The organism is Thioalkalivibrio sp. ALJ1, assembly GCF_000745395.1.
In the GTDB taxonomy this organism is placed as follows: Bacteria; Pseudomonadota; Gammaproteobacteria; order Ectothiorhodospirales; family Ectothiorhodospiraceae; genus Thioalkalivibrio.
This window is the reverse complement of the sequence record NZ_KN050684.1, coordinates 1357602-1469213: the sequence shown is the minus strand read 5'-3', so window position 1 is coordinate 1469213 and position 111612 is coordinate 1357602. Positions and strand designations below refer to the sequence as shown.

General features: G+C 65.7%; 117 protein-coding genes, 1 tRNA gene and 1 pseudogene (2 of these 119 running past the window's edge). 44 read left to right on the top strand and 75 right to left on the bottom strand.

Annotated features, from left to right (window positions below):
* From alr to rnr, 11 genes are all read right to left on the bottom strand, one after another.
* Window positions 1-493 carry the start of an alanine racemase gene (gene alr, locus F462_RS09290; protein WP_038053572.1) on the bottom strand. The gene continues 617 nt to the left of window position 1, outside the view, so 493 of the gene's 1110 nt are visible here — the first part of the coding sequence; the start codon lies at window positions 491-493; its stop codon lies off the left edge, out of view.
* Window positions 494-501: 8 nt separating this feature from the next.
* Window positions 502-1866: a replicative DNA helicase gene (gene dnaB / locus F462_RS09285; protein ID WP_038053571.1), complete on the bottom strand. Its 1365-nt coding sequence runs from the start codon at window positions 1864-1866 to the stop codon at window positions 502-504.
* Window positions 1867-1945: 79 nt separating this feature from the next.
* Window positions 1946-2395, bottom strand: a complete 450-nt coding sequence (rplI, locus tag F462_RS09280; protein WP_018140303.1) for a 50S ribosomal protein L9 — start codon at window positions 2393-2395, stop codon at window positions 1946-1948.
* 68 nt (window positions 2396-2463) lie between these two features.
* Window positions 2464-3411, bottom strand: a complete 948-nt coding sequence (locus F462_RS09275) for a YybS family protein (protein WP_038053568.1) — start codon at window positions 3409-3411, stop codon at window positions 2464-2466.
* 31 nt (window positions 3412-3442) lie between these two features.
* Window positions 3443-3667: a 30S ribosomal protein S18 gene (gene rpsR / locus F462_RS09270; RefSeq protein ID WP_017940974.1), complete on the bottom strand. Its 225-nt coding sequence runs from the start codon at window positions 3665-3667 to the stop codon at window positions 3443-3445.
* A 42-nt stretch (window positions 3668-3709) separates the two neighbouring features.
* Complete coding sequence (rpsF, locus tag F462_RS09265) at window positions 3710-4114, bottom strand: 30S ribosomal protein S6 (RefSeq protein WP_038053566.1); 405 nt, start codon at window positions 4112-4114, stop codon at window positions 3710-3712.
* A gap of 169 nt (window positions 4115-4283) precedes the next feature.
* Complete coding sequence (locus tag F462_RS09260; RefSeq protein WP_038053564.1) at window positions 4284-4739, bottom strand: c-type cytochrome; 456 nt, start codon at window positions 4737-4739, stop codon at window positions 4284-4286.
* Window positions 4723-5349 (bottom strand): c-type cytochrome, encoded by a 627-nt coding sequence (locus tag F462_RS09255; protein WP_038053561.1) that lies wholly within the window; start codon window positions 5347-5349, stop codon window positions 4723-4725. Before F462_RS09255 ends, F462_RS09260 begins: the two co-directional genes overlap by 17 nt.
* A 65-nt stretch (window positions 5350-5414) precedes the next feature.
* Window positions 5415-5729 (bottom strand): hypothetical protein, encoded by a 315-nt coding sequence (locus F462_RS09250; RefSeq protein WP_038053558.1) that lies wholly within the window; start codon window positions 5727-5729, stop codon window positions 5415-5417.
* Window positions 5730-5756: 27 nt separating this feature from the next.
* Window positions 5757-6512: a 23S rRNA (guanosine(2251)-2'-O)-methyltransferase RlmB gene (gene rlmB, locus F462_RS09245; RefSeq protein WP_038053555.1), complete on the bottom strand. Its 756-nt coding sequence runs from the start codon at window positions 6510-6512 to the stop codon at window positions 5757-5759.
* A gap of 79 nt (window positions 6513-6591) precedes the next feature.
* Window positions 6592-9300, bottom strand: coding sequence for a ribonuclease R (gene rnr / locus F462_RS09240; protein WP_038053553.1), 2709 nt, complete (start codon window positions 9298-9300; stop codon window positions 6592-6594).
* Between the two features lie 236 nt (window positions 9301-9536).
* Between rnr and F462_RS09235 the strand changes: the two genes are divergently transcribed.
* A tRNA-Leu gene (locus F462_RS09235) sits at window positions 9537-9623 on the top strand.
* Between the two features lie 161 nt (window positions 9624-9784).
* On the opposite strand, the gene F462_RS09230 is transcribed toward F462_RS09235, so the two are convergent.
* From F462_RS09230 to rpoE, 18 genes are all read right to left on the bottom strand, one after another.
* Window positions 9785-11083, bottom strand: a complete 1299-nt coding sequence (locus F462_RS09230) for an adenylosuccinate synthase (protein ID WP_038053550.1) — start codon at window positions 11081-11083, stop codon at window positions 9785-9787.
* A gap of 5 nt (window positions 11084-11088) precedes the next feature.
* Window positions 11089-12273, bottom strand: a complete 1185-nt coding sequence (locus F462_RS09225; protein ID WP_038053547.1) for an ATP phosphoribosyltransferase regulatory subunit — start codon at window positions 12271-12273, stop codon at window positions 11089-11091.
* 130 nt (window positions 12274-12403) lie between these two features.
* Window positions 12404-13288: a protease modulator HflC gene (gene hflC / locus F462_RS09220; protein WP_038053544.1), complete on the bottom strand. Its 885-nt coding sequence runs from the start codon at window positions 13286-13288 to the stop codon at window positions 12404-12406.
* Window positions 13288-14502, bottom strand: coding sequence for an FtsH protease activity modulator HflK (hflK, locus tag F462_RS09215; RefSeq protein ID WP_038053541.1), 1215 nt, complete (start codon window positions 14500-14502; stop codon window positions 13288-13290). The genes hflC and hflK overlap by 1 nt, the downstream gene beginning before the upstream one ends.
* 153 nt (window positions 14503-14655) lie before the next feature.
* A complete protein-coding gene (acpS, locus tag F462_RS09210; RefSeq protein ID WP_026181456.1) occupies window positions 14656-15048 on the bottom strand; it encodes a holo-ACP synthase in 393 nt (130 codons plus the stop codon).
* A 7-nt stretch (window positions 15049-15055) separates the two neighbouring features.
* A complete protein-coding gene (gene pdxJ, locus F462_RS09205; RefSeq protein WP_038053538.1) occupies window positions 15056-15823 on the bottom strand; it encodes a pyridoxine 5'-phosphate synthase in 768 nt (255 codons plus the stop codon).
* A gap of 35 nt (window positions 15824-15858) precedes the next feature.
* Window positions 15859-16515, bottom strand: a complete 657-nt coding sequence (locus F462_RS09200) for a DNA repair protein RecO (RefSeq protein ID WP_038053535.1) — start codon at window positions 16513-16515, stop codon at window positions 15859-15861.
* Window positions 16516-16537: 22 nt separating this feature from the next.
* A complete protein-coding gene (gene era / locus F462_RS09195) occupies window positions 16538-17458 on the bottom strand; it encodes a GTPase Era (protein WP_038053532.1) in 921 nt (306 codons plus the stop codon).
* Entirely contained in the window at window positions 17455-18132 is a 678-nt protein-coding gene (gene rnc, locus F462_RS09190; RefSeq protein WP_026181457.1) for a ribonuclease III, read from the bottom strand. Before rnc ends, era begins: the two co-directional genes overlap by 4 nt.
* A gap of 42 nt (window positions 18133-18174) precedes the next feature.
* Window positions 18175-18531 (bottom strand): DUF4845 domain-containing protein, encoded by a 357-nt coding sequence (locus F462_RS09185; protein WP_038053527.1) that lies wholly within the window; start codon window positions 18529-18531, stop codon window positions 18175-18177.
* 59 nt (window positions 18532-18590) lie between these two features.
* Window positions 18591-19361 carry a signal peptidase I gene (gene lepB / locus F462_RS09180; RefSeq protein ID WP_038053523.1) on the bottom strand — a complete coding sequence of 257 codons (771 nt, stop codon included), beginning with the start codon at window positions 19359-19361 and terminating at the stop codon, window positions 18591-18593.
* A 69-nt stretch (window positions 19362-19430) separates the two neighbouring features.
* Window positions 19431-21236: a translation elongation factor 4 gene (gene lepA / locus F462_RS09175; protein WP_018140321.1), complete on the bottom strand. Its 1806-nt coding sequence runs from the start codon at window positions 21234-21236 to the stop codon at window positions 19431-19433.
* Entirely contained in the window at window positions 21233-21472 is a 240-nt protein-coding gene (locus tag F462_RS09170; protein WP_017940958.1) for a glutaredoxin family protein, read from the bottom strand. Before F462_RS09170 ends, lepA begins: the two co-directional genes overlap by 4 nt.
* Window positions 21473-21577: 105 nt before the next feature.
* On the bottom strand, window positions 21578-22987 hold the full coding sequence (locus F462_RS09165) for a DegQ family serine endoprotease (RefSeq protein WP_018140323.1): 1410 nt from the start codon (window positions 22985-22987) through the stop codon (window positions 21578-21580).
* A gap of 98 nt (window positions 22988-23085) precedes the next feature.
* On the bottom strand, window positions 23086-23574 hold the full coding sequence (locus F462_RS09160; RefSeq protein WP_038053520.1) for a SoxR reducing system RseC family protein: 489 nt from the start codon (window positions 23572-23574) through the stop codon (window positions 23086-23088).
* Window positions 23575-23602: 28 nt separating this feature from the next.
* Complete coding sequence (locus F462_RS09155; protein ID WP_081911390.1) at window positions 23603-24586, bottom strand: MucB/RseB C-terminal domain-containing protein; 984 nt, start codon at window positions 24584-24586, stop codon at window positions 23603-23605.
* 6 nt (window positions 24587-24592) lie between these two features.
* Window positions 24593-25153, bottom strand: a complete 561-nt coding sequence (locus F462_RS09150) for a sigma-E factor negative regulatory protein (RefSeq protein WP_038053514.1) — start codon at window positions 25151-25153, stop codon at window positions 24593-24595.
* A 12-nt stretch (window positions 25154-25165) separates the two neighbouring features.
* Window positions 25166-25747 (bottom strand): RNA polymerase sigma factor RpoE, encoded by a 582-nt coding sequence (rpoE, locus tag F462_RS09145; RefSeq protein ID WP_018140327.1) that lies wholly within the window; start codon window positions 25745-25747, stop codon window positions 25166-25168.
* A gap of 144 nt (window positions 25748-25891) precedes the next feature.
* On the opposite strand from rpoE, the gene nadB reads away from it, so the two are divergent.
* Window positions 25892-27532, top strand: coding sequence for an L-aspartate oxidase (nadB, locus tag F462_RS09140; RefSeq protein ID WP_038053511.1), 1641 nt, complete (start codon window positions 25892-25894; stop codon window positions 27530-27532).
* A 205-nt stretch (window positions 27533-27737) separates the two neighbouring features.
* On the opposite strand, the gene F462_RS09135 is transcribed toward nadB, so the two are convergent.
* Genes F462_RS09135 through F462_RS09125 form a run of 3 tightly spaced genes read right to left on the bottom strand, consistent with a single transcriptional unit; the run spans window position 27738 to window position 30183 of the window.
* A complete protein-coding gene (locus tag F462_RS09135; RefSeq protein WP_038053508.1) occupies window positions 27738-28466 on the bottom strand; it encodes a ferredoxin--NADP reductase in 729 nt (242 codons plus the stop codon).
* A complete protein-coding gene (gene mazG / locus F462_RS09130; RefSeq protein ID WP_038053506.1) occupies window positions 28463-29386 on the bottom strand; it encodes a nucleoside triphosphate pyrophosphohydrolase in 924 nt (307 codons plus the stop codon). The genes F462_RS09135 and mazG overlap by 4 nt, the downstream gene beginning before the upstream one ends.
* Window positions 29387-29430: 44 nt before the next feature.
* Complete coding sequence (locus F462_RS09125; protein ID WP_038053504.1) at window positions 29431-30183, bottom strand: MBL fold metallo-hydrolase; 753 nt, start codon at window positions 30181-30183, stop codon at window positions 29431-29433.
* A gap of 198 nt (window positions 30184-30381) precedes the next feature.
* On the opposite strand from F462_RS09125, the gene F462_RS09120 reads away from it, so the two are divergent.
* The 7 genes and pseudogenes from F462_RS09120 (at window position 30382) to F462_RS13975 (ending at window position 35783) form a co-directional block, all read left to right on the top strand.
* The gene (locus F462_RS09120) at window positions 30382-30621 is read left to right on the top strand and encodes a BolA family protein (RefSeq protein ID WP_038053501.1); all 240 of its coding nucleotides are present in this window, start codon (window positions 30382-30384) and stop codon (window positions 30619-30621) included.
* Between the two features lie 20 nt (window positions 30622-30641).
* Window positions 30642-31046, top strand: a complete 405-nt coding sequence (locus F462_RS09115) for a hypothetical protein (RefSeq protein ID WP_038053498.1) — start codon at window positions 30642-30644, stop codon at window positions 31044-31046.
* Complete coding sequence (locus F462_RS09110) at window positions 31043-31597, top strand: hypothetical protein (protein ID WP_038053495.1); 555 nt, start codon at window positions 31043-31045, stop codon at window positions 31595-31597. Before F462_RS09115 ends, F462_RS09110 begins: the two co-directional genes overlap by 4 nt.
* 90 nt (window positions 31598-31687) lie before the next feature.
* The gene (locus tag F462_RS09105; protein ID WP_038053492.1) at window positions 31688-32899 is read left to right on the top strand and encodes an HDOD domain-containing protein; all 1212 of its coding nucleotides are present in this window, start codon (window positions 31688-31690) and stop codon (window positions 32897-32899) included.
* A 7-nt stretch (window positions 32900-32906) separates the two neighbouring features.
* Window positions 32907-34112 carry an HDOD domain-containing protein gene (locus F462_RS09100; RefSeq protein WP_038053491.1) on the top strand — a complete coding sequence of 402 codons (1206 nt, stop codon included), beginning with the start codon at window positions 32907-32909 and terminating at the stop codon, window positions 34110-34112.
* A 68-nt stretch (window positions 34113-34180) separates the two neighbouring features.
* The gene (gene lipA, locus F462_RS09095) at window positions 34181-35137 is read left to right on the top strand and encodes a lipoyl synthase (protein ID WP_038053489.1); all 957 of its coding nucleotides are present in this window, start codon (window positions 34181-34183) and stop codon (window positions 35135-35137) included.
* A gap of 436 nt (window positions 35138-35573) precedes the next feature.
* Window positions 35574-35783 (top strand): annotated as a pseudogene (locus tag F462_RS13975) (hypothetical protein).
* Window positions 35784-36045: 262 nt separating this feature from the next.
* Here F462_RS13975 and lipB read toward each other — a convergent pair.
* From lipB to ppa, 9 genes are all read right to left on the bottom strand, one after another.
* The gene (gene lipB, locus F462_RS09090; RefSeq protein WP_038053486.1) at window positions 36046-36756 is read right to left on the bottom strand and encodes a lipoyl(octanoyl) transferase LipB; all 711 of its coding nucleotides are present in this window, start codon (window positions 36754-36756) and stop codon (window positions 36046-36048) included.
* Window positions 36753-37016: a YbeD family protein gene (locus F462_RS09085; RefSeq protein WP_038053482.1), complete on the bottom strand. Its 264-nt coding sequence runs from the start codon at window positions 37014-37016 to the stop codon at window positions 36753-36755. Before F462_RS09085 ends, lipB begins: the two co-directional genes overlap by 4 nt.
* Window positions 37013-37900, bottom strand: coding sequence for a D-amino acid aminotransferase (locus F462_RS09080; protein ID WP_038053479.1), 888 nt, complete (start codon window positions 37898-37900; stop codon window positions 37013-37015). The genes F462_RS09085 and F462_RS09080 overlap by 4 nt, the downstream gene beginning before the upstream one ends.
* Window positions 37901-37915: 15 nt before the next feature.
* Entirely contained in the window at window positions 37916-39157 is a 1242-nt protein-coding gene (locus tag F462_RS09075) for a D-alanyl-D-alanine carboxypeptidase family protein (RefSeq protein ID WP_038053476.1), read from the bottom strand.
* A gap of 85 nt (window positions 39158-39242) precedes the next feature.
* Complete coding sequence (locus F462_RS09070; protein ID WP_051918121.1) at window positions 39243-40244, bottom strand: septal ring lytic transglycosylase RlpA family protein; 1002 nt, start codon at window positions 40242-40244, stop codon at window positions 39243-39245.
* Window positions 40201-41232 carry a lytic murein transglycosylase B gene (gene mltB, locus F462_RS09065; RefSeq protein ID WP_018140343.1) on the bottom strand — a complete coding sequence of 344 codons (1032 nt, stop codon included), beginning with the start codon at window positions 41230-41232 and terminating at the stop codon, window positions 40201-40203. The genes F462_RS09070 and mltB overlap by 44 nt, the downstream gene beginning before the upstream one ends.
* Window positions 41229-42347, bottom strand: a complete 1119-nt coding sequence (rodA, locus tag F462_RS09060) for a rod shape-determining protein RodA (RefSeq protein ID WP_038053474.1) — start codon at window positions 42345-42347, stop codon at window positions 41229-41231. Before rodA ends, mltB begins: the two co-directional genes overlap by 4 nt.
* Complete coding sequence (mrdA, locus tag F462_RS09055; RefSeq protein WP_038053470.1) at window positions 42344-44221, bottom strand: penicillin-binding protein 2; 1878 nt, start codon at window positions 44219-44221, stop codon at window positions 42344-42346. The genes rodA and mrdA overlap by 4 nt, the downstream gene beginning before the upstream one ends.
* Before the next feature lie 116 nt (window positions 44222-44337).
* On the bottom strand, window positions 44338-44874 hold the full coding sequence (ppa, locus tag F462_RS09050) for an inorganic diphosphatase (RefSeq protein ID WP_038053467.1): 537 nt from the start codon (window positions 44872-44874) through the stop codon (window positions 44338-44340).
* A gap of 285 nt (window positions 44875-45159) precedes the next feature.
* Here ppa and F462_RS09045 point away from each other — a divergent pair, with 285 nt between their 5' ends.
* Genes F462_RS09045 through F462_RS09010 form a run of 8 tightly spaced genes read left to right on the top strand, consistent with a single transcriptional unit; the run spans window position 45160 to window position 53622 of the window.
* The gene (locus F462_RS09045) at window positions 45160-45801 is read left to right on the top strand and encodes an adenylate kinase (protein WP_038053464.1); all 642 of its coding nucleotides are present in this window, start codon (window positions 45160-45162) and stop codon (window positions 45799-45801) included.
* Window positions 45802-45808: 7 nt separating this feature from the next.
* On the top strand, window positions 45809-48061 hold the full coding sequence (locus tag F462_RS09040) for an LPS-assembly protein LptD (RefSeq protein WP_038053463.1): 2253 nt from the start codon (window positions 45809-45811) through the stop codon (window positions 48059-48061).
* Window positions 48045-49481, top strand: a complete 1437-nt coding sequence (locus F462_RS09035; RefSeq protein ID WP_038053457.1) for a peptidylprolyl isomerase — start codon at window positions 48045-48047, stop codon at window positions 49479-49481. Before F462_RS09040 ends, F462_RS09035 begins: the two co-directional genes overlap by 17 nt.
* Window positions 49447-50505: a 4-hydroxythreonine-4-phosphate dehydrogenase PdxA gene (gene pdxA / locus F462_RS09030; protein ID WP_038053455.1), complete on the top strand. Its 1059-nt coding sequence runs from the start codon at window positions 49447-49449 to the stop codon at window positions 50503-50505. Before F462_RS09035 ends, pdxA begins: the two co-directional genes overlap by 35 nt.
* Entirely contained in the window at window positions 50502-51305 is an 804-nt protein-coding gene (gene rsmA, locus F462_RS09025) for a 16S rRNA (adenine(1518)-N(6)/adenine(1519)-N(6))-dimethyltransferase RsmA (protein ID WP_038053454.1), read from the top strand. The genes pdxA and rsmA overlap by 4 nt, the downstream gene beginning before the upstream one ends.
* 34 nt (window positions 51306-51339) lie before the next feature.
* A complete protein-coding gene (locus F462_RS09020) occupies window positions 51340-52317 on the top strand; it encodes a glucokinase (protein WP_038053452.1) in 978 nt (325 codons plus the stop codon).
* A 58-nt stretch (window positions 52318-52375) separates the two neighbouring features.
* Complete coding sequence (gene apaG, locus F462_RS09015) at window positions 52376-52774, top strand: Co2+/Mg2+ efflux protein ApaG (RefSeq protein WP_018140353.1); 399 nt, start codon at window positions 52376-52378, stop codon at window positions 52772-52774.
* A 14-nt stretch (window positions 52775-52788) separates the two neighbouring features.
* Window positions 52789-53622, top strand: coding sequence for a symmetrical bis(5'-nucleosyl)-tetraphosphatase (locus F462_RS09010; RefSeq protein ID WP_038053450.1), 834 nt, complete (start codon window positions 52789-52791; stop codon window positions 53620-53622).
* A 136-nt stretch (window positions 53623-53758) separates the two neighbouring features.
* On the opposite strand, the gene F462_RS09005 is transcribed toward F462_RS09010, so the two are convergent.
* Genes F462_RS09005 through F462_RS13800 form a run of 3 tightly spaced genes read right to left on the bottom strand, consistent with a single transcriptional unit; the run spans window position 53759 to window position 57024 of the window.
* The gene (locus tag F462_RS09005) at window positions 53759-56119 is read right to left on the bottom strand and encodes an ABC transporter permease (protein ID WP_038053447.1); all 2361 of its coding nucleotides are present in this window, start codon (window positions 56117-56119) and stop codon (window positions 53759-53761) included.
* A 15-nt stretch (window positions 56120-56134) separates the two neighbouring features.
* On the bottom strand, window positions 56135-56869 hold the full coding sequence (locus F462_RS09000; protein WP_038053445.1) for an ABC transporter ATP-binding protein: 735 nt from the start codon (window positions 56867-56869) through the stop codon (window positions 56135-56137).
* Window positions 56866-57024 (bottom strand): hypothetical protein, encoded by a 159-nt coding sequence (locus F462_RS13800; RefSeq protein WP_018874493.1) that lies wholly within the window; start codon window positions 57022-57024, stop codon window positions 56866-56868. The genes F462_RS09000 and F462_RS13800 overlap by 4 nt, the downstream gene beginning before the upstream one ends.
* A 631-nt stretch (window positions 57025-57655) precedes the next feature.
* Between F462_RS13800 and F462_RS08995 the strand changes: the two genes are divergently transcribed.
* On the top strand, window positions 57656-58588 hold the full coding sequence (locus F462_RS08995; protein WP_038053442.1) for a carbohydrate kinase family protein: 933 nt from the start codon (window positions 57656-57658) through the stop codon (window positions 58586-58588).
* 410 nt (window positions 58589-58998) lie between these two features.
* Here the strand turns inward: F462_RS08995 and F462_RS08990 are convergent, their stop codons facing one another.
* Window positions 58999-59475, bottom strand: a complete 477-nt coding sequence (locus tag F462_RS08990) for a YbhB/YbcL family Raf kinase inhibitor-like protein (RefSeq protein ID WP_038053439.1) — start codon at window positions 59473-59475, stop codon at window positions 58999-59001.
* 117 nt (window positions 59476-59592) lie between these two features.
* Here F462_RS08990 and F462_RS08985 point away from each other — a divergent pair, with 117 nt between their 5' ends.
* The gene (locus tag F462_RS08985) at window positions 59593-60024 is read left to right on the top strand and encodes a hypothetical protein (RefSeq protein WP_038053434.1); all 432 of its coding nucleotides are present in this window, start codon (window positions 59593-59595) and stop codon (window positions 60022-60024) included.
* Between the two features lie 198 nt (window positions 60025-60222).
* On the opposite strand, the gene F462_RS08980 is transcribed toward F462_RS08985, so the two are convergent.
* A complete protein-coding gene (locus F462_RS08980; protein ID WP_038053432.1) occupies window positions 60223-60477 on the bottom strand; it encodes a Smr/MutS family protein in 255 nt (84 codons plus the stop codon).
* A gap of 10 nt (window positions 60478-60487) precedes the next feature.
* Window positions 60488-60973: a universal stress protein gene (locus F462_RS08975; RefSeq protein WP_038053430.1), complete on the bottom strand. Its 486-nt coding sequence runs from the start codon at window positions 60971-60973 to the stop codon at window positions 60488-60490.
* 139 nt (window positions 60974-61112) lie between these two features.
* On the opposite strand from F462_RS08975, the gene corA reads away from it, so the two are divergent.
* Entirely contained in the window at window positions 61113-62192 is a 1080-nt protein-coding gene (gene corA, locus F462_RS08970) for a magnesium/cobalt transporter CorA (protein WP_038054930.1), read from the top strand.
* A 60-nt stretch (window positions 62193-62252) separates the two neighbouring features.
* On the opposite strand, the gene F462_RS08965 is transcribed toward corA, so the two are convergent.
* Window positions 62253-62477, bottom strand: coding sequence for a hypothetical protein (locus tag F462_RS08965; protein WP_018140364.1), 225 nt, complete (start codon window positions 62475-62477; stop codon window positions 62253-62255).
* A gap of 393 nt (window positions 62478-62870) precedes the next feature.
* Window positions 62871-64928: a sodium-translocating pyrophosphatase gene (locus tag F462_RS08960; RefSeq protein ID WP_038053429.1), complete on the bottom strand. Its 2058-nt coding sequence runs from the start codon at window positions 64926-64928 to the stop codon at window positions 62871-62873.
* Window positions 64929-65636: 708 nt separating this feature from the next.
* On the opposite strand from F462_RS08960, the gene F462_RS08955 reads away from it, so the two are divergent.
* The 6 genes from F462_RS08955 to F462_RS08930 all read left to right on the top strand — a co-directional run bounded on the left by F462_RS08955 (window position 65637) and on the right by F462_RS08930 (window position 71773).
* Complete coding sequence (locus F462_RS08955; protein ID WP_081911387.1) at window positions 65637-66377, top strand: M48 family metallopeptidase; 741 nt, start codon at window positions 65637-65639, stop codon at window positions 66375-66377.
* A 131-nt stretch (window positions 66378-66508) separates the two neighbouring features.
* On the top strand, window positions 66509-68620 hold the full coding sequence (locus F462_RS08950) for a molybdopterin-containing oxidoreductase family protein (RefSeq protein WP_038053424.1): 2112 nt from the start codon (window positions 66509-66511) through the stop codon (window positions 68618-68620).
* A 2-nt stretch (window positions 68621-68622) separates the two neighbouring features.
* On the top strand, window positions 68623-69462 hold the full coding sequence (locus tag F462_RS08945; RefSeq protein WP_038053421.1) for a hypothetical protein: 840 nt from the start codon (window positions 68623-68625) through the stop codon (window positions 69460-69462).
* 120 nt (window positions 69463-69582) lie between these two features.
* Window positions 69583-70530 (top strand): Acg family FMN-binding oxidoreductase, encoded by a 948-nt coding sequence (locus F462_RS08940; RefSeq protein ID WP_038053419.1) that lies wholly within the window; start codon window positions 69583-69585, stop codon window positions 70528-70530.
* Between the two features lie 106 nt (window positions 70531-70636).
* The gene (locus F462_RS08935; protein ID WP_038053417.1) at window positions 70637-70969 is read left to right on the top strand and encodes a DUF3634 family protein; all 333 of its coding nucleotides are present in this window, start codon (window positions 70637-70639) and stop codon (window positions 70967-70969) included.
* A gap of 363 nt (window positions 70970-71332) precedes the next feature.
* The gene (locus F462_RS08930) at window positions 71333-71773 is read left to right on the top strand and encodes a hypothetical protein (RefSeq protein WP_244270868.1); all 441 of its coding nucleotides are present in this window, start codon (window positions 71333-71335) and stop codon (window positions 71771-71773) included.
* Between the two features lie 119 nt (window positions 71774-71892).
* On the opposite strand, the gene F462_RS08925 is transcribed toward F462_RS08930, so the two are convergent.
* On the bottom strand, window positions 71893-72780 hold the full coding sequence (locus F462_RS08925) for a LysR family transcriptional regulator (RefSeq protein WP_038053411.1): 888 nt from the start codon (window positions 72778-72780) through the stop codon (window positions 71893-71895).
* A gap of 120 nt (window positions 72781-72900) precedes the next feature.
* On the opposite strand from F462_RS08925, the gene F462_RS08920 reads away from it, so the two are divergent.
* From F462_RS08920 to F462_RS08905, 4 genes are all read left to right on the top strand, one after another.
* Window positions 72901-73350 (top strand): DoxX family protein, encoded by a 450-nt coding sequence (locus F462_RS08920; RefSeq protein ID WP_019024868.1) that lies wholly within the window; start codon window positions 72901-72903, stop codon window positions 73348-73350.
* Window positions 73351-73423: 73 nt separating this feature from the next.
* Window positions 73424-74116 (top strand): pirin family protein, encoded by a 693-nt coding sequence (locus F462_RS08915; protein ID WP_038053408.1) that lies wholly within the window; start codon window positions 73424-73426, stop codon window positions 74114-74116.
* Window positions 74117-74142: 26 nt separating this feature from the next.
* Window positions 74143-74727, top strand: coding sequence for an NADPH-dependent FMN reductase (locus tag F462_RS08910; protein WP_038053406.1), 585 nt, complete (start codon window positions 74143-74145; stop codon window positions 74725-74727).
* Window positions 74727-75641, top strand: a complete 915-nt coding sequence (locus tag F462_RS08905; protein WP_038053404.1) for a pirin family protein — start codon at window positions 74727-74729, stop codon at window positions 75639-75641. Before F462_RS08910 ends, F462_RS08905 begins: the two co-directional genes overlap by 1 nt.
* Window positions 75642-75691: 50 nt before the next feature.
* On the opposite strand, the gene F462_RS08900 is transcribed toward F462_RS08905, so the two are convergent.
* Window positions 75692-76438, bottom strand: a complete 747-nt coding sequence (locus F462_RS08900) for an RES family NAD+ phosphorylase (RefSeq protein ID WP_038054928.1) — start codon at window positions 76436-76438, stop codon at window positions 75692-75694.
* Window positions 76439-76450: 12 nt separating this feature from the next.
* Window positions 76451-76810: an MbcA/ParS/Xre antitoxin family protein gene (locus tag F462_RS08895; RefSeq protein ID WP_038053401.1), complete on the bottom strand. Its 360-nt coding sequence runs from the start codon at window positions 76808-76810 to the stop codon at window positions 76451-76453.
* Window positions 76811-77013: 203 nt separating this feature from the next.
* Here F462_RS08895 and F462_RS08890 point away from each other — a divergent pair, with 203 nt between their 5' ends.
* Both F462_RS08890 and F462_RS08885 read left to right on the top strand, forming a co-directional pair.
* Window positions 77014-77340: a DUF3634 family protein gene (locus tag F462_RS08890; protein ID WP_038054926.1), complete on the top strand. Its 327-nt coding sequence runs from the start codon at window positions 77014-77016 to the stop codon at window positions 77338-77340.
* The gene (locus F462_RS08885; protein WP_038053397.1) at window positions 77337-77687 is read left to right on the top strand and encodes a GIY-YIG nuclease family protein; all 351 of its coding nucleotides are present in this window, start codon (window positions 77337-77339) and stop codon (window positions 77685-77687) included. Before F462_RS08890 ends, F462_RS08885 begins: the two co-directional genes overlap by 4 nt.
* A 21-nt stretch (window positions 77688-77708) precedes the next feature.
* Here the strand turns inward: F462_RS08885 and F462_RS08880 are convergent, their stop codons facing one another.
* Window positions 77709-78290 (bottom strand): Spy/CpxP family protein refolding chaperone, encoded by a 582-nt coding sequence (locus F462_RS08880; protein WP_038053394.1) that lies wholly within the window; start codon window positions 78288-78290, stop codon window positions 77709-77711.
* Window positions 78291-78481: 191 nt separating this feature from the next.
* On the opposite strand from F462_RS08880, the gene F462_RS08875 reads away from it, so the two are divergent.
* The 3 genes from F462_RS08875 to F462_RS08865 all read left to right on the top strand — a co-directional run bounded on the left by F462_RS08875 (window position 78482) and on the right by F462_RS08865 (window position 82179).
* A complete protein-coding gene (locus tag F462_RS08875; protein WP_018140382.1) occupies window positions 78482-79843 on the top strand; it encodes a GntP family permease in 1362 nt (453 codons plus the stop codon).
* The gene (locus F462_RS08870; RefSeq protein WP_081911386.1) at window positions 79836-80987 is read left to right on the top strand and encodes a glycerate kinase; all 1152 of its coding nucleotides are present in this window, start codon (window positions 79836-79838) and stop codon (window positions 80985-80987) included. The genes F462_RS08875 and F462_RS08870 overlap by 8 nt, the downstream gene beginning before the upstream one ends.
* Before the next feature lie 88 nt (window positions 80988-81075).
* The gene (locus F462_RS08865; protein ID WP_038053388.1) at window positions 81076-82179 is read left to right on the top strand and encodes an alkene reductase; all 1104 of its coding nucleotides are present in this window, start codon (window positions 81076-81078) and stop codon (window positions 82177-82179) included.
* A 166-nt stretch (window positions 82180-82345) separates the two neighbouring features.
* On the opposite strand, the gene parE is transcribed toward F462_RS08865, so the two are convergent.
* Window positions 82346-84232: a DNA topoisomerase IV subunit B gene (gene parE, locus F462_RS08860; RefSeq protein ID WP_018140385.1), complete on the bottom strand. Its 1887-nt coding sequence runs from the start codon at window positions 84230-84232 to the stop codon at window positions 82346-82348.
* A 220-nt stretch (window positions 84233-84452) separates the two neighbouring features.
* Between parE and trxA the strand changes: the two genes are divergently transcribed.
* The gene (trxA, locus tag F462_RS08855; RefSeq protein ID WP_038053384.1) at window positions 84453-85328 is read left to right on the top strand and encodes a thioredoxin; all 876 of its coding nucleotides are present in this window, start codon (window positions 84453-84455) and stop codon (window positions 85326-85328) included.
* A gap of 256 nt (window positions 85329-85584) precedes the next feature.
* Here trxA and F462_RS08850 read toward each other — a convergent pair whose 3' ends face one another.
* The 5 genes from F462_RS08850 to F462_RS08830 all read right to left on the bottom strand — a co-directional run bounded on the left by F462_RS08850 (window position 85585) and on the right by F462_RS08830 (window position 90197).
* Window positions 85585-85986, bottom strand: a complete 402-nt coding sequence (locus tag F462_RS08850) for an OsmC family protein (protein ID WP_038053381.1) — start codon at window positions 85984-85986, stop codon at window positions 85585-85587.
* A 53-nt stretch (window positions 85987-86039) separates the two neighbouring features.
* Complete coding sequence (locus tag F462_RS08845; RefSeq protein WP_038053379.1) at window positions 86040-86753, bottom strand: DsbC family protein; 714 nt, start codon at window positions 86751-86753, stop codon at window positions 86040-86042.
* 121 nt (window positions 86754-86874) lie between these two features.
* Entirely contained in the window at window positions 86875-87780 is a 906-nt protein-coding gene (gene xerD / locus F462_RS08840) for a site-specific tyrosine recombinase XerD (protein WP_038053376.1), read from the bottom strand.
* A 3-nt stretch (window positions 87781-87783) separates the two neighbouring features.
* Window positions 87784-88596 (bottom strand): slipin family protein, encoded by an 813-nt coding sequence (locus F462_RS08835; protein ID WP_018140390.1) that lies wholly within the window; start codon window positions 88594-88596, stop codon window positions 87784-87786.
* A gap of 38 nt (window positions 88597-88634) precedes the next feature.
* Entirely contained in the window at window positions 88635-90197 is a 1563-nt protein-coding gene (locus F462_RS08830) for an NfeD family protein (protein ID WP_081911385.1), read from the bottom strand.
* A 117-nt stretch (window positions 90198-90314) separates the two neighbouring features.
* On the opposite strand from F462_RS08830, the gene mobA reads away from it, so the two are divergent.
* Genes mobA through glp form a run of 3 tightly spaced genes read left to right on the top strand, consistent with a single transcriptional unit; the run spans window position 90315 to window position 92783 of the window.
* Complete coding sequence (gene mobA / locus F462_RS08825) at window positions 90315-90923, top strand: molybdenum cofactor guanylyltransferase MobA (protein WP_038053374.1); 609 nt, start codon at window positions 90315-90317, stop codon at window positions 90921-90923.
* A 46-nt stretch (window positions 90924-90969) separates the two neighbouring features.
* Complete coding sequence (gene mobB / locus F462_RS08820) at window positions 90970-91512, top strand: molybdopterin-guanine dinucleotide biosynthesis protein B (RefSeq protein ID WP_038053368.1); 543 nt, start codon at window positions 90970-90972, stop codon at window positions 91510-91512.
* A gap of 14 nt (window positions 91513-91526) precedes the next feature.
* Window positions 91527-92783, top strand: coding sequence for a molybdopterin molybdotransferase MoeA (glp, locus tag F462_RS08815; protein WP_038053365.1), 1257 nt, complete (start codon window positions 91527-91529; stop codon window positions 92781-92783).
* 12 nt (window positions 92784-92795) lie between these two features.
* Here the strand turns inward: glp and F462_RS08810 are convergent, their stop codons facing one another.
* Window positions 92796-93149 (bottom strand): PilZ domain-containing protein, encoded by a 354-nt coding sequence (locus F462_RS08810; RefSeq protein ID WP_038053362.1) that lies wholly within the window; start codon window positions 93147-93149, stop codon window positions 92796-92798.
* Window positions 93150-93207: 58 nt separating this feature from the next.
* On the opposite strand from F462_RS08810, the gene F462_RS08805 reads away from it, so the two are divergent.
* Entirely contained in the window at window positions 93208-93747 is a 540-nt protein-coding gene (locus tag F462_RS08805; protein ID WP_038053359.1) for an RDD family protein, read from the top strand.
* A 312-nt stretch (window positions 93748-94059) separates the two neighbouring features.
* On the opposite strand, the gene F462_RS08800 is transcribed toward F462_RS08805, so the two are convergent.
* The 3 genes from F462_RS08800 to lptF are packed head-to-tail and all read right to left on the bottom strand — an operon-like array spanning window position 94060 to window position 96886.
* Entirely contained in the window at window positions 94060-94704 is a 645-nt protein-coding gene (locus tag F462_RS08800; RefSeq protein ID WP_038053355.1) for a GDSL-type esterase/lipase family protein, read from the bottom strand.
* Complete coding sequence (lptG, locus tag F462_RS08795) at window positions 94701-95774, bottom strand: LPS export ABC transporter permease LptG (RefSeq protein WP_038053352.1); 1074 nt, start codon at window positions 95772-95774, stop codon at window positions 94701-94703. The genes F462_RS08800 and lptG overlap by 4 nt, the downstream gene beginning before the upstream one ends.
* Window positions 95771-96886: an LPS export ABC transporter permease LptF gene (gene lptF, locus F462_RS08790; protein ID WP_038053349.1), complete on the bottom strand. Its 1116-nt coding sequence runs from the start codon at window positions 96884-96886 to the stop codon at window positions 95771-95773. Before lptF ends, lptG begins: the two co-directional genes overlap by 4 nt.
* An 88-nt stretch (window positions 96887-96974) precedes the next feature.
* Here lptF and F462_RS08785 point away from each other — a divergent pair, with 88 nt between their 5' ends.
* Window positions 96975-98453, top strand: coding sequence for a leucyl aminopeptidase (locus F462_RS08785; protein WP_038053346.1), 1479 nt, complete (start codon window positions 96975-96977; stop codon window positions 98451-98453).
* Window positions 98454-98469: 16 nt separating this feature from the next.
* On the top strand, window positions 98470-98892 hold the full coding sequence (locus F462_RS08780; protein ID WP_018140401.1) for a DNA polymerase III subunit chi: 423 nt from the start codon (window positions 98470-98472) through the stop codon (window positions 98890-98892).
* 51 nt (window positions 98893-98943) lie between these two features.
* Here the strand turns inward: F462_RS08780 and F462_RS08775 are convergent, their stop codons facing one another.
* The 8 genes from F462_RS08775 to leuS form a co-directional block, all read right to left on the bottom strand.
* The gene (locus F462_RS08775) at window positions 98944-99537 is read right to left on the bottom strand and encodes a Maf family protein (protein ID WP_038053344.1); all 594 of its coding nucleotides are present in this window, start codon (window positions 99535-99537) and stop codon (window positions 98944-98946) included.
* Window positions 99534-100004 carry a 23S rRNA (pseudouridine(1915)-N(3))-methyltransferase RlmH gene (rlmH, locus tag F462_RS08770; RefSeq protein ID WP_038053342.1) on the bottom strand — a complete coding sequence of 157 codons (471 nt, stop codon included), beginning with the start codon at window positions 100002-100004 and terminating at the stop codon, window positions 99534-99536. Before rlmH ends, F462_RS08775 begins: the two co-directional genes overlap by 4 nt.
* A gap of 16 nt (window positions 100005-100020) precedes the next feature.
* Window positions 100021-100413 (bottom strand): ribosome silencing factor, encoded by a 393-nt coding sequence (gene rsfS / locus F462_RS08765; RefSeq protein ID WP_038054924.1) that lies wholly within the window; start codon window positions 100411-100413, stop codon window positions 100021-100023.
* Between the two features lie 8 nt (window positions 100414-100421).
* Window positions 100422-101072, bottom strand: coding sequence for a nicotinate-nucleotide adenylyltransferase (nadD, locus tag F462_RS08760; RefSeq protein ID WP_038053340.1), 651 nt, complete (start codon window positions 101070-101072; stop codon window positions 100422-100424).
* Between the two features lie 69 nt (window positions 101073-101141).
* Window positions 101142-102443 (bottom strand): glutamate-5-semialdehyde dehydrogenase, encoded by a 1302-nt coding sequence (locus F462_RS08755; RefSeq protein ID WP_038053337.1) that lies wholly within the window; start codon window positions 102441-102443, stop codon window positions 101142-101144.
* A 9-nt stretch (window positions 102444-102452) separates the two neighbouring features.
* On the bottom strand, window positions 102453-103484 hold the full coding sequence (gene holA / locus F462_RS08750; protein ID WP_038053334.1) for a DNA polymerase III subunit delta: 1032 nt from the start codon (window positions 103482-103484) through the stop codon (window positions 102453-102455).
* A complete protein-coding gene (lptE, locus tag F462_RS08745) occupies window positions 103484-104023 on the bottom strand; it encodes an LPS-assembly lipoprotein LptE (protein ID WP_038053330.1) in 540 nt (179 codons plus the stop codon). Before lptE ends, holA begins: the two co-directional genes overlap by 1 nt.
* Window positions 104020-106611, bottom strand: a complete 2592-nt coding sequence (gene leuS / locus F462_RS08740; RefSeq protein WP_038053327.1) for a leucine--tRNA ligase — start codon at window positions 106609-106611, stop codon at window positions 104020-104022. The genes lptE and leuS overlap by 4 nt, the downstream gene beginning before the upstream one ends.
* 239 nt (window positions 106612-106850) lie before the next feature.
* Between leuS and F462_RS08735 the strand changes: the two genes are divergently transcribed.
* Both F462_RS08735 and F462_RS08730 read left to right on the top strand, forming a co-directional pair.
* The gene (locus F462_RS08735) at window positions 106851-107705 is read left to right on the top strand and encodes a DUF2189 domain-containing protein (RefSeq protein ID WP_038053323.1); all 855 of its coding nucleotides are present in this window, start codon (window positions 106851-106853) and stop codon (window positions 107703-107705) included.
* Between the two features lie 120 nt (window positions 107706-107825).
* A complete protein-coding gene (locus tag F462_RS08730; protein WP_018140411.1) occupies window positions 107826-108377 on the top strand; it encodes a zinc ribbon-containing protein in 552 nt (183 codons plus the stop codon).
* 4 nt (window positions 108378-108381) lie between these two features.
* Here the strand turns inward: F462_RS08730 and lnt are convergent, their stop codons facing one another.
* The 4 genes in view from lnt to F462_RS08710 are tightly spaced (at most 5 nt apart) and all read right to left on the bottom strand, a layout consistent with a single transcriptional unit that may run on beyond the window.
* The gene (gene lnt / locus F462_RS08725) at window positions 108382-109869 is read right to left on the bottom strand and encodes an apolipoprotein N-acyltransferase (RefSeq protein WP_038053320.1); all 1488 of its coding nucleotides are present in this window, start codon (window positions 109867-109869) and stop codon (window positions 108382-108384) included.
* A gap of 5 nt (window positions 109870-109874) precedes the next feature.
* On the bottom strand, window positions 109875-110807 hold the full coding sequence (locus F462_RS08720) for an HlyC/CorC family transporter (protein ID WP_038053314.1): 933 nt from the start codon (window positions 110805-110807) through the stop codon (window positions 109875-109877).
* Complete coding sequence (gene ybeY, locus F462_RS08715) at window positions 110800-111315, bottom strand: rRNA maturation RNase YbeY (RefSeq protein WP_038053311.1); 516 nt, start codon at window positions 111313-111315, stop codon at window positions 110800-110802. The genes F462_RS08720 and ybeY overlap by 8 nt, the downstream gene beginning before the upstream one ends.
* On the bottom strand, window positions 111305-111612 hold the 3' end of the coding sequence (locus F462_RS08710) for a PhoH family protein (RefSeq protein ID WP_038053304.1). It continues 700 nt past the right edge of the window; only the last 308 of its 1008 coding nucleotides appear in the window; the start codon falls outside the window, past its right edge; its stop codon occupies window positions 111305-111307. Before F462_RS08710 ends, ybeY begins: the two co-directional genes overlap by 11 nt.

Genomic DNA, 111612 nt, shown 5'->3' with positions numbered 1-111612 from the left:
CGGCACAGGCCAGGTGGGTCATCCAGTGCAGCCCGTCGGCCCCATGGCCGGCAGCCTTGAGTCGGCTGGCGACGGGCTCTGCCAAATCGGGGGCAAACCCGAGCCGGTTCATACCCGTGTTCAGCTTCACCCAGACCACCGGAAGGGCCACGCTCAGCGTCTCGAGAAGGTCCAGCTGGGCGGCCTCGTGTACGACAGGCTGGAGATTGAACTCGGTGCAGGCTTGAAGTTCGCTTGCATCCCTTGGCCCCTGCAGCACCAGCAGCGGCCCCGGGTAGCCGGCCTTGCGCAGGACACGAGCCTCGCCGACCTGGGAGACCGCCAGACCATCACTGGCCTCCGCCAGGGCCTCGGCCGCCCACGTGAGGCCATGCCCGTAACCCTCGGCCTTGACCACGGACCACATCGGGACCGCTGGCGCGAGGTGACGCGCCACGGACAGGTTGTGCCGGAGGGCATCGGGATGGAGCTGGATGGTGGCCGCGCGTCTCACGCCGTGCCTCAGGCCTCGTGTCCGATCTCGCCGTAGACGTCGGGAGCGTAGTTCTCGAAGCGGGTGAACTGCCCGCGGAACGTCAGGCGCACGGTCCCGATAGGGCCGTTACGCTGTTTGGCGATAATGATCTCGGCCGTGCCCTTATCGGGCGATTCGTCGTTGTAGACCTCGTCACGGTAGACGAAGGCGATCACATCGGCGTCTTGCTCGATGGCCCCGGACTCGCGCAGGTCCGACATGACCGGACGTTTGTTGGGGCGCTGTTCCAGTGAGCGATTGAGCTGTGAAAGCGCAATCATCGGCACGCTCAACTCCTTGGCCAGGGCCTTCAGCCCGCGCGAGATCTCGGAGATCTCGTGGGCACGGCTCTCGCCGCTACCGGGAAACTGCATGAGCTGCAGATAGTCGACCACGATCAGCCCCAGGCCCTTGTGCTCGCGCATCAGACGGCGGGTCCGTGCCCGCAGCTCGGTTGGGCTGAGCGCCGGGCTGTCGTCGATGAACAGGGGCGCCTCGGACAGCATCTGCACCGCGCTGGTCAGCCGCGGCCAATCGCCATCATCCAGACGCCCCGAACGCAGCTTCTGCTGATTGATACGCCCCATGGAGGACAGCAGACGCATCGCCAGCTGTTCGCCAGGCATCTCCATGGAGAAGATCGCGACCGGGGCGGTGTTCTTCATCGCCACGTATTCGGCGATGTTCATCGCGAAACTGGTCTTGCCCATGGAAGGCCGCCCGGCGACGATCACCAAGTCCCCCGGATTCAGCCCGGACGTCAGGTTGTCGAGATCCTGATACCCGGTCGCCAGACCGGTGATCGGGTTTTTGCTCTCGTAGAGGTGCTCGATCTGATCGACGGCCGCGGTGAGCAACGGCTTCATGCCACGGAAACCCTGCGCACCCCGCGCGCCCTGCTCGGCGATGCGGAACACCTTCTGCTCCGCTACGTCCAGCAGTTCCTTGGAATCGCGGCCTTCGGGGGTAAACGCGGAATCGGCAATCTCGGTGCCTACCGAGATCAGCGAGCGCAGGATGGAACGCTCGCGAACGATGTCGGCATAGGCCACGATATTCGCGGCACTCGGGGTCTCGGATGCAAGACGTCCGAGGTAGGCCATGCCGCCCGCGGACTCCAGCTCGGCCATGCGGTCGAGCTGTTCCGAGACGGTGACCATGTCGAACGGGGCGTTACGATCCGCCAGCGACGACACCGCCCGAAAGATCAGGCGGTGGTCGTGGCGATAGAAGTCTTCTGCGGTGATGCGGTCGGCCACCCGATCCCAGGCGCCATTGTCCAGCATCAGCCCCCCGAGGACCGCCTGCTCGGCCTCCTCGGAATGCGGGGGTACCCGCGGATTCGGGGTCATGACCGGGCCGCTCCCGCGAACCCGCCCATGCGCCGGGTATCAGCGACCCGGTGGGGCCACCCTCCCGACATCCAGCCGATCACTCTTCGCCGATCACGACGACGCGGATGTCGACGTCCACGTCCGAATGCAGGTGCAGAGTCAGCTCGAACTCGCCGGTCGTCCGCAGCGGGCCTTCCGGCATGCGCACCTCGCGCTTCTCGACTTCGGTGCCCTTGGCGGTCAGGGCATCGGCGATATCGGCCGGGCCGATGGAGCCGAACAGCTTGCCTTCGCCACCGGACTTCGCGGTGATCTCGAGCACCGTGCCATCCAGCTTTTCCTTGCGGGCTTCCGCCTCGGCCAGGGCTTCGGCGGCGGCCTTCTCCAGTTCGGCGCGGCGCGCTTCGAACTCGGCAATGTTCTCCGCGGTGGCGAACTTGGCCTTGCCCTGCGGCAGCAGGTAATTACGGGCAAAACCGGGGCGCACGGTGACGCGGTCACCGAGGGTGCCCAGGTTATCGATCTTTTCCAGCAGAATGACTTCCATCTTAGGTATTCCTGTAACGTTGGGTCAGCCCCCAAAAGGGCTCAGTTTACACCGGTCGCGGACCGGTCTCACGAATTGTTGTCACCGTCCGGTCCGTCACCCGGACCCTTGCGCCCGCCCAGCGCACCAAGGCGCGAGCGGATGTCCGCCCAGGCATCGATCACCCCGATCGTCGCCAACAGCAGAAACATCTGCGGCAGCGCCAGTGCCATCAGCACATACATCCCGACCAGCCAGAAACTGCTCATTCCCTGGCGGAAGGTCAGCGCATGCATCAGCGCAACCCCCTGGAGGAAGAACAGCACCGCCAGGATGAACGCCAGCTCGGTCGCCAGCGGAACGGGTCCCAGGTGCCCGAGGCCCGCCAGCAACAAGGTGGCTGCGCTGGTCGTCCGGCCGAACTGCAACGCCCGGAATTCCTCGCCGAACGCCCCCGGGTTGTACAACAGCGCCTGCCAATAGCGGCCTAGCAACACCGCCAGCGTCAGACTCAGCAGCACGATCCCGGCGAACAGGCCCGTCAGATACGGGGCCATCCGACGAAGCGCGGCCTCCAGCTCCTGGGGGCCGGTATCCGCACCCTCAACCAGCGGGCCCAGCAGGGTCATGCCTACCCGCGCCCAGGTCGCTTCCAGATCCGGCACTAGCAGATGCACCAGCAGCACCCCGGCCCCGGAAACCCCGGCGGCCACCTGCAGCGTCACCGGCCAGGAGACCGTGCGCCGCAAGAGCTCGGCAAGCAACGCCACCGGAGCCCACTGCACAAAGCCGGCCATCACGCCGGCGAACAATGGCGCCTCGGGCACCAGAGCGAACATCGCCACGCCCAGCACCACAGACGACAGCGCCACCACCAGCACCGCCTGCCCGAGCCCGATACGCAGCCCGACCAGGGCTACCAATGCGCTACCCAGAATGGCGATCGGCGGCAGGAACAGCCCCACCACGCCAAAGCCGGAGACCGCGCCCACGGCGCGGCCCCGGCTCTTCATCGCAAAGTCGGCCAGTGCCCGCATAACGACGGCCCCGGCAAAACCGGCGCGAGGTTTAGTGGTTGTCGCTGTACGGCAGCAGGGCGAGGAAGCGCGCACGCTTCACGGCGGTAGCCAGCTGACGCTGATACTTGGCGCTGGTGCCAGTCACACGACTGGGCACGATCTTGCCGGTCTCGGTAACAAAACCCTTGAGCAGGTTCAGATCCTTGTAATCGATGTAATCGATGCCTTCGGCGGTGAACTTGCAGTACTTACGGCGACGCGGAAAACGGGCCATGTCAGATCTCCTTCAACAATTCGGTCAGTGAACGGGCAGGACTTACTCGGCGGCGGCCGAGTCGTCGAGAGCGGACTCGCCACCCTCGTCGTCGCGCTCGCGGCGACGGCCCTTGGCGTTCTCCTCTTCCTGGCCCTTGGCCAGCGGGGAGGTCTCGGTCACGGCCTCTTCCATGCGCATCGCCAGATGGCGCAGCACGGCATCGTTGAAACGGAATGCGCTGGCGAGCTCTTCCATCGCCTCTTCCGAGGCTTCGATGTTCATGAGCACGTAGTGCGCCTTAACCAGCTTCTGAATCGGGTAGGCCAGCTGACGGCGGCCCCAGTCTTCCAGGCGATGGATCTTGCCTTCATGGCCTTCGACCAGGCCCTTGTAGCGCTCGATCATCGCCGGGACCTGCTCGCTCTGGTCGGGGTGGACCAGGAACACAACTTCGTAATGACGCATTGGGAACTCCTTGCGGGTATCAGCCTCCCGTCCACGCGGTGAGGCAAGGGTTCGGCCGCGCGGGGTTCGCCCGCGGGGCAGAAAGGCGCGATACGATAACCGAAGCGCAGCTCGGCAACAAGCCTGGCCCTGGCCCCACTTCCGGTGCGGGGCCAGGACTGCGATGCAATCAGTCACCTCCTACGGGCCATTCGTGATCCGGGATGATGCCGTCATCCCGCTGCTCATGACGAACCCAGGCAACGATGTCGGCCACGTCCTCGTGCTCCAGCCCGGGGATCGGCGGCATGTCACCGTACTCCCAGTGATGCGCGCCGACCCCACGCTCCACGGCGATAAAGAAGGTAATGTCGGCGTGGTGCGACGGCTCGTAGATCCGATGGACGAGCGCCGGCCCCTGGTCCGTCCCGCGGGCATCCGCTCCATGACACTCCGCGCAACTCTGCTGGAAGCGCTCCTGACCCGCGCGTGGATCGCCATACAGCTCGACATTGGCAAGCCCCTGGATCGGATAGGGCGCGCGCTCCTTCGGCGCCTCCGGGGCCTGCTCGCCACATCCGGCGAGCAGGCCGGCAAGGGCCAGCGCGACCACCGACGCCCCGACAGACTTAATGCGCATGCCCATGATGGCCCCCGTTGTGGTGGTCGTGGTCGTCGTGCCGCTCAGGCGCGTGCTGGCCATCGTGGTCATCCGAGGGGTCGTCGCCGGCATCGGCCAGCTCGTAGCGGATGTAATTGACCACGTGCCAGATCTCGTCGTCGTCGAGCACACCGGCAAAGGCGGGCATCTCGCCCGAACCCTCGCGAATCATCCAGTGGTATTCGCCTGCGGTGTGCCCCCCGGCGTGTTCCCGCAAATCGGCTGGACGCGACTCCAGCGCACGCGCCTGCGGGCCGTCACCGGCGCCGGCCTCCCCGTGGCAGACCAGGCACTGGGCCTTGTAGGCATCCCGCCCCATGCGAATGGATGCCTCGTCCGCCGCGTGGGGGTTATCGCGCTCGGCCGCATCGGAAGGTGCCTCCCAGCGATGTTCATGCGCGTCGTGGTCGTGCATGGGGTCATCGTGGGCGTGATGGTCATGGCCGCGGTGGTCACCCTGGCCGGAATGGTCATGGTGATCATGGGTCGGCTCACCGTGATGGTGGTCGTGGCCCTCGCTCGCCGCGAGCGGCGTCGCCAGGGTCAGGCTAATGGCCAGCAGGGCGCCGACCGGAAAAACGGTTGCAGAAGACATCTCGATTCCTCGCTGTCGCAATCATCAAAACGGACGCGGCCAGGCCGCGTCCCGGGACAGGGGAATCAGGATCTCGGTGGAGGGCTCGGGGGCTCGACGGACAACCGGGTCGGCTGGACCAGGGGTTCGGCGGGCACCCGGGTCAGCTTCGTCGTAAGCGAGACAACAGTCGCCAGCGGGGCCATGCAACAGCCACCGTGGCTGGAACATTCATGCTCGGCGTGATGATCGCAGTGCGCGCCCTCGCAGTGCATGGAGGCGTCCATCTCCACGGGCTCGGTGTGCATAGTCGCCATGTCGGCCGCATGCGCGGTTTGTGCCATCACCAGCAGGGGCAACAGCAGCAACAGCCAGAGGAACGGTCGAGGACGTACGCGCATGTACCGAGTGTATCAGGGCCGGCGCCGTCAGGATTGGCGCTGGCGGCGGACCTCGAACAGCGTGATGCCCGTCGCCACCGAGACGTTCAGGCTCTCCACCGTGCCGCCCATCGGGATCCTGGCGAGATGATCGCAGGCCTCGCGGGTCAGACGGCGCAGCCCTTCGCCCTCGGCCCCCATCACGATGGCGGTGGGTACACGCAGGTCCACCTGGTAGAGGCTTTGCTCCGCCTCCCCGGCCAGCCCCACCGTCCACATCCCGGCGTCTTTCAGCCCCGACAGGGTGCGGGCAAGGTTCCCAACACTGACGACGGGAACCGTCTCGGCTGCACCGGAGGCGACCTTGATAGCCGCGGGGGTCAGAGCCGCACTGTGATGGCGCGGCATCACCACCGCACCGGCGCCGGCAGCATCCGCAGTGCGCAGGCAAGCCCCAAGGTTATGCGGGTCGGTCACGCCATCCAGCACCAGAATCAGATCAAGCCCGTCGCGGACGCGCCCCACCAGGGTCCGCTCGTCCACGACCGGCCGCGGTTTGCAATGCACGATTACACCCTGGTTCTGAAACCTGGGATGGTGCTGATCCAGGCGCTCGCGGCCAACGCGCTCGACCGATATCCCGCTCGCTTCGGCCAGCCGAAGCAGCCGCTCCAGCGCGGGCTCGATCGGGTCGGTCGCCAACTGCAGGCTTTTGACGCGCTCGGGCGCCTGCTGCAACACAGCCGCCACCGCATGGATGCCGCCAAACGTCTCGGCCCGGCTACCCTTGCCACCCTTGCTCATCGTGCGCTCCCGACCCGTCCAGCGGCAGTAGCGGACGCGGATCTTGCAAGATGGCTACGCGAAGTCGGCACGCGGCCCCTCAGGACGGGCGCCGGCGCCGTCCCCGGCGACGCGGAGACTTGGACGCCTCGTCGGTCGGACCGGGCTCGACAATCGTATTGCCATCCTTGTCGCTTTCTGGCTTCGGCGGGGGCACCGCCTCGTTGCCAGGCTCCGGAGCATCCGGGACGGCCTCGGCCTGGTGATCCGGCTGTGCGTCGGACGCACCGGAATCGCCACCACCACCACCGCCGCGACGGCGCCCCCCACGACGACGGCGTTTCTTCTTTGGCGCCGGTGTCTCATCGGCATCCGGTTTCCCGCCAGGCGCTTTCGGTGCTGACTCGACTGGAGCCGATTCGGCAGCAGACGCATCGGCATCCTGGCGCCGCTTGCCGCGCCGGTTGCGCTTCTTCGGCGCGGGTGCCGCTTCGTGCGACGGTTTCTCGGTGGTGGCTTCCGCTGTCGCTTCGGCCGCGGCGGACTCGGCACTGGGCGCGTCGGCGTCCTTGCGGCGTTTGCTGCGGCGACTGCGCTTCTTCGGCGGCGGATCCGACGACCGGGGTTTGCCGGCCTCTTCGGCCAGGGCCAGGTCGATCTTGCGATCGTCCAGGCTGACCCGTGCCACCTGCACCTTCAGCACATCACCAATACGGAACACGCGACCACCGCGCTCGCCGGTCAGCGAATGGCGCGAGGGATCGAAGTGATAGAAGTCGTTGTCCAGGCTGGTCACATGGACCAGCCCCTCGATATAGACATCCTTGATCTCGACGAACAAACCGAATCCGGTGACGCCCGAGACCACGCCCTCGAAGGTCTCCCCGACCTTGTCCTGCATGTACTCGGCCTTGAGCCAGGCGATGGCGTCACGGGTGGCATCGTCCGCACGCCGCTCGGCCATGGAGCAGTGTTCACCCAGCTGTTCCATCTCGGTGTGCGAATACGGGAAACCCTTGCGACTGCCCTTGCGCAGGACGTGGCGGATACCGCGATGCACCAGGAGATCCGGATAGCGACGGATCGGCGAGGTGAAGTGCGCGTAGTCATCCAGGGCCAGGCCAAAATGCCCATCGAGCTCCGGCGCATAGACCGCCTGACTCAGCGACCGCAGGAGGACGGTCTGGATCAGTTGCTGATCGGTGCGCTGGCGCGCGGCCTTCAGGACCGTCGTGTAGTCGGCCGGGGTCGGTTCGGCACCACCCCCCAGGTTCAGACCGGCACCATTCAGGAATTCTCGCAAGTCGTCGATCTTGTCCGACGGCGGCTGATCATGGATGCGGTACAAGGCCGGCACCTTGTGCTTCTTCAGGAAGCGTGCGGCGGCCACGTTCGCCATGATCATGCATTCCTCGACCAGGCGGTGCGCGTCGGTACGCTCGGTCGGGACGATCTTCTCGATCTTGCGGTCCTCACCGAAGACGATTTTTGTCTCGGTGGTATCAAAATCGATCGCCCCGCGCCGATTGCGCGACGCGTGCAGCACCTTGAACACCTGCTGCAGCGTCTCCAAGTGCGGCATCACGTGCGCATTCTTCTCACGCAGCGCGGAATCGCCCCGGAGCATCTGCGCCACATCGTCATAAATCAGTCGCGCATGCGAACGAATCAGGCCCTCGTGAAAACGGTAGCCCTTCAGTGCACCGCGGGCGCCGATTTCCATCTCGCACACCATACTGAGGCGGTCGACGTTCGGGTTCAGCGAGCACAGTCCGTTGGACAGGGCCTCCGGCAGCATCGGGATCACGTTGTTCGGGAAGTACACCGAGGTGCCACGAGTCCGTCCCTCGCGGTCCAGGGCCGAATCGCGTTCGACGTAATGCGATACGTCGGCAATCGCGACCCACAAACGCCAGCCCTTGCCTTCCGGCTCGCAGTACAGGGCGTCGTCGAAGTCGCGGGCATCGTCCCCGTCAATGGTCACGAAGGGCTTGTCGCGCAGATCCAGGCGCCCCTTCTTGTCCTTCGCCGCCACCTCGGCGCCAAGGGAATCAGCTGCGGCGATCACTTCGTCCGGCCACTCGTGCGGGAGACTGTGGGCACGGATGGCAATGTCGATCTCCATACCCGGCGCCATGTGCTCGCCGAGCACCTCGACGACGTCGCCCTTGAGGCGTGCGGTACGCGAAGCGGACTCGCGAATGCGCACGACCACGATCTGGTCGTCGTCGGCCTCGCCCAGACCATCCGGCGGCACCAGGATCTCGTGGGTAATGCGCTTGTTGTCCGGGGTCAGAAGACCCACGCCGTCCTCGATCTTGAGGCGCCCGACCACCTGGGTGGTATTGCGCTCGAGCACCTCGACAATCCCGCCCTCGCGGCGACCACGACGATCCACGCCCATGACACGAGCCAGCGCGCGGTCGCCATGAAACACGCCGCGCATCTGCTTGGGCGACAGGAACAGGTCATCGTCCTGCTCGTCCGGCACAAGGAAGCCAAAACCGTCCGGGTGACCGATCACGCGACCGCGGATCAGGTCTTCCTGGTTCACGGGCAGATAGGCACCACGCCGGTTGCAAAGGGCCTGGCCGTCTCGCTCCATTGCCTTCAGGCGGCGGCGCAGGGCCTCGAGACGATCGTCGTCTTCGATCTTCAGCCGTTCCGCGATCTCGTCGTAGGACAGCGGATTGTCGGCTTCCTGCAGGAGCCCGAGAATGAACTCGCGGCTGGGGATGGGGTTGTCGTACTTCTGCGCCTCGCGCTCGAAATTCGGATCGGCGGGGGTCTTGCGACGTTGTCTTGGCATTCAGTGAACTCTGTGGATGTTGCAATGGGCAGCCCCTTGCCGGGAATCCGGCCGGGCGCGCAAGTAAACGCCCATTATGAGGCATGCGGAATTTTGTTGCGCAGAACGGCATTTGCAGGGCGTCGACCGCCTACCCCGGGCGCGCAGATTTAAGGCCGCGGGGCGTTGACAGCCTCTCGGCCGCACACTATATTGCGCGCTCCTGAAGCGCAGGACCCCTCAAGGTCCAACCTCGTGCCGAGGTGGCGGAATTGGTAGACGCGCTAGCTTCAGGTGCTAGTGAGCGAAAGCTCGTGGAGGTTCAAGTCCTCTCCTCGGCACCATTTTTCAGCTTCACCAAAACCCTTCTGCTGATCTGGCTCGCGCGGCATCCGAACGGATGACGTCGATTTTTGCGTGTGCGATCCCGATTGAATCGCACATGGGACCCGCGAGGGCAGCCCCGGGCCGGAGGCGACACGCCCCGACCTCGCGGCCCCAAGAATCAGCTGTCGAAGGGATCGCGCAGGACCAGGGTTTCGTCCCGATCCGGCCCAGTGGAGATCATATCGATCGGCACCCCAACCACTTCGCTCAGACGCTCCAGATACGCCCGTGCATTCGCCGGCAGCTTCGCGTATTCGCGGACCCCTACGGTGGATTCCTTCCAGCCCGGCATCTCCTCGTAGATCGGGGTACAGGCGGCATAGGCCTCGGCACCGGACGGGGGCGCCTCGCGGGTCGCGCCGTCATCGCACTTGTAGCCCACGCAGATCTGCACGTTCTCCAGCCCGTCCAGCACGTCCAGCTTGGTCATGCAAAGACCGCTAATGCTGTTGATCTTGACCGCCCGTTTCAGGGCGACGGCATCGAACCAGCCGCACCGGCGCGCACGCCCGGTGGTAGAGCCAAATTCGTTGCCTTGGCGGGCCAGGTGTTCGCCCATGTTATCGAACAGTTCAGTCGGGAACGGCCCGGCGCCGACGCGGGTGGTGTACGCCTTGGTAATTCCCAACACGTAGTCGATATCGCGCGGGCCCACCCCGGAACCGGTCGAAGCCCCGCCAGCAGTGGTATTGGAGGAGGTCACGAACGGGTAGGTCCCGTGGTCGATATCCAGCAACGTCCCCTGGGCACCCTCGAACATCACGTCCTTGCCCTGCTCGCGCAGTTCGTGCAGGCGTCCGGCCACATCGGTGACCATCGGCTGCAGGCGTTCGGCATGGGCGAGGCACTGCTCGAGGACCTGTTGCTGATCTACGGTCGGCGCCTTGAAGTAATGCTTGAGCGCGAAGTTGTGATAGTCCATGACCTCGCCCAGCTTGGCGGCCAGGCGCTCACGATGGAACAGGTCGTCCAGGCGCAAACCCCGGCGGGCGACCTTGTCTTCGTACGCCGGGCCAATACCCCGACCGGTAGTGCCAATCGCCGCCTTCCCACGGGCCTTCTCACGCGCATGGTCCAGCGCCACGTGGTACGGCAGGATTACCTGGCAGGCATCGGACAACCGCAGGCGGTCCGCCACCGGCACACAACGCGCCTCCAGCTCTTCCATCTCGGTGATCAGCGCCTCGGGGGACAACACCACCCCGTTGCCAATCATGCACTCCACGCCTTCGCGCAGGATGCCCGAGGGAATCAGATGGAGCACGGTCTTTTCGCCATTGATGACCAGGGTGTGGCCGGCATTGTGGCCGCCCTGGAAGCGCACGACGGCCGCGGCATCCTCGGTCAGACGATCGACAATCTTGCCCTTGCCCTCGTCTCCCCACTGGCTTCCCAGTACGACTACAAAACGTCCCATCGCCTTCAATGCTCCACTACCGTCCATTGCCCATCACGCCGTTCAAGACGCGCATCCGTGGGAGATTCGTTGTTCTGGCCTTCCAGTTCACGCACCACACGCTGCCCTCGAGCACGCAGGTCCGCAATCGCGGCCTCAAGGTCCGCACCACCCGTAGCCGGCGCAGCGACCGTCTGGCGGGCCGGTCCTTTTTGACCGTTTTCGCGCCGCACAAATGCCCGCAGGTCCGTGCTAAAACCCGTGGCGGCGCGAGCGCGCCCGAAGACGCGCCCAATCTCGTTGTAGCGTCCGCCGCGCGCAATGGCCTGCCCCGAACCCGGCACAAAGGCCGCAAATACCAAGCCCGTATGATAGGCGTAGCCTCGCAACTCGGCCAGGTCCAGGTGCAGATCGAGCCCGGGCTCACTCGCCTCCAGACGGGCAACAACCGCCTGCAGGTGATCCAGCGCCGTGACGACCTCGGTCGGCGCACCTTCCAACGCCTTGCGTGCCGTATCCAGCACGGTAGCATCGCCATTCAAATCCGCCAGCCGCCGCAGCCGCGCACAGGCAGCCGCATCCATCCCGGTGTCCTGCCAACGCGCCAGCGTATCTTCGATCTCGGGCACACTCTTGCGTTGAAGCTGATCGAAGAAATCCTGCTCCTGACTTTCGTCCAGGCCCGCGTCGCGCGCCAGAGCACGATAGATCCCGACATGGCCCAGATCCAGGCTTGTGTGTTCGACACCGCAAACCGAAAGGGTGGCCAACATCAGTCGGATGATCTCGATATCGCTATCCAGCCCATCATGCCCAAACAGTTCGGCACCGGCTTGAAGCGGACTGCGCGAACCGGACCACTCGTCCGCTCGCGTGCGCAGTGCGCTACCGACGTAGCAAAGGCGGTTCGTTCCCTCGACCCGTAGACGGTGGGCATCGATGCGGGCGACCTGTGGCGTCAAATCTGCGCGCACACCCATCATGCGCCCCGTCATCTGATCGGTGAGCTTGAAGGTCTGCAGATCCAGGGCATGCCCCGCCCCGGTCAGCAAAGACTCCAGGTATTCGGCCAGCGGTGGCATGACCAGGTCATAGCCCCAGGTATCGAACTGATCCAGCACCCGGCGACGCAGGGCCTCCAGTCGACGCGCGGCATCCGGAAGCGCCTCTTCCAGCCCATCCGGCAGCAACCAGCGATTGATATCGGTCATCTCGTCCCTATTCGTGTCCTGTGGTGCATCACGCGCGGGCGCCCGGCAAAAGACGGGCCCGGAATGTTCCGGGCCCGATGCGAACGGCCTGCCTCAATGCGGCCGCGGCCGCTTGCTCTCGGAGGCCGAGCTAGCGAGTCGGCAACGGGGCCGGACGTTCACCGCCGGGCGCGTTGAAGAACTGGAAGAACTCGGAGTTCGGTTCCAGGATAAAGGTGCTGTTCTCGCCGCTCATGCTGTTGCGATAGGCAATCAGGCTGCGGTAGAAGCGGAAGAACTCTTCGTCCTCGCCGAACGACTGCCCGAGCGTTTCGGTGGCGCGGGCGTCACCCGCACCCCGGATCTCCTCGGAATCGCGATAGGCATTCGCCAGGATCACGGTGCGGTCGCGGTCAGCACGCGAACGAATGCGCTCGGCCTCTTCCTGCCCTCGGGCGCGGAAGTCCTGCGCCACACGCTGACGCTCGGCCCGCATACGCTCGTACACCGACTCGGAGACCTCCTCCGGCAGGTCCATCCGGCGGATACGCACATCGACCAGATCGATCCCCAACTCCTGCGCAGTCTCCAGCGCTGTCTGACGCACTGCACCCATGATGGTCAGGCGTTCGCCCGCCACAACATCCTGGAGCTCGAAACGGGCAAACTCGTTTCGCATCCCGTCACGCAGGATCTGCGCCAGACGCTCCTCGGCCAGGCGCTCGTCGCCGCGGGTTGCGCGGTAGAACTGGCCGACATCGTCAATCCGCCACTTGGCATAGAAATCGACAATGATGTTTTTCGCCTCGGAGGTCAGGAACCGATCCGGCGGGATGTTCAGCGTCATGATCCGGGCGTCGAATTTCTCGACGTTCTGGATCAGCGGGAACTTGAAATGCAGACCCGGGGCGGGATCCACCTCGCGGATCTCCCCCAGGGCAAACTTGATCACGCGATCACGCTCGTCGACGGTGTAGGTCGACAACGCGACCACGATACCGAGCACGACCACGGCAATACCGGCTATGCGGAACATTAGCGCACCTCCCGCGAACGCTGGGTGGCCGGGCTGCGATCACCCAGACGGCCCGTGCTCGTGCCACTGTTGGTAAAACTACCGCGACTGGTGTCCAGCGGCTGCGGCGTCGGGCCATCACTCGAACGGTTGCCGGTACGCCCGCCCTGGAACAACTGATCCAGCGGGAGCATCATCAGGTTATTGCTGCTCCCGACATCCAGCATCAGCTTGCGCGAATCCTCAAGCACGGCTTCGACCGCTTCCAGGTAGAGACGATCCCGGGTCACTTCCGGGTACTGCTGGTATTCGACCAGCAGCTGGTCGAAGCGGGATGCATCACCCTCGGCACGGGCAATGACCTGGTCACGATAGCCCTCGGCCTCTTCGATGATGCGCGCCGCCTGACCGCGAGCCCGCGGGATCACGCCATTGGCGTAGGCCTCGGCCTCGTTACGGAAACGAACCTCGTCCTCACGCGCGCGGATGGCGTCGGCGAAGGACTCCTGCACCGGTTCCGGCGGCTGCGCCTGCTGCATGGACACGGCGGTCACCACGATCCCGGCGCCATAGGCATCCAGATTCTCCTGCATCACCGTCCGCGCAGTCGAGGCGATCTCTCCACGCCCCTCACCGAGGATGAAATCGAGGTTCGACCGGCCCACTCGCTCACGAATCGCCGACTCCATCACCTGGTTCACGGTGGAGTCGGGGTTACGCACGTTGAACAGGAAGTCGACCAGATCAAGGATGCGGTACTGCACCGCGATATCCACATCAATGATGTTCTCGTCGCGAGTCAGCATCAGCGCGCGGTGTTCCAAAGTACGCACGTTGTCGACGTTCTCGATCTCGATGCGCTCGATGGGATAGGGCAGGTGCCAGCCCGGCCCCGGATTCTTCACTTGCTGGAATTCGCCGAACCGGAGCACGACGCCGCGCTCGCCTTCCGAGATGATATGAAAGCCGGAGGCCAGCCAGACGACCAGGGCGATGATCAAACCAAGGCTGACAAGCGCTTGGGTACCACGCCCCATGCCACCGGAACTGGAACCGTCGGAGCCGCCACTGCCGCCCCCGCCAAAGATCCCGTTCAGCTGACGCGACAGCTTGCGCATCATCTCTTCGAGATCAGGGGGCTGGTTGCCCCCGCCACCGCCACCGCTACCGCGCTGGCCGCCACCACCCCCACTCCAGGGGTCGCGGTTGTTGTTTCCCGGTTCATTCCAGGGCATGGACTGGACTCCGTCACTCACTCAGGGCTGCGCCCGACACGGAATCCAGAGACACCGTGGCAGGCATAAGGGACCACATTCTAGGGAGCCACCCCCGGCCCGGCAAGCGCGCCCGGCGGGGATTGCGGGTATAGGCCCTCAGCGGAGCGTCGATCAGGGTCTGGCGACGCCCGCGGACTCGATAATCACAAACGCCTGGGCGTATTCGCGTTCGTCACTGATACTCAGATGGATCACCCCCGCCCCAAGGCGCTCGGCGGTCGCCCCAGCACGGCCTTCCAGCAAAAACTCCGGGCGCCCTCGACTATCGTGCGTCACCGCCGCTTCCGCCAGGGCCATGTCCGCTCCCACCCCGCAGCCCAGCGCCTTGGAAAGGGCCTCCTTGGCGGCAAAGCGGCGCGCCAGGAACCCGGCGGGATTCTGCTCGGGCAACTCCAGGCGCTCCTGCGGATGCAGGATGCGCTCCGCCAGCCGGCGGCCGTGGCGCTCCCACATGCCCTGCATGCGTGCCACCTGCACCAGATCGGTCCCGATGCCGAGGATCATCGCGCGCTCAGACCGGATACTGTCCGGCCGGCAGCCCTTGCCGCGCGGCATCCATCAGACCACGCATATGACTGACCGCCTCCGGCAAGCCCGTGAACAGGGCGCGGGCCACGATTGAGTGGCCGATGTTCAGTTCGTGGAATACGGGATTCGTGGCAATGGGGCGCACGTTGTCGTAATCCAGACCGTGTCCGGCATTGATGATCAAGCCCATCTGTCGACCTGCCTCGGCCGCATCGTTAATCCCGGCCAGGAGACGTTCGCGCTCGCCCGCATCACGGGCATTGGCGTAGGCGCCCGTGTGCAGTTCCACAACCGGGGCGCCAATCGCCACGGCGGCCTCCAGCTGGCGAGCATCCGGCTCCACGAACAGCGAGACCTCGATCCCGGCGGCCGTCAGCGGCTCGACAAACGCGCGGAGCCGCTCGCGCTGCCCCACCGCATCCAGCCCACCCTCGGTGGTCAGCTCCTCGCGCTTTTCCGGCACGATGCAGCAGGCCTCCGGGCGCAGTTTCAGGGCAATGGCCTGCATCCCCTCGGTTGCCGCCATCTCCAGGTTCATCGGGACCTTGAGCCGGGGTTTGATCCCGAACACATCGTCATCCTGGATGTGGCGGCGGTCTTCGCGTAGATGCAGGGTGATCGAGTCCGCACCGCTCGCCTCGGCCAGGCGTACAGCCTGCATCAGGTCCGGGTACGGCGTATGCCGCGCCTGCCGAATCGTGGCGATATGATCGAGATTGACCCCGAGCTTCAACGGAGCTGGATGCGACATGATGCGGTGCCCTTGTGTGGCTGCGACGCGAGCGACTACAGCAGACCGCGGGTCCGCAGAGGCCGCCCGGCCAGATGGGTGTCGATCAACCAGCGCATGAAATCGCGGCTGACGCGGGCCTGATTATCCGGCACGTCGTGCCCGCTGACCAGCGCCCGCAAGGCGGCACCGGGTATGGTCGCCCCGCGACCGGCGGGTGCCGGTTCCAGACCGGCCTCGGGGTCGTAGCGATACCAGGCGTCCGGGTCGAGCTCTTCCGGATCCACGTGTTCCATCCCGGAATCGAGCGGCGCGAGCAATGCCCATTCGGCTCGCCGGAGCACGGTATCGGCCCGTTCCCCGGCGGCAAGTCGTGCGTACGCCCCCAACAGGGCCGGCAAGGCCTCCGGGATCGGCGCTTCGCGCGGATAAAGCCGGAGAATCAGTTCGTTCAGGTACAGGCCGCAGACCAGCGAACGTCCGGTGAGCGGGAACACGCGCTGCTGCTCGGCCACGCTCAGTGTTGGCAGCTCGCCACGCCCACGCCAGCCCAGATCCAGCAACACGAAGGGCTGCACCGAGCCCGCCTTGCCCCGCACCACGGCCGACAGGCGACCGGATTCGGCGGTCAACAAATCGAGTATGCGACTGTTCTCGCGCAGCGGACGTGCATGCAGTACCACCCCCTGGGTGACGCTGATACCTGCACTCATGGCGCGTCGCGGGACCCGCGCCTCAACGGGACTCTTCGATCCCAAGCTCGCGCAGGGCCCGCGGATTACGCGTCCAGTCCGCCTCTACGCGCACCGTCAAGCGCAGCATCACCTTGCGTCCGAGGAGTTCCTCGAGCTGGATGCGGGCGGCCTGCCCAATGCGCTTGAGCCGCTGCCCGCCCTTACCGATAACGATCCCCTTCTGGCTATCGCGCTCGACCAGGATCACCGCGTCGATATGCGTGGTGCGCGGCTCGTCGGCCCAGTCCTCCACGCGCACCGCCACCGAGTACGGCACCTCCTGCCCCAGGTGCTCCAGCATGGACTCACGGATCATCTCCCCGGCGCGGAAACGCTCGGGGCGATCCGAGAGTTGCTCCGGGTCATACAGAAATGGTCCCTCCGGGATGCGCGCGCGGATCTCGGCGATCAGGCCGTCCAGGTTGGAACCGGTCTTGGCCGACAGGGGCACCACGCCACCATAATCAAAGGCGGCCATGCGCTCTTCGATGAACGGCAGTATCGCCTCCTTGTCGCGGAACTGGTCAACCTTGTTGATTACCAGCAACGCCGGACGTCCGGACTGCCGTATGGTCTCCTCGATCCGCTCGTCCCCAACGCCAAACTGACCGGCCTCGACAATGAAACAAACCAGGTCCGCATCCGCCAGCGCCTGGCTGGCCGTGCGATTGAGGACGCGATTGACCAACCGGGTACGCTCGGTGTCGATCCCCGGGGTGTCCATCAGGACGACCTGATCCGAGCCCTCGGTCACGATCCCGAGGATACGGTTGCGGGTGGTGTGTGGACGTCGGGTTGTGGCCGCCAACTTCTCGCCAACCAGGCGATTCATCAGCGTGGTCTTGCCCACGTTGGGTCGACCGATCAGCGCGACCAGCCCGCAGCGCGTGGCGGCGGACTCGGATCCTTCAGTTTCGCTCATTGTTCCTGTACCTGTTGCAGGCGTTTCAGGGCGGCCTCGGCCGCGGCCTGCTCGGCGCGGCGCCGACTGGAACCCTGGCCCCGCTGCCCCCACCCTTGAGTAGGCAGATGCACGGCCACGGTGAATTGACGTTGGTGATCGGGACCGGCGACCTCCAGCACTTCATAGACCGGGAGATCGGCATTGCGCCCCTGAAGCTGTTCCTGCAGCCGGGTCTTCGGGTCCTTCAGCGATTCGGCCGAAGGAAGATCCTGCAAGCGCTCGGCATACAGGGCCAGGGTAAATTCGCGGGCTGCCTGCATGCCGGCCTCGCGGTAGGTCACCCCGATCAGGGCCTCCACCGCATCGGCCAGAATCGAGTCGCGTCGCTGCCCGCCACTCTTGCGTTCACCCTGCCCCAGATTCAGCGTGCCCTCCAGCCCGGTCTCACGCGCCAGGGCCGCCAGCGACTCGCGATTGACCAGCGCGGCGCGCAGACGGGTGAGGTCGCCCTCCGGCGCCTCGGGCAACTGCTCGTACAGGGCATCGGCGATCACCAGGCCCAACACCGCATCGCCCAGGAACTCCAGGCGCTCGTTGTTGCGCCCACCGGCACTGCGATGGGTCAGCGCCTGACCAATCCCCTCGCCATCGCGCACGGCGGGCGGCAATAGACTGCGGAAATCACGACTCACACAACAACCTGGCACCCGCTGCCGAGAACCCGAACGACCCCATCAGGGAGCAAGGGTCTCGGTATTCGAAAATCGGGCCACGACATCGACATTCCCGAGGAATTCACGACGCACCTCGTACTCCAGATGCAAACGGCGGGTATCACCATTCTCGGTCACACTGAAGTTGTCTTCGTCGATCCCGTCGTACACGGAATTGATCTGAAACCGTCGGTTAATCTCGCGCCACAGCTCTCGCTCGCTCTTCTCGGCGGCGCCGGTCTGGGTGGCCACATCCTGCATGATGGAGCGCACGGTCAGAAACTGGGTGTACTGCGTACCCATCTTGATCACGAAGGTCCCCACCAGCAGCGCCAGAAAGATCAGCGCCAGAATGGTGACCGCGCCAGCGCCCTGCATCGAGTGTTTGGAATGTCGCATCGTTGTCCCGCCCCTGTTGCCACGCCCTTGAGAACGGACTAGCGAATGGCCTGTCCGATCCGGGAAAAGTCCCGATAACCTTCATTGTAATCCCAATGCAGCCAGATGAAGAGCGCCCGACCTACCAGGAGCTCCTCGGCGACAAAGCCCCAAGAACGACTGTCGTTGGAATTGTCGCGATTGTCGCCGACCATAAAGTAATGGCCCTCGGGGACCGTCACGGAGCCGTCCAGGCTGGCCTGCTGCTCGCGCATCAGGGTGTTGTAGGTGCGCCCATCCAGGGTCTCCTCGAACATCGAGGCACCCGACATCACCTGCCCGGACCCCTCGCCTTCAAAGGTGCCCACACGCTCGGCCGGCTGCGGCTCGTCATTCACGTACAGCACGCGATCGCGGAACGCGATGGTGTCACCCGGAAGACCGACCACCCGCTTGATGTAGTCCTCTTGCGGGTTGCGCGGATACTTGAACACCGCGACCTCGCCACGCTCCGGCGCGCCCGTATCGAAAATCTTGGTGCGCGTGACCGGGAGGTGAATCCCGTAGGAAAACTTGCTGACCATAATGAAATCGCCCACCAGCAGCGTCGGCATCATCGAACCGGAGGGGATACGGAACGGCTCGGCCACGAACGAGCGCAGGATCAGTACGATCAGCAGCACCGGGAAGAACGAACGCGAGTAATCGACAAACCAGGGCATCGCCCGCTGACGCTCCGGGCTCCGGCGCCGCCGCAGGATCACCCAGCCCAGCCAGATCAGGCCGGTGACGGCGGTTGCCAGCACCAGGATCAGTTCAAGATTCGCCATGCCGTGTCCTCTGTTACCGGTATTACCGGCCCTGTCTGGCAGGCCGGTGGCCTGCCGACTCGATTGTGATTACTTGTCGTCGTCCACCGACAGTACCGCAAGAAAGGCCTCCTGCGGCACGTCCACCTTGCCGATGGACTTCATGCGCTTCTTGCCGGCCTTCTGCTTCTCCAACAGCTTGCGCTTGCGGCTCACGTCGCCGCCGTAGCACTTGGCCAGCACGTTCTTGCGCAACGCCTTGACGGTAGAACGCGCGATGATCTTGGAACCGATGGCCGCCTGGATCGCAACTTCGTACATCTGGCGCGGGATGATCTTGGCCATGCGCTCGATCATCTCGCGCCCACGGGACTCCGCGTGGTCGCGGTGGACGATCGCGGACAGCGCATCTACCCGGTCCCCATTGATCAGCACATCCACGCGCACCAACGGCGCGGCCTGGAAACGCAACGGCTGATAGTCGAAAGAGGCATACCCACGGGTCGCCGATTTCAGGCGATCAAAGAAATCCAGCATCACCTCGGACATCGGCAGCTCGTAGACCAATTGCACCTGGCGCCCCAGGTACACCATCTTGGTCTGCACACCGCGTTTCTCCACGCACAGGGTGATGACCGCACCCACGTACTCCTGCGGAACCAGGATGTTCGCCTCGATGATGGGCTCGCGAACCTCGGCAATCTCGTTGTTCGCCGGCAGTTCGGAGGGGTTGTGCACGGTGACGATCGCGCCATCGAGCCTTTCAACCTCGTAGACCACCGTGGGTGCCGTGTTGATCAGCTCCAACCCGTACTCGCGCTCCAGACGCTCCTGCACGATCTCCATGTGCAACATACCCAGGAAGCCGCAGCGAAACCCAAAGCCCAAAGCCTTGGAGGTCTCGGGCTCGAAGCTCAGAGCGGCATCGTTCAGGCGCAGCTTGTCCAGCGCATCGCGCAGGTCATTGAAGTCGTCCGAACTAATCGGGAACAAGCCCGAGAACACCCGTGGCTGGACCTCCTGAAACCCAGGCACCGCCTCGCTCGCCGGGTTATGGAAGTCGGTAAAGGTATCGCCGACCTTGGCCCCCGAAATATCCTTGATGGTGGCAATGAGGTAGCCGACCTCGCCCACTTCCAGGGTCTCGCGATCCACCGGTTTCGGCGTAAACACCCCGACCCGGCTCACCTCGTGCGCCCGCCCCACCGACATCGCCTTGATCTTCTGCTTGGCATAGAAGCGCCCAGCCTTGACGCGCACTAACGCCACCACACCCAAGTAATTGTCGTACCAGGAGTCGATCACCAGCGCCTTGGGCGCAGCCTCGGCATCCCCCTCCGGCGGCGGGATCCGGCGTACGATCTCTTCCAGAAGTTCGGCCATCCCCTCGCCGGTCTTGGCGGAGACCCGCAGGGCATCCGCCGCCTCAATACCGATCACGTCCTCGATCTCGGCCGCCACCCGGTCCGGCTCGGCAGCCGGCAGGTCAATCTTGTTCAGGACCGGCACGACTTCCAGGCCCTGATCGATCGCGGTGTAGCAGTTCGCCACACTCTGCGCCTCGACACCCTGGGAGGCATCGACCACCAGCAGCGCACCCTCGCAGGCATACAGCGAGCGCGAGACCTCGTACGAGAAGTCCACGTGCCCTGGGGTGTCGATGAGATTCAACTGATAGCGCTCACCGTCCTGGGCGTCGTAGAACAGCGACACGCTCTGCGCCTTGATGGTGATTCCGCGCTCGCGTTCCAGGTCCATCGAGTCCAGCACCTGCTCCGACATCTCGCGTTCGGTCAGGCCGTTGCAACCCTGGATCAGGCGGTCCGCCAGCGTGGACTTGCCGTGGTCGATATGCGCGATGATGGAGAAATTGCGGGTGAGGCGGGTTTCGGTCATGCAGGGGCCAGTTGGTCCAGCAGTGCCTTTCGGTCGAGGAAATGGCAGCAGAGAATGTCGCCGTCGACCGCAAGCACCGGGACCTTGACGTTAAAACGCGCCTGCAGCTCCGGGTCCTCATCGATATCGACGACCGTAAGCGCGAAAGTATAACGGCTTTTGAGCGCCATGATCTCCGCTAGCATGTCGTGGCAGAGACCACAGCTCTCCCGATGGTAGAGCGTCAGTTCAGTCATGCGGATGCCTGTGAGTCGGCCCAGGCAGGCCCATACGCAGTGGCCGCCGCCGCGAGCCTTCGCACCGGGCGCTGTCGACCCGGGCGAGGCCCGTCCGAAATCGGCTCAATCCCGAGGCACGCGCAAGGCGATGTAAGTCGGGTTGCCGCCGCGGTAGACCAGCACCGGCACCGTGCGGCGATCCCCAACCTCTTCAATCAGTCGCTCCAGGGTTTCTACCGAATCCACCGCGTCGCCGCCGAATTGGACGATCACGTCGCCGGAGCGCACCCCTGCCGAACGCGCCGGATTATCGGTGACCTCTCGCACGACGAGTCCGCTGTCGACATCCAGCTCCTCGGCCTGAGCCGCATCCAGCGGCTCCAGGACCATGCCCAGCAAGCTCTGCGGCTGGGTGGGCTCCGGCTCGCTCGGACGCTGCCCACCGCGCTCGGCGGAGATGTCCTCTGGCAGGCGCTCGATCTCGACGTTGATCGTGATGGTCTCGTCACCCCGACGCACCTCGACCTCGGCCTCGGTACCCACCGGCGTGCGCCCAACAATCGGCGGTAGCGCGGAGGAATTGGGGACCTCGATCCCGTTGAACGAAAGGATCACGTCCCCGGTCTCGAACCCGGCCTTCTTGGCCGGGCTGTCCGCCTGAACGCGCGCGACCAGGGCCCCGGTGGGCTTGTCCATGCCGAAGGAGTCGGCCAGCTCGCGCGTCACCTCCTGGATCAGGACGCCCAGCCAGCCACGTGTGACCTCGCCATGCTCACGCAGCTGCTGGACCACGTCCTCGACCATTTCGATCGGCACGGCGAAGGACAACCCCATGAAGCCGCCCGTGCGGCTGTAAATCTGGGCGTTCACCCCGATGACCTCTCCATCCATGTTCAGCAGGGGCCCACCGGAGTTCCCCGGGTTGATGGCGACGTCCGTCTGAATGAACGGGACATAGTTCTCGGTCGGCAGGTTGCGACCCTTGGCGCTGACGATACCGGCCGTGACCGAGTGATCGAATCCGAACGGCGAACCGATCGCCAGCACCCACTCGCCCACTTTCAGATCAGACGACGAGCCCAGCTTCAGGGTCGGGAGGTCTTCGGCGTCGATCTTGAGGAGCGCGACATCGCTTTGCGGGTCTTTGCCGACAATTTCGGCGTCATACACGCGCCGATCCGACAGATGCACCACCACCTCCGTGGCACCCTCCACCACGTGGTTCGCGGTGATGATGTAGCCGTCCTCGGTGTAAATGAAACCGGAGCCCAGGGAGTTGCGCTCGAAGCTCTCCGGTGCACCGCGACCTTCGCCGCCGGGACCCCCAAAGAAGCGTTCGAACAGGTCTTCGAAGGGGGAGCCCTCGAAGTCCGGCATCTGACTACGATGCGGATTCTCGCGCTCGCGGGTGGTCGCGATGTTCACCACCGCTGGGCTGTGTTCCTCCGCCAGCGGTACGAAATCCGGCAACATGCGTGCCGAGGCCGGCAGGGAAAGGGCCAGGAAGGTCAGGGCCACCAAGGCCCACTGCATCGGTTTCATCATTATCTAACCCACATTGGGAAGTCGTCGATTCATCGCTCTAGAAAGCCGCAGCCACCCACAAGTTCCCGTGGGCAGATGCAATAGAGTCAGGGACGGGGCGTGAGCATGGATCCAGCGGGACGATGGGCCCCGGACTGGGGGTGGCGTTCCAACAATACCGGGGCCAGATCCGGGGCACGGCGGCGTAACCAGGTGCGCACGCCCAACAATCCCAGGGCAAAGCCCAGGGCCCCGGCGAGCAGATGGAAACCTTCGCTCAGCCCCGGCGCCATCAGCATTAACAACGCGGGCGCTGCCACCAACCCCGCCAGCGGCAACAGGTACATGGCCAGCGCGCCCGAGACGAGCGCCTGGTCGCGAATCCCCAGGGTCACGGTATCCCCAGGCTTTAGCGTCCCGGGATGACCGATGGACACCTCTACAGCCTTGCGGCCAAGCACCTCGGACAACACCCCGCTGCCACAGCCGCTGCGGGCCGAACAGCTACCGCAGGTGGACTGGCGTTCAATGCGTACCCGCGCCTCGTAGCCGGTGACCGACAGAACCGTCCCCTGCTCGCGGATCCATTCGCTCATGGCATTCGCTTCGGGTAAGACACGGCAGTCAATCGCCGGCGTGATAGACCGCGGCATCGAGCACGGCCTGCACCGTGTCATGGGGTACGTCCCCCACCGCCGTCACTTGGTGGCCAGCGATCGAACGTGCCGCCCCATGAGTGGCACCCGCCCGGGTTGTACCTTCGAACATCTGCTCACCGCTGGTCTTTTCAATGTAGACCGACACCGAGGCCAGACCGTCGCTCAGCACGAAATGGCGCAGGGAAGACTCATCATCGCCCACGCGGCGATCGGTCGCCGCGATGGCGGTGAAGCCATCCGGAAGCCCCTCGAACAACCAGCCGTCTACGCCGGTGCGTTCGTCCCAGTCCGGCTTCTTGTGCCCGTGATCAGCACGCACTTCCACGCGCTCGGCATCCTCGCGGGTGGCTTGCAGATCAGACTCCGAAACGGTGTCAAGACGCTGGAGATCGGTGAAGGCCAGACGCTCCAGCAGCTTCCCATGGCCATCGTACAGCTCGCTCAGAAGCGGCAGAGCCGTGGACACATCAAGGCAGTAGCGATGACTGTAGCGCAGGGTGTCGCGGGCGCGAGCCAGGATCATGCGGCAATCGAGCCCGGCCACGCGATCCAGACCCATGTCTTTCAGGGCGTAGTGGTCATGACCTTCCAACAGGAAGACCGGCGCGCCCGCCGGCCAGTGCGGAGCACCGGACGAGCTCTCGCCCGCCGGGGCCCGGGCACCCTTCTGGGCGCTCACACGATCCACCGAGCGCAGGATTTCGCGGGCGGGTCCGGTCAACGTCTCGAGGCGTTCGCGATAGCCCCCGTTTTCGGCGGCATGCACAACCCGGATGGTGTCCAGCCGGTCGTCACGCTGGAGCACAAAGGTGCCCTTATAGCTCTGGGCATGCAGGCTGCTGGTCATCCTCTCCAGCCACTCGGCTGGAGACGAATCTCCAGCCAGTAGCGACGGCGGAAGACAGCTAAGCGCAGCGGCAATCAGGAAGAGCGGCAGGCCGCGGCGCATCACGCGTTACTCGTCACCAACCGTGTAGCGGACCCGGCCCAGGGCGGTGGAGCCCGGTCCGGTCAGTTCCGCATGGTTCTCGAGATAGCGGGCAAAGCGCGGGTCCAGCGACTCGCGCTCGACGGCGGGCGCCTCACCCGTGCTGGCGCGCTGCACGCCGTCGGCAATCTGTGCCGGGGCGCTGGTCTCGCTCGCCACCGGGGTCGCCTCGGGCGAACCCGACTCGGGACCGACCATCTGCATGCCGACCAGAGTGACCATGGCCACGGCAGCGGCTACGCCGGTACCCGCCACCGGCTTCAACCAGCGGGGCTGGGCCGGCTTGTCCGCGACGGCCAGCGGGGACTCGTTGGCCAGGGCGGCATGAATGCCGTCCATGAAATTCTCGGGGGCTGTGCGACGCAACCCGCCGCGCAAACTGTCGCCGATCAGGTGATAGCGTTCCCACTGGGCCCGGTCCTCCTCGGACTTGGCCAGTTCATCCATCAGGCGACGCGTCTCGAAGTCATCCGTTTCTCCGTCCACCAGGGCCGACAGACGTTCGTTCTTGGAGACTTGTTCTTTCATGGCGCTACTCGTTCAGTTGTCGTCTAACAACGGACGCAAGGTCCGATCGATGGCCTCGCGGGCCCGGAAGATGCGCGACCGGACCGTACCGATCGGACATCCCATCGTCTGCGCGATTTCCTCGTAACTCAGTCCTTCGATCTCGCGCAATGTGATGGCCATCCGAAGGTCGTCGGGCAATTCCTCGATGGTGCGACGCACCGCCCCTTCAATCTCTTCGGACAACAGCTCCCCCTCCGGGGTTGCACTGTCCTTCAGGGCGGAGTCACCGCCCATCTGTTCCGCATCCTGCGCATCGACCTCGGCCTCGGGCCGCCGCCGTCCCTGGGAGACAAGATGGTTCTTGGCCGTGTTGATGGCGATGCGGTAAAGCCACGTATAGAACGCGCTCTCGCCGCGAAAGTTCGCCAGCCCCCGGTAGGCCTTGATAAAAGCCTCCTGGGACACGTCCAGGGCCGCCGCATGGTCGTGGACATACCGCCCGACCAAGTTGACGATCTTGTGCTGGTATTTCAGCACCAGAATGTCGAACGCCGCCTTGTCGCCTTTCTGAACTCGCTTGACCAGGGCCTCGTCGGAAGCCTTCTCGCTCATGCGGGGACTCCCGCCAGCACACCGGTCTCCGGTAATCTATGGTGCATGGACCGCCTGACTCGCATTAAGTTCGCTTTGCGCACAACACTGTTGCGCAAGGGCCACAATTTGCTCTGGCAACAAGCGCAGCACGTTACCTGACCCATGGGGACAGTACAACAACCGCGCCTGTCGGACGTCCTCGTGATCGGAAGCGGCGCGGCGGGACTTTCCGCAGCCCTGCACCTGGCGCCGCACCGGCGTGTCACTGTAATCAGCAAGGGGCCGGTCGATGAGGGCTCCACCCGCTATGCTCAGGGCGGGATCTCCGCGGTCCTGGACCGCACCGACTCCTTTGATGCCCACATCCAGGACACCCTGGACGCCGGCGCCGGCCTGTGTGACCCGGACGCGGTACGCCGCGCCGTGGCGGCAGGCCCTGAGGCCATCCACTGGCTGCTGAATCTCGGGGTCCCCTTCACCCGCGAGCCCCTGGAGGGGCGCAGCCGGCTGCACCTGACCCGCGAGGGCGGCCACAGCGCCCGGCGCGTAGCGCATGCGGCGGATGCTACCGGGCGTGCAATCGAAGAGGCCCTGGTGCGCAACGCCTCCGGCCAGGTGAGCATCGAAGTCTTCGAACGCCACGTGGCGGTGGACCTAATCACCCAGGTGATCGACGGCCACCGCCGGGTCGTCGGCGCCTACGTGCAGGATGGCAAGACCCGCGAGGTGGAGACCTTCCTCGCCCCCACCGTGATCCTCGCAACCGGTGGCGCCAGCAAGGTCTATCTGTACAGCTCCAACCCGGACGGCTCCACCGGTGATGGGATCGCGATGGCCTGGCGCGCCGGCTGCCGAATCGCGAACATGGAGTTTATGCAGTTCCACCCAACCTGCCTGTTCCACCCCCGGGCCAAGTCGTTCCTGATCTCCGAGGCGGTGCGCGGCGAAGGCGGGGTCCTGGTGTTGCCGAGCGGCGAGCGCTTCATGCCGCGTTTCGATGAGCGTGCCGAGCTGGCCCCGCGCGACATCGTGGCACGCGCGGTCGACCACGAAATGAAGCGCCTGGGCATCGATCACGTGAATCTCGATATCAGCCACCAACCGGCCGAGTTCATCCGCGAGCACTTCCCCACGATTCACGAACGCTGCCTGGAATACGGCTTCGACATGACCCGAGAACCGCTGCCCGTGGTCCCAGCCGCGCACTACACCTGCGGTGGCGTGATGGTGAATCACTATGGCCAGACCGACCTGCCCGGACTGTATGCCGCTGGCGAGGTCTCCTACACGGGCCTGCACGGCGCCAATCGCATGGCCAGCAACTCTTTGCTGGAGTGCCTGGTGTACGCGCGTGCGGCCGCCGATCACATCCTGTCGCAGACCGACCTGCCCACCCCCGAAAAGCTGCCGGTCCCGCCGGCCTGGGACGAATCCCGGGTAACCGAGTCACAGGAAGAGGTGGTGGTCGCCCACGACTGGGACGAGCTGCGCCGGCTAATGTGGGACTACGTCGGCATCGTGCGCGCCCGAGAACGCCTGCATCGCGCCGAGCGCCGCATCCGTATCCTGCAGGAAGAGATCCACGAGTATTACAGCCACTTCCGCATCTCGCCGGACCTGCTGGAGCTGCGCAACCTGGCCATGGTCGCCGAGATCATCGTGAAGAGCGCCCTGTCGCGGAAGGAAAGCCGCGGGCTGCACTACATCCGCGACTACCCGGACACCGATCCGGCCCTGGACGGCCAGCCGACCATCCTGGCACCGGAAAACGCCCTGCGCCCGAGCGACAACCGCCGCCCGTAGGCCGCTCCGTCATTGCGAGTCGCCGCAGGCGACGAAGCACAAAAGCAGCGAAGCTGCGTTGAACGGCCACGGGCCGGCCCGAAGGGCGAGCGGAGCGAGCAATCTCCCAAAGCTGGCAGAGCACTGGGATGCGGTGGCTTGCGGATGCCGATTGCTTCGTCGCGATGCTCCTCGCAATGACGAATCCAGGGCGGCGCCTGGCGCGTTACCACCACTTCTCGTACTTCAGCTGGGCCTCGGGAATGCCCCATTCCGCCAGCAGGGCCGCCATGTCCTCGATGAACTCGCGCGAGCCACAAAAGTAGAACAGCGCATCGCGCGGCAGATCCAGCGACTCCAGCAGCGTGTGACTGATGCGACCCGTGTGGCCCAGCCAGTCCTCGGCCTCGCGGGTTACGGTCAGGCTGACATCGATATTCGGCGCCTCCGCCATAGCGGCGAGCTCCTGCGGGAAGAGCACCTCGTCCTGGTGCGCCACGCTGTACACCAGATGCGCATAGACCTCGGGCATATCGGCGTGGATCGCGCGCAGGATGCCGAACAGCGGGGTCACCCCGATGCCGGCCCCCAGCAACACCACGTTCTTCGCCATTCCAGGCTCGAAGTAGAAGCTGCCTTGACCTGGGGTGATATACACGGTGTCACCCTCTTGCGTGACGCTGTGCAGGTAATGGGTCGCGTGGTGATGGTCGGCGTACTTGATGGCCAGCTGCAGACGGCCATCGGCACGCGGTGGCGAAACCACCGAATAGCCACCGACAAACGGCTTGCCCTCCGGCTGCGGGACCACCAAGTCCAGCCACTGCCCGGCCCTGCTGGTAAACCGCTGCGGATCTGCGGCCAGGGTGAACACCTTGATCAGCGGGGTGACTTGTTCGATCGTCTCGATGCGGGCCGGCAGAAAGTGATCGGGCAATTCGACGGCGTGGCTCATCTCGGGTCCTTGGTCTCGTTTTCCGTTCGCCCACCACGTTCGCGGCGGCGCGCTTCCTGATAAAGGGCCTCCTGGGCATCAAAGTCCAGTTCCCCCAATCCCTGCCCGCGCTCGGCCGCCAGGGCCTCCATGTCCCGAAAGCGGGCCTCGAACTTGCGTGTACTCGCGCGCAACGCGCTTTCCGAATCCACCCCCAGGTGGCGCGCCCAGTTGCTAACGGCGAACAGCACGTCGCCCACTTCCTCGGCGACCCGTTCCGGGGGCTCTCCGTCATCCACTGCGGCCTGCACCTCAGCCAACTCCTCCTCGATCTTGTCGACCACCGGTGCCGGATCGTCCCAGTCAAAACCCAGACGCGCCGCGCGCCGCTGACTCTTCACCGCGCGCGCTAGTGCCGGCAGGGCCAACGGAATATCATCCATGGCACTGGTCTGGGCACGCTCTGCGCGTTCACTGGCCTTCCCCGCCTCCCAGGCGGCCTCGCGCTCCGCGTCCGAGCCGTGTTCGGCGTCGGCAAACACATGCGGATGCCGGCGAACAAGCTTGTCCACGATGGCACGCGCCACGTCGTCGAGATCGAAGCGTCCCCCCTCCTCGGCAATACGGGCCTGAAATACCACCTGGAACAACAAGTCACCCAGTTCGTCGCGCAGCTCGCGGGCATCCCCCGGCTCGCCCTGGTCGCGCGCGATCACGTCGGCCAGCTCGTAGGCTTCTTCCAGGGTAAAGGGGACGATGGTCCCGGCCGTCTGCGCCCGGTCCCAGGCGCAGCCAGAGTCAGGGTCACGCAGACGCGCCATGATCGCGCGCAGGCGATCCAGCGGGCCGAGCGCATCCAGGGAATCAAGCGGGGTGTTGTCGGCCATCGCGGGAGTGTACGAGGTCCGGCGGGCGGGAAAAACCGCCCGGCGGATGAACATTCACAACCCTCGGCCCTGCGGGTGGGTCGAGGGTCACGCCGGAATCAGCCCTGCTTATCGGTCTCGCAGAGACGTTGCTTGTCCTCGGGCAGGTTATCCGGGCAGCTGCCGCAGCCCTCGTTGCCGGGCAGGGCCCAGTCGATCTTCTTGGGATAGGGCAGGTCCATTTCGTCCATGATCTTTACGAACTCGTCTTCCGACTTGCCCTTGCCCAGACGCGGATTGCGCATCTTCTCCTGACCGATCGTCGTGATCTGACGCTCTTCGTAGTCGTGCGCGGGATAGACCAGGGTCTCGTCCGGAAGCGTAAAGAACTTGTCATGAATCGAGTGGTACAGAGTCTTCGCGTCTCCCGACTGGAAGTCCGTGCGGCCACAGGCTTCGATCAACAACGCATCGCCCGAGAACAGCATCTTCAGTCCCACGTGATCCATCAGATAGGCGTGGTGGGCATCGGTATGCCCCGGGGTGTACAGCGGATTGACCACCAGGTTGCCCACCTTGAAAGGCTCGCCCTCGCGCAGGCCGAAATCACGGCAGGGGAGCTCGTCCATCGCCGGCCCGCCGACCTTGCAGCCGGTCTTCTCGCGCAGCATCCGCGCACCGGTGATGTGGTCGGCGTGAATGTGCGTCTCGACCACGTAGTCCAGGCTCAGGCCCATCTCCTGCAGTACGCGCAGATCACGCTCCACGGTCTCGATGACCGGATCGATCAGCGCCGTCTTCCCGGTATCGGGGCAACTCAAGAGATAGGTATAGGTGGACGATTCGTCTTCGAACAGTTGCTTAAAGATCATCGTGTGTTCCTCCATGGCCCGGCGGGCCGCAATGACTTGGTTCAATGCTAGCGAGCCGCACAGGTTCAACCCAAACTACCCCGACTTTCCATGCAGGTGTTTATGGGGAGACGCATGCGCGGCGCGGGCACTTCTGTCCGGAAACCCATCCCGCTATCATGCCCCGATCACCGACACGCACCAACCAGGGGACGCATCATGGACGCCAATCAAGTGGCCAAACTCATCCGCGCCGGCCTGCCGGAGGCCGAAAAGGTCGAGGTCACCGGCGGCGAGGGCAAATTCGAGGCCCTGGTCGTAAGCCCGCAGTTTGCCGGCATGAACGCGGTGAAGAAGCACCAGACGGTCTACGCCACCGTGCGCAGCCAGATCGACTCCGGCGAGGTGCACGCCCTGTCCATCCGTGCCTTCACGCCTGAGGACGCCCCGAACGCCTAAGGCGTTCGCCACGAGCGCCGATGCTGTCACCCAAGGGCCGCGAGGAGATTGAGCGCCTGATCGAGGGCGGCCTGGTCCACGACTGGGGCGAGGCCGAGGCCACCCTGCGCAATGTCACGCGCATGCTGCTGACCACCCGACCGGACCTGCTGCGGCTGTATTTCACACCCGAGGCCTGGGAACAGATCACCGGCTGGCCACAGAAAAAGGCGGCCAATGCCATCATCGCGGCACTGCGCACGGGGGTCGCGGACACCCTCGGTCGCCCCGCTATCGCCAATCGCGAGCAGGCCCGCTTCTACCTGCTTTGCTTCCAGGACGACCTGACCGAACGCGTCGACGCCTGGTGTCGCGAGCATCCCGAGGAGTGCCCGCGCCGCACGCGCAAGCGCAGTACCGCCCTACCGAGCGAGCCCAAGCCGTGAGTAATGCCCCTGTCCTGACCTGCGGCGACCCGGGCATAGGCGATGCCCTCGCGGCCCTGCTCGACCGCTACGGTCTGCAGCTGAAACGGCACCCGGAACAGGCCCCGCTGCCCGGTAGCTGGTGGGGCGAGCCCGAGGCAGGGATCGTCGGCACCACCGTGCACGTACGCCCGGACACCCCACTCCACTCAGCCCTGCACGAGGCCGGTCACGTCATCTGCATGGATGCTGGACGGCGCGCCAAATTGCATACCAACGCCGGTGGCGATGACCTCGAGGAATGCGGCGTCTGTTACCTGCAGATCCTGCTGGCCGACGCGTTGCCGAACGTGGACCGCGAACGCCTGATGCGGGACATGGACGCCTGGGGCTACAGCTTCCGCCTGGGGAGCACGAAGGCCTGGTTCCTCGAGGATGCGGCGGATGCGCGTGCCTTCCTACTGGCCCATGGACTGCTCGACACCGACGACCGCCTGGGTTTCGCCTGCCGCCAGGCGCCGCCGCCAGTTTCCGCGGACGAATCGGATGCTACACTGGCGCCAATCAAATAATCGCCCCCAAGCCAGCAGGCTTCACTGCGCATCATGCGGCGCCGCAACAAGGGGGAATGGATTGGCACAGCACGGATCGGGAACCGCCCCATGGACAGCACCAGCATTGATGCCCTGCTAAAGGACCTGGACCTGACCTCCAGCCTATCGGAGCAAGCCCGCAACGAACTGGCCCAGGCCTGCGAATCCAGGGAACTGGACGCGGGCCGACGCCTGCGCCCGCAGGATGTCGACGACCGCTATCTGTTCCTGGTACAGGGCCAATTGGTCCGCGTCAGCGGCGGCAATCCGTCCCGCATCACCCTCGACGCGGCCGATCCGGACAGCCCGATGCAGATGTTCGATCACAACATTGGTCAGCAGGACTTCATCATCACCGAGAAGCCCTGCCACGTACTAGAGGTCCCGACAGCCGCGCTGGAAAAGGCCCACAGCGCTTCACTGGTGGTGCACGGCACCGATCTGGATGACACCGAAGGCGCCTTTTTCGGCGAGCTTTACGACCTGATCACCAGTAATCGGCTGGAGCTGCCGACCATGCCGGAGATCGCGTTGCGCATCCAGGAGCTGACTAACGATCCGGACGCCGACCTCGACAAGCTGACCGAGGTCATCCAGCGCGACGGCACCATCGCCGGTGCCCTTCTGCACGCCACCAACAGCCCGTTGTTCCGCGCCGCCAAGCAGATTCAGTCGGTGCGCGATGCAGTCAACCGACTGGGCTTTCGCAATACCCGCATGCTGGCGATGAACATGGCCCTCCGTCAGGCTTTCAAGGCCAGACACGCCAGCACCCGGGAGGCGATGGAGGCTAGCTGGAAATACGGTGCCCTGCAGTCGGCCTACAGCTACCTTATCGCCGACTCGCTGAAGCAGCTGGACCGCGAGCGCGCATTGTTGGCCGGCCTGGTCGCCGGCATCGGCGCAGTGCCCATCATTCAATTCGTCGAATTACGCGAGGATCACCCCGACACCGAACGCGTGCAGTCGCTGGTGCGACGCCTGCGCAACCTCGCGGGCGTGCTGGTCATCAACTACTGGGATCTCGGCGGGGATCTCGTCACCGTCGCCGAGCACGCTGGAGATTGGAGCTACCGCACGGATCAACCGGACTACACCAGCATCACACTGGTCGCCGAATGGGCCACCCGCTGCGCCGAGGGCGATACCGTCCCTGACGCTTCCGAGGTCGCTGCATTCGAGGTGCTGGGCATTAACCCACCCGCCCCCGGCGAGCCGATTGCCTTCCTTGAAGAGCGCGCCGAAGACCTGGCGGAACTCCGCGCCATGTTCAACGTCTGAGGTCGCGGTGATCGAGGAACGCCTTACCCAGCTACGACCGCTTGCCGAGCTCAGCGCACGAGCCCGGGAAAAGCTGCTGCAACATGCCCGCACCTTGACGGTGGACCCGGGCTTCAAGCTGCATGCACGCGACGAATTCCGCAGCATGATCTTCCTGCTGGAAGGCCGCCTGATCCTGGCCAGTGGCCGCAATTCCGTAATGTTGCGGGGCGGCAGCAGCGAGTCCCTCAGCCCGCTATTCGAGGCCAACGACTATCACAGCCATGCCATCGCGGCATCCCGGTCGACTCTGGCCATGCTGGACCGCAGGGTCTACGAAACACTGGTCGACGATGGCGATCAGGAGAGCGTCGAGGTCAGCGAAATCGAATTATCCGACCTCGAGGGCGAATTATTCAGCCGCATCTACACCCACGCCTATTCCGGCGAGCTGGCCCTGCCCCAGCTGCCCGAGGTCGCCTTGCATCTGCAGCAGGCCCTGAAGAAACCGGACGTCTCCATCGGTGAGGCCACCCGCATCATCGAGGAGGACCCAAGTGTCGCCGGTCGTTTGCTGAGTGTCGCCAACAGTCCCGCCATGGGCAGCCGCCGCGAGGTCGCACGGCTACAGGACGCGGTGGCGCGGCTCGGGCTGGAACGTACACGTCAGCTGGTCATGGCCCTGGCGATGCACCAGGTCTTCATCCACAGCGACAGTCCGTATCACGACCTTCTTGAGCGCCTGTGGCGCCGTTCAGCCCGCATTGCGGCAATCAGCTGCGTCCTGGCCGACCAATCCGAGGCCGCCGACCCTCAAACTGCCCTGCTGGCCGGCTTACTGCATCGTGTAGGCGCTCTGCCGGTGATTGCCGAAGTCGCCCGCGCCCACCCAGACCGCAGCCCGGAAGAAGTGGAGCGAGTACTGTTCCGTCTGGAAGGCCTGATCGGCGAACTGGTTGCCCAGCAATGGGACCTGGCATCCGATATCATAAGTGCCATTCGCGATTCTGGCGGCCCGGAGAACCCCGAGGCCCACGCCCTGACCGATATCGTGCGAATCGCCCGCGCCGCATGTCCGCGGGATGCCGAAGACGACCCGCTCGCCGACCGCATCCCGCTCACTGACCTGCACGCGGTGCAGCGCCTTGGCTTTGTCGTCGACGAAGACGGCAACCTGCCCGCCATCGATGCCGCACGGCAGGAAGTCGAAACGCTGATCCGCGAGATCGCCTGACTCCGGTTCCGCCCGATCGCCCATGCGTCCGGATGCCCTCCGGCCGCCAAGAGATTCAGGGAAGGTCCATGGACACTCGAGCCCGCCCACAGCCTGGTGAAAAGCAGCGCGCCGCCGACAAGGTCGCGCGCATCCCGGTCAAAATCAATCCCACGGAACGGCCACAGCGCAAGCCCAAGTGGATTCGCGCCCAGAGCCAGGCGCGTCCCGAGGTGCAACGCATCAAGGGCATTCTGCGCGAGCAAAAGCTGCACACCGTCTGTGAAGAGGCGAGCTGCCCGAACCTGGGAGAATGCTTCGCCCACGGCACCGCCACGTTCATGATCATGGGCGACATCTGCACCCGCCGCTGCCCGTTCTGCGACGTCGCACACGGCCGCCCGGAGGCACTGGACGCCGACGAACCACGCCATCTGGCCGAGACCATCCAGGCCCTGGGCCTGAAGTACGTGGTGATTACCTCGGTGGACCGCGACGATCTGCGTGATGGTGGCGCCGGACACTTCGCCGACTGCATCCGCGAGGTCCGCGCCCTGAATCCGAACACCAAGATCGAGATCCTGGTGCCGGACTTCCGCGGACGCATGGACCGTGCCCTGGACATCATGCATCAGGCCCCGCCGGACGTCTTCAACCACAACCTCGAGACCGTGCCGCGCCTGTATCGCGAGGCCCGGCCCGGCGCGGACTATGCCTGGTCGCTGGAGCTCCTCAGGAAATTCCAGGAACAGCACCCTGGCGTCCCGACCAAGTCCGGCCTGATGTTGGGTCTGGGCGAAACTCGTGACGAGCTGCTGGAGGTTTTGCAGGACCTGCGCGATCACGGCTGCGACATGCTGACCCTGGGACAGTATCTGCAGCCGTCGCGCCACCACCTGCCGGTCACACGCTTCCTCTCGCCCGAGGAGTTCGACGAACTGGGCGAGCGCGCCCGCGAGATGGGTTTCAAGCAGGTGGCCAGCGGTCCGATGGTCCGCTCGTCCTACCACGCCGACCTCCAGGCCCAAGGCCTCGAAACCGCTTGACCCACCCTGCCGTTCCCAGTCTCTGGGCCACCATCCCGCGCCCCGAGGCTGGCGCTGGCGCTTCGAGCCCCGGTGATTGCGATGGCTTCGTCCAGCCGCCTGCCATGATGTGGCTGGTCCTGGTTCGTCCTCCGGTGTTTTCGGTGGCTCCGGTCCACGTACCGCCGAGCGCTGACTCGCCAGCGCGCCCCGAGTGACTTCTTTGCTCGTGCAAAGAAGTCACCAAGAAACACGCCCGACTGCCGCGACCCCGGCCCGCTTTGCGGGCCGGGGTTTCCCTCGCTCCGAGGGTTTTCGCGGGCGGCGCTGAACTCGCTACGCCTTCGGCTCCGCTCAGACATCCAGCGCCTCTGATCCCGCGAAAACCCTCTCCACTCGGCGCGACGAAAACGGGGGGGTCAAGGTCAAGACAACGGCCGTACCGACGGTCTTGCCAGTGGATGGAGGCTGGGCCTTCCAACATCTGGGCACGCGCGGCCTTTGGCCGTTGCGTGCCGCGCCCGCGAGGCGGGCGCCGGGGGCTTTCAGGCGGTAGTGCGCGTTGTGGTGTCGTGGGGCTGAAATACCTTCTGTTTTGACCTTCCCCTCCCGTATGGAGCCCCTCGTGGAGGGCGTGATGGGCCGGGAGAAGGCGCTGGATGTCTGAGCGGAGCCAAAGGCGTAGCGAGTTCAGCGCCGCCGGCCCAGCACGTCCGGAGCGAGGTTCCCGGGCGAAATCCGGGTGCCCTTCTTTGGGTCCTTTCTTGGGCAAGCAAGAAAGGACCTCGGGGTGCGCTGGCGAGTCAGCGCTCGGCAGTATGCGGACCGAAAGCACGGTAAACACGGAGCCCAATCTAGGACCAGCCACAACATGGCAGGCGGCTGGGCGAAGCCACCGCAAACACCCGAGGTCAAACCAGTGGACAGCCTCACGGCGAAGGGCAACGCCCCAGCGCGAGAACGCGGACCAACTCGGGCGGCAACGCTGGCTCATGCCGGATGCTCGTAACCTCGGCAGGAAACAGCTGCGCGGTGAGATGTGCGAGCAACTGCTCGCGGACGCAGGCGGCGTCCAGCGGACCGAGCAGCTGCTGCATGGAGGTCGCGGCGAGCCCAGGATAGCCACAGGGATTCATACGCTGAAACGGGGCCAGGTCCGGGGCAATGTTCAGCGCCAGCCCATGGATGCTGCGCCCATGCCGGATACGCAGGCCCAGCGCCGCAACCTTGGCCCCATCGACGTACACCCCTGGCGCCTTGTCCCGACGTTGCGCATGAATTCCCCATTGCGCGAGCGTATCGATGACCGCCTGCTCCAGGCTCGCGACCAGGCGTCGAACCCCGATCCCCAGGCGCGGCAGATCCACCAGCGTGTAGACGACCAGTTGTCCGGGGCCATGCCAGGTCACCTGCCCCCCGCGATCAATCGCCACCACCGGCGTCGCGCCGGGACCCAGAAGATGCTCGGGTCGGCCATTGCGGCCCTGGGTGAAGACGGGGGGATGCTCGACGCACCAGAACGCATCCGGCCGGGCTGCATCGCGCTCCCGCGCCTGGAGTTGCATCGCCTGCCAGACCGGGACGTAGGGCTGCGCGCCCAGCAGGCGGACCTCCGGACCAGGCACGAGCGCGTCGGTCACAGGATCATGCGCACTCGATCGCAGCGGCCCAGCGAGCGGTAAAAGGCGTCCAACTGGTCCTGGCTGGTGGCGGTAAAAGTGATGGTGATACCGACATAGCGTCCCGCGCGTGAGGCACGCTGCTCGATCACCGCGTCATCGGGATCCAGATGTTCGGCGACACACCCTTCGACCGCCTCCATTAGCTCGGGATGAGCATCCCCCATCACCTTCACCGGGAATCGGCAGGGAAACTCGATCAGGGTTTCGCGGTCGCTCATACGGCACCTCCTGACTGCATTGGCTCGCTCGCTGGGGCACCCGGCTTGGCATTCTGATAGGCCGTATGCACCGCCTGCCAGACCGGACCGGGACGCCCGCCACCCACGGCCCGTTCATCCAGGCGAGTAACCGGCAGAATCTCGCGAGTGGAGCTAGTGAGCCAGATCTCCGCGGCCTGGGCCAGCTCATTTTCGCTGACCGGGCGTTCCGCGACTGGATAACCCAGTTCGCGCGCCAGATCGAGGACCCGCGAACGGGTCACTCCCGGCAGCACGGAAGGCTCCAACGGTGGCGTGACAAGCTGTCCGTCAAGAACCAGCAGCACGTTACTCGCGGCACCCTCGGTTAACTGGCCGTCGCGCAGCAGGATGGCCTCCGCGGCCCCTTGCTCGGTCGCGCTCTGACGCGCCAGGACATTGGCCAGCAGCGTGGTGGCCTTGATGTCGCAATGTCCCCAGCGGCGGTCCTCTCCGGTAATCGCGGCCACCCCTTCCGTACGAATGCGGTCCGGCAGGGGGCGAATCGGACTGACCATGGCCAGGATCGTGGGTTGTGCGTTCGCCGGGAAGGCGTGATCGCGCGGGGCCACGCCCCGGGTCACCTGCAGATAGACCCCCAGATCCGGGGTCGCAGGGTCGGCGTTGCAGGCCAGCAGTTCCGCGAGCAGCGCGGACCACGCTCCGGCGTCATAGGGATTGCGAATCCGGACGGCAGCGAGGGACCGCTGCAGGCGCTCCAGGTGTTCGGTCAGGAGAAAGAACTCGCCCGCGTAGCTGGGGATCACCTCGTAGACCGAATCCCCGAACAGGAACCCACGATCCAAGGGCGAGATCCGCACCTCTTCCAGTGGCAGGTAGGCGCCGTTGAAGTAGGCAATGCTCACGCGCAAACCCGAGGCTCAGAAAGGCCAGACTGCCTGAATCGACAATGCAGCGCCGTCCCACAGGCGACGGAAGATCCCACCTGACTCGACCGCCTGCAACGCCACCAGGGGCTGGGTGCTAAGAACCTCGCCATTCAGACGCACCACGACCTCGCCAACGGGATCACCCACGGCCAGCGGCGCTTCCAGAGGCTGGTGCACCTCCATCGAGGCGTCCAGATTCTCTTCGCGGCCAGGCGGCACCATCACCCAAAAATCTTCGGCAAGGCCCACGGCGACTTCAGTATCCGCACCACGATAAACCCGCGGCGTGCCGAGCGCGTTACCTCCGTCGAACAGCTTGCGCGTCGCGGTGAAGCGCATCCCCCAATTCACCAGCGCCTGGGATTCATTTGCGCGCCGCGTCCCGCCCTGCTGATGATCGGACGCCTCAATCCCCATGACCACCGCAACCAGGCGGCGGTCATTCCGCTTGGCCGACGAGACGAGGTTGTAACCGGCGCCCGAGGTCCAGCCGGTCTTCAGGCCGTCAAACCCGGCATCGCGCCAGAGCAGCATATTGCGATTGCTTTGCGAGATGTCGTTGTACTCGAAGGAGCGCTCGCTGTAATAGCCATAGAGGTCCGGGTAGTCCCGGATCAGGGCGCGGGCGAGGAGGGCCATATCCTGCGCGGTGGTGTGCTGCGACTCATCCGACGGCAAGCCATGAGGGTTGGCAAAGTAGGATTTGCGCATGCCCAGCTCGCGTGCCTGGGCATTCATCATGTCGACGAAGGCGCCTTCGGATCCAGCAACATGCTCGGCCAGAGCGGTGGAGGCATCATTACCGGACTGAACAATCATCCCGCGCAAAAGGTCCTCTACCTCGACCTCCTCACCCACCTCGATAAACATGCGCGACGCCCCACGCATGCCGGTACGCCAGGCCCGTTCGCTCACCGTCACGATGTCGTCCAGCGCCATCCGACCCTCCGTGATCTCTCCAAACACTACGTAAGCGGTCATCAGTTTGGTCAGGCTGGCCGGCTCGCGCTCCACCTCTGGATCACGGGTGGCCAGCATCAGGCCGGAATCGAAATCCATCAGCGCATAACTGGCCGCCGTCACATCCGAAGGCGGACTTGGAATCCCGCTAGGAGTCGTCGGCCCGGAACCGGCCACGGGCAAACGCTCCGCCTGTGCCGACCCCAGCATCAGAAAGGCCAGCAGGCACGTGATCACGAGCGGCAGAAAAGGCAAACGGGCGGACGATTTCATGGTGGGGCGGGGCCTCCTGAAGGGGTGGATACGATAGCAGAGTTCGAGGGCACGTCGAGGCACGACAAGAACGTCAACGCCGGCGCTATGGGGCGTCCCGGACCACGCGGTAATCCACATGCGCAGCACCCTGGAGACGATCCGTGATGGCTCGCACCGCGTAAGCGTCCTCCAATGGACCGATGCGCACGCGATGAAGCGCCGAATCATTGTCGCGCTCCACCGAGGAGATACGCACCGCCTCGAAGCCCAGCGCCCTCAGATCATCGCGGACCTGCTCGGCCGACTGGCGTTCCGCGAAGGCCCCGACCTGGACGAAGCGCCCATTGCCGGGTGTGGCACTATTGGCCTCAGGCGCAGCCGCTGCCAGCTCGATGGATTCACGTGTCTCTTGCCTGGATGGCTCCGAGTCTTCGACGGCATCTTCTTCGGCGGTCGACTCCGGTAAGGGTTCGATCGCCGCGATGCGCTGCGAGGACGTATCACCCGGCCCCACCGCGCGCACACGTACCCGTGCCACGCCGGCATCGGTCATATCGATGCGGTGGGCCGCGGCATAGGAAAGGTCGATGATCCGTTCGTCCACGAACGGGCCCCGGTCATTCACCCGCACGACCACGCGTTTATTGTTCTCCAGGTTGGTGACCTCCACGTAACTTGGCAGCGGCAGTGACTTGTGCGCGGCGGTCATCGCATACATGTCGTACGGCTCACCGCTGGAAGTACGCCGGCCATGGAACTTGGTGCCATACCAGGACGCGAGACCCTCTTCCTCGAAGCCATCGCTGGTCCGCAAGGTACGGTAGCGCTGCCCGAACACCTCGTACTCGGGCGGGTTGCCATAACGGCTCGGCGGCTCGTCGCGCGGCTCGGGCTCCGGGATCAGCGCCAAGTCCTGCGGGATATCGTCCGGATCGGGGTAGCTATCGTAGGCGGCGTCGCCCAGGGGGCGCGGGTCACGCTCCGGAGTGCCGGAACAGCCCACCAACGCCAGCAACACCGCCGCCAGCAGAATGGCCCCGGGCGCGAACCCGGGTGCTCGACTACTCGGCCAGTGCCTCGGCCAGTTGGTGCACGGCCATCGCATAGAGCGGGCTCCGGTTGTAGCGGGTAATCACGTAGAAGTTCGGATACCCAAGATAGTACTCGTAGCCGTCATCGCCCTCGAGACGGATGAAGGAATACTGACCATCCTCATCCACTGCCTCGTCGGGGTAGATACCGTGCTCGGCCAACTCATCCAGGTCGAAGCGCGCCTGGTAATTGCGGCTAATCAGGTCCTCGTGGGCATCGCCTTCAACCCGGGCCCGTGCCACCACCGGCTCGCCGTGGTTCCAGTGATGCTCGCGGAAATAGTTGGCCACCGATCCGATCGCGTCCGGCCAGGAGTTCAACAGGTCGCGGCGACCGCTCCCGTCGAAATCCACGGCATAGTGGCGGTAGCTGGAGGAGATGAACTGGCCACGCCCCATAGCCCCGGCGTAGGAGCCACGGGTCTCGCGCGGATCCAGGTCCTCCTCATCCACCAGGGTCAGAAACTCGCCGAGTTCACGGCGAAAGAAGTCCGACCGTGGCGGGTAGTCGAAACCCAGCGTCACCAGGGCATCCAACACACGGAAACCCCCGGTGTTACGACCGTAATAGGTCTCGATCCCGATGATGGAAGCGATGACGGTTTTCTCGACGCCAAACCGATCCTCCGCCCGCTTCAGCCAGAGGTCATGCTCTTCCATGAATTCGCGGCCGCGCTCGATACGCTCGTCGGTGATAAAGATCGGCCGGTAATCCTTCCATGGCCGCGCTTCGGCGGGACTGGAGATCAAGTCAAGGATACGCTGCTGGGGATCCGCCGCGGCAAACATCGACTCCAGCGCCTCGCGGTCGCGGCCGGCCTCCACCTGCTCGTCGATGAACGCCTGCACCTCGTCACGCTCCAGGTAGGGCGGGTCACCGGCGCGGAACTCGCTCTCGGCCATCAGTGGGAGGGAGATCACAGCAAGGGACAGGCCCAAGCCGGCCTGCAACAGAGCGGGTCGTACAAGGGAGGCCCACAGGGCACTCGGATTCGGGTTCATCGATTCACCAGGCGTTTCTGGGAGGCTATGCTCATGAGAATACCGAAGGCGACCATCAGGGTCACCAGCGAAGTCCCCCCGTAACTGACCAGGGGTAGCGGCACGCCAACGACCGGCAAGAGTCCGGTCACCATGCCGATATTGACCACCATGTAGACCGCAAAGGTCAGGCTGATACTCCCGCCCAGCAGCCGCGCGTAGCGGTCCTGTGCCAGCGCGGCGATCCAGAGCCCCCGCGCAACAATCGCAAAATACAGCAGCAGCAGCAGCGCGACACCAATAAAGCCAAATTCCTCGGCATACACCGCAAAAATAAAGTCGGTGGAGCGCTCCGGGAGAAAATCCAGCTGCGACTGGGTCCCGTTCAACCAGCCCTTGCCATAGAGCCCGCCGGACCCGATCGCGATCTTCGACTGGATGATGTGATAGCCCGCTCCCAACGGATCGGACTCCGGGTTGAACAGGGTCAGCACGCGCTGGCGCTGATAGTCGAGCATCTGCGACCACAGAATCGGGATGGCGGCCGCCACCACCACACCCAACCCCAGGAACCAGCGCCAACCCAGCCCCGCGAGGAAGATCACCATGAAACCGGCGGCCCCCACCAGCATCGAGGTACCCAGATCCGGCTGCTGCATGATCAAGTACACCGGCACCAAAATCAGGGTCACGGTGATCAGCAGATCCCGGATTCGCGGACAACCATGACGTTGCGACAGGTACCAAGCGACCATCATGGGCACTGCCAGCTTCATGATCTCGGAAGGCTGGAAGCGCATAAAACCGAGGTCCAGCCAGCGTTGTGCCCCCTTGCCCACATCCCCAACAAACATGACCGCCAGGAGCAGGAGGATCCCGGCCGCGAACAGCCAGGGCGAGATGGCGCGCAGGGTATGCATCGACACCTGGGCCACCAACAGCATCGCCGCCACACCCAGACCGATACGCATGACCTGACGCTCCACGGCCAGCACACTCTCGCCGGAGGCGCTGAACAAGACCGCCAGCCCCAACAACAGCAGGATCGACAGCAGGACCAGCAGCACACTATCCAGGCGCAGGCTGCGCAGCGCCCACTGGCTGACGGACATCTCGCGACCGGTCACGCTGATCATTCATCCTCCGGGACGTTGATCGTCATGCCGGCATCATCCAACAAATAGGCATCCATCACCTGGCGCGCTATCGGCGCGGCCACGCGCCCACCCGAACCACCGTGCTCCACCAGCACCGCCACCGCGATACGCGGATCCTCGGCCGGGGCATACCCCACGAACAAGGCATGGTCCCAAAGGCGACGGGCCAGCTCGTCCTCGTCATACTCTTCATCCTCGCCCAGGCTGAACACCTGGGAAGTCCCGGTCTTGCCGGCAATGGTGTACGCCGGTCGGGTACTACCCACACTGCCCCAGGCCGTGCCGTGGCGGGCGTGGACTGCCTCGATCAGAGAATCGTGTATCGAATCCCAATGCTTTTCGTCCACAGTCACCGGATCACGAGCCACCGGCAGCGGATACTCCGGTTCGCCGCTGCCGTTGTCCATGGCCCGCAACAAATGCGGCTGGTAGCGCTGTCCGCGGGTCGCAAGTGCGGCAGTGAAATCCGCCATCTGGAGTGGCGTCGACAGCATGTAGCCCTGGCCGATGGCGGTGATCAGGGTCTCGCCCGGAAACCACACCTGGTCATGGGTCGCGCGCTTCCAGTCCCGGCTGGGGAGGATACCCGGCCGCTCGCCAGTGGAGTCGATCCCGACGCGCTGGCCCAGCCCGAAGGCCCCGAGGATCGGCACCATGCGGTCGATCCCCATGGTGTGGGCCAAGTCGTAGAAATAGACGTCCGACGACACCGCGATGGCGCGCGACATATCCACCCGGCCATGACCCTCGCGGCGCCAGTCGCGGTAGCGCCGCTCGTGACCGGGGAGCTGGAAGTAACCACGAGCGAACATCTCACGCTCGGCGGTAGTGACCTCTTCATCCAGCGCTGCCAGGGCGACGAGCGGCTTGATCGTCGAGCCCGGCGGATACTGGCCGGTCAGGGCACGATTGAATAATGGCCGCCGCGAGTCATCGCGCACGGCCGCAAAGTCCGCCTGCGAGATCCCGTGAACGAAGGCCCCCGGATCAAAGCCTGGGGCACTCACCAGCGCCAGGACCTCCCCGTTTTTCGGGTCCAGGGCCACGATAGCACCATCCTGTCCGGCCAGCGCGCGATACGCCGCCTGTTGCAGGTTGACGTCCAGGGTCAGGGTCAAGTCCGTACCCGGTTGCGGCGGCGTCACCGACAGCTCGCGGATTACCCGACCCTGGGCATTCACTTCCACCTGGCGATAGCCCGGCCTGCCGTGAAGCAGGTCCTCGTAGAAGCGCTCGACCCCGCTCTTGCCAATATGCGTTGTACCGGCGTAGGCCCGCCGGTCGATGCGCTGCAGGTCCTGCTGATTGATACGCCCGACATAACCCACGGCATGGGACAGCGTGGAGCCCTGGGGATAGAAACGCTGTGGCCGTGCCTCAATCTCGACACCTGGGAGTTCATGCCGCGAGACGGCAATGCGGGCTACCGTCTCGTCATCCAGCCCCGCCTTCAATAACACCGGCTGGAAAGGCCGGCGCTGGCGAACACCGCGGCGGAAGCGCTCGACATCCGCCTCGCTCAATTCCACGTACCCCCGCAGGCGCGCAAGCAGCGAATCCAGATCGCGCACCTGCTCGACGGTCACTTCCAGCTGGTAGGAGGCTCGATTCCCCGCGAGCAACACACCATTGCGATCACGGATCACGCCGCGGGTGGGGGCAATGGGCTCTACTCGAAGGCGGTTATTCTCCGACAGCGTGGTGAAGTGGGAATGGGCGCCCACTTGCAGACCTGACAGCCGCCAGCCCAGTGCCAGAACGATCGCTAACAGGACCACCAGAGCCAGCAGGATGCGCACGACAAAGCGTTCACGATCCTGCTGTTCTTCACCGTAGGCGTCGCGTTCCGCCATCTCAGTGGTTCAGACCACCACGATGAGCGCGGCTGACGACCGCCCACACGGAAGCCGCGCCGGGCCACAGGTCCGGCCCGGCTTGCGTCGGCCACTGAATACAGCGGGGGGCGACGTCAGATCTTGCTCTTCTGGTAACGCTTGTAGCTGGCAACAATCTCCGCCTTGGCTTCCTCGGCGCCAACCCAGCCTTCTACTTTGACCCACTTGCCCTTCTCCAGCTCCTTGTAGCGCTCGAAGAAGTGCTTGATGGAGTCCAGCAATTCCTTCGGCACGTCTTCCGGGCCCTTGAATCGCTCGGACTGCGAACACAGCTTACTCACCGGTACCGCGAGAATCTTCGCATCCACCCCGGCCTCGTCGGTCATTCTCAGCATACCGATCGGGCGCGAACGCACGACCGAACCCGGCAGCAGCGGCACTGGGGTGATCACCAAAACGTCCACCGGGTCGTTGTCTTCCGACTCCGTGTTCGGGATGAATCCGTAGTTACACGGGTAGAACATCGCGACCGCCATAAAGCGATCGACCACCAGAGCCCCGCTATCCTTGTCCATCTCGTATTTGACGGGCTGGCCCTGGGTGGGGATCTCAATCACCACGTTGATGTCGTGGGGGAGATCCTTGCCGGCTTCGATCTGGTTGAGGTCCATGCTTGAGTACTTTCCGATTGCTTTGAAGAGCGGGCGATTATACAGGGGACCACGCCCGCAATGGCACCCATCATCAGGCAACCTAAGGAAACTCTGATAAATGCTTGCGGTTGCGGCGCATCGGCCCCAGGCGGTATAAGACCGCGCTCGGGAAACGGTTTGCACAGGGAGCCATCCGCGGTCTCCCTGGCTCGCGACAAACCGTTAACCAGGGCCATTCACCGCGCCGCTCGATACCCGGCTTGTGCTGCGGGTCGGCGGCGCACCGGGCAGCAGGAGTCAGTCATGCGTATCGTCCTGATGGGCGCCCCGGGTTCCGGCAAAGGCACCCAGGCCAAGAAGATGGTCGCCACCTTCGGCATTCCCCAGATCTCCACCGGGGATCTGCTCCGCGCCGCGATCGCCGCCGAGACCGAACTGGGTCTCAAGGTCAAAAGCGCGATGGATGCCGGCCAGTTGGTCCCGGACGACCTGGTTCTGGGGATGATCCGCGAACGCCTGCAGGAACCCGACGCACAACAGGGTTTCATCCTCGACGGATTCCCGCGCAATGTTGCGCAGGCCGAGGCGCTGGACGCCATGCTCGCCGATATCGAATCGCCCCTGGACCGCGCGATCCAGATCGACGTCCCGTTCGACGAGCTCAAACAACGCCTGACCGGCCGCGTTTCCTGCGGGGATTGCGGCGCCGTGTTCAACACACACTCCTTCCCGCCCCAGAAAGGAGGTGTGTGCGATCTCTGCGGCGGCGCCCTGATCCATCGCGCGGATGACAATGAAGAGACCGTCGTCAACCGCCTCAGGGTGTACGAAGAACAGACCCAGCCCCTGATCGAATACTACGATCGTCACGGCTTACTCAACCACGTCAACGGCACACGCGACATCGAGCTGATCTTCGACGAGATCCGCCAACTGCTGTACTGAACGCGGAATGAGCCACCGGCCTGCCCGCCCCGCGCCACTCCATCGTCCTGGCAGACGGAAGATCGCTGCGAACCTGGGCGTAGTGGCGGCTAGCCTGATGCCATTGGCCGCCCCCGCCATCGAGCGGCCCGCGGGCTGCGAGTTCTCCCCTGGGGTGGAGTGGCCGGAACTGCGCACCCTCGAAAGTGAACTCACCGAGATCGACGCCGACTATGTTCGCCGTGATGGCGAGCGCCTATCGGCCTCGGGTAATGTCCAGCTATTCGAGACCGGGCGGCGTCTGGACGCCGACTTCCTCGAATACGATCGAGCCTCTGGCACGGCCCGCACTGAAGGTGACACTCGCCTGTTCGATGGCGACCTGCTGCTGCACACCCAGGGCGGGGAATACCGCCTGGACGCTGAAACCGGCGAATTCGGCCAGATTGACTTCCTGGTGCAGTCCGTTCCCGCTCGCGGCAGCGCCGCGCGTGGAGTTCAGCACACCTCGAACCGGCATGATTTCGAGGATGCCGAATACACCACCTGCCCGGTCGGCAACGACGCCTGGTGGTTGCGTACGGGCAATCTGGAACTGGATCGCGAGAGTGGCGTGGGCGTAGCCCGCAACGCCACCATCCACTTCAAGGGTGTGCCCATCGCCTACACCCCGTACATCAACTTCCCACTGGACGACCGGCGCAAGAGTGGGTTCCTGTTGCCCAGCGCCGGCACCAGCAGCCGGACCGGAGTGGATGTCAGCACGCCCTGGTACTGGAATATCGCGCCCAACTACGACGCCACCTTCACCCCGCGCGTCATGTCCAATCGCGGGGTCATGCTGGGCACCGAGTTTCGCTACCTGCAACCGCGACACGAAGGCATCGCAGACGTCCGTTACCTACCGAATGATCGCGAGTTTGGTGATGATCGGCACTACATACAGTGGGATCATCGCACCCGTATCACCTCGAACCTCAACTTTCGCCTCGATGTCGCCGATGCATCCGACGGCGACTATTTCCGCGATTTCGGCGGCGCCGACCGCTATTCCGGCAGCACCCCGTATCTACGTCGGCGCGCAGATCTGACCTGGAACCAACCCGCCTATCGCCTGCGCACCCGGATCGAGGACTACCAGATCATCGACCCTGACCTGAGCGCCAGCGGCGAGCCGTATCAACGCCTGCCGCAAGTCACACTGGAAGCCGGCGAGTACCTCGGTCACGGCCTGTCCTGGGACCTGGACACCGAACTCGTACGCTTTGACCTCGACGAGGCCCGCTCGGATCGCCCGGTGGGCACCCGCGTGGATATCAATCCAGAGGTCTCCTGGCGTTACGATTCCGGCGGATTCTTCTTCTCGCCCAGCGCTGGCGTGCGCCATACACATTACGAACTCGACCGTCGCGGCCTGGACACCGGCCCGGAATCGATCAGTCGCACAGTGCCGCGTGCCTCCATCGACACCGGGTTGATCTTCGAACGTCCGATCGCCGACGGCCGCCGCCTGCAAACCCTGGAGCCGCGCATCTTCTACGGCTACGTGCCCTACCGGGATCAGGACAACATCCCGATCTTCGATACCGGCGAGGCCGACTTCAGCTTTGACAACCTGTTCAGTCTGGACCGCTTTGTCGGCGCCGACCGCGTGGGTGACACCCACCAGGTCACCACCGCCCTGACCACGCGCACCTTCGACCAGCAGACAGGCCGGGAACGCCTGAGCCTCTCCGCCGGACAGATCCATTACTTCGCCGACCGCGAAGTGCGTCGCGACCCCGATGCCCCGGCCCTGGATGCCTCCACCTCCGACCTGGCACTAGAAGGCCGAGTCCGCATCGGCGACGCCTGGGACGGACGCGGCTCGATCCTCTACAACATCGACCGGGACGAAACGACCCTGGTAGCCGTTTCGGTCGGCTACAGCCCCCATGACAGGGCGCGGATCAATGTGGGTTATCGCCAACGCGAAGCGGGCGCCCGCTCCATCGACCAGACCGATGTCTCGGTGATGTGGCCAGTGACCGAGCGCATCGACGCCATCGGACGCTGGAACTACAGCCTGCAAGAGGAACGCGATCTCGAACTTCTGGCCGGGCTTCAGTATCGTAGTTGCTGCTATGGTATCCGCGTGGTTGCGCGCCGCGCGTATTCCTTCGACGAGACCTACGACAATTCGATCTATTTCCAACTCACGCTGGACGGCCTGGCACGGTTCGATTCCGGCGTGGATTCGCTATTACGCGAGGGTATTGCCGGATATGACGCACGCTACTAACTGCCGCCGCGGTGCCCGCGCCCTGCTGCCGCTTCTGGCCGCCCTGGTCTACGGGTTCGGGCTCCCAGCCCTGGCCCAGGCCCCCGGCCCAGCCGCCGGCGAGCTCTCGCAGGGCGCGGTGGAGGCCCCGGTGACGCCGGGGGCCGCCACCGAGGGCGGCGCGCCGGCCGCCCCGATCACGCCCGAGGGCGATCGCTTCACCGACCGCATCCTGGCCGTGGTCGGCGACGACGTGATCACCCAGCGCGAGTTGGTGGAACGCATGAATCTGGTCGCCCAGCAGATGATCGAACGCGGCAACCGTCCGCCGGACCAGGACACGCTGGCGCGCCAGGTCATGGAACGTCTCATTGTCGAGCGCGTGCAACTGCAGGAGGCCGACCGGGTCGGCATCAACATCGATGAGATGACCCTGAACCGGGCGATGGAAAACATCGCCCGCGAGAATCGCATGAACCTCCCGCAACTGCGCCAGGCCCTGATGCAGGATGGCGTCGACTTCAACGCCTTCCGCGAACAGATCCGCCACGAGTTGACCGTCAACCAACTTCAGCGGCGGCAGGTCGACCAGCGCATCCGCGTCTCCGACCAGGAGATCGCCGACCTGATTGCCTCGGAAAGCGGCGCCATTGACCGCGGCGTGCGCTACCGCATTGCACAGATCATGGTCGCACTGCCCCAGGGGGCCGATGCTCGCCAGATCGCCGAGGCCCGCGAAAAGGCCACCGCGATCCGCGAGCGGGTGCGTGAAGGTGAAGATTTCGCCACCGTGGCGATCAGCGAGTCGGAAGGGCCACAAGCCCTGGAAGGTGGCGACCTGGGCTGGCGTTCGGCGGGCGAAATTCCGACCGTGTTCGCCCGCGAGGCGGTACTGATGCGCACCGGCGAAGTCAGCGACGTTCTACGTTCGCCCAGCGGCTTCCACATCATGAAGCTGCTGGACCGCGAAGGCGGCGACCAGACCCGCGTACAACAGACGCGCGTACGCCACATCCTGATCAGCCCGGACCAGGTCCGCAGCGAACAGGACGCCCAACGCCAGGCGCAGTCGCTGTACAACCGTATCCGCGAAGGGGCGAGCTTCGAAGACCTGGCGCGCGCCAACTCGGATGACCCCGGTTCGGCCGCTCAAGGCGGCGCCCTCGGCTGGGTCAGCCCGGGCGAGCTGGTACCCGGCTTCGAAGAGGCTATGGACGCATTGGAACCTGGCGTGGTCAGCGAACCGGTGGAGAGCCAGTTCGGCTGGCACATCATCGAGGTCCTGGAACGCCGCGAGGTCGATACCTCGAGAGAACAGATCCGGGCCCGTGCCCGAGAAATCCTGCAAAATCGCAAGCGCGACGAAGAGCTCGAGCTATGGCTGCGCCGCCTGCGGGACGAGGCCTATGTCGAATACCGGGTCGACGGCTTCGAATCCTGATCGACGCGGGGCCCACTCGGTCCCTCGCCTGGCTCTAACCGCGGGCGATCCGGCCGGGATCGGCCCCGACCTGCTGATCGCCATGGCCCGGAAACCGGGGCAGGCACAGCGTGTTGCGATCGCGGACCCAAGCGTCCTCGCGGCCCGCTCACGGCAGCTCGGCGAACCCCTGCATCTGGTTTACTTCGACCCCAATCGCCCGCGTCAGGCCACCCCGGCCCACACCCTGGAGATTCTTCCAATCCCGGTGGCAGCACCCGTCGTCCCCGGCAGCCTGGAGCCGGCCAACGCCGAACATGTGCTGGCCCTACTCGCCACCGCCGCTGATGGCTGCCTCGATGGCACCTTCGAGGCGATGGTCACCGGGCCAGTGCACAAGGGGGTGATCAACCGCGCCGGCTTGGCGTTCAGTGGCCATACCGAATGGCTCGCCGAGCGGGCGGAAGCACTCATGCCGGTCATGATGCTGGCGACCGAGCACCTGCGGGTCGCGCTGGTGACCACCCACCTCTCGTTGCGCGCGGTTCCCGATGCCATCACGGTCGAACGTCTTGAGACCGTGACCCGCGTCCTGCACCACGACCTGCGGCGTGACTTCGGGATCGAGGACCCCGTCATCTCGGTCTGCGGGCTGAATCCACATGCCGGTGAAGACGGCGTTCTCGGACGCGAGGAAATCGAGATCATCACCCCCACGCTCGACCGCCTACGGGATGCCGGCATGCGCCTGCGCGGCCCGCTGCCGGCCGATACCGCGTTCACTCCGCGTGCCCTGGAAGAGGTCGATGCCGTGCTCGCCATGTATCACGACCAAGGCCTGCCGGTGCTCAAACATGCCGGCTTCGGTAGCGCAATCAACGTAACCCTGGGCCTGCCCTTCATCCGCACCTCGGTCGACCATGGAACGGCCCTGGACCTAGCCGGCACCGGACGTGCCGAGGTCGGCAGTTTCCTGGCCGCCGAACGCCTGGCCGAAACCCTCGCGGCGCGGGCCGCCGCTTGTCGGAGCTTCCTCAGGGCATGACCCAAATCAAGACCGCGTCTCCAATCCGCAAGCGTTTCGGCCAGAATTTTCTCCACGACTCGAGCATCCTCGAACGCATCGGGTTCGCCATCGACCCGCAACCGGGGGATGCAGTGTTGGAGATCGGGCCAGGCCGCGGCGCATTGACGGCCGCTCTACTGCAACGCCTGGAACGTTTGGTTGCCGTGGAGATCGACCGCGACCTGGCCGCGGGGCTGCGCGCCGGATTTTCACCCGAACAGCTGGAGTTGCACGTGGGCGACGCCCTGGATGTGCGCCTGGCGGACCTCGGCGCACTGCCCGAACGCGGCTGGCGCGTAGTCGGCAACCTGCCTTACAACATCTCCACCCCATTGATGTTCCATCTGCTGGGGCAGGTTGACGCTATCCACGACATGCATTTCCTGCTGCAACGCGAAGTCGTGGAACGCATGACCGCAACCCCTGGCAGCAAGCGCTATGGGCGCCTGACCGTCATGCTGGCGGCCCGTGCCAAGGCCCAGGCACTGTTCACGGTGCCCCCTGGGGCCTTCCACCCCCCACCAAAGGTCTATTCCAGCGTCGTCCGCATTACGCCTCTGGCCGAACCGCTTGTCTCGGAAGCCCTCTACCCCACCTTCGCACGCGTGGTGAATCAAGCGTTCTCCAACCGCCGCAAGACCTTGCGGCGCGGGCTCTCGGGACTGGCGGAGATCGCCGACCTTGAGGCAGCCGGACTGGACCCAGGTGAACGCCCCGAGAACATCGACATCACGGGCTTCGAGGCCCTCGCCCGACGCATCCACCACACAGAGGCCTGAGCCGCCCGACGCCGCGATCCGTTACCATGACTTCATGGATCTGATCGTTGCCGATGTTGGCGGGACCAACACTCGCGTCGCCCGCGCCTGCCACGATGCGGGCGGCTGGGCTTTGCACGACGCGCAACGCTACCCGAGCCGGGAATATCCCGACCTAGCCAGCATCCTCGAACGCTGGCGCAGTGAACAATCCTCCGTGGATCGCTTTTCCGGGGCGGGCCTCGCCGTCGCCGGCCCCGTGCGACAGGGCCGGGCACGCGTCACTAACCTGGCCTGGCCGCCACTGGAAACGACCCACCTGAGCGAACGACTCGGCGTACCGGTCACGCTATTGAACGACTTCGCAGCCATTGGCTCCAGCCTGGACGCCCTGCAGCCCGAGGACTACGAGATACTGCAGACAGCCCCTCAGGATCCCGCCGGATTACGCCTGGTTGCGGGTGCTGGAACCGGACTCGGGACCTGTCTGGTGGGCCCACCCGGCGCGGCCACCATCTATCCCGGCGAGGGCGGGCACGCCCGATTTTCGCCCTGCGGCACGGAGGAGTCCGCACTGGCGGACTTCGTCAGCCGCGAGACCGGATACTGCACGCGGGAACATCTTCTCAGTGGCCGGGGAATTGCTCGTATTGGCCATTTCGAACTCGAACGTCGACCGGATCCAGACCTGCAACAAGCCTTGGCCACTGCGGACCCAGCCGCCGCCATTGCTCAGCTGGCCCACGCCGAGCATCCGGCGGCCAAGGCCGTGATCGATCGCTTCGTGAGTGTGTACGCCGGTCAACTGGCCGACATGGCCCTAACCGCACTCCCCACCGGCGGCGTATTTCTGGCCGGTGGCATCGCCCCGCGCTGGATCGAAACCTTCCGCGAACCACGCTTTCGCAGCGCGTTTCGTAATCGCCCACCAATGACCCACCTGCTTGAGCAATTGCCCGTGGCCCTTATCATGCACCCTGAACCGGGCCTGCTTGGCGCTGCTGTTTGCGCCAGTCGGTCCGTGAAACCCTGATGCCGGATTGGCCCCGTGCGCAGGCGTTTCCCGCTCACGAACCTGGAGCCGCAACCGCATGAACCAGCCCCAAGAGCACGACCCCGAGGCCCACACCATCGAGATCGAGGTCTCGACGGCCTACGTGGAAGACCAATCCGAGCCCGATGACGACCGCTACGTCTTCGCCTACCACGTGGTGATCCGTAACGCGGGCGCCCTGACCGTGCAGCTGATCAATCGTCACTGGATTATCCGTGACGGTCGCGACCAGACCCAGGAGGTCCGTGGCGAGGGGGTGGTCGGTGAACAGCCCAGCATCGAACCCGGGGACAGCTTCGAATACACCAGTGGCACCGTGATCGAGACCCCGGTCGGAACGATGGAGGGCTCCTACGGCATGCGCGACGAACGCGGCAACAGCTTCGACGCACCCATCCCGCCGTTCACCCTCTCCGTCCCGCGCACCCTTCACTAGGGGGACAAGCAAAGATGGCGCTCTACGCCGTCGGCGACCTCCAAGGTTGCCTGGACCCTCTGGACCGCCTACTGGAACAGGTCCACTTCGATCCTGCCAACGATCATCTGTGGCTAGTGGGCGACTTGGTCAACCGTGGGCCGGATTCACTCGGCTGCCTGCGCCGGGTCCGCGCGCTAGGCGCTGACGCGACTTCGGTACTGGGTAACCATGACCTGCACCTACTGGCGACCGCCGCGGGCGTCCGCGAGCCCGGCGGCAAGGACACCCTGCGCCCGGTACTGGATGCCCCAGACGCTGGCGACCTGCTGGACTGGCTGGCGCAGCGCCCTCTGCTGCATTCCGACCCGGCCACCGGATGGACGATGGTGCACGCCGGCATCCCGCCAGCGTGGGACCTGGAGGCAGCGCAAGCTGAGGCACGACAGGTCGAGACCGAGCTGAGCGAGCCAAAGCGCCGTCACGCCTTCCTGGAAGTAATGTTTGGCAACGAGCCAGCGCAATGGCATCCCGATCTCGCCGGCTACGACCGCCTGCGCTACACCGTCAACGCCCTAACGCGCATGCGCTATCTCACCGCCAATGGAGCCCTGGAGTTCGCTGGAAACGGTCCGCCCGAAGAGGCCTCGCCGGACCTGACCCCCTGGTTCCGCATGCCCGACCGCGCGGCGGCCGGCCAGGCGATCGTGTTCGGTCACTGGGCCGCGCTTGGGCACCGGGTCGGGCCGGACTGGTTGGCACTCGACAGTGGCTGCGTCTGGGGTAATTGCATGACACTTGCGCGCCTCGACGAGGCCGAAGGCGATCCCGCGCGCGTGACGACATGGCAGGCTCCCTGTCCTCGCTAACCCGGCACCGCCATCCCCACGCCTGCCCGCGCCGCACCACCACCTTCGTCACCTGACGATTGCGATCGCTTCGTCCAGCCGCCTGCCAAAATTGGCTGGACGAAGCGATCGGAAACGTCGAAGCGAGGCCCACCGCTCACTCGGCGGCTTTCAGCGCCTGTACGCGGTCGAGCTGCTGCAGGCGCCGCCAGGCGAGGAAGGCGGTCAGACTGGCCGCGACCAGGATGCCGAGTGCGGCGAAGCCGTAGGCCTGCGGCGTAATCACCAGCGGCACGCGGAACAGATCCATCGCAAAGGCCTGGTTCAGCAGCCAGGCGAAGCCCGCACCGGTCAGCCAGGCGACCGGGATCGCAGCGAGGGTGAGCACCGCGATCTCGCCGAGCAGGATCCAGCTGACCTGACCCCGCGAGTAGCCGAGCACCTCCAGCGTGGCCAGGTCGCGGGCGCGCTCGGCATAGGTGATGCGCGCGTTGTTGTAGGTCACGGCAAAGGCGATGGACACGGCCAGCGCGACGAACACCATCGCGAAGACGATGACGGTCTCGCCGATGTATTCGCGGATGTTGCGCTCGGCCTCGGCGATCAGTCCGACGCTGGCGACCCGCGGGCGGTCGGACAGGCTGCGGAACAGCGCATCCTCCTGCGCGCGGTCGGTCAGCAACCAGGCCCCGGAGACCGCGGGCCCCTCGCCGATCATGCGGTTCAGGGCCGGACGGTACATATAGGCGCCGACGCCGATGGGCTCTTCCACCACACCGGCCAGCGGCACCGTGACCGTGCGGCGGCGGCCCTCCAGGATCTCAACCTCCACCGGGTCGCCCACGCGCAGCCCGAGCTGTTCCGCCAAGTAGTCGGTCAGGAGGATGCCCTCGTCCGGCAGTCGGCCACGCCCGCCGCCCATCGGCAGTTGCCGCAGGCGCGGTTCGGCGTCCAGCCCCAGCAGGCGCACGCGCTCCTCGCGGTTCACGCCGACCAGCCGCACCGGCACCGCCCGGAAGGTCTCCACCGCCAGCACGCCCGGCTCGTGGCGCAGCTCGCCGGCCGCGCGCGCCGGCACCGGGTCGGTGAACTGCAGGTCGATGTCCATCTGAAGCACCTGCCCGTACTGGGTGTCCAGCATCTGGGTCACCGCGTTCAGCTGGTAGGCGCCCATCAGCAGCAGCCCGCCGGAGAGGCCGATGCCGATCACCGACAGGACGGACTTGAGCCGGTGGCGCGCGAGGTTGCGCAGGATGATCCGGGTCGGCTGATCGAACGCGGCCCAGGCCGACGAGCGCTCCAGCCAGCCGCGGTGAAAGCGCTCCGGCGCCGGCGGGCGCATGGCCTCGGCCGGCTGCATGCGCACCGCCTGCCAGACCGCGCGGAAGGTGCCAAGCATGGCCGCGCCCATGGCCACGCCCACCGCCAGCACCATCACCCAGCCCTGCAGGCGAAAGCTCATCTCCGGGAAGCGGAAGTACTCGGCGTAGATCCCGGCCAGCCCCTGCGCGGCCCAGGCCCCGAATGCGAGCCCCAGCGCACAGCCCACCAGCACGATGCCGCCGGTCAGCAGGGCGTAGTGCCCGGCGATCGCGCCGTTGCCGTAGCCGAAGGCCTTGAGCACGGCGATCGGCTCGCGCTGGGAACGGATGATGCGGCCGACGACAACGTTCAGCAGAAAGGCCGCGACGGCCAGGAAGATGGTCGGAAGGATCGCCGCCTGCGCCCGCAGCTGGGTCAGCTCCTCGGACAGAAAGCGATGCGAGAACTGGTCATCGCGGCCATAGGCCCCCATGCCGCCGTAGCGCGCGAGCTCCCGGTCCATTGCCTCGATCACGGGGGCCGGGTCTGCACCCGCCTCCAGGCTTACGGCCACCGAGTTGAACGCCCCCTCCATCCCGTAGGCGGCGGCCAGCGCGCGGCGGTTCATCCACAGGATGCCGTAGCGTTCGTAGTCCGGCAGCAGGTCGGTGGGGCTGATCTGATAGACAAACTCCGGCGACAGTGCGATGCCGCTAATCTGCAGATCGGTCAGGCGCCCGTCGATGATCGCGCGCAGGGAATCGCCGGCCCGCAGCTCGTGGGCCTCCGCGAAGGCCTCGCTGACAACCACCTCGCGCTCGCGCCCGGCCTCCGGCAGCCGTCCCTCGCGCAGGTAGAGCCGGTTCAGCAGTGGCTCGCCCCCGTCGGGTATGGAGAGCACGGTGCCACGGATCGGCTCGTCAAAATCGGCGACCTCCAGGCGAACCGGGGCCTGCACCCGGGTCTCGATCTGGTTGATCCCCGGCGTATCGCGAAAGCGCTCCACCGCGCTCTCCGGCGCGCGCTTGATCTCCGCGAACACGTCGGCGAACTGGTACTCCGAGTAGAAGCGGTCCTTGGTGATCGTGAGGGCATCGAGGCTCGTCACGGCGATCACCAGCGTCATCACGCCGCTCGCGATGACCAGCGCGATCGCGGCGGCTTGCCCTTTCAGGTGGCCGAGATCACGCAGGATCTTGCGGTTCAGCGCGCGCATGGTCAGACGCCGTCGCTACCAGTGCAGCTCGGCCGGCGACTGGCGCGTGGCGTTCTCGTGGATCTCGCTCACACGTCCGTCGCTCAGTTGAATGACCCGATCCGCCATTTCGCCGATCACCGCGTTGTGGGTGATGATCGCCACCGTCGTGTCCAGGCGCTCGTTGATGTGCTGCAGGACCTCCAGCACGCGGATGCCGGTCTTCGAGTCCAGCGCACCGGTCGGTTCGTCGCACAACAGCACCGCCGGCTGCTTGGCGATGGCCCGGGCAATCGCCACCCGCTGCTGCTCGCCGCCGGAGAGCTGCGAGGGGAAGTGGTCCATGCGGTCCTCCAGCCCGACCAGCGCGAGCGCCTCCTCCGGTGGCATCGGGTCGCGCGAGATCTCGGTGACGATCGCCACGTTCTCGCGCGCGGTCAGGCTGGCGATCAGGTTGTAGAACTGGAACACGAAGCCGACATGGTCGCGGCGAAAGGCCGTCAGCGTGCGCTCGGAGGCCTGCGCCAGGTCCTGGTCGCGATAACGCACCTCACCCTCGGTCGCGGTGTCCAGCCCGCCCATGATGTTCAACAACGTCGACTTGCCGGAGCCCGAGGCCCCCAGCATCACCACCAGCTCGCCGGTGTAGAGCTCCAGGTCCACCCCGCGCAGGGCGTGGATGGTCACCTCGCCCATGCGGTAGACCTTGGTCACCCCCGCCGCGCGGAAGATCACCTCCCGCGTGGCCACAGGAGCCGGGGACGCGCTCATACGGGGGCGGCTACCAGGTGCGTGGTCGGCGGCGTCGCGGCCCCCGGCTCGGGCGCGCTTGGCAGGATGCCGCCCTCACCGTCCAGGCTCATGGACCACAGGCTCAGCAGCAACAGCAGGATGATCAGGATCGGGATCAAGATGCGCGGTTTCATCGGACGGGCCCTCGCTCGCGGCAATACCTCCATGCTGCCACAAAGCCTCCGGCACGGCCTCGCCCCGGCCGGGCCAACGTCGGGGTTGCGCCCGGAGATCGCCACGTCGCCTTCGGCTCCTCGCGATGACGTTGCTTTTGCCCCCATCATTGCGAGGAGCGCAGCGACGAAGCAGCCTCCGAAAGCTGGCAGGGCATCCACGATTCACCTTCGGGGACAGCGTCGGGAAATGACTCGCTTCGCTCTCCCTGCGGGCCGGCCTGCGGCCGTTCAACCCTCTGCGCGCTTTTGTGCCACGGCCCCTGAAGGGGCCTCGCAATGGCAGGACAGCAAGCAACGTCATTGCGAGGAGCCGAAGGCGACGTGGCAATCGGCCAAGGCTGTCTGCACGCAGGAACAGGCGGCTTCGGATGGAGATCGCCACATCGCTTCGCGACTCGCGATGACGGGGGGGGTACGAACGACGTCGCGCGAACCCCCGATTTGTTGTTTTGCGCCCAAATATTTACCCTATGCGCACCGTCCGGCCTGCCGCAGACGCGCCGAGCACCCCGAAATCGCGCGCCGCAGAGCCGCTTTGGCACCACAAGCGGTGCCATGCCAACCCGTTTCATCAACGCAAGGAGTCAACATGTCCGCACTCATCTGTGGGTCCATCGCCTACGACACCATCATGGTGTTCCCCGACCGCTTCAAGAACCACATCCTCCCGGACAAGGTGCACATGCTGAATGTGTCCTTCCTGGTCCCGGATATGCGTCGTGAGTTCGGCGGCTGCGCCGGCAACATCGCCTACAACATGAAGCTGCTGGGCGCGGACCCGACCATCATGGCCACCGTGGGCGGCGATTTCGCGCCTTATGGGGACTGGATGGACAAGCACGGCATCTCGCGCACGTTCGTCAAGGAGCTGAAGGACACCTACACCGGTCAGGCCTTCATCACCACTGACCAGGACGACAACCAGATCACCGCATTCCACCCGGGCGCGATGGGCTTCTCGCACCAGCAGAAGGTCACCGACGCCAGCGGCATCAAGGTCGGCATCGTGTCCCCGGACGGCCGTGACGGCATGATCGAGCACGCCCAGCAGTTTGCCGACGCCGGCATCCCGTTCATGTTCGACCCGGGCCAGGGTCTGCCGATGTTCGACGGCGACGATCTCAAGCGCTTCATGGAGAACGCTACCTACGCCGCGTTCAACGACTACGAGGCGCAGCTCACCGCCGATCGCACCGGCCTGAGCCTGGAACAGCTGGCCGAGATGGTCGACGCAATGATCGTCACCCGCGGCGGCGAAGGCTCCGACATCTACACCGGCGGCAAGAAGATCACCATTCCGTCAGTCGAGCCGGCCGCGATCAAGGACCCGACCGGCTGTGGCGACTCTTACCGCGCCGGCATCCTGTTCGGCCTGGAAAAGGGCTTTGATTGGGAAACCACCGGCCGCATCGCCTCGCTGATCGGCTCAATCAAGATCGCCCATTCCGGCACCCAGAACCACCACTTCACGCCGGAGGCGTTCGCCGACCAGTTCGAGAAGGCCTTCGGCTACCGCTACTAAGCACCCCCCGCCGCCCTGGGTACCCACCCGGGAACGCAAAAGGCCCGGCCCGAGCCCCCTCGGTCCGGGCCTTTTTGTGGGTGGCACTCACTCCGCCCCCTGCCCCCTGCCCCCTGCCCCCTGCCCCCTGCCCCCTGCCCCCTGCCCCCTGCCCCCGTGGGAGCGTGCTTGCACGCGAAGCCCCTGCCCGCGCCCGACTCTAGGGAAACACTGATTTATCAGCGTTTCCCGGCGGCACAGGGATGTGCTGCCGGAATCGGCCACCGCAGGTGGTTGATTCCGAAGCAAGCTGCAAACCGCGTTTGAAGCGCCGCGCGCGCTGAGAAAGCCAGGATGGCTTTATTCAGCGCTTCCCTAACAGGGGCTTCGCCGCCAAGGCGGCTCCTGTAACAAGAATTGTGAGCCTAGGGCTAGCCGCGCTGGTAGGTGCCAACCAGACGGTTCATGCCGATCACGTGCGATTCAGCGCGTTCCAGGAACTGCCCCAGCGTCAGGCCGGGCGGCAGCTGCAGATCGGCGTCCAGCGCCAGCAACCAGAAAAAGTAGTGGTGTTTGCCGTGGCCCTCGGGTGGCATTGGTCCGCCATAGCCGGTACGGCCAAAATCCGTCTGCCCGGTCGCGCCGAGGTCGGTGCCTTCGGGCAGGCCGCCCAGGTCCGGCGGCAGGTTGTACAGCACCCAGTGCACGAAACCATAGGTGCCCGGCTGGATTAGAGGGGCATCCGGGTCATGGCAGATCACGGCCAGACCCTTGGTGCCCTGCGGCAGGTCTCGCCACTGCAGGGCCGGCGAGGTGTCCTCGCCTTCTCCGCTATGGCGCTTCGGAATCGGCTGGCCCGGGCCAAAGGCGGAACTCGACAGCTGCAAATCGGATAGCGCAAAACCCATGACTCGCTCCTCGTCATCTCCAATACCCGCACCGTAACGCGGCGAGGCACCGGCATCCAAGCCGGGGCGCGATCGCCGCCGCTTGCGTGCAGGCGGGCAGATACGGATGATCGCGCCATGCGTGCGAAACTGAAAAAGTGGCTCGGTCGCCGGGATCCGGCGGAGCGTGCGGCCCAGGCGGTCGACCGCGGACGTTCCGGTATCGAAACGGTCCTGGGGCTCCCCCACCGGCTTTCGGTACCCCTGCTCCGCCGCCACTTCGGCGATGCCGCACAACCTTCCGACGAGGCCTTTCGCGAGACCGGATGCGATGGCTACTGGGAACTGCCCGCGCCTGGCCCCGAGTTCGAGGTAAGGCTGCACGGGAACGCCGAAGGCCGCCTGATGCTGGGGACCATTACCGGACTTGGTCCGTACACCGGCCTGTTGGTGTTCAGCGAGTGGTCTCCGGATCACCCGTCTGCCGTCTGGCAACTACGCGTGGAGGAGCCGGCCGGCGAGTCCGCCCGGGCGTTGCACGACCACCTGCTCGACCCGGAGCGCGCATAGCAAACCCCTGGAATAAGCATCGACCTCGGCTACGAACTCGCCGACCGTAAGCTGGGCCACCAGAGGCCCTAGACCTCTGTTCGCCCCTGTGGGAGCCTGCTCGCAGGCGAAGCCCCTGCCAGATCTGGACGCAGGCAAGGGTGCTCGCCTGCAAGCAGGCTCCCACGTCCAGACCGCAGGAGGCGGCCGGCGCAGGGGTCAGTGTTTGAAATGCACGAACAGTCGTCCGTGGTTCTTGGAATCCTTCTCCACGCGGTGATAGCGCGCTTTGATTTCCGGCTGATCGAGAAAGCGCAGCACGCGCTTCTTCAGCTGCCCGCTGCCCTTGCCGTGGATAATCTCCACGGTCTTGATGCGCTTGTCGCAGGCCTGCTCAATCACACCGTTCAACTCGGCGTCGATCTGACGGCCATTGCGGAAACACTCGTGCAGGTCAATCGACAAGCGCGACATCGCTGGTCGGTCAGTTCACCGTGACCACGATGCAGCGCGCCAGCTGCTGCACCTTGTGCGACACACTGCCGGACAGCAGCCCCTGAAGACCTCCAAGTCCACGCGAGCCCATCACCACCATATCCACGTCGTGGTACTCGGCCTGCTGCAGGATCACCTTGGCCGGAGAGCCATCTTCGACGTGGTGCTCGATATCGCTCACACCCAGCTCGGTGAAATACGCCTCGGCCTGTTCGATCAGCTTCTTCGCGATATCCCGCAGCACCTTGGGCGGCACCGACGAACTCACCGCGGCTCCCCCGACCGCCAGCGGCGGATCATCCGGGTCCGTCAGGTCGGACAGTTTGCGGATATGCGGCGGGACCTCGCCCTGCAGCAGGACGCTGACCAGCACCACCCGGGCGTGATACTTGGATGCCAGATCCGCGGCCACCTCCACCGCGCGCCAGGCGTTGGCGGATCCATCCACCGGCACCAACATGGTCTTCAGTTCCATACCGCGCTCCTTGTCTCTTCCCCGTGGGACCCGCTGGCGGCCGGCCCGTTCAATCGCCGTCCAGACTGCCAGACTCGTATCCCGCGCGCACCACTTTTCGCGCCCCTATACTGAGCGGAAAACCGGCATGGAAACCGCGATGACCCGCCTATTCGAAAAGACCTACCTGAAGCCCGGGGCCGCACCCGGCCACGGGGCCCACACCACGGAACATCCGCACGTCGGTGATGCCACCGTCTCCGCCTGGCACTACCACCGCGAGGAGCTGCTAGAGCTCGACCCGCAGCGCACCCTGCGCGAAGGCGTGCCGGATCTCGACGGCGGCTTTGTCTGGCTGCACCTGCAAGGGGCGCCCGGCCCACGCCAGCTGCACGAGCTGGGCGAGGCCTTCGACCTGCACCCACTGGCCCTGGAAGACGTGCGCCACCAGGGCCAGCGCCCCAAGGTCGACTTCTTCGACGAACAACTGGTGGCGATCCTGCGCCAGCCCCGCCACCACAACGGTGGCATCGAGCTCGATCAGATCAACCTGTTCGTGGGTAGCCACCTGGTCATCAGCATCCATAGCGGCGAGACCGACCCCTTCGATCCGGTCCGCGAGCGCATGCGCGGCGCCAATCGTAACTTCAACCGGCTCGGTGCCGCATACCTGGCCTATGCCTTGATGGACAGCGTGATCGACCAGGCCTTCCCGGTACTGGAGCAAATCAGCGAACGCCTGGAGACGCTGGAAGAACGCGTCCTCGAACGGCCCGACCGCCACACCCTCGGCGAAATCCACGTGCTGCGCCGCGAACTCCTGGTTCTGCGTCGCCAGCTATGGCCCACGCGCGACGTGGTCGCCCGGCTGATGCGCGACGACATGGAGCCCTTCACCCCCGAGCTCTTTCCGTATCTGCGCGACGCCCACGACCATACGATCCAGATCATGGACCTCCTCGAGTCCTACCGCGAGATGGCCGCCTCCCTGATCGAGGCCTACATGTCCGCCATCAACCAGCGTTCCAACGACGTGATGCGCGTGCTGACCATCATCGCCACCATATTCATACCGCTGACCTTCATCGTCGGCATCTACGGCATGAACTTCGACCACCCGGACAGCCCCTGGTCCATGCCCGAGCTCTATACCTACTATGGCTACCCCGTTGTCTGGCTGGTCATGCTCAGCGTCATCGCCGGCATGCTCTACTTCTTCCGCCGTCGCGGCTGGCTATAAGCCCCGACCGCGAGGGAAGCAAACAGGCCGCGTCCAGCGGCATCAGGCGAACCCGCGCAGTCAGTCGTCCTTGAGCTCATCGTGCCAGCCGCGGTCCAGCCCGAATTCGAAGCTGTAGATCCGCAGCCCCTCCGGGAAGGCGGCCTGCATGCGCCGCTCGAACTCCGCGTACACCTCCGCCTTGTGCTGCTGCACGTCCCAGTCCCTGTCGGGGTCGATCCCTTCGACCTCGAGTTCCATCTTCATTTCCATCTCGGGTGTCATCTGCAATCGAATTTTCGGCATGATCTTCGTCCTTATGGTCGGATGCGAAAATAGACCCGGTCTCGGCTAGGGAGACGCTGATTGAATCGCACGTCCGCGCTCGAGTCGCTTTTGCGTGCGAACAAGGCGCGGTGACTGCCGTGCAGTCACTCTGCACAAGGGAACCGCAACGCCGTTCCCACGCCCGTTTTTGATCAACAACGGGCGGCCGAGCCCCTGCTTTCAATGGCTTGTGGGGTTGGTGCCCCCCCCCCGATTCTGAATGAATATGGTCCGATCCTGCGTTGCGCCCCGAATCCATCAGAAACGGGCGGGTAGAACCACTGCCCGCTCCACGACGCGCCTTGTCTCGGAACGCCTTGTCTCGGAAAACAGGGGGCACCAACGCGGACGTGCGATTCAATCAGCGTCTCCCTAGAGGACCGGAATGATCAGCAGCGCCATGATGTTGATCACCTTGATCAACGGATTGATCGCAGGCCCGGAGGTGTCCTTGTAGGGATCGCCCACGGTATCGCCGGTCACCGCGGCCTTGTGCGCCTCGGAGCCCTTGCCCCCGTGGTTGTCGTCCTCGATGTATTTCTTGGCGTTGTCCCAGGCACCACCGCCCGTGGTCATCGAGATCGCGACGAACAGGCCGGTCACAATGGTGCCGATCAGCAGACCGCCGAGGGCCTCCTTGCCGAGAAACACGCCCACCAGGATCGGTACCAGCACCGGCAGCAACGACGGGATGATCATTTCCCGGATCGCCCGCTTGGTCAGCATGTCGACCGCAAGGGTGTAGTCCGGCTTGGCGGTGCGATCCATGATGCCGGGGATCTCGCGGAACTGGCGGCGAACCTCGTTCACGATGCCCGCGGCCGCACGCCCCACAGATTCCATCGTCATGGATGCGAACAGGTAGGGCACCAGCCCGCCGATAAACAGGCCGACAATCACCCGTGGATCACTCAACTCGAACACGTGACCGATACCCGTATGGGCGGCCAAACCGTGGGTGTAGTCGGAGAACAGCACCAGCGCCGCGAGGCCCGCAGATCCAATCGCATAGCCCTTGGTGACCGCCTTGGTGGTATTGCCGACCGCATCCAGAGCATCGGTCACCTCTCGCACTTCGGACGGCAGGTCGCTCATCTCGGCGATGCCACCGGCGTTATCGGTGACCGGCCCGTACGAATCCATCGCGACGATGATGCCGGTCATCGACAGCATCGCGGTCGCGGCAATGGCAATGCCGTAGAGCCCGCCCAGTGCATACGACACCAGGATTGCCACGCAGACCGCCAGTACTGGAGCAGCGGTTGCCTTCATCGAAATCGCCAGGCCCGCAATGATGTTGGTGGCGTGCCCCGTGGTGGAGGCCGCCGCCAGATGCCGTACGGGTCGGTACGAGGTGGAGGTGTAGTAATCCGTGACCATCATAATCACGGCGGTCAGTCCAAGACCGACGAGGGCCGCCCCGAACAACCGCAACGCGGCGCCGCTTTCCACGCCCATACTGCCGGCGAGTGCGTCATCCGGGATGATCAGCATAGTGATCGGCAGGAACGCGATTGCGGCCAGACCGCCCGATACCGCCAGCCCCATGTACAGGGCCTTCATGATCTCGCCACCGTGGCGCGCGCGAACAAAGAACGTCCCCACGATGGAAGCCAGGATCGCTGCACCCCCGAGCACCAGCGGGTAGACCGCCGCCATCACGCCCAGGTCTCGCACCAACAATGTTCCAAGCATCATCGTAGCGATAATCGTGACGGCGTAGGTCTCGAACAGGTCCGCGGCCATCCCGGCGCAGTCACCCACGTTGTCGCCCACGTTATCGGCGATCACTGCCGGGTTACGCGGATCGTCCTCGGGGATGCCGGCCTCGACCTTGCCGACTAGGTCAGCACCCACATCCGCGCCCTTGGTAAAAATGCCACCGCCCACACGCGCGAAGATCGAGATCAGGGAACCACCAAGCGCAAGCCCCACCAGCGGAAACAGATCGACCGTCTCGCCGCTGGGCGTGAACATCCAAAGAATGGCGAAATAGCCGGCGACGCCCAGCAGCCCTAGGCCCACCACCAGCAGACCGGTCACCGCGCCACTGCGGAACGAGACCTTCATCGCGGGTTCGAGCCCATCCATCGCGGCTGCTGCCGTGCGGACGTTCGCACGCACGGCGACATGCATGCCGATGTAGCCTGCCGCACCGGACAGCACCGCCCCAATCAAGAAACCGATTGCAGAAGCAATACTGATAAAGATCCAGATCAGTAGGAAGACCACCACCCCAACGATTGCGATGGTGATGTACTGGCGCTTCATATAGGCGGAGGCACCTTCCTGGATGGCCCGCGCGATCCGGCGCATCTCGTCGTTGCCCTCGGACATTCCGAGCACCCAGCGTATGGACCACACGCCGTAGATCAGTGCCAACGCGCCGCATACCAACGCGAACACGAGCCCTACCTCTGACATCGTCATTGCTGCCTCCCCTCGTACTGCTACTGGTCGGTGTCGGGGAAGCACGGCGTCACCGACGGCTTGCCCGGGGTCACCGGTCATCCCGGCCACCCAGCCCGAGGACGGCCGTCGTAGAGCGATCGGCATCCTCTTGTGTCTTGTTGTTGCCTCTGCTGCCTGCCTTTCTGCTGACGTTCTCGGTCGGCTCACTCGTCCGCGCGATCGTTCGCGGCGCGGCGCGGGAAGTTCCCGTTCGGCATTACCCCCTTTGCCACGTACGGCCCCAGAAACGTGGCGGGACCTAGCCGATCTCCTCACTGCCCGTCGGGGTCCGGAGGGCCGACTGATACGCAGGAAAGCCCCCTACCTGCACCGGCTCGCCGGGACCAGAGGACCATCGCCCAGGCGCGTCTCGCGCCCGGAACCGGAACCCAATGGGCATCGAAGCTACTCCCCGCTCCAGAGCGAGTCAATACCATATAAACAGTATGTGTTAATGCGCAAATTGCTGTTATTATTATGTTTTAATTTAATTAACTTTACTGAAACGATGCCGACCTCTCGATCGCCAAAAACCGACTATGTTGGTAACCAGAACGGAACCAAACTGCCAAGAGGTACGGGATGACAACGATCGCAAGGCGCGCGATTTGCGGGCGACGGGTTCCAGCAATCGCCTTGGCCGGACTACTCATCGTGTCCGCAGGCGGCTGCGCACCCACGATGACGATGCAGGAAGAACGCGAACTGGGCGACGAACTGGCGCAGGAGTTGAACGAAGACCTGCCGATCGTCGAAGCGTCCGCCGTCCGTGACTACATCAACCGCCTCGGTCGTTCGATCGCGGACGTCGCAGATGATCGCGACTCGATCGATTACACCTTCTATGTGGTTAACGGCCCGGATGTGAACGCCTTTGCGGTGCCGGGTGGACACATCTACGTCTACCGCGGCTTGATCGAGCGTGCGGACGAGATGTCCGAGTTGGCCGGAGTACTGGCGCACGAGGTGGGCCATGTGGTGAAGCGCCACGGCATCGAACAATGGCAGCGCGCCCAGCAGGCGCAAATGGGCCTCGCCGTGGTCTATGGCGTGATCCTCGGGCGCGACCCAGGCGCGGCAGAGCAGGTGGCGGTGCAGGTCGGAGCCGCTGGCGTATTTGCCGGCTACAGCCGCGAAGCGGAGCGCGAGGCGGATGCCGTCGCCATCGGCTACCTGGTGGATGCCGGCATCCACCCCATCGGGCTGGTGTCGTTCTTCGAGACACTGCTGGACGAACGCGACCGAGATCCAAGCCAGGTGGAACAATTCTTCGCCACCCACCCCACCACCCGGGAACGCATCGCGAACACCCGCGACCGGATCGACTCGCTCCCGAACGACACGCTCGAAGGGCTGACCGGCGACACCCAGGAGTTCCAGCAATTTCGCCGCGAGGTCGAGGCCCTGCCCGCCGCCGAATCCGATTAACCACAGAGAGCGCCTTCCGGGCGGGTCGCCCGGGTAGCCCCGATCATTCGGGAGTTGCTCGTGGCGGGCAGAGGCGCGCGGCATAATGGCCACGCGGCATCCGGACCGACCCCGAACAAGGCCTCCCCCCTATGAACACCGTAAAAAGCACCTGTTACGAGTGCGATGCCAACTGCGCGATCGACGTGCACCTCGATGCAGGCGGCGAGCCAGTCAGGATCGACGGCCCCGATTGTCCCCGCTGCTACGTGCAACTCGACCGGCGCAATCACCCGGAGCGCCTGTTGTATCCGATGCGGCGCACCGGGCCGCGCGGCAGCGGCCAATTCGAGCGCATCACCTGGGATGAGGCGCTGGATACCATCGCCGCACGCCTTAGCGCCACCCGCGAGGCACATGGCGCCCCGGCGGCCGCCTTCTTCGCCGGCTACACCAAAGAGGCCCGTCCGCAGCTCCAGCGCCTGGCACATGCCTTCGGCTCGCCCAACTACCTGACCGAGAGCGGCTGCTGCTTCTCGGCCACCAAGGTGGCGGAGGAGGTGACCTTCGGCACCAGGATCAAGACCTCCTCCACCGTAGCCTCGGATGCGACGCGCTGCCTGCTGGTGTGGTCCACCAACCCACGCGGCTCGATCCCGCCGTTTCACCAGCATGCGCTGGCGGCGGCACGTCCCGGCTGCGCCACCGTGGTCGTGGACCCGCGGGTGACCCCGCTGGCGGAGCAGGCCGAGGTGCACCTGCAGATCCGCCCGGGCACGGATGGCGCGCTGGCGCTGGGCATGCACCACCTCATCTTCGCCAACGGCTGGCAGGACCAGGCCTTCCTCGACGAATGGGGCAGCGGTGTGGAGACCTTTCGCGACTACGTGGCGGAATTCCCGCCGGAGCGCGTCGCCGCGACCTGCGGTATCGACGCCGCCGACCTGAAGCGCGCCACCGAGCTCTATGCCACCCAAGCCCCGGCGCAGATCATGCTCTCGCCCACCGCGACCGTGCAGCACAGCAACGGTTTCCAGAACCACCGTGCGGTGATCCTGCTCGCGGCCGTTACCGGCAATATCGACCGTGAGGGTGGCAACCGCTTCTTCAACGACAAGGTCACGCCGAAGCCCATCGACCTGTTCGACCACTGCAAGCAGAATCTGCCGCCGCGCATCGGCGACGAGACCTTCCCGGTATGGACGGCCCACTGGCCGGCCGCGCAGAGCATGCTGTTGCCGGATGCGATCCTCGACGGCCGGCCGCAGCGGGTGCACGCGCTGCTGGCGATGGGCATCAACACCGCGATGTGGCCGAATTCAGAACGCATGGAGGAGGCGCTGGGCGCGCTGGATTTCTTCGCTGCATCGGACTTTTTCCACAACCCGGCTACGCGCATAGCGGACATCGTGCTGCCGGCCGCCACCAGTCTGGAGCGCCCGGCGCTGATCGCCTATCCCGGCTGCAACTTCCGCGGCGAGCTGCGTTACCGGCATCAGGCGGTGGCCCCGCGCGGCGAGGCGCGCGCCGACGGTGAGGTGTTCCTGGAGCTGGGCGTGCGCCTGGGGATGGGCGAGCAGTTCTGGAACGGCGACCTGGAGGCCAGCTGGGCCGAGGCCGCCGAGGGTATCCCCGAGACCATCCGCGAGCAGGTGTACAACGACCCGGACGGGGTCACCGTATTCGCCAAGGCGCTGGACGACATGGTCGAGCACGGCTTCGAGGAGGGCGACCGCCAGTACCGCCTGCATGGCTTCCGCACCGTCAGCGGCAAGGTGGAATTCGATGCCGCCGAACTGCGCGCGGCCGGGCACGACGGCCTGCCAGTCTGGCGCGAGCCGGCCGAGAGTCCGGTTTCCACGCCGGAGCTGGCGCGCGACTACCCGCTGGTCCTGACCAGCGGCGCGCGCCACAAGCACGCCACCCACTCGGAGCACCAGTACCTGGAGCGCATGCGCCGGGCAATGCCGGAGCCGCTGGTGGAGCTGCACCCCGAGGATGCCGCCGCGCGCGGCATCACCGACGGTGACACCGTGGAGGTGCGCTCGCCGCGCGGGCGGGTCGCCTTCGTGGCGAAGGTCACCGAGCGCATCAAGCCCGGTGTCGCGCACTGCCAGCACGGCTGGAACCATGCCAACGTCAACGAGCTGACCGACGACCGCAATCTCGACCCGATCAGCGGCTTCCCCGCGTTCAAGTCGCTGCTGTGCGAGGTGGAACGCCTGCACGCCGGGCACGAACAACGCCTGCCGGAGGCGGGCTGACCGTGCCCTTCGTCGGCGTCCTGCCCGAGCGCCGGCACCTGTTCCGGCCGCAGCCGCGGCGGGAGGTGGCGGTGTCGGACGCCGCCGCCTGGCGGCTAAATCCCGCGCATCGTCACGTCTACGACAAGCTGCGCCTGGCCCTGGATGCGGGCCTGACGGCCGCGCCCTGCGGCGTCGCGCCCACGGACCTGGGGCTAGGCGCGGCGGACACGGTGTTCGTGAAGCCGATCACCAACCTCGCCGGCATGGGGCTGGATGCGCGTGCCGTCGCCGCCGGCGAGGTGCCCGCCGAGCCCGGCAGCTTCTGGTGCCAGCGCCTGGAGGGCGCCCACACCAGCACTGACTGCCTGGTGGAAAACGGCGCGGTGCGCTGGTTCGCCCACACCCGCGGCTCGGACGAGAAGGACGCCGCGCGCCCGATCTACTGGGAGATCGGCGCCGCCGTGCCCGAGGTGGAGCCGTGGATCGCCGACTGGGTGCGGCGCAACCTGACCGGCTACAGCGGCATCTGCAACATCGAGCTGATTGGCGGGCGACCGATCGAGGCCCACCTGCGCGGCTCCAACGGCTTCTTTGACTTCTACGGCCCGGCCTTCATCCCGGCCTGGGTGGCGCTGGCAGACGGCGAACCCTTCACCCCGCCCCCACCGATCCCCGGCGGTTTCGTCATCTCGGTATTCGGCGAGATCGAACTGCAGGACGCCGACTTCCGAGCCGCCGAGGCAGCCGGCGTGAATCTGCAGCCGGACCTATCCACCCCCGGCCGCGCCGCCATCCTGCGCTGCCAGGATCGGGACGCCGGCTTCGCCCTCTACCAGCACCTCACCGGCCACACGCTGTAACCCCTGACTTCAGACCCATGACCGCCGCCAGCCCGGGCGGGACAGTAACAACGTCGTGATCTGCTTGCGGCTGCACCGGCAACAGTCGCCAGCTGCGCATGGCGTCGGTATGTTGGCGCCATGGAGATTGACCCCGTGATCCGCGAGTGGCTGTGCCTGGCCGGGCAGGCGCCCTCCTCGCACAACACCCAGCCCTGGCGGTTCCGTGTGGACCGCGCAGGGGTCGAGGTCTGGACCGATCCGGCGCGCTCGCTGCCCGTGAACGACCCGACCGGGCGCGAGCGCATCATCAGCTGTGGCTGCGCGGTGCTGAACCTGCGCGTGGCCGCCGCCGCGGACGGCCAGGGCCTGAACGTGCGCCCGGAACAGGCGGGCGACGGGCCATTCGTGCGCCTGCTGACCGGGCACCACGGCGGGCCGGACCGGCAGAAACTGGCACCCCTGCGGGACTGGATCGGTGCGCGCCACTCCTGGCGCGGCCGGTTTCGCCCGGACCCACCCTCTGCAGACATCATCACCACCCTCGTGCAGACCGCCCGCCAGGAAGGGGTCTGGCTGCGTCCGGTCACGGAGCCCGAACAGCGCAGGGAGGTCGCCGAACTGATCCGATCGGCGACGGCGGCGCAGTGGAAAAATCCGGCCTGGCGGCGCGAGCTGGCGCACTGGATGCGCGCAGCCTCGCGCGGCGACGGCCTGCCAGTCGGTCGGTTTAGTGGCGGTCTGACGCGCTGGAGCGTGCGCCACCTCGTATCCGCCCGGGCAATGGCCCGGGGCGAGGCCCGCGCGGCCCGGGCCACCCCGGTGCTGCTGGCACTGGGCACCGGGATCGAGGGCCCGATGCAGTGGCTGACAGCCGGGCAGGCCCTGCAGCGCGTACTGCTCGAGGCCGCGCGCCACGGGCTCTGCGCGCGTTATCTGAATCAGCCGATCCAGCAGGCCGAATGGCGCCCCAAACTGGCCGAACGGCTCGGCGGGGGCCAGCCACAGATGCTGTTCGCGCTGGGCCGTCCGGAAGGCACACCCCGGCCCACGCCGCGACGCCCGCTGGAGGCGCTGCTGAAGCGCTGAGGCCAGCACCCTCACGCGCCCATTCGAGACGCCACGCGGCAGGGGCATGAATGGTGTGCGCTACACTGAGTCCCCGCCCAGATCACGTCCGACACCACCACCCGTCATGCTGCTCACCCTGCTCATCATGTTCGCCCTGCTGGGCCTTGGCCTCGCGCTGATGCTCTGGCATGCACGGCAGGTGTTCGCGGTGGAGCTGCGCGATGGCGCAGCCCGCGTGCGGCGCGGCAAGCCGCCGGCCGCGTTCCTGCGCGGCTGCGAGGACGTCGCGCGCCAGTTCCAGCTGCAGCGCGGCCGCATCACCGCCGTGCGCACCGACGCCGGCGTGCAGCTGCGCTTCTCCCGCGATCTCCCGAAGAAGACACACCAGGCCTTTCGCAACGTCTGGACGCCGCCGCCGGGCGGCGGGGGTGGCGGCGGCATGCGCGCGACGGGATAACGCACACCGACTTGCGGGCGCCCGGAACCTGCTCGGAGGCATGTGACTGTGGCCCTCTAGGATGCAGCGACGCGGGATTCGCCCCAAGGGGTCGCCTCGGGGGAACGACAGGGCGATCACGCGGGTGGACACTCATCCGAACATTTCCTGATGGAATGCGAAATCCGATAGTCTCGCCCCCGGCGAACAGGCCCGGGGGGCTACACAGCACCGGGATACATGACCCGCGCATGGGTTCACCACGAGCATGCCGCCTGCCTCCGAGACGCCCTCGGCTGCGCAAGGAATGCGGCCACCCTGACATCGAATGGAGCGAATGACATGAATGGATGCCACCCCTTTCCCCTAATGCGATTTACCCTGGTGCGACTTGCCCTCGCGCTGGCGGCCCTCGCGATGCTTGCGGGCTGCGCCACGCTGGATGTGGACTCGGGTGACCCCGAGCGACTGGCGGCCGCCGAGCGGTTCTATGTGGAAAAGCTGCCGGCGGATGAACGCGGGATCGAGCACGTGATCGCCCAGGAACTGCGAGCAATGAACTACGACGCGACCTCGGGCCCGCGCCGCGACGCGCTGGACAATGTCGATGTGCTGGTGACCTACCAGGACCGCTGGGCGTGGGACATCACGATGTACATGCGCCGGCTCGACATCCAGTTCCGCGACCCGGAGACCCGAGAGGCGTGGGCGACCGGCACGGCCGAGCGCGGCTCGCTGAACCGCAAGCAACCAGGCGAGTTTGCCCGCGAAATCCTGGAACCGATGACCGGCCAGTCGGCGGACGCGAACGCCTCGGGTGAATAGCCGGGCACCGGCCGGGTCTGGGTGATGGTCGCGAGCGTAGTGGAAGCCGTGCACGAGGGAGCGGCAAAAGGGCCGCTCATCCGCATGCATCGCCAAGCGATCCCAGGCCCGAAAGGACCCTAGCGCCCGCCCAGACGCTCAGCCAGGAAGTCGATCAGTGCGCGGGTCTTGGGCAGGAGGTAGCGGCGGCTGGGGTAGACGGCGTGGATGCCGAGCGTGGCGGTTTCCCAATCCGGGAGCAGCGCCTGCAGGGCGCCGGTTTGCAGATGCGGCTGCAGCAGGAATTCCGGCTGGTAGACGATGCCCTGCCCGGCCAGGGCCGCGGCGACGCAGGTCTCGCCGTTGTTGCTGCGCAGCACGGGGCGGGTCGTGACCGCGATCGGCCCGTCCGGGCCCGTTAGGGTCCAGTCGTCGCCGGTCGCGTGGTAGCTGTAGGCGATGGTGGCGTGGTCCGCCAGCTCGCGCGGGTGTGCGGGCAGACCGCTGGCCGCCAGGTAGTCCGGCGCGGCACAGATGCGCATGCGCGTGGTCGCCAGGCGGCGCGCGACCAGGCTGGAGCTGTCGAGCGTGCCGATGCGCACGGCCAGGTCGAAGCCTTCGTCTACCAGATCCACCGAGCGGTCGTTCAGGGTGACGTCCAGTTCCACCCGGGGATGCCGCGCCGTGAAGGCGCCCCACAGCGGCGCCAGGTGCTGGATGCCGTAGCTCACCGGGACGTTGATCCGCAGCCGCCCGCTGACGGCGGTGCCGCGCTCGCTGATCTCGCCCTCGGCGGCGGCCAGTTCCTCGAGCAGCAGCGTGCTGCGCCCAAAGAAGGTCTCGCCCTCGCTGGTCAGCGACAGTCGTCTTGTCGTGCGGTGCAGCAGCCGCGCGCCCAGCCGTTCCTCCAGGCCGTTCACCGCGCGCGAGACGGCCGCCTTGGACAGGCCCAGCGCCTCCGCCGCATGCACGAAGTGCCCGGCCTCGACCACGGCCACGAAGATCTGCATCTGCTGGAAACGATCCATTGTTTCTCTATATGCAACTATATGTGCCTTTTATAGCCGTTTATTGCTCATAAAGAAATACCCAGACTCTCCCTGACCGGCCAGAAAGCCGGCCCTCGCAAACCATCCAGGAGAGTCAAAATGAATTCGTCCTTCATGCAGCAGCTGTTTGGCACCAACGCCGGCTGGGCCGCCCTTGCCCTGCGCATCCCGGTCGGGATCATCTTCATGGCGCATGGCGCGCAGAAACTGTTCGGCTGGTTTGGCGGTCACGGTCTGGAGGGGACCGGCCAGTGGATGGCCTCGATCGGGCTGGAGCCGGGCTTTCTGATGGCCCTGCTGGCCGGCGGCGCGGAGTTCTTCGGCGGCCTGGCCCTGATCATCGGCCTGCTGGTGCGCCCGGCGGCGGCCGTGCTGGCCTTCACCATGGTCGTGGCGATCTTCGCCGTGCACTTCGAACATGGCCTGTTCATGAGCAACAACGGCTACGAGTTTGCGCTGTCGCTGCTGGCCGTCTCCGTGGCACTGGCGATCAGCGGCGCCGGGCGGGCCTCGGTCGACAACCGCCTCGCCGGGGCGTACCGCGGCTAGCCGCATTATCCCATGCCGGGCCATCTGGACCGGCATGGGTCACCTGATGGGTAGCACCCGGGAGGAGGACACCATGATCACCCTGCGCCCTAGTGCCGAACGCGGCCATGCCCTGCACGGCTGGCTGGATTCGCGCCACAGCTTCTCGTTTGCCAGTTACTTCGACCCGGAGCACATGGGGGTCTCCGACCTGCGCGTGCTGAACGAGGACCAGGTCGCCCCGGGTGCCGGCTTCGGCGCCCACCCGCATCGGGACATGGAGATCATCACCTGTGTGCTGGACGGGGCCATCGAGCACCGGGACACGATGGATCACCAGACGCGGCTGCGCGCCGGCGAGGTCCAGGTGATGAGTGCGGGCACGGGCATCCGGCACAGCGAGTTCAACGCCTCGACCACCGATCCGCTGCATTTCCTGCAGATCTGGATCATCCCGAATCGCAAGGGTGGCGAACCGCGCTATGCCCAGAAGGATTTTTCGGGTGCCGGCGGGATCGCCCTGCTGGTCTCGCCCGATGGCCGGGACGGCTCCCTGCCCATCCGGCAGGACGCCTGCATCCACAGGCTCCGGCTGGCACACGAGACCACGCGGTTTCCGGCGGACCCGGGCCGGGTCTATTACGTACAGATCACCCGGGGCGAACTGGCCCTGAACGGCCAGACGATGGCCGCCGGCGACGGCGCCACGGTCCGTCAAGAACACGGGCTCGAATTCACCACCGACGGCAAGGCCGAGGCCTTGCTGTTCGATCTGCGCGGCGGCTGATGCCGCCCTCTCCAGAGGAGAAACCCATGTCACTGCAGCTTCAGACCATCATCGCCAGCACCCGCCCGGGCCGTATCGGCCCCTCGGTGGGCGACTGGTTTCATGCCCTGGCCATCGAGCACGGCGCGTTCCAGAGTGAGCGGGTCGACCTGGCGGACTTCCAGCTGCCAGTCTATGACGAACCTCAGCATCCGCGCACACAGCAGTACGAACACGAACATACCCGGGCCTGGTCGCGCAGCGTCGCGCGCGCCGACGCCTACGTGTTCGTGATTCCCGAGTACAACTACGCGGCGCCGCCGGCGCTGATCAACGCCCTCGACTACGTCTATACCGAGTGGAACTACAAGCCCTGCGCGTTCGTGAGCTACGGCGGCGCCTCCGGCGGGCTGCGTTCGGCACAGATGGCCCGGCAAATGGTGACGGCGCTCAAAATGATGCCGATCCCGGAGGGCGTGATGATCCAGATGCCCTGGAACCACCTGGACGACGAGCGGCGATTCGTCCCTGAACCGATGCATGATGACTCCGCCCGGGGCATGCTGGAAGAACTGGCGAGATGGGCCCGCGCCCTCCAGCCCATGCGCGACACGACACCCGGAGCCCCCTGATGAGCAACACCCTGGAGACCACCGAACAGCCCTGCACCGCCTCGCCTGCCCCCTGCGCGGCCATCGAGACCGTGCTGCAGCCCCGCGAGCGCGACCTGGGCGGCTTCTCCGTGCGCCGGGTGCTGCCCACCGCACAGCGCCGGATGGTCGGACCGTGGATCTTCTTCGATCACATGGGCCCGGCGCGCTTCCCCGCGGGCGAGGGGATCAACGTGCGCCCGCATCCGCATATCGGGATCGCGACGGTCACCTATCTGTTCGAGGGCGAGATCCTGCACCGCGATTCGCTGGGTTCACTGCAGGCGATTCGACCCGGGGATCTCAACCTGATGGTCGCCGGCCGCGGCATCGTCCATTCCGAGCGCGAACGCCCGGAGATCAGCGCCAGGGAACACACCCAGCACGGGCTGCAGCTCTGGCTCGCCCTGCCGGAGGCCGACGAGGAAACCGACCCCGCGTTTCATCACTATCCGGAGCAAACGATCCCGACCGTCACCGTCGACGAGGTCCCCGTGCGCGTGATGATGGGCAGCACCTACGGCGTGCAGTCGCCGGTGCGGGTGTTCTCCGAGACGCTCTATCTGGAGGCCCGCCTGCAGCCCGGCCAGACCCTGACTCTGCCCGATGCCGACGAACGCGCGGTCTACGTAGTATCCGGCGAGCTGCGCGCGCAGGACACCGCAATGCCGACCCACTCGATGACGATCTTCTCCGACCAGCCCGGCATTGCCGTCACCGCCACCACGGCCACGACCATCGCCCTGGTCGGCGGCGCCCCCGTGGGTGAGCGCCACATCGAATGGAACTTCGTCTCCAGCCGCCGCGAGCGCATCGAAACGGCGAAAAGGGACTGGCAGGACGGCCGCTTCCCGAAGGTCCCGGGCGACGATCACGAGTTCATCCCACTGCCCTGAGCGCCGCGGGGCAGGCATGCTCTGTGCCGATCGGGGTACGGGGAAAGTGCTCAGGCCGGAAGCGGCAGGCGGCCCTGATAGAGGAACTGGCTCAAAGGAAAATCGTACAGGGCGCCGTCGCGGGGCTTGAGGAAGCGGACGTGTTCGGCACTGAGCTGGCACAGCCAGGCGTCCTGGCGGGTGGGCCGCAGGCGGGTGAACGGGCGCGGATTAAACAGCGCCAGATTGAGGCCGCCATGCGAATCGCGGGCGGAGGAGTACTCGAACAGGTCGATGCCGCTCTTGCGCAGGGCCGCGCCCAGGGACTGGGTCGCCTGGTAGTCCGCGGGATGGCGCAACGGCTCCGCATGGACGGCGAAAGGCGGCTGGTGGAGCCGCAGGCCGTTGGAGCTCTGATAGCGCGCGGCGAACAGGGTGTGCTGGGTATCGAGCTTACCCGGCGGCGGGCTCGCCATACCATGCCAGAACACGAAGCGGTAGTAGGCGGCCTCGGCCAGGACGGTACGCTCGCGCAGGGCACCGTAGAACAGACTGGGCTCGTGGCGACGGCCGAAGCGCGACCCACGACGCAGCGGCGGGTAGCGAAACGGGGTCGCCAACAGGTAATGCAGCCGTTCGGTGCCCGGACGTCGGGACGGCTTCGTGGCCTCCAGCATTTCCTCCAGTACGGCCTGACGGTCAAGCGTGGCCACCAGCTGGTTGGTCGCCACCTGCTCCTGGCTCTCGACCAGGCGCAGGGCCTCACCTCTCAGGGTAACGCGCGGCGCCGCACGGACCAGGGCCTCCCAGTCTGGCAAATCAAGCATCTTTCATAGCTTTCCGCGGATCGCGTCGAGATACTCGAGCACCGCCACCAGCCCCTGGACCGTGCGCACCTGCTCGGCTGGCACACCCCCGGTATGGTCGTTCTGCGTGTGCATCCAGTGCTTCATCGCGGCAGCATCCCCGCCGGTCAGGACATACAGGGCGCGATAGCAACGGATCAGGAGCAGAGCCAGCTCGCCGGGTTTGCTGGCCGGATCGATGTTGCCACGGCTGATGTCCGTGCGGCCACGACCGATCACCTCGCCCAGGACCGCCTGGGTCAAACCCAACGCCTTGCCGGCATTGACCAGCGCCTCGCGCAGAACATCGGCACGTTCCGGGGCCAGGACTTCTGCAGTACTCATGGCTCACCTCCGGACAAGCTCACTTTCGAACACTCTATCACCTATTGTGCATATTGCACATCATTACCTGGCGATGTTCTGGTTGCATCCCAACCGATGTGCGGACGTCCATCCAGCCAGATCACCGCGGCCGCATGCTGCAATGCTACGATCGGCGCAATGGATTCACGCTGCCCGGCCGGGCCACCAACGGAGAGGAATCGATGCTGATCTCGCTGCTTTTGATGATTGCGCTGCTACTCATCGCGGGCGCCCTGCTGATCTGGCAGGCGAGCATCATCTTCAGCCTGGACATCAATGGCGGGAAGCTGCGAGTACGGCGCGGCGATCCACCGATGAACTTTGAACATGCGGCGCGGGATGTCGTCCGCCGCTACGGCATCGAGAAAGGCCGTCTAACGGCTACGCGCACCAGCAAAGGCCTGAAGCTGCGCAGCTCGCCCTCCGTCCCGAAGGAGGCGCACGCGGAGTTGCAGACTGCACTTCAGCGCGTGAAGGTGGGCCGCAAACGGCGCAAGAAACGCCGGTGACCCGGCCCCGCCTCGCAACACCCTTTACCGCCGCCCTCGGCGCGGACAACGCCCGCCACTGCGACACCTGGTACGTCTATCTGCTGGAGTGCCAGGGCGGGCGCATCTACACCGGAATCACACCCCATCTGGCGGCACGGATGGCCGCCCACGCCGCCGGGCAAGGCGCACGTTTCACCCGCATGCACAAGCCGGTGCAACTACTGGCGTCTCGCGGCTTTGCCTCTCGCAACGAGGCCCTGCGGGAGGAATACCGAATTAAACAAACGCCACCGCATACCAAACGCACGCTGGCTCGCCAATGGGCCGCCGAGAACATGATCGACTGGCGTCCGGACCGATCCTGATCAACGACTCTCCTACAGCCATCAGTGGTGGTGCCCGCCGTGCCCGTGATGGTCGCCATGATGGCCGCCACCAGAATGCCCGTCGGCATCACCGTGATAGCCCCGGGCGTGCCGGTAGCGGGCCTTCTGTTCCTCGTTGAGCAGCTCGTCCGTCTGCAAGTGGTAGGACAGGTGCAGATGACGCAAGCGGCCCTGTAACTCGCCAATCTCGACGGTCAATGCCTCAATGACATCGCTGGTGATGCCGCCTTCGGCAAAGCGCTCGTCCAACTCCCGCTCACGATCCACGATACGTTGCCCGAGCTCGCGGGCCTGCTCGCGCATGGTCTCGAACAGTTCTTCGGTCTCTTGCCGCTGTTCATCCGAAAGGTCCAGCTGCTCGGCGACCTCCAGCACGTGCAGCGGTCCCGGGTAACCATGCAACTCAGCCGGTAGGGCCATACCCATGCCACGCCCTTTCAGAAGATCCTCGGTTTCCTGCGCCGACAGTGCCTTGATCTCGCGCTCCTGCAGCTCCGCATAGGGGTTGGCCGCGACTGCCCCGGCACACGTGAACGCTAGAACAACACCGGCGAACCAGAAAAAAACGACTGAACGCTGCATCTCGGGAACCTCAGTAGGAAGGTGACGCTCGCATTGTAGGCGGGCCCAGGTGAGAGCACATACAAACCGGCTGGGTCCGCACATGGGAGCGATGTCGGTCCAAGCGCACCGTCGCTGGAAAACCCGTCCCCCAAATCGCGATCGGACGTCTAGACTCCGGGACGATACCCACAACAATAAAAGGACGCGTCATGCTGATTATCGGATTGATTGTGGTCGTGGCCGCGCTGGTTTTCGCCACTGCAAAACTGCGCGTGCATCCATTCCTGGCCCTGCTAATCGCCGCGTTCGTGATGGCCATCATCGGTGGCATTGCCCCGCGCGAGGCCATCAGCGCCATCAACGATGGCTTCGGCAACACCCTCGGCTACATCGGTATCGTGATCGCCCTGGGCACGATCATCGGGGTCATCCTGGATCGCACGGGCGCCGCCGTGGTGATGGCCGAGGCCATCATCCGGGCGCTATCCGATCGCTTCCCCAACCTGACGGTCTCGATCATCGGCTACATCGTGTCCATCCCTGTATTCTGCGACTCGGGCTATGTGATCCTGAACTCGCTGAAGAATGCTCTGGCCAAGACCGCCGGCATCTCGGTGGTCGCCATGAGTGTGGCTTTGGCGACCGGGCTTTTCGCCACCCACAACTTCGTGCCGCCCACCCCCGGCCCAATCGCAGCGGCCAGCAATGTCGGCATCGCCGATGCCCTGGGTCTGGTGATCCTGGTCGGTCTGTTCGTCTCGGCCGTGGCGGCTGCCGTGGGCTGGCTGTGGGCCAGTCGCTACACCCACGCCAATGACGATGAACTCCTGGAACAGGACCCGATTAGCGAGGCCACCGGCCAGGAGATCCAGAAGGAAGAGATCAAACTGGAGCACCGGCCGACCACCCTCGGGGCCTTCATGCCCATCCTCGCCCCCATCGTGCTGATCTCAATTGGCTCTATTGCTTCGCTTGCGACCCGCGAAACCGAACCCGGGTTGTTCGCCGACGTGCTGATTTTCCTCGGCACCCCCGTGGTGGCCCTGGCAGTCGGTGTGATCTTCGCACTGCTGCTGATCAAAGGGGCCGGTATCAAGGACCGCTTCCACCAGATGACGGTCGACGCGATTCTGCTGGCCGCTCCGATCATCCTGATCACCGGCGCTGGCGGGGCCTTCGGCAACGTGTTGAGCGAGACCCCGATCGGTGACCAGCTCGGCGACATGCTGAGCGGTCTGGGCCTGGGTCTGCTAGTGCCGTTCCTGATCGCGGCCGCACTCAAGTCCGCGCAGGGTTCCTCCACCGTGGCCCTGGTGACCGCGTCCAGCATGATTGCGCCGATGCTGGCGTCGCTGGGCCTGGACTCCACCATGGGCATGGTCCTGGCCGTGATGGCGGTGGGTGCCGGTGCGATGACCGTCTCGCACGCGAATGACAGCTTCTTCTGGGTGGTTACCCAATTCAGCCGCATGAAGGTGTCGACCGCGTACAAGGCCTTCACCACGGCCACCCTGCTGCAGGGCATCAGCGCCATGATCACCATCTACATCCTGGGGTTGATCTTTGTCTGACACCCTCCGGGTCGTCGTTTGCCCGGACAGCTACAAGGGGAGCCTGGAGGCCGAGGAAGTGGCAGCCGCGATGGCCCGTGGCATCCACGCGGCTCGGCCCGATGCCCGGGTGCGCTCGCTGCCGATGGCCGATGGCGGTGAAGGCACCGCGCGGCTGGTCAGTCACACCCTGGGCTGGGCCTGGCATCTGTCGGACGTGACCGGCCCCACTGGCGCACACCTGAGCGCCGGCTGGGGCTGCGATCACCGCGATCGCCGCGCGGTGATTGATGTCGCCTCCGCCTGCGGCCTGGACCGTATACCCGACGACCGGCACGACCCCTGGCAACTCCACACCGTGGGGGTTGGCGAACTGATCCAGGCGGCCCTGGACGCCGGTGCAGGACATCTACTGATTGGCCTCGGCGGCAGCGGCACGGTGGATGGCGGCGCGGGCCTCCTCGCTGCCCTGGGCGTACGCTTTCTGGATGCCGATGGCCAGCCGCTTCCGCCTCATCCGGCAGGGCTAGCAGCACTGGACCGGGTGGACTTCGAGGGTCTCGACCCGCGCCTGGCAGAGGTCGACATCACCGTGTTGAACGACGTGGACAACCCGCTAACCGGGCCGCATGGCGCAGCGGCCGTGTTCGGGCCCCAAAAGGGCCTCAAGGCCGAGGACATCCCGGCGATGGATGCCTACATGGAACGCCTCGCCGGGGCCATCGAGGCCGCCGGACATCTTCTCCGTCCAATCGACACGCCAGGTGCCGGGGCGGCCGGTGGCCTCGGGTTCGCGCTGGACTGCGTACTCGACGGCCGCGCGCGCATGGGCGCGGCCTACCTGGCCGATCTGATCGGGCTGGACGCGGCCATCCATGAGGCGGACCTGGTGATTACTGGTGAAGGCCAACTGGACGGTCAGACCTCGCATGGCAAGGTCGTCGCCGAGGTCGTCGCCCACGCCCGAGCACTGCAGGTGCCGGTGGTAGCCGTGGCCGGTTCCATCGCCTGCGATGAAGCCGAGATGGCCGCCTTTGGCCTGCACGACGCGCGGGCCCTGTGCGACGGCAGCATCACCCTGGAAGAGGCCCTGGCCCGCCCTACGCACTTTGTTGCCGAACGCACCCGCGCCCTGATCCAGGCCTTTACGGACAGGGCCGACTAAGTACCCACCCCCCACGACCAGGCGGAACATGTGAGTGTGTCTCCGGTCCGACTGCCTGCACGGACCCACCCCACATGGAGATACCCCAATGACCCAACAGGATGACGCCCTTTTCCGCCCCTACACCCTGGGCCCGCTGGAGTTGCCGAACCGGGTATTGATGTCCCCGTTGACCCGCTCGCGCGCCGCGCAACCGGGTGACATCCCCACCGACCTGAACGCGGAGTATTACGCCCAGCGGGCAGGTGCTGGCCTGATCATCGGCGAGGCCACCCAAGTCTCGCCGCAGGGCAAGGGGTATGCGTTCACTCCGGGCATCCACTCGCCCGAACAGGTGGATGGCTGGCGCAAGGTCACCGACGCAGTGCATGCTGCGGGCGGGCGGATTCAGGCACAGTTGTGGCACGTCGGCCGGATCTCGCGCCCGGAGCTGCAGCCGGGCGGTGCACAACCCGTGGCTCCCTCCGCCGTCCAGCCCGAAGGCGCCTATACCTTTATCAGCGCGGAATCCGGCATGGTCGAGGTCCAAGAACCGCGCGCACTGGAGCTCGACGAGCTACCCGGTATCGTGGAGCAGTACCGGCAGGGCGCACAGAACGCGAAGGCCGCCGGTTTCGACGGCGTGCAGATCCACGCGGCCAACGGCTACCTGCTGGACCAGTTCCTCCGCAGCGGCAGCAACCACCGCAGCGATGCCTACGGCGGCTCGGTGGAAAACCGCATCCGCCTGCCGCTCGAGGTGGTCCAGGCCGTGATCGAGGTCTGGGGCCCGGAGCGGGTCGGCATCCGCGTCAGCCCCACCGGCAGCTTCAACGGCATGCACGACGACGACCCGCTGGCCACCTACAGCGCCTTCGCCCAAGCCCTGGACGCCACCGGCATTGCCTACATCGAGGTGGTAGAAGACTCCTTCCAGGGCAACCACGAGACGGGCCGCCCGGAGTCCATCATCGACGCGATCCGCTCGCGCTTCAGCCGCACCTACATCGGCAACGGCGCCTACACCGCCGACGAGGCCCGCCGGCGCATCGCGGCCGGGCGCTGCGACCTGGTCACCTTCGGCCGACCATTCATCGCCAACCCCGACCTTGCCGAACGCTTCCGCCAGGACGCCCCGCTCAACGAATGGGACGAGTCCACCTTCTACGGCGGCGACCAGCACGGCTACACCGACTACCCCACGCTAAGCTAATCGACGGGCCCCGAACCAATTTGCGCGCCCCCTTCAGCGGCCCATTTTCGATGGCCTCATCGTGGAGCAACCCGCGGACGGCCGCCACAGTCGGAAGAAGAGCGGCTGCTCGTCACAATGGTAAGGGTCGGCCACCGCCGTGAGGTCGATCGCTGAACCGCTGTTGTCAGACTTCGACGTCGGCCAGGTGGCCCTTGCCTTCGAGCCAGGCGCGGCGTTCGGAGGCGCGTTTCTTGCCGAGCAGCATGTCCATCAGCTGGAGGGTGTCGTCACTGGCATCCAGCGTGAGCTGTACCAGCCGCCGCGTGTCCGGATTCATGGTGGTCTCGCGCAGTTGCAGTGGGTTCATCTCGCCCAGACCCTTGAAACGGGTCACGGAGACCTTGCCCTTCAACTTCTCCGCCTCGATGCGTTCCAGTACGCCGGCCTTCTCGTCGTCGTCCAGGGCGTAGAAGGTCTGCTTGCCGACATCGACGCGATACAGCGGCGGCATGGCGATGTAGACATGCCCGCGCTCCACCAGCGGGCGGAAGTGCTTGAGGAACAGTGCACACAGCAACGTGGCGATATGGGCGCCGTCGGAGTCGGCATCCGCCAGGATGCAGACCTTGCCGTAGCGCAGTCCGTCCAGGCTGGCCTGCCCCGGGTCCACGCCCAGCGCCACGGAGATGTCGTGGATCTCCTGCGAGCCTAGCACCTGGTCGGGATCGACCTCCCAAGAGTTCAGGATCTTGCCGCGCAGCGGCATGATCGCCTGAAAGTCGCGGTCGCGCGCCTGCTTGGCGGAGCCGCCGGCCGAGTCACCCTCGACCAGGAACAGCTCGGTGCGTTCTAGATCCTGGCTGGCACAATCCGCCAGCTTGCCCGGCAGGGTCGGGCCCTGGGTGACCTTCTTGCGCACCACCTTGCGCCCGGCGCGGCTGCGCTTTTGCGCGTTCTGGATCGCCAGTTCGGCAATGCGCTCACCCTGCTGCGGGTGCTGGTTGAGCCAAAGGCTGAAGGCGTCCTTGACCACGCCGGAGACGAACGGTGCGGCCTGACGCGAAGACAGGCGCTCCTTGGTCTGCCCGGCAAACTGCGGGTCCTGCATCTTGAACGACAGCACGCTGGCGACCCGCTCCCAGACATCCTCCGGCGCCAGCTTGATCCCGCGCGGCAGCAAGCTGCGAAACTCGCAGAACTCGCGCACCGCGTCGGTGAGACCGGTGCGCAGGCCGTTCACGTGCGTTCCACCCTGAGTGGTGGGGATCAGGTTCACGTAGCTCTCGCTGACGACCTCGCCGCCCTCCGGCAGCCAGGTCACGGCCCAGTCGGCAGCCTCGGTGGCCCCGGAGATCGACCCCATGAACGGCTCCTCCGGGACGCGCTCCAGGCCGTCCAGTGCCTCCACCAGGTAGTCGCGAAGCCCCGCCTGGTAGCACCATTCGCAGGCCTCGCCGGTGGTCTCATCGCGGAAGGTGACGGTCAGGCCCGGGCACAGCACGGCCTTGGCGCGCAGGATGTGCTTGAGTTTTGGCACCGAAAACCGGGATGAATCGAAGTACTGCGGGTCGGGCCAGAAGTGCAGCGTGGTCCCGGTATTGCGCTTGCCGACCTCGCCGACGACCTCCAGATCCTGCGTCTTGTGCCCACCCGCAAAGGCCATGTGGTATTCGCGCCCGTCGCGCTTGATCTGGATCTCGAGCTTTTGCGACAGGGCGTTGACCACCGACACGCCCACCCCGTGCAGGCCGCCGGAGAACTGGTAGTTCTTGTCCGAAAACTTCCCGCCCGCATGCAGCGTGGAGAGGATCACCTCGACGCCGGGCCGCTTCTCGCGCGGGTGCAGGTCCACTGGCATGCCACGCCCGTCGTCGCTGACCGAGACCGAGTCGTCTTTGTGAAGGATCACGTCGATGCGCTTGGCATGGCCACTGATCGCTTCGTCTACCGAGTTGTCGATCACCTCCTGGGCCAGGTGATTCGGACGGGTGGTGTCGGTGTACATGCCCGGGCGCTTGCGCACGGGGTCCAGCCCCTCAAGGACCTCGATATCGGATGCGGAATAGCTCACGTAGGGTTCCTTTATTGATCGCGCCTCTTGGCGGCACGGCCTGCTCAACATCCCCCGTCATTGCGAGGAGCGAAGCGACGAAGCAATCTCCCCAGACTGCCCGCTCGTCGGACTGTGCGCAGCGTACCAAAGCCTGCAGGGGAAGGGCTGCTTGCAATCCCGGGGACGATCCCAACAATGCAGTCCAGATTCCGTATTCACGTGTTTCAGGAGGGTTCCCATGGCAGAAGCCGCAAGCGCGACCGGCGACGACATCCTCGACGTCACTCAGGACAGCTTCCAGCAGGCGGTGCTGGACGAATCCCACCAGCGGCCGGTGGTCGTGGACTTCTGGGCCGCCTGGTGCGGCCCCTGCCAGCAACTGATGCCGCTATTACAGCAGCTTGCCGCGCAGTACGCCGGCAAGTTTCGTCTCGCCAAGGTCAACAGCGACGAGCAACAGGCGCTGGCGCAACAGTACGGCGTCCGCAGCCTGCCCACGGTGATGATCTTCCGCCACGGCAAACCGGCCGACCAGTTCATGGGCGTGCAGCCGGAATCGAACATCCGCGCGATGATCGACCAGCACCTGGAGAAGCCCTCTGACAAGCTGATCGAACAGGCGCGCGAACAGGCCAAGGGCGGCGATGTCGACGGCGCACTGGCGACACTAAAGGCCGCGCTAGAGCAAGATCCCGACAACGGCGACCTGCGCATTGAACTCGCCCGGGCCCTGGCCCAGTCCGGAGACCCCGACGCGGCCGAGTCCGAGCTCGCCAAGCTGCCGCTGGACCAGAGCGAGAAGGAAGAGGCCAAGGCCCTAAAGGCCCGCTTGGTGTTTGCCAAGACGGCCGCCGGCATCGACCCGCAGGCCGTCGCCCAGGAACTGAAGGGCGACAGCCCGCGGCCCGAGGCGCTGGAACAGATGGCGGCCTACGCGATGCTCTCGGGCCGGGCTGAAGAGGCACTGGCGCTGTACCTGCAGCTTATGAAACAGCACCGCAGCTACAACGACGGTGCCGGCCAGAAGGGCCTGCTCGCCGCCTTCGAGGTACTCGGCAACGATCACCCGCTGGTCGGGCAGTTCCGCCGGCAGATGGCCTCGCTGCTGTATTGACCGGGCTCCGGTTGCCGCCACAGCTCCTCGCAAACGGGTACGGCTTCGAAGTCGCCCCATCGGCCAGAGGGCTGGCCTCCTGCAACACGCGGCAAGCCCAACCCCGTAGGAGCCGAGCCCTCTCGGCGATCGAGCGCTGGTCAACCACCATCGATCCAAGCTTCCCCTGCGACGGGAACCGCGGCGTGCAGGTCAAGCACGGGCAGGGGCTTCGCGAGCAAGCTCGCTCCCACAGAGGGCGCCCCGGCGGCAGCGCCTATTGACTGGCGACGACCTCGCCAGTCAATTCGGTGCCGGCGGCGAGGGTCGGGTAGATCGTGCCCTTTTGCACGTTGCGGTGCAGGATCTCGAGCATCTCCTCGTCGGCATCGGTGTCGACTTCGACGCGATACTCGATCTTCGCCATCGCAGGCGGATCGTCCTGACGCCAGCCGCGTAACTGAATGGAAAGGCTGCCCACCTCGATGCGCAGCATCGGCAGGGCACGCTGAATCCCGCGCACCATGCAGGCGCCCAGTGATGCCAGCAGCAGCTCCGGTGGACTCAGCGCGTCGGCGCGCCCATCCATGTCGGTATCCAGCGTAATCTCGGCCTGCTTGGCACGTGCCAGGCTGCCGTGGGCATCCACCCGGTCGACGTTGAGTTGATATTCCAGCATGTCGTCTCCACCCGCGACCCGGATCGCACTGCGGTCCGGCGGGGCACGGGGAATCAGTTGCTGCCGAGGATGCGCTCGATCACGGCCTGCGGTTCCTGATAACCGGAGAGCTGCTGACCACCCTCGGTGATCAGGGCCGGGGTACCGCGCAGCCCGAGCTGCTGGCCCATGGCCATGTGCTGATCCTGCGGCGTGGTGCAGCTGCCGTCGATGTCGTTCAGCTTGTCGCCCTCCTTGGCCCGGTCCATGGCCTCTTCGCGATCATCCGCGCACCAGATCCGGTCCATGATCTCGGGCGAGTCGCGGCCCAGTACCGGGAACATCAGGTAGCGGACCTTGATCCCGGCCGACAGGTACTCCGGGAGATCCTGGTGGATTTCGCGGCAATAGGGGCAATTCGGGTCGGTGAAGATGTTCAGAACGCCCTTGGTGTCGCCGTTCGGCGAATAGGTCACCAGCTCGTTGTCCTCGATCGCGGCGAACATATCGGCGCGCACACCGCTCAAGGCAGACTGCGTCAGGTTTTCGCGGGTCTCCAGATCAACGAGATTGCCCTGCATCAGGTAACGGCCGTCTTCCGAGACATAAAAGATATCGGTGCCGTAACGCACCTCGTAGATACCGTCCATCGGGGTCGACTGGATGCTGTCGAACTCGGCATCCGGGATCACCCGGGCCATGTATTCCTCAATGGCGTCCGTGGCCAGGACTGGGGTGCTGATGACGGCCAGGGCCGCGGCGAGGGGAAGAGCGCGTTTCAGAAACATGGATTCTCTCGTGGCTGTAGAACAAAACGGGGGCAGTTTAGCAGGCCCGCAGGACGGCCCTGTGACCGCTGACCGGGAGACACCGGCGAACCCGTGTCTCCCGGGATCGGAGTAATAGACGTCAGCCGCGGGGATGATGTTCCGCGTGCAGGCTTTGCAGGCGGGCGCGTGCGACGTGGGTATAGATTTGAGTGGTCGACAGGCTGCTGTGCCCCAGCAGCATCTGCACCACGCGAAGGTCCGCGCCGTGATCCAGCAGGTGGGTCGCGAACGCATGGCGCAGCGTATGTGGCGACAGCGGTGATTCGATGCCCGCACGCTGCGCATGGGCCTTGATACGGTACCAGAAGGCCTGGCGGGTGAGCCCGCGCCCGCGCCGGGTCACGAACACCGCCTCGCAAGGCGGGTGTCCGTCCAGCAGGTCAGGGCGCGCCTCGCGCTGGTAACGGGCCAGCCAGTGGCCCGCCTCCTCGCCCAGTGGCACCAGGCGCTCCTTGTGACCCTTGCCGGTGATGCGCACCACGCCCTGACGGGCATTTACTTCCGACTGCTCCAGGCCCACCAGCTCCGAGACCCGCAAGCCGGTGGCGTACATCAGCTCCAGCATCGCGCGGTCGCGCAGGCCCACCGCATCCTCGAGATCGGGCGCCTGCAGCAGCGCCTCCACCTGTGCCTCGGACAGGCTATCCGGCAATGGGCGCCCGGCACGGGGCGACTCGATCCCGGCGCTGGGGTCGTCCTCGCGCTCGCCCTGCTGGACCAGGTAGCGATAGAAACGCCGGATACTGGAAAGCGCCCGGGTAATAGACTTCGGCCGCGCACCGGCCTGCATACGACTGCTCACGAAGCCCAACAGGTCGGCCGCCTCGGCCGTCTCCAGGGCCGTGTCCCGCTGCTCCAGCCAGTGTGCCAGCGCTGCCAGATCGCGCCGATAAGCGACAAGGGTGTAATCGGAAAGACCCTCGACCGCCCAGAGTTCGTCCAGGAAGCGGTCGAGGGTGGGTGATGTCGCCGTAGCGGCGGTCACGCCCTACTGGCCATCCGGCTTCCCGGTATTGCCCGGGGCTTCCGGGTTCTCCGCGCGGAACTTGCCCGCCAGGTTTTCGAACACCTTGGTCAGTTCCAGCGGCAGCGGGAAGAAGATGGTGTTCGCATGGCCGTTGGAGGACATGTCGGACATGGTCTGCATGTAGCGAAGTTGCAGCGAGGACGGGCTGGCCTCCATCTGCTGGGCGGCCTGCACCAGCTTCTCCGCCGCCTGCAGCTCGCCCTCGGCGTGGATCACCTTCGCGCGGCGTTCGCGCTCGGCTTCCGCCTGCCGCGCGATGGCGCGGATCATCGAATCGTCCAGATCGACATGCTTGATCTCGACGTTGGTGACCTTGATCCCCCAAGCATCGGTCTGCGCGTCGAGGATCTCCTGGATGTCACTGTTGAGCTTGTCGCGCTCGGAGAGCATCTCGTCAAGGTCGTGCTTGCCCAGTACCGAACGCAGTGTGGTCTGCGCCAGCTGGCTGGTGGCGGCGTAGTAGTCCTCGACCTGGATCACCGACTTGGCCGAATCCACTACGCGGAAGTACAACACGGCGTTGACCCGAACAGTCACGTTGTCCTGAGAGATCACGTCCTGGCTAGGCACATCCAGGGTGATGATGCGCAGGTCGATCCGAACCATCTGCTGAATGCCCGGGATGATGATGATCAGACCGGGGCCCTTGACCGACTGGAAGCGACCCAGAAAGAAGACCACACCGCGCTCGTACTCACGCAGCACCTTGATCGACATCACGAGGATGGCAACCAGGATGACTAGCGGGACGACAAAGAAACCGAGATCGTTCATGTCCTGCTCCTCTTACGTTGTGAGTTTCGCGTGACCGTTCAACCGGCCGAAGCGGAACCCTGTGTGTCCTCTGCAGTCGCGGGTTCGACCTGCAGCTTGAGCCCTTCGATGGCGGTGACGCGCACCTTCTGCCCCTGGCGCAACGGAACCGATGTTTCGGCGTTCCACTGTTCGCTGTGGACCCAGACCCGGCCGCTGCGCTCAAAGTCTTCGCGCGCCTCGCCGATCATGCCGATCATCTCTTCATAACCCGTGGCCGGCTTCTTGCCCCGCAGGCTGAACAGGCGCCCCAGCACCCAGACAGAAAGGATGCCGATGGCGATGGCCGTGCCGATCACCAGCGGTAGGGCCACGTTCAGGTTGGGGTCGTCCCACAGAATGATCGAACCGGTCGTAAACGCCACGATACCTCCTATGCCCAACGCCCCGAAACTGGGCACAAAGGCCTCTGCAATCATGAAAATCATGCCCAGCAGCATCAGTGCCAGACCGGCGTAGTTCACTGGCATCACCTGCAAGGCAAAGAAGGCCAGGATCAGCGCAATCGAACCAATCACACCGGGATAGATCGCACCCGGGTTGGCCAGCTCGAAGATGATGCCGTAGATCCCCAGCAGCATCAGGATGTAGGCGATGTTCGGGTTGGTGATGACGGACAGCAACTGGGTGCGCCAGTCCGGATCCATGCGTTCTATGCGCAGCCCCTCGGTAGACAGCGTACGCTCGCCGTCGTGCATGCGCACCGTGTGCCCGTCGATCTGCACAAGCAAGTCGTCCAGGTTGTCCGCCACGAAGTCGATGACGTTCTGCTCCAATGCGGCGGTTGCGGTCAGGTTGGAGCCTTCACGGACGGTCTCCTCCGCCCAGTCGGCATTGCGCCCATAGCGCTCGGCCAGGCCGCGGATATAGGACACCGCGTCCTCCAGCACCTTGCGTTCCATCGCATCGTCGCCGCGGCGCGGGGCCGGGTCGTCCTCCAGCAGTTCCTCCTCGCTAGCGGGTTCGACCTCGCCGTTGGCGGCTCCATTTTCATCCGCGGGCTCGTCCGCCGCGTCCGTTTCGTCGTCGAGCGCCTCGCCATCGGCCTCATCGGTTTCCGTATCGTCGCGCGCGTCCTCGTCCGGCTCCGGCGGGTCCATGCCCGGGAGCCCGCCGCCGCCCATCTGCACCGGGGTGGCCGAGCCTAGGTTAGTGGCCGGAGTCATGGCAGCGACATGCGATCCATACAGCATGTAGGTGCCCGCACTGGCCGCCCGCGACCCGGACGGATAGACGTAGGTCACCACCGGCACATCAGACTGCAGGATATTCTTGATAATACTGCGCATGCTGGAGTCCAACCCCCCGGGGGTATCCAGCATCAGGATCATGATCTCTGCGTCTTCCGCCTCGGCGCGCTCGATACCGCGACGGATGTAATCGCCGGTGGCCGGGCCGATCGCATCCTCCACCGTTAGCAGCAGACCATGGCGATCGCTGGTGTCGGCCATGCTGGCCGCCACCAGCGATCCCGCGCCGAGCAGCAGGCAGGCCAACCACAAGCAATGCCGCCAGAAACGCCAGCCTTTCCACGTTGCCTTGGGCCCAGATGAAACCCGCATGGGCATCCTCTCCCGTCAGGGTGGATTCGTCGTACACTGCGTGCGCACACGCGATGAGCGTTCTATACCGACCACGATAAACCAAAGGCCAGCCCGGCGCCGAAGCCCGCAAACCGCATGTCCGCGCAGCCCATGAAGACCCCGCTCGCATCCGTAACCGCTGTCATCCTGGCGGGCGGCCAGGGCCGCCGCATGGGTGGCTGCAACAAGGGTTGGGTCGACTATCGCGGTCGCCCGCTAGTCGCACATGCGATCGAGCGCCTCCAGCCTCAGGCCGAACAGCTGGTCATCAGCACTAATACCAATATCGACCGCTATCGGGCGCTGGGGTTTCCCGCGCTGACCGACTCCCACCCCGACTACCGCGGCCCGATGGCGGGAATTGCTGCGGCCTTTGCCTCCTGCCCCGGGCAAACGCTCCTGTGCGCACCGGTGGATGCCCCCGAGCTTCCCCTTGATCTGGGCCAGCGACTGCACCATGCGCTGGAAGCGAACCCGGTTCCCGCCGCCATCGCCCACGACGGTGAACGTCTACAGCCCCTGTTTGCCCTGCTGCGCCCCACCCTGGCCGAACGCCTGCAAGATGATCTCGCTCAGGGCTCGCTCGCGGTCGGGCGCTGGTTCCGCGATATCGGCGCGCTGACCGTCGACTTTTCCGATCAACCGCAGGCGTTCGCCAACATCAACACGCCGGATGATCTCGACACCGCGAGACCAAAACCATGATCGCTATACTGCGGGCCATCCAATGCACCATGCCGGTAGGACATCCATGATCGACGTATCCAGCCCTGCAGATCTGCCCCGCATCGGCTTCGCCGCCTGGAGCGGCAGTGGCAAGACCACCCTGCTCAAGGGCGTAATACCGGCCCTGCGAGCGCGCGGCCTGCGCCCGGCGATAATCAAGCACGCCCATCACGAATTCGACGTCGACAAGCCAGGCAAGGACAGCTTTGAGCTGCGTCATGCCGGGGCCGACCAGATGCTGGTGGCCTCCGGCCGACGCTATGCCCTGATGGTCGAGACCCCGGAGACCGACGACGGCCGGGTGCCGGACCTCGACATGCTGTGTTCACGACTGGATCCACAGCGCTCGGATCTGATCCTGGTCGAGGGCTTCAAGCAATGGGAGCTGCCCAAGATCGAGGTGCATCGCCCATCGCTGGGTAAGACCCCGCTTTATCGCGAGATCGACGGCGTGATCGCGGTGGCCACTGACGCCGCGACCCTGGACTTCGACGGCCCGTTGCTGCCAATCAATGACCCGGATGCCATAGCGGCCTTTATCATTGACTATCTGAACATCCACCCCTGAAGCGGAGACACCCGATGCCTAAGGCTGCCCCCGGCTGCGACGAGTTCGACCCCAACGCCAAGACCCTGGAACAGGCGCGCGCCGCGATTCTCGAGGCCTGCCAGGCGATCACGCAGAAGGAGCAGATCCCTCTGGAGGAAGCCGTCGGGCGAACCTTGGCCCAGCCGATTCACGCACGCATCGATGTGCCCCCGGCGGCGGTCTCGGCCATGGACGGCTATGCGCTGCAGGCCGCCGACGCGACCGAAGGTGCCACGCTCACCATGGTAGGGACATCCGCCGCCGGACACCCCTGGGACGCCACCCTTAAGGCCGGACAGTGCGTACGCATCCTGACCGGCGCGGTGGTCCCGGCCGGGGCCGAAGTGGTGATCATGCAGGAACAGGTCGAGCGCGATGGCAACTCCATCACCCTGCAAAATGGCGGCCTGTCCGCAGGCCACAACATCCGCAACGCGGGGAGCGATACCGCCTCCGGAAGCCCGCTGTACGCCATCGGCCAGCCTATCGGCGCGGCCGAGATCGGGGTCCTGGCGAGCCAGGGGATCGCCCGCGTCAGCGTGCTGCGTCGACCCCGCGTTGCGTTCTTCTCCACCGGGGACGAACTGATCCCGATCGATCAGCCCCTGGGCCCGGGCCATATCCACGACAGCAACCGCCACACCCTGCGTGCCCTGTTGCAGAGTTATCCAGTGGAGGCCCTGGACTACGGTGTGATCCGGGATACCGATGCGGCCGTGTGCGAAGCCCTGACGCGGGCCGGCGCCGAGGCCGACCTGATCATCACGACGGGCGGCGTGTCGGTCGGCGACGCCGACCATGTCACCCGTGTGCTGGAGTCCTCGGGGCAGGTGAACTTCTGGAAGCTGGCGATCAAGCCGGGGCGGCCTCTGGCCTTTGGCCACTTCGGGCAGGCCCATTTCTTTGGGCTGCCGGGCAACCCGGTCGCCGTAATCACCACCTTTGGCCTGCTGGTACGCCCGGCGCTCCAGCAGCTGGCCGGGCGTGACGCGACTGCCCCACAGACCCTGAACGCCCGCCTGCTGGAAGACCTGCAGAAGACACCCGGCCGCGCGGATTTTCAGCGCGCCATACTGGAAACGGATGACCGTGGCTGGGTGGTGCGCACATCGGGGGGCCAGAACTCGCACCAGCTGCGCGCGATGAGCGAGGCCAACGCCTACGTGGTGCTGCCACGCGAATCGACCGGGGCACGAGCGGGGGACTGGGTGGAGGTCCTGCCGTTTCGGGAGATCTTCCCGGAGGTGTGACGCGCTCCGGGGTCAGCGTGCCTCGATCAGCGCAGCGAATTCCCGTTCCAGTAAGGCCTCGTCGCCCAGATTGAGCTCGACCAGGCGGCGCAAATGCGAGGCGGACTCCAGCGGCATGGCCTCAATCTCCACGCCCAGCCAAAGCCCCTCGTGCCAGCACACACGGCCCTCGAAGATAATACGGGCCTCCTCGCTGAGCGGGACGTCGACGCTGACCTGGTCACCGTCGGTCATGGCCGGGAGATGCGCGCCCTCCAGCAATACCCCCTTCAGCGAGATATCCTCAACGCGAACCGAACACCCCCCGCCATCGGTCAGCAAGGTAGCCGGAAATTCCAGGGGGATACGTTGAAAGCGTCGCTCCATGCAGCAAGACTACGCCCACTCCGCGCCTGCGGCCAAATCGAGAACCCTCGGAAACCCCATGACCGATACCGCCGCCTCCTCCGTCGACGGCCAGCCGACCAGCCTGCTCCGCCGCCTGGCCGCCATCATCTACGACGCCCTTCTCCTGATCGCAATATGGATGGTCCTCGGGCTTCTGGTGGTCATCGTCGGCAATACCACCGGGCTGTACTCGCCACGGGCGCACTTCGTACTTAATTTAATCGTGGCTTGGGGCTTCTTTTACTGGTTCTGGACCCGCACCGGACAGACGCTCGGCATGCAAGCCTGGAACATCCAGCTACGCACAGAGGCCGGCCACGCCGTCAACGCCTGGCAGGCGACCCTGCGCTACCTGGTCGCGGTCGCCCAGTGGCTAGTGATCCTGATGGCCATCTGGGTGGTACGCGAATATGGCGCGGTGGCCATCATCCTGGTCACCGCCGCGGCGCTTTTCACGCTCGGCCTGTCACAGTTCCACCCGCGGCGCTGGATGCTGCACGATTGGCTCTCCAGCACCGAACTCGTCCGCATCAAGGGCCTCGCCAAACCCCGCTGGAAACAAAACCAAAAGACCTGACCTCTACTGCCTGCCTGTTTGTTTCACCACGAAGCACACGAAGGCACGAAGAAGGGCAAGGTCAAGAACGATTGGACCACAGAGGACACGGAGAAAACCGGTGTTTGTTTGGCAGCAGGCAGTGTGCCGACGTGCGCAACGGATCGCATCAAGCCTGCGGACCGACTACCCCCGGTAAATTTTGCATGTCCCCCGTCCCGACGACGTTCGACCCGAAAGCCTTTCGGTTTTCTCCGCGCCCTCTGTGTTCTCCGTGCTGAACCCGCTCTTTGCCCTTCTTGGTGCCTTCGTGTGCTTCGTGGTGCACAAAAATCAAGGCGCGAGCCAGAAACCGAGGTCGTCCAGGGCCTCGGCGATCTCGGTGGCGATGCGGCGGTAGCCGCGGGCGTTGGGATGGACCGGGTCCGCCCGCAGCTCGCTCGCGGACAGCACCCCCGAGAGCACGCCCTCGATCAGGGGCACCTGTTCCTCGCGCGCCAGTTCGCGGTAGATCGGGTCGTCCCGCAGGCGTCCGGTGGCGGCCCCCAGGGCCGAGGCCCGCGGCACCCCCAACAGCACCGGCTGGGCGCTGTGCTCGCGCGCCATCTCCACCAGCGCGCGCAGGTCTTCCTTCACCACGGCGGGGTCGCGCTGGCGCAGGAAGTCGTTGCCACCCAGCCAGATCAGCACCAGGTCGGGCTCGTGTGTGCGCAGGCTCGGGGGGAGACGCTTGCGTGCGCTGCTGGCGCGATCGCCGGGTACCCCGTCGTTGATGATCGTCCAGCCAGTGATCGCCGCCAGGCGCGTCGGGTAGTCCTCGCCCGCGCCCGCCCCGGTCCCGTGGGTCACGCTGTCGCCAAAGGCGAGCACCGTGGCCTGGCGCGGGAGGGGATCGAAGCCGTCCGGCCCGGCGCCGCCACAGCCCGCCAGCATGGCCATCAGCCCCAGCAGGAACCCCGTGCGCAGCCAGGCCATCATGTCTGCCGCCCCATGCGCTGGAGGGCATACAACGCCAGGATCAGGAACAACACCAAGGGCAAGCTGGCCGCCATCACTGGCGGCAGGTTGTAAACCAGGCCCAGATGAGTCATCGCGCGCATCACGATCACGAACGACACGCCAATGGCGATCCCGATGAACAAACGTTTCCCGGCCCCACCCTCGCGCTGCGAGCCGAACAGGAACGGGATCGCCAGCAGCAGCATCACGAAGGTGCTCGCCGGCAGGGTCAGACGCTGCCAGAAGGCGACCTCGTAGGGCGCCGAGTCCAGGCGATTCTCCTGCAGATAAGCGACATAGCGAGCGAGATCATGGGCCGCCATCTGACTTGGTTCCACCACCAGCACATCGAAATACTCCGGCGCGATCAAGCGCTCGATGGTCTCCTCCTCCACGCGTTCGGGCTCAACGCGATCCAGCGACAGCCGCGACCGTTCCACCCCCTGCAAGCGCCAGGCACCGTCTACATACTGGGCACTCTCCGCGCGCGTGATCTCTCGCGGCTCGCGGTGTTGGTCCAGCTCGATGATGCGAACACCAAGCAGTTGGTTACCCGGCAGCACGGCATCCGCCTGCACCATGCGCCGACCGTCGCGCGCCCACAGTCCGATCGAGCTCACGCTCAATTGCTCATCGAAAGCGGTGGCCTTCAGGTTTTGCGCACGGCTCTCGGCGGCAGGGGCAAAGAACTCGCCCACGACCACCATCACCACCACGACCACCAGGCCGGCCTGCATCACCCAGGCGATGAATCGGCCCAGGGTCGTACCCGCCGCGCGCATTGCGGTCAGCTCACTGTTGGCCGCCAGGTTACCCAGCCACAGTAGGCCTCCCAGCAGGGCCGCCGAGGGCAACATGTCATACATCCGCCGCGGCAGGGTGAGGGCCACATAGAGCAAGGCCTCACGCAAACCGTAGTCACCGCGACCGGTATCACGCAGCTCGTCGATCAAGGCGAATACCGCATCCAGCGCCACCAGCAACATCACGGCCAGCGCAGTCCCGATCAGCACCTGGCGCATCACGTAGCGCCCCAGCACCGTCGTCACGACGTCACCTCTTCGCGGTCCAATCTACGGGCGCCCCGGCCAAGGCCCAGCAACCCCTTGCGCCAGGCCAGCAAGAGCCACAGAACCAGCATCAGCCCGTGCGTCCACCATAGCCCCAGGGCCAGGGGTGTGCGCCCGTCGGCCAGCTGCCCCTGCCCCAGGATCAGGAAGTTCGCGTACAGCACGTAGACCCCGATCGCCGCCGGGATACGAGCATAGCGTCCCGAGCGGGGCGGCACCTGAGCCAGAGGCAAGGCAATCAAAGTCAACACCAGGATGGAAAGTGGCATGGCGAGGCGCCACTCCAACTCCGCGCGGGCTCGGGAGTCATCACGCCGGTCCCACAACTCACGGTTGGACATGGCGTCAAAACCCCGGCTTCCCGCCCCCGCATCCGGTTCCGTAATCTGGGTGCGCAGGCGTTCGAACTCGAGCATGCGGAAACTGCCCTCGCCCGGCACACCGACGTGGCGATAGCCGTTTTCGAGGACCAAGAAGCCGCTGCCTTCGGCGCTGGGGTCCGGAATCGCCCGTTCGGCCACCGTCACCTGCGCCTCGCCGTCCACCTCGCGGTAAATGAACACCTCCAGCAGGGCCTCGCGGTCCTCGCTCAGGCGTTCGGCAAAGAAGACCTGCTCCCCCACCCGTGAGCGCAAAAACCGCCCCGGTGTAATCCCGACCAGATCCGAACGTTGTTCGGCGAGATCGCGCATCGAGTCGATCTGGGCCTCGGTACGCGGCACCACCAGTGTCATCAGTGCCAGCAGCAGGAGGGAGGCGGGCGCAGCGACCCAGAACAGCGCACGATAAAGCGCGGCGAAGGACATGCCGCTGGCCTGAAGCGCCACCAGTTCGCTGTCACGTTGCAACCGACCCAGCACCAGCATAAAGGCCAGGAAGAGCGCCACCGGCCACAGAAACACGATCCCCTTGAACGCACCAAAGGCAACCATGCCGGGCAGAAAATCCACCGGGATGCTGCCTTCGGCGACGTCGCTCAGGACCCGCGCCAACACGCCGCCAACGATCACCAGCAACAGCACGATGGTGACCGCGGTCTGCGTGACCAACAGTTCGCGGGCAATAAAACGCTCGGTGCGGCGCAGGATCATGCGCGTATTACCCCGCCGCCCTTACGGCGCGTGGTCGGGCGCGGCTTGGCGCTGGTACCATGATCGAACTCATTTTTGGGAGGCATTCATGCAATTCTCCGTCACTACCTCGACCCTCGACAAACCCCGCGCCGGGATCCGCGCCGCCGGGATCGCCCACAAGCGCAAGCCGGCCGCGGGCGCCGCGGCCTTGGATGTCGCGCGCGACGGCGAAATCACCGCCCTGTTGAAGGCCGGCGAGATGGACGGCGACGCCGGCAGTCGGCTGCTGCTCCCCGGCAGTGGAAGCAAGGGTAGCGCACTCCTGATCGGCCTGGGGGCGAAGAAGGACTTCGACGCCCGCGCCGCGCGCAAGGCGGCGCAGGCCCTGGCCGCCGCACTGGTCGAGCGCCCGGCCACCAGCGCGGCGATCGCAGTCGCGGACTTCCAGCCGCGCGGCAAGGACATCGCCTGGGTGGTGCACACCCTGGTCGCGGCGATCTCGGATGCCGCCTACCGCTTCACCCCGTTCAAGGGCAAGGAGAAGGCCACCCCGGTGAAGCTGGAAAAGATCCAGCTCAGTGTGGAGCGCAAGGACGCCGAAGCGGCGAAGAAAGCCTGCGGCGAGGCTGTGGCCATCGCCACCGGCGTGAACCGCGCGAAGGACCTGGGCAACACCCCGCCGAATGTCTGCTACCCGGAGAGCCTGGCGGATACCGCCCGCGAGATGGCGAAACAGTACAAGTCGCTGAAGGCCACGGTGCTGGATGAAAAGGACCTGGAAAAAATCGGCGCCGGTGCCATCCTGGCCGTTGGCAAGGGCTCCGAGCGCCCGCCGCGGCTGATCGCCATGGAATACAACGGCGGCAAGAAGGGTGACGCGCCGGTGGTGCTGGTCGGCAAGGGCATCACCTTCGACACCGGCGGCATCTCGCTCAAGCCCGGCGCCGAGATGGACGAGATGAAGTACGACATGTGCGGCGCGGCCAGCGTGTTCGGCGTGATCGAGGCCTGCTGCGAACTGGGCCTGCCGATCAACGTGGTCGGCGTGGTCACCAGCGCGGAGAACATGCCCGATGGTCGCGCGACCCGTCCAGGCGACATCATCACCACCCTGTCCGGGCAGACCGTAGAGGTCCTCAATACGGACGCCGAGGGCCGCCTGGTGCTCGCCGATGCCCTGACCTGGGCCGAACGCTTCAAGCCGAAAGCGGTGATCGACATAGCCACCCTGACCGGGGCCTGCATCATTGCCCTGGGCCACCAGGGCGCAGCGATCCTCGGCAACAACGAGCGCCTGACGAAGAACCTGCTGGCCGCCGGAGAGGAGAGCGGCGATCGCGGCTGGCAACTCCCGCTGTGGCCGGAGTACCAGGAACAGCTGAAGAGCAATTTCGCCGACATGGCCAATATCGGCGGGCGCCCGGCCGGCACCATCACCGCCGCCTGCTTCCTGTCGCGCTACACCGAGGACTACACCTGGGCGCATGTCGACATCGCCGGCGTGGCCTGGAAGAGCGGCAAGGAGAAAGGCGCGACCGGCCGCCCGGTACCGATGCTGATGCGCTACCTGCTCGACCAGGCCTGATCCGGGTCGGGCGCGGATGACCCACGTCAGCTTCTACCTGCTGCAGGACCCGGCTCCGGAGGCACGCCTGCGCTTCACCTGCCGCCTGGCGAAGAAGGCCAGCGGCCAGGGCCATCGCGTGCATATCCACACCGGCTCGCCGGAGCTGACCCGCACGCTGGACGAGTGGCTGTGGACCTTCGAGGACACCGCCTTTTTGCCGCACAGCACCGACGTGCGCGATGCGGACGTCGCGGTCTCCCTGCACGAGGCCCATGCCCCGTCGGATCGCTGCGACGTACTGATCAATCTCGCCGCCGAGGTCCCGGAGTACTGCGGGCGCTTCGAGCGGGTCGCCGACATCGTCGGCGGCGACGAGACGGGCCGCGAGGCCGGGCGCACCCGTTACCGTTTCTTCAAGGAACGCGGCTACCCGCTGGAGCACCACAACATTCCGTAAAGGCCCGGGTTCGGCCAGAGTCTCGATTCAACCAGGGTCTCGGGGCACGAATCAGACGCGCGGTGGCGGGTCGGGGATCTCCTGCAGCCAGGCCTCCAGCTCGAACAGCGGTAGCCCGACCACGTTGGTATAGGAGCCCTCGATCCATTCGACAAAGGCCGCACCACGGCCCTGGATGGCGTAGGCCCCGGCCTTGCCACGCGGCTCGCCGGTGGCCCAGTAGGCCGCGATATGGCCTTCGGTCAGGTCACGCATGCGCACCCGGGTCGTCACGTGGCGGGCGCGCATCGGCTCGCCCGGGCGCCACAAGGCCATGCCGGAGACCACCCGGTGCTCGCCGCCCGAGAGGCGCCGGAGCATTGCCGCGGCCTCGGCGAAATCTGCCGGCTTGCCCAGCGCGTCGCCGTCGGCAGCAACCACGGTGTCGGCCGCCAGCGCCCACTGTCCCGCCGCCAGGCACTCCCGGGCCGCATCGGCCTTGGCAATCGCCAGGCGCTCGACCAGCGCCTCCGGCGTTTCGCCCGGCTGCGGGGTCTCGTCCACGTCCATCGGGGCCACCTCGAATGCAAGCTGGATCTGTTCCAGCAGTTCGCGGCGGCGCGGAGAGGCGGAGGCCAGCAGCAGCGGATGCGCCACGGACGTCACGCGCGATGGTAAGGGTGGTTGTTCAGCAGCGACCAGGCGCGGTAGATCTGCTCGGCAACCAGCACCCGCACCAGCATGTGCGGGAAGGTCAGCGGCGACAGCGACCACGCCCATTCAGCGCGAGCGCGTACGGCATCATCCAGTCCGGCGGCACCCCCGATTACCAGCGCCACGTCACGACCATCCTGCTGCCAGGCTTCCAGGCGTTTGGCCACGCCCCGGGTGTCCACGCCCTTGCCGCGTTCGTCGAGCAGAATCACGCGGGCGCCCTCGGGGATCGCCTTCAGCAGGATCTCGCCCTCGCGGCGCAACAGCGTGGTGGTATCCATCGACTTCGCGCCGGAGGGCCCGGAGAGGGCCTGCAGGTTCAGCTCCAGCTCGCGCGGCAGGCGCCCGGCGTATTCAGCGAACCCGGCCGCCAGCCAGTCGGGCATGCGCTTGCCGATCGCGATCAGGTCCAGGCGCATGGCAACGCGCCCCCGCTCAGCCGCGCAGCCGGCGGACGCGCTCCAGACTCGGGTCCTCGGGCGCGGCCTTTTCGGTGTCCGCGGCCTCCTCTGCCAGCCAGAGCTTTTCCAGGTTATAGAAGTCGCGGGTCTCCGGGAGCATCACGTGAACGATCACGTCGTTCAGGTCCACCAGGACCCATTCCTGGCCTTCCTGACCCTCAATCCCCAACGGCTGGATACCGGACTGTTTGGCCTCGGCGGCCACCAGCTCGGCAGTGGATTGCACGTGACGCCCGGAGGTCCCGGAGGCGATCACCATGAAATCGGCCAGCGTGGTCTTGCCGCGCACATCGATCGTGCGGATGTTTTGCGCCTTGCGGTCTTCCAGAGCCGTGGTCACCAGCTCCAGGAGTTGTTCGCTATTCATTGTGTTGGTCATGTCCCGTGATTGCGGTTCGACCCGGCCCGGTACAGGCCGCGGTCCTGGATGTAACGATTGACGCTCCCCGGGAGCAGGAAGCGCGGGCTGCGCCCGGCCTGCAGTTCGTCCCGGATCGCGGTGGCGGAGATGTCGAGTTGGGTCACCGGCTGGAAGTACACCAGCCCCCCGGGGGCCTTGCACAACGCCTTTGCATCGTGGGTCGCAGCATTCCCCAGCCAGCCCCCCAGGTCATGGGAGGCCGGGCTCCCGGGGCGGTGCGAGACCACGATGTGCGCGAGGTCGAAGATCTGCTGCCAGCGGTTCCACGACGACAGGCCAGCAAAGGCATCCATGCCCATGATGAGCACCAATGGCGCATCCCTCCCTAGCTCCTCGCGGAAGCTGAGCAAGGTGTCCACCGTGTAGGACGGTCCCTGGCGATCCAGCTCGCGACGATCGGCGACAAAGCCGGGTACGTCGGCGATCGCCCGCTCCACCATCGCCAGGCGGTCGTCGCTGCCGGTGCCCGGGCTCGCGCGATGCGGCGGCACATGACAGGGGATGAAGTGCACCCGCTCCAGGCCCAGGTGCTGCTGGATCTCCAGGGCCGGGCGCAGGTGGCCGAAGTGGATCGGGTCGAAGGTGCCGCCGAGAATCCCGATCACACCGGGACTGCCTCAGGGAGACGCTGACTCCATCGCGCGCAGCAGATCATCCCCAAACCCGGTAGGCCCCTAGCGACGCACATGACCATCGCCGAACACCACGTACTTGAGTGTGGTCAACCCATGCAGGCCCACTGGGCCCCGGGCGTGCAGCTTGTCGGTGGAGATGCCGATCTCCGCGCCGAGGCCATATTCGAAGCCATCGGCGAAGCGGGTGGAGGCGTTCACCATCACCGAACTGGAATCCACAGCGCGCAGGAAGCGCCGGGCGCGCGTATAGTCCTCGGTCACGATGCTGTCGGTGTGGTGAGAGCCATAGGTGTTGATATGATCGATCGCCATGTCCAGGTCGTCGACGACACGGATCGCGAGGATCGGCCCCAGGTACTCCGCCACCCAGTCCTCCTCCGTGGCCTCGGCGATGTCCGACCCGCTGTGGGATAGGATCGCACGCGTTCGGGCACAGCCGCGCAGGCTGACCTGGTGTTCGCCCAGGGCCACAGCCAGGCGCGGCAAAAAGGCCTCGGCCTGGTCCGCGTGCACCAGCAACGTCTCCATGGTGTTACAGGTGCCATAGCGCTGGGTCTTGGCGTTCACCGCGACGGCCAGGGCCTTGTCGGCGTCCGCGCCCCCGTCCACATAGACATGGCAGACGCCGTCCAGGTGTTTAATGACCGGGATCTGCGACTCGTTGCTAACCCGTTCGGTCAGGCCCTTGCCGCCACGCGGCACAATGACATCCACGTACTGCGGCATGCGCAGCAACGCACCCACCGCGGCACGGTCGGTGGTCGCTACCACCTGCACCGCCTCGCGCGGCAGGCCGGCCTGCTCCAGCCCGGCCTGGATGATCGCGGCCAACGCCTGGTTGGAGTGCATCGCCTCCGAGCCACCGCGCAGGATCGCGGCGTTACCGGACTTCAGACACAGCGCGGCCGCGTCGATGGTCACATTCGGGCGCGATTCGTAGATGATCCCGATCACGCCCAGCGGCACGCGCATCTGGCCAACCTGAATGCCGCTCGGCTGATAGGCCATGTCGGAGATCGTGCCCACCGGGTCGGGCAACCCGGCTACCTGACGGCAGCCCTCGATCATGCTGTCGATGCGTGCATCAGTGAGCGCCAGTCGATCCAGCATCGCGGCGTCCAGACCACGCTCGCGTCCGGCATCCAGATCGCGGCTGTTGGCGGCCGCCAGCTCGGCACGGCGTGCCGCAATGCCCTCGGCAATCGCGTGCAGCGCCGCATTCTTCGCGCCCGGCTCGGCCTCGGCCATGCGCCGGGAGGCCACGCGCGCGGCACGCCCCAGGCCTTCGACCTGGGCAATCACGGCATCGGCGCTATCGGTCGGATGTACAGCAGCGTTCATGCAGTCCACTCATTGTAGATTCAGGGCAGGGTCCGCCACGGTCAGCGGACGCCCCGCCATACGGGCCACCAAGTCTAGCAACCCCTGCCGGGCGTTGCCGTTTTCCTGACCCTTGATGATCCGGTCAACCCGCGCGGCCTCGGCCAGCAGACCTCGCGCCATCTTCAAGTCCAGACGTGACATCGCCTGGCGCAAGGCCTTTTGGCCGTCGCCGAAAATGCCCTGAAAGGCCTCGCGGTCGGGGGCACCGACGGCCTTGCGTTCCATCGCCTGCACCAGCAGCCGGCACTCGCGTGCCAGGGCCCACAGGATCAGCGGCTCCGCCTGCCCCTCGTCCAGCAGCCCCTCCAGCATGCGGAGCGCGTGATGAACATCGCCGCGCAATGCAGTCGGGGCCAGGCCGAACAATTCGAAACGGGCACTGTCGGTGGTGGCCTCCGCCAGCACGGTCTCGTCGATCTCGGTGACACCGGCCAGGGCCAGTTTCTCGATCTCCTGGCGCGCCGCCAGCAGGTTGCCCTCGACCCGGGCCACCAGCAGGGCCAGCGCCGGGTCGGTAATGCGCAGGCCGTTTTTCTGCAATCGCGCGCGAACCCAGCCGCCCAGTAGCGCCGGCGGGACCGGGCGTGCGTGGATCACCACCGCACGCCCTTCTATGGCCTTGAACCAGGCAGCCCGGCGCATGTCCCGATCCGGTCGCGGCAGCTGAAGCATCATCACCAGGTCCGCCTGCGGGTCGCCAGCGTAGGCCTTCAGGTGATCGCCGCCGGTCTTGCCCGGCTTGCCGGTGGCCAGGCGCAGATCCAGCACGCTGCGCTCGGCGAACAGCGAACGGTCACGGATCGCGGCCTCGAAGGGCCCCCAGTCCGACTGTGCGGTCAGGTCCAGCACCGTACGCTCTAGAAAGCCCTGTTCGCGCGCGGCCGCTCGGATTGCATCGGCCGCCTCGATCGCCTGCAGCGGTTCCTCGGCAAGCAGCAAGTAGATCGGCGCGAGCCCGCGCGTCAGGTCCTGCTCCAGGCGGGCGATATCCAGCGCCATTACGGGGCCGCGTCCTCCACGCTCGGTTGCAGGGTGCCGTCCGCGTCGAGCAATGCGGCAACCCGTCGCTGCAACTGGGCGACGATGTCACGGTTCATCGCGTCGCGCAGGGTCTCCTCGCGCTCGCTGCGGCTAAGCACCGCGCTGCCATCGAACAGGTAGATGCGCGATGCACGCAACGGACCCAGATCCACCGCCTCCCCATCCAACGGACGCAGGCGGACGTCCACCGTGCGAGTCAGTTCGTATTCCGACACCCGTGCGGCGTCGGTCACCGACAGGGTGCGCCGTTGGTCATCCACTGAGCGGATCTCCAGGATCGCGCCCTGGCCCTCGGGGCGTTGACTCACCACCTCCACCCCGGAAGAACCCAGCGTCACAGCCAACTCCCGGTACAGCGAATCGCGGGTATTGATCCCGGTAATCTGGACCGGATCCATTCCCTCCGGCCACTCCCCGCTGCCACGCAACTGGAAACCGCATGCCGCCAGCGCGGCCACCAGCACCAGCACCAGTCCTGAGCGCAGCAGGCCGGTCATTGTGGCTTCACCACGAAGTTAACCAGACGCCCGGGAACCACGATCACCTTGATCACGTTCTGCCCCTCGATATGGCGCTGGACGTTTTCGTCGTTGCGCGCCGTGATCTCGATGGCCTCCTTGTCGGCGCCGGATGCGACCGCGATCTCGGCGCGGCGCTTGCCGTTGACCTGCACCGCCAAGGTCTCCTGCGCAGCTTGGCGCGCGGCCTCGTCGACCGATGGCCAGTGCGTGCCGGCTATCAGTTCGTCATGACCCAGAACCTGCCACAACGTCTCGGTGACATGCGGGATGATCGGCGCCAGCATGCGCACGATGCCCTCCAGGGCCTCCTGGCGCACGGCCGCGGCCAGAGCAGCATCCTTCGGGAATCGGCCGAGGTCGTTCAGCAGCTCCATGTTCGCGGCCACGGCCGTGTTGAAGGTCTGGCGGCGGCCGATGTCGTCGGTCACCTTGGCGATGGTGTCGTGCAGCTTGCGCCGCAGCTCGCGCCCGGCGTCGTCCAGTGCGCCCACGTCCAGCGCAGCCGGGGCATCGCCGTTCACGTGCTCGTGCACCGCGCGCCACAGGCGCTTGATGAAACGGTGGGCGCCCTCCACCCCGGAGTCAGACCACTCCAGCGACAGATCCGGCGGGGCCGCGAACATGGTGAACAGCCGCGCGGTATCGGCACCGAAGCGCTCGATCAGGGCCTGCGGGTCCACGCCGTTGTTCTTCGACTTGGACATCTTCTCCATGCCGCCCACGACGACCGGCTGGCCGTCCTCGCGGTGACGCGCGGTCTTCACCGAGCCGTCCTCCGCGCGCTCCAGCTCGACATCGGCCGGGTTGATCCAGTCCTTCCCGCCGTCACCGCGTTCGCGGTAGAAGGTCGGCGCGATCACCATGCCCTGGGTCAGCAGCCGGGTGAATGGCTCGTCGGAGGCCACCAGGCCCTCGTCGCGCAGCAGCTTGTGGAAGAAGCGCGCATACAGCAGGTGCAGTACCGCGTGCTCGATGCCGCCCACGTACTGATCCACCGGCAGCCAGTGGTCGGCGCGCGCATCCAGCATCGCGTCGTCGTTGTCGGCACAGGCATAGCGGGCGAAGTACCAGGATGACTCGAAGAAAGTGTCGAAGGTATCGGTCTCGCGCCGCGCCGGCTTGCCGCATTCCGGGCAAGTGGCTTCAAAGAACTCGGGCATGCGCGCCAGCGGCGAGCCGGCGCCGTCCGGGATCACGTCCTCTGGCAGGCGCACCGGCAGGTCCGCCTCCGGCACCGGCACCGCGCCGCAGTCGTCGCAGTGAATCACCGGGATCGGGCAGCCCCAGTAGCGCTGGCGCGAGATGCCCCAGTCGCGCAGGCGATAGTTACGCCGGCGCCGGCCCAGCCCGGCCTGCTCCAGGTGTTCGGCGATCGCGGCCTTGGCCGCCTCGGAGGCCTGCCCGCCGAAGTCGCCGGAGTTCACCAACACGCCGGGATCGGTAAAGGCCGCGGCCTGCACGTCGCACTCGGCGCCGTCGGCGGGGGCGATCACCTGCCGGACCGGCAGACCGTATTTTGTCGCGAACTCGTGGTCGCGTTCGTCGTGTGCCGGCACCGCCATCACTGCGCCGGTGCCGTATTCCATCAGCACGAAGTTGGCGACCCAGACCGGGACCTCCGCTCCGGTCAGCGGGTGGCGGGCGGTAAAGCCCAGCGACCTGCCCTTCTTCTCCATGGTCGCCAGATCGGCCTCGGCCACCCTGCCCTGCGCGCAGTCGGCGACGAACGCGGCCAGTTCGGCGTCATGTTCCGCCAGCGCCTGCACCCGCGGGTGCTCCGGGGCCAGCGCCATGTAGGAGACGCCGAACAGAGTGTCCGGGCGCGTGGTGTAGACGGTCAGCGGCTCGCCGCCATCCACCGCGAATTCCAGCTCCACGCCCTCGGAACGCCCGATCCAGTTGCGCTGCATGGTGCGCACCTGATCCGGCCAGCCGTCCAGCCCGTCCAGGGCCTCCAGCAGCTCGTCGGCGTAGTCGGTGATGCGCAGGAACCACTGCGGCATCTCGCGGCGCTCGACCAGCGCGCCGGAGCGCCAGCCACGGCCCTCGATCACCTGCTCGTTGGCGAGCACGGTCTGGTCCACCGGGTCCCAGTTCACGGTCGCCTTCTTGCGGTAGACCAGGCCCTTCTTCAGCAGGCGCACGAACAGCCACTGTTCCCAGCGGTAGTAGTCGGCATCGCAGGTCGCGAACTCGCGCGACCAGTCATAGGCAAAGCCCAGGCGCTTGAGCTGGGTGCGCATCTGCTCGATGTTCTGGCGCGTCCACGCGGCCGGTGGCACGTGGTTTTGCATCGCCGCGTTCTCCGCGGGCAGACCGAAGGCATCCCAGCCCATTGGCTGCAGCACGCTCCTGCCCTGCATGCGCTGGAAGCGCGCGATGACGTCACCGATGGTGTAGTTGCGCACATGCCCCATGTGCAGCTTGCCCGAGGGGTAGGGGAACATGGACAGGCAGTAGAACGGCTCGCCGGGGGCGTCCTCGCGCGCGCGAAAGGAGTCGGCGGCCTCCCAGCGCTGCTGAACCTCCGCCTCGACCTGTTCCGGGGAATAATGCTCCTGCATGCGCCTCACCTGTTCCTTGCCACTGCGACGGAAGAACCGCGCAGAATACCAGTCGCCCCCACCCCCTCCAAGCAAGACATGCCACTGGACATCGCCGGGGCGGCACGGATGCGGACAAGCATTCGTCCCGGCCTTCATGAGAACTGGATCACAACAGGGGCTGAACAATTTTTGTTCGTAGCGGCCCAAGTAACTGAACACACGAGGTACGTTCAGAACGTCATCCAAGGAGGCAGGAAGTGAGCCACGAGAAGGACGAGATCCCCGTTGTCCAACGCGCTTACCCCGAAGACCTGGGCGAAGTCGCCCCCGAACACACCCCCGAGACCGATTCCCCCGCCATCCGCACGGTACACCCCGAAGACCTGGGTACCTGGCTAGGCAAGGGCTGGCGCGACCTGTGGCAGATGCCAGTCGCACTGGTGCATGGCTTGGTTATCGCCCTGACGACACTGATCCTGCTGGGCCTCAGTTGGCAACAACCGTGGATGGCGTTCTCCTTCCTGGCCGGCATCCTGCTGTTGGGGCCTGTGCTTGCCGTAGGCGTAAACTATCTGGCCCTGCAAAACGAACGCGGCGAGCCTGGGGGCGCCGGCCTTGGCTGGTTGGGCGCCCTGGGCGGCTCGGTCTGGGCCTTTGCCGTGCTGCTGGCGTTCCTGTTCGTGATCTGGGCCAGCTTTGTGTGGATGTGGATTGCCGTCCTCAACATCGGCGAACTCGCCGTCATGGGACAACTGCACCACCTGCTGGGCGCGATGCTCAGTAGCGGCAGCGGCATCATCTCCCTGGTGGGCGTTGTGGTCGCGGCGATCGCATTCGGCCTGCTGGTGTTCGCCCTCAGTCTGGCAACGGTCCCGGCACTACTCGATCACCGTCTGCGCGATGATGCGCCGCAGAAAAGCCTGGTGGAATCGATTGGCGTCAGCCTGAAGGCCTTCAGCCACAACCCGGGCACTCTGATCCTGTGGGGCCTGATCATCACCGCCTTGTTCATGGTGTCGGTGGCGACGGCGCTACTGGCCCTGGTCGTCATCTTCCCCTGGCTTGGCTTTGCCATGTGGCACGGCTACCGGGATCTGGTCGCGGCCAACTGATCCTTCCGCGCCACTGGCCCCGCGCCCACACCCGAAGTCCGAGCACGCCGGGTGCGGGCGCTCGTGCTAACGTAAAACTCCAGCCACGTAACACCGCGACCTAAAGGACAGGAGAGGTTAATGAGCGAGGAATCCAAGGACCAGCCCCAGGATCAGGAGCGCGAATCGCGCCTGAGCGAGGCCTATCATCGCATGCTCCACGAGGTCACCGACGACCTGGAAAAGCTCGAAGACAAGACCAGCAAGGCGATCACCGAAGCGCTGGAGAACGCCCGCGACCGCGTACAAAAAGCCAGTGACCTGACCCGCGAAGAAGCCCATGAAGTCATGGACTATCTGCGCCGTGATCTGCAGGACCTGGGTGCCTACCTCGACAGCCGCAGTGCCGACTGGCGTGGCTGGCTACAGATTGACCTCGGCCTGATCGAAGCCGGCATCAAAAGCGCTCTGGAACGCATCGCGGACCGCACCCGGATCGAGATCACCGAGCTCACCGCACGCGCCCAGGTCATGGGCGAGTGGCATACGGGCGAGATCACCGGGCCCGGCGAACTGCTGTGCAAGAAATGCGAACACCCGTTACACATGACCCGGGTGGGGCGCATCCCGCCCTGCTCCAACTGCCACAACACCACGTTCCGCCGCGGCCCTGGGGGAACCCAGGCCGAATAGGCATTCAGCGCGCTCGGCGACGGATTGCGGCGCCCGCTATCAGCAGGACCAAGGCCGCCAGTACCGCCGGCCCCATCCCGGTGGCGGTCGCCGGCGTCACGCCCTGACGGGGCTGTACCGAACCCGTGACCACCTCGCGGGTGAACAGCCCCGAGCGTTCCAGCAACCGGCCATCCGCATCGATCAGGGCAGAGATCCCGGTGTTCGTGGCACGGATCATTGGACGCCCGGCCTCCACCGCGCGCACCCGCGCAATCTGCAGGTGCTGGGCCGGGGCCAGGCTGTCGCCAAACCAGGCGTCATTGGAAACGTTCACCAGAAAGCCGGCCTCCGGCAATGCCGCGCGAATGTGCCGAGAATACGCCGACTCGTAGCAGATACTCACCCCGGCCATCTGCCCGGCAATCTGCATACGACCATCTCCCTCACCAGGACTGAGGTCGGACATGGGGATCGCCAGCAATCGATCCAGCCAGTCGAGTTGCCCGCGCAACGGGATATATTCACCAAAGGGGACTAGCTGCCGCTTGTTGTAGCCGGCCCCAGTGGTCACATTGACCACCGAGTTGTATACATGGCGACCCGCCGCCTGATGATCGAAGACCCCTACCAGAAGCTCGCCATCGTGCTCCGCCAGCGACTGGGCGAGCTGCCCCAGCGGACCTTGTACCTCGACATACAGCGCAGGGATGGCGGTCTCCGGCCAAACAACCAGATCCACGTCGCCCGCCTCATGGGTCAGGTCCTCGTAGATGCCCAGTGAGTACTCAATGCCGTCGGCATCCCATTTTCGAGCCTGGTCGATATTGCCCTGCACCATGGCCACCGAGATTGGCGCGCCACCGGGCTCCACCCACCGCACCAGCCCCAGTGCTACCGAGGCGATCACCAGCATCCCCGCCAGGCCCGCACCCAGCCAGCGCTGTCCGGGCCGGAACACGGTGACCATCGCCACCGCCAGCAGGGCCACCACCAGACCCACTCCGAGCTCGCCGACTAGCGGCAACCAGGACTGCAGGGGCGTATCCAGCACGGTGTGACCGAACAGCAGCCAGGGGAAGCCCGAGAACAACCAGGAACGGGCGAGTTCCATCAGCACCAACCCGCCGGCCAGTGCCAGCATCCCGGCGGGTCGTGCCAGTGGCAGGAAACGCGCGGCCAATCCGGCCAGCAGCGCCGGATAGGCCGCCATCACCAGCACGAACAACACGGTAATGAGCGAGGCGACCACCAGTGGGGCCTGCCCGAACACCAGGAGACTGTTGAAGATCCAGGTAACCCCAACCCCGAAGAAGCCGAGGCCGAAGGCATAACCCAACACGGTGGCCTGCCGCAGCGTGGCACCGGGCAACAGGGCAAACCAGACGGCCAGGGCCAGGGGTGCAGCCAGAAACCAGCTGACGGGGGCAAAGGCCAGGGTGGCGGCGCCGCCGGCCAGCAGTGCCACCAAGGCCGAGGCCCAGGGCGGCAGACGTTCAAAAAGAGGCTGCATGCGTGTCAGGGGCTGCGTCCGTCGTCCGGTTCCCGGGGCGGCCCGTCAAACGGCTGCGCGCCCTCGCTAGCCGCGACCGCGGCATCCGGCTCCGGAAGCCGCATCTCCAGTAGGTGCAGACGCCGGTTGTCGGCACGCAGCACGCGAAACTGCATGCCATCCACCACGATCTGCTCGCCGCGCCGCGGGACATGCCCGAAGTGCGACAGCAGCAGGCCACCGATGGTGTCGAAATCGGCCTCGCTGTACGCGCTCTGGAAGTAGGCGTTGAACTCCTCCATTGGGGTCAGCGCCTTGATGGTGTAGCGCCCGCCAGGGTGCTGCATGATCTGGGTCAGGTAGTCTTCGACGTCGTGCTCGTCTTCGATCTCGCCCACGATCTGTTCCAGCACATCCTCGATGGTCACCAGCCCGGCCACGCCGCCGTATTCGTCCACCACGATCGCCATATGATTGCGACTCAGGCGGAACTCCTTCAGCAATACGTTCAGGCGCTTACTTTCGGGCACGAAGACCGCCGGACGCAGGATCTCCTGCATATCAAAGGCGGCATCGTCGGGTTCACCAAAGAAGCGCAGCAGGTCCTTGGCCAGCAATACGCCGACCACCTCGTCGCGATGATCGCCGACCACCGGCAGGCGCGAATGCGCGGAAGCCACCACATCGGGGAGAAAATCGGAGAGCCCGGCATCACGCCGCACCACTTCCATCTGGGCGCGCGGGATCATGATGTCCCGCACCTGCATGTCGGCGACGTTCAGCACGCCCTCCAGCATGGTCAGGGCCTCGGAGTCGACCAGCTCGCGGGCATGGGCACCGCGCAGGGTCTCGATCAGTTCACGGCGGGTCGTCGGTTCGCGGAGCGGGCGCAGGATCTTGCAGGCCCGGGTCAGCCAGTGACGCCAGATCGGTTGCTCGTCGGGTTCGGGTTCAGGCATCAGGGACGGTTCCGGCAGGATGCGACGACAGGGTGCGGTCCGGATGCTCGGCAGCGTAAGGGTCGGAATAGCCTAACCCGGCCAGGATCGAGGACTCAATTTCCTCCATCCGCTTGGCCTCGTCCGAGGTCTGATGGTCCAGGCCCTGCAGGTGCAGCATCCCGTGCACCACCATGTGATGGTAATGGGCCGCCAGCGTCTTGCCCTGCTCGGCCGCCTCTCGCGCCAACACCGGTGCGCACAACACGACGTCACCCAGATAGGCGCCCGCCTCGGGGGGCAAACCGGGCGGCAGCGACGGGACCGGGAATGACAGCACATTGGTCGCGTAGTCGCGCCCACGGAACGCATGATTCAGTGCCAGGCCCTCCTCGGCGTCCACCAAGCGCAGGGTCACCGCCGCCACGCCTGACCCTCGCCAGGCGGCACGGGCGGCGCGGTGCAAGGTGGCGGCGGCGGGCACGCCCGCACGCGGCACGGCGTACTGCACCGCCACCTCAAGCGCCATGTTCGTTGGGTTCGGGCGCGGGACCTGGGGTCCCGGACTCCTGCTCGTGCGCGTCATAGGCTTCGACAATACGCTGCACCAGCGGGTGACGAACCACGTCACCCGCCTGGAAGCGAGTGATATGCACGCCTTCCACATCGGTCAGGATTTGCATGGCGTGCTTGAGGCCGGAGCGCTGACCGCGCGGCAGGTCCACCTGGGTAATGTCGCCATTGACGACGGCCGTGGATCCGAAGCCGATACGGGTCAGGAACATCTTCATCTGCTCAACGGTGGTGTTCTGTGCCTCGTCGAGGA

Bases quoted from the DNA above. Each gene is read 5' to 3' on its own strand.
- dnaB (WP_038053571.1), bottom strand. From the start codon at position 1,866: ATGACCCCGAATCCGCGGGTACCCCCGCATTCCGAGGAGGCCGAGCAG.
- rplI (WP_018140303.1), bottom strand. From the start codon at position 2,395: ATGGAAGTCATTCTGCTGGAAAAGATCGATAACCTGGGCACCCTCGGT.
- F462_RS09275 (WP_038053568.1), bottom strand. From the start codon at position 3,411: ATGCGGGCACTGGCCGACTTTGCGATGAAGAGCCGGGGCCGCGCCGTG.
- rpsR (WP_017940974.1), bottom strand. From the start codon at position 3,667: ATGGCCCGTTTTCCGCGTCGCCGTAAGTACTGCAAGTTCACCGCCGAA.
- rpsF (WP_038053566.1), bottom strand. From the start codon at position 4,114: ATGCGTCATTACGAAGTTGTGTTCCTGGTCCACCCCGACCAGAGCGAG.
- F462_RS09260 (WP_038053564.1), bottom strand. From the start codon at position 4,739: ATGGGCATGCGCATTAAGTCTGTCGGGGCGTCGGTGGTCGCGCTGGCC.
- F462_RS09255 (WP_038053561.1), bottom strand. From the start codon at position 5,349: ATGTCTTCTGCAACCGTTTTTCCGGTCGGCGCCCTGCTGGCCATTAGC.
- F462_RS09250 (WP_038053558.1), bottom strand. From the start codon at position 5,729: ATGCGCGTACGTCCTCGACCGTTCCTCTGGCTGTTGCTGCTGTTGCCC.
- rlmB (WP_038053555.1), bottom strand. From the start codon at position 6,512: ATGAGCAAGGGTGGCAAGGGTAGCCGGGCCGAGACGTTTGGCGGCATC.
- rnr (WP_038053553.1), bottom strand. From the start codon at position 9,300: ATGCCAAGACAACGTCGCAAGACCCCCGCCGATCCGAATTTCGAGCGC.
- F462_RS09230 (WP_038053550.1), bottom strand. From the start codon at position 11,083: ATGGGACGTTTTGTAGTCGTACTGGGAAGCCAGTGGGGAGACGAGGGC.
- F462_RS09225 (WP_038053547.1), bottom strand. From the start codon at position 12,273: ATGACCGATATCAATCGCTGGTTGCTGCCGGATGGGCTGGAAGAGGCG.
- hflC (WP_038053544.1), bottom strand. From the start codon at position 13,288: ATGTTCCGCATAGCCGGTATTGCCGTGGTCGTGCTCGGTATCGTGGTC.
- hflK (WP_038053541.1), bottom strand. From the start codon at position 14,502: ATGCCCTGGAATGAACCGGGAAACAACAACCGCGACCCCTGGAGTGGG.
- acpS (WP_026181456.1), bottom strand. From the start codon at position 15,048: ATGATCCTCGGCATCGGGACCGATCTGGTGCAGGTGGCACGCATGCAG.
- pdxJ (WP_038053538.1), bottom strand. From the start codon at position 15,823: ATGTCGCATCCAGCTCCGTTGAAGCTCGGGGTCAATCTCGATCATATC.
- F462_RS09200 (WP_038053535.1), bottom strand. From the start codon at position 16,515: ATGAGTGCAGGTATCAGCGTCACCCAGGGGGTGGTACTGCATGCACGT.
- era (WP_038053532.1), bottom strand. From the start codon at position 17,458: ATGAGCGAAACTGAAGGATCCGAGTCCGCCGCCACGCGCTGCGGGCTG.
- F462_RS09185 (WP_038053527.1), bottom strand. From the start codon at position 18,531: ATGCAGGGCGCTGGCGCGGTCACCATTCTGGCGCTGATCTTTCTGGCG.
- lepB (WP_038053523.1), bottom strand. From the start codon at position 19,361: ATGGCGAATCTTGAACTGATCCTGGTGCTGGCAACCGCCGTCACCGGC.
- lepA (WP_018140321.1), bottom strand. From the start codon at position 21,236: ATGACCGAAACCCGCCTCACCCGCAATTTCTCCATCATCGCGCATATC.
- F462_RS09170 (WP_017940958.1), bottom strand. From the start codon at position 21,472: ATGACTGAACTGACGCTCTACCATCGGGAGAGCTGTGGTCTCTGCCAC.
- F462_RS09165 (WP_018140323.1), bottom strand. From the start codon at position 22,987: ATGCAGTGGGCCTTGGTGGCCCTGACCTTCCTGGCCCTTTCCCTGCCG.
- F462_RS09160 (WP_038053520.1), bottom strand. From the start codon at position 23,574: ATGAGCGAATGGATCCGCGAGCAGGGGACGGTTCTGTCGGTCACCGGC.
- F462_RS09155 (WP_081911390.1), bottom strand. From the start codon at position 24,586: ATGCGCCGCGGCCTGCCGCTCTTCCTGATTGCCGCTGCGCTTAGCTGT.
- F462_RS09150 (WP_038053514.1), bottom strand. From the start codon at position 25,153: ATGAAAGAACAAGTCTCCAAGAACGAACGTCTGTCGGCCCTGGTGGAC.
- rpoE (WP_018140327.1), bottom strand. From the start codon at position 25,747: ATGAGCGAGAAGGCTTCCGACGAGGCCCTGGTCAAGCGAGTTCAGAAA.
- nadB (WP_038053511.1), top strand. From the start codon at position 25,892: ATGGGGACAGTACAACAACCGCGCCTGTCGGACGTCCTCGTGATCGGA.
- F462_RS09135 (WP_038053508.1), bottom strand. From the start codon at position 28,466: ATGAGCCACGCCGTCGAATTGCCCGATCACTTTCTGCCGGCCCGCATC.
- mazG (WP_038053506.1), bottom strand. From the start codon at position 29,386: ATGTTCATCCGCCGGGCGGTTTTTCCCGCCCGCCGGACCTCGTACACT.
- F462_RS09125 (WP_038053504.1), bottom strand. From the start codon at position 30,183: ATGATCTTTAAGCAACTGTTCGAAGACGAATCGTCCACCTATACCTAT.
- F462_RS09120 (WP_038053501.1), top strand. From the start codon at position 30,382: ATGGACGCCAATCAAGTGGCCAAACTCATCCGCGCCGGCCTGCCGGAG.
- F462_RS09115 (WP_038053498.1), top strand. From the start codon at position 30,642: ATGCTGTCACCCAAGGGCCGCGAGGAGATTGAGCGCCTGATCGAGGGC.
- F462_RS09105 (WP_038053492.1), top strand. From the start codon at position 31,688: ATGGACAGCACCAGCATTGATGCCCTGCTAAAGGACCTGGACCTGACC.
- lipA (WP_038053489.1), top strand. From the start codon at position 34,181: ATGGACACTCGAGCCCGCCCACAGCCTGGTGAAAAGCAGCGCGCCGCC.
- F462_RS09085 (WP_038053482.1), bottom strand. From the start codon at position 37,016: ATGAGCGACCGCGAAACCCTGATCGAGTTTCCCTGCCGATTCCCGGTG.
- F462_RS09075 (WP_038053476.1), bottom strand. From the start codon at position 39,157: ATGAAATCGTCCGCCCGTTTGCCTTTTCTGCCGCTCGTGATCACGTGC.
- F462_RS09070 (WP_051918121.1), bottom strand. From the start codon at position 40,244: ATGCGATGGCCGTGCACCAACTGGCCGAGGCACTGGCCGAGTAGTCGA.
- mltB (WP_018140343.1), bottom strand. From the start codon at position 41,232: ATGAACCCGAATCCGAGTGCCCTGTGGGCCTCCCTTGTACGACCCGCT.
- rodA (WP_038053474.1), bottom strand. From the start codon at position 42,347: ATGATCAGCGTGACCGGTCGCGAGATGTCCGTCAGCCAGTGGGCGCTG.
- mrdA (WP_038053470.1), bottom strand. From the start codon at position 44,221: ATGGCGGAACGCGACGCCTACGGTGAAGAACAGCAGGATCGTGAACGC.
- ppa (WP_038053467.1), bottom strand. From the start codon at position 44,874: ATGGACCTCAACCAGATCGAAGCCGGCAAGGATCTCCCCCACGACATC.
- F462_RS09045 (WP_038053464.1), top strand. From the start codon at position 45,160: ATGCGTATCGTCCTGATGGGCGCCCCGGGTTCCGGCAAAGGCACCCAG.
- F462_RS09040 (WP_038053463.1), top strand. From the start codon at position 45,809: ATGAGCCACCGGCCTGCCCGCCCCGCGCCACTCCATCGTCCTGGCAGA.
- F462_RS09035 (WP_038053457.1), top strand. From the start codon at position 48,045: ATGACGCACGCTACTAACTGCCGCCGCGGTGCCCGCGCCCTGCTGCCG.
- pdxA (WP_038053455.1), top strand. From the start codon at position 49,447: ATGTCGAATACCGGGTCGACGGCTTCGAATCCTGATCGACGCGGGGCC.
- rsmA (WP_038053454.1), top strand. From the start codon at position 50,502: ATGACCCAAATCAAGACCGCGTCTCCAATCCGCAAGCGTTTCGGCCAG.
- F462_RS09020 (WP_038053452.1), top strand. From the start codon at position 51,340: ATGGATCTGATCGTTGCCGATGTTGGCGGGACCAACACTCGCGTCGCC.
- apaG (WP_018140353.1), top strand. From the start codon at position 52,376: ATGAACCAGCCCCAAGAGCACGACCCCGAGGCCCACACCATCGAGATC.
- F462_RS09010 (WP_038053450.1), top strand. From the start codon at position 52,789: ATGGCGCTCTACGCCGTCGGCGACCTCCAAGGTTGCCTGGACCCTCTG.
- F462_RS09005 (WP_038053447.1), bottom strand. From the start codon at position 56,119: ATGCGCGCGCTGAACCGCAAGATCCTGCGTGATCTCGGCCACCTGAAA.
- F462_RS09000 (WP_038053445.1), bottom strand. From the start codon at position 56,869: ATGAGCGCGTCCCCGGCTCCTGTGGCCACGCGGGAGGTGATCTTCCGC.
- F462_RS13800 (WP_018874493.1), bottom strand. From the start codon at position 57,024: ATGAAACCGCGCATCTTGATCCCGATCCTGATCATCCTGCTGTTGCTG.
- F462_RS08995 (WP_038053442.1), top strand. From the start codon at position 57,656: ATGTCCGCACTCATCTGTGGGTCCATCGCCTACGACACCATCATGGTG.
- F462_RS08990 (WP_038053439.1), bottom strand. From the start codon at position 59,475: ATGGGTTTTGCGCTATCCGATTTGCAGCTGTCGAGTTCCGCCTTTGGC.
- F462_RS08985 (WP_038053434.1), top strand. From the start codon at position 59,593: ATGCGTGCGAAACTGAAAAAGTGGCTCGGTCGCCGGGATCCGGCGGAG.
- F462_RS08980 (WP_038053432.1), bottom strand. From the start codon at position 60,477: ATGTCGCGCTTGTCGATTGACCTGCACGAGTGTTTCCGCAATGGCCGT.
- F462_RS08975 (WP_038053430.1), bottom strand. From the start codon at position 60,973: ATGGAACTGAAGACCATGTTGGTGCCGGTGGATGGATCCGCCAACGCC.
- corA (WP_038054930.1), top strand. From the start codon at position 61,113: ATGACCCGCCTATTCGAAAAGACCTACCTGAAGCCCGGGGCCGCACCC.
- F462_RS08965 (WP_018140364.1), bottom strand. From the start codon at position 62,477: ATGCCGAAAATTCGATTGCAGATGACACCCGAGATGGAAATGAAGATG.
- F462_RS08960 (WP_038053429.1), bottom strand. From the start codon at position 64,928: ATGACGATGTCAGAGGTAGGGCTCGTGTTCGCGTTGGTATGCGGCGCG.
- F462_RS08955 (WP_081911387.1), top strand. From the start codon at position 65,637: ATGCAGGAAGAACGCGAACTGGGCGACGAACTGGCGCAGGAGTTGAAC.
- F462_RS08950 (WP_038053424.1), top strand. From the start codon at position 66,509: ATGAACACCGTAAAAAGCACCTGTTACGAGTGCGATGCCAACTGCGCG.
- F462_RS08940 (WP_038053419.1), top strand. From the start codon at position 69,583: ATGGAGATTGACCCCGTGATCCGCGAGTGGCTGTGCCTGGCCGGGCAG.
- F462_RS08935 (WP_038053417.1), top strand. From the start codon at position 70,637: ATGCTGCTCACCCTGCTCATCATGTTCGCCCTGCTGGGCCTTGGCCTC.
- F462_RS08925 (WP_038053411.1), bottom strand. From the start codon at position 72,780: ATGGATCGTTTCCAGCAGATGCAGATCTTCGTGGCCGTGGTCGAGGCC.
- F462_RS08920 (WP_019024868.1), top strand. From the start codon at position 72,901: ATGAATTCGTCCTTCATGCAGCAGCTGTTTGGCACCAACGCCGGCTGG.
- F462_RS08915 (WP_038053408.1), top strand. From the start codon at position 73,424: ATGATCACCCTGCGCCCTAGTGCCGAACGCGGCCATGCCCTGCACGGC.
- F462_RS08910 (WP_038053406.1), top strand. From the start codon at position 74,143: ATGTCACTGCAGCTTCAGACCATCATCGCCAGCACCCGCCCGGGCCGT.
- F462_RS08905 (WP_038053404.1), top strand. From the start codon at position 74,727: ATGAGCAACACCCTGGAGACCACCGAACAGCCCTGCACCGCCTCGCCT.
- F462_RS08895 (WP_038053401.1), bottom strand. From the start codon at position 76,810: ATGAGTACTGCAGAAGTCCTGGCCCCGGAACGTGCCGATGTTCTGCGC.
- F462_RS08890 (WP_038054926.1), top strand. From the start codon at position 77,014: ATGCTGATCTCGCTGCTTTTGATGATTGCGCTGCTACTCATCGCGGGC.
- F462_RS08880 (WP_038053394.1), bottom strand. From the start codon at position 78,290: ATGCAGCGTTCAGTCGTTTTTTTCTGGTTCGCCGGTGTTGTTCTAGCG.
- F462_RS08875 (WP_018140382.1), top strand. From the start codon at position 78,482: ATGCTGATTATCGGATTGATTGTGGTCGTGGCCGCGCTGGTTTTCGCC.
- F462_RS08865 (WP_038053388.1), top strand. From the start codon at position 81,076: ATGACCCAACAGGATGACGCCCTTTTCCGCCCCTACACCCTGGGCCCG.
- trxA (WP_038053384.1), top strand. From the start codon at position 84,453: ATGGCAGAAGCCGCAAGCGCGACCGGCGACGACATCCTCGACGTCACT.
- F462_RS08850 (WP_038053381.1), bottom strand. From the start codon at position 85,986: ATGCTGGAATATCAACTCAACGTCGACCGGGTGGATGCCCACGGCAGC.
- F462_RS08845 (WP_038053379.1), bottom strand. From the start codon at position 86,753: ATGTTTCTGAAACGCGCTCTTCCCCTCGCCGCGGCCCTGGCCGTCATC.
- F462_RS08835 (WP_018140390.1), bottom strand. From the start codon at position 88,596: ATGAACGATCTCGGTTTCTTTGTCGTCCCGCTAGTCATCCTGGTTGCC.
- F462_RS08830 (WP_081911385.1), bottom strand. From the start codon at position 90,197: ATGCGGGTTTCATCTGGGCCCAAGGCAACGTGGAAAGGCTGGCGTTTC.
- mobA (WP_038053374.1), top strand. From the start codon at position 90,315: ATGTCCGCGCAGCCCATGAAGACCCCGCTCGCATCCGTAACCGCTGTC.
- mobB (WP_038053368.1), top strand. From the start codon at position 90,970: ATGATCGACGTATCCAGCCCTGCAGATCTGCCCCGCATCGGCTTCGCC.
- glp (WP_038053365.1), top strand. From the start codon at position 91,527: ATGCCTAAGGCTGCCCCCGGCTGCGACGAGTTCGACCCCAACGCCAAG.
- F462_RS08810 (WP_038053362.1), bottom strand. From the start codon at position 93,149: ATGGAGCGACGCTTTCAACGTATCCCCCTGGAATTTCCGGCTACCTTG.
- F462_RS08805 (WP_038053359.1), top strand. From the start codon at position 93,208: ATGACCGATACCGCCGCCTCCTCCGTCGACGGCCAGCCGACCAGCCTG.
- F462_RS08800 (WP_038053355.1), bottom strand. From the start codon at position 94,704: ATGATGGCCTGGCTGCGCACGGGGTTCCTGCTGGGGCTGATGGCCATG.
- lptF (WP_038053349.1), bottom strand. From the start codon at position 96,886: ATGATCCTGCGCCGCACCGAGCGTTTTATTGCCCGCGAACTGTTGGTC.
- F462_RS08785 (WP_038053346.1), top strand. From the start codon at position 96,975: ATGCAATTCTCCGTCACTACCTCGACCCTCGACAAACCCCGCGCCGGG.
- F462_RS08780 (WP_018140401.1), top strand. From the start codon at position 98,470: ATGACCCACGTCAGCTTCTACCTGCTGCAGGACCCGGCTCCGGAGGCA.
- rlmH (WP_038053342.1), bottom strand. From the start codon at position 100,004: ATGCGCCTGGACCTGATCGCGATCGGCAAGCGCATGCCCGACTGGCTG.
- rsfS (WP_038054924.1), bottom strand. From the start codon at position 100,413: ATGAATAGCGAACAACTCCTGGAGCTGGTGACCACGGCTCTGGAAGAC.
- F462_RS08755 (WP_038053337.1), bottom strand. From the start codon at position 102,443: ATGAACGCTGCTGTACATCCGACCGATAGCGCCGATGCCGTGATTGCC.
- holA (WP_038053334.1), bottom strand. From the start codon at position 103,484: ATGGCGCTGGATATCGCCCGCCTGGAGCAGGACCTGACGCGCGGGCTC.
- lptE (WP_038053330.1), bottom strand. From the start codon at position 104,023: ATGACCGGCCTGCTGCGCTCAGGACTGGTGCTGGTGCTGGTGGCCGCG.
- leuS (WP_038053327.1), bottom strand. From the start codon at position 106,611: ATGCAGGAGCATTATTCCCCGGAACAGGTCGAGGCGGAGGTTCAGCAG.
- F462_RS08730 (WP_018140411.1), top strand. From the start codon at position 107,826: ATGAGCGAGGAATCCAAGGACCAGCCCCAGGATCAGGAGCGCGAATCG.
- lnt (WP_038053320.1), bottom strand. From the start codon at position 109,869: ATGCAGCCTCTTTTTGAACGTCTGCCGCCCTGGGCCTCGGCCTTGGTG.
- F462_RS08720 (WP_038053314.1), bottom strand. From the start codon at position 110,807: ATGCCTGAACCCGAACCCGACGAGCAACCGATCTGGCGTCACTGGCTG.
- ybeY (WP_038053311.1), bottom strand. From the start codon at position 111,315: ATGGCGCTTGAGGTGGCGGTGCAGTACGCCGTGCCGCGTGCGGGCGTG.